The 89,560-nt window shown below is 56.3% G+C and carries 74 protein-coding genes and 1 riboswitch; of the genes, 19 read left to right on the top strand and 55 right to left on the bottom strand.

Translation table 11 applies throughout. The features are described from left to right. From AC5EFR_RS19015 to AC5EFR_RS19000, 4 genes are all read right to left on the bottom strand, one after another. The coding region (locus AC5EFR_RS19015; RefSeq protein ID WP_493577315.1) for an ABC transporter permease at positions 1 to 863 on the bottom strand (863 nt) is incomplete at its 3' end. Positions 864 to 873: 10 nt separating this feature from the next. Then, positions 874 to 1,932 carry an ABC transporter permease gene (locus tag AC5EFR_RS19010; RefSeq protein WP_493577314.1) on the bottom strand — a complete coding sequence of 353 codons (1,059 nt, stop codon included), beginning with the start codon at positions 1,930 to 1,932 and terminating at the stop codon, positions 874 to 876. Beyond that, positions 1,933 to 3,528, bottom strand: a complete 1,596-nt coding sequence (locus tag AC5EFR_RS19005) for an ABC transporter substrate-binding protein (RefSeq protein WP_493577313.1) — start codon at positions 3,526 to 3,528, stop codon at positions 1,933 to 1,935. A gap of 39 nt (positions 3,529 to 3,567) precedes the next feature. Beyond that, complete coding sequence (locus AC5EFR_RS19000; protein WP_493577312.1) at positions 3,568 to 4,665, bottom strand: dipeptidase; 1,098 nt, start codon at positions 4,663 to 4,665, stop codon at positions 3,568 to 3,570. A 79-nt stretch (positions 4,666 to 4,744) separates the two neighbouring features. Between AC5EFR_RS19000 and AC5EFR_RS18995 the strand changes: the two genes are divergently transcribed. Further along, on the top strand, positions 4,745 to 5,656 hold the full coding sequence (locus tag AC5EFR_RS18995; protein ID WP_493577311.1) for a LysR family transcriptional regulator: 912 nt from the start codon (positions 4,745 to 4,747) through the stop codon (positions 5,654 to 5,656). Here AC5EFR_RS18995 and AC5EFR_RS18990 read toward each other — a convergent pair. Next, on the bottom strand, positions 5,653 to 7,089 hold the full coding sequence (locus tag AC5EFR_RS18990; RefSeq protein WP_493577310.1) for a DUF6880 family protein: 1,437 nt from the start codon (positions 7,087 to 7,089) through the stop codon (positions 5,653 to 5,655). The genes AC5EFR_RS18995 and AC5EFR_RS18990 overlap by 4 nt on opposite strands. A gap of 157 nt (positions 7,090 to 7,246) precedes the next feature. On the opposite strand from AC5EFR_RS18990, the gene AC5EFR_RS18985 reads away from it, so the two are divergent. Together AC5EFR_RS18985 and pdxR are read left to right on the top strand one after the other, a co-directional pair. Continuing rightward, complete coding sequence (locus tag AC5EFR_RS18985; RefSeq protein WP_493577309.1) at positions 7,247 to 9,298, top strand: molybdopterin-dependent oxidoreductase; 2,052 nt, start codon at positions 7,247 to 7,249, stop codon at positions 9,296 to 9,298. Between the two features lie 58 nt (positions 9,299 to 9,356). Further along, positions 9,357 to 10,748 (top strand): MocR-like pyridoxine biosynthesis transcription factor PdxR, encoded by a 1,392-nt coding sequence (gene pdxR, locus AC5EFR_RS18980; protein ID WP_493577308.1) that lies wholly within the window; start codon positions 9,357 to 9,359, stop codon positions 10,746 to 10,748. A gap of 21 nt (positions 10,749 to 10,769) precedes the next feature. On the opposite strand, the gene AC5EFR_RS18975 is transcribed toward pdxR, so the two are convergent. The 15 genes from AC5EFR_RS18975 to AC5EFR_RS18905 form a co-directional block, all read right to left on the bottom strand. Continuing rightward, positions 10,770 to 13,634, bottom strand: a complete 2,865-nt coding sequence (locus AC5EFR_RS18975) for a PAS domain-containing protein (RefSeq protein ID WP_493577307.1) — start codon at positions 13,632 to 13,634, stop codon at positions 10,770 to 10,772. Between the two features lie 133 nt (positions 13,635 to 13,767). Next, a complete protein-coding gene (locus tag AC5EFR_RS18970) occupies positions 13,768 to 15,258 on the bottom strand; it encodes a mannitol dehydrogenase family protein (RefSeq protein ID WP_493577306.1) in 1,491 nt (496 codons plus the stop codon). After that, positions 15,258 to 16,025: an L-iditol 2-dehydrogenase gene (locus AC5EFR_RS18965; protein WP_493577305.1), complete on the bottom strand. Its 768-nt coding sequence runs from the start codon at positions 16,023 to 16,025 to the stop codon at positions 15,258 to 15,260. The genes AC5EFR_RS18970 and AC5EFR_RS18965 overlap by 1 nt, the downstream gene beginning before the upstream one ends. Further along, positions 16,022 to 17,026 (bottom strand): ABC transporter ATP-binding protein, encoded by a 1,005-nt coding sequence (locus AC5EFR_RS18960; protein WP_493577304.1) that lies wholly within the window; start codon positions 17,024 to 17,026, stop codon positions 16,022 to 16,024. Before AC5EFR_RS18960 ends, AC5EFR_RS18965 begins: the two co-directional genes overlap by 4 nt. A 10-nt stretch (positions 17,027 to 17,036) precedes the next feature. Beyond that, positions 17,037 to 17,867: a carbohydrate ABC transporter permease gene (locus AC5EFR_RS18955; protein ID WP_493577303.1), complete on the bottom strand. Its 831-nt coding sequence runs from the start codon at positions 17,865 to 17,867 to the stop codon at positions 17,037 to 17,039. A gap of 9 nt (positions 17,868 to 17,876) precedes the next feature. Next, positions 17,877 to 18,743 carry a carbohydrate ABC transporter permease gene (locus AC5EFR_RS18950; RefSeq protein WP_493577302.1) on the bottom strand — a complete coding sequence of 289 codons (867 nt, stop codon included), beginning with the start codon at positions 18,741 to 18,743 and terminating at the stop codon, positions 17,877 to 17,879. 115 nt (positions 18,744 to 18,858) lie between these two features. Next, on the bottom strand, positions 18,859 to 20,160 hold the full coding sequence (locus AC5EFR_RS18945) for an ABC transporter substrate-binding protein (protein WP_493577301.1): 1,302 nt from the start codon (positions 20,158 to 20,160) through the stop codon (positions 18,859 to 18,861). 114 nt (positions 20,161 to 20,274) lie between these two features. Beyond that, on the bottom strand, positions 20,275 to 21,306 hold the full coding sequence (locus AC5EFR_RS18940) for a LacI family DNA-binding transcriptional regulator (protein WP_493577300.1): 1,032 nt from the start codon (positions 21,304 to 21,306) through the stop codon (positions 20,275 to 20,277). A gap of 447 nt (positions 21,307 to 21,753) precedes the next feature. Next, complete coding sequence (locus tag AC5EFR_RS18935; RefSeq protein WP_493577299.1) at positions 21,754 to 23,109, bottom strand: family 4 glycosyl hydrolase; 1,356 nt, start codon at positions 23,107 to 23,109, stop codon at positions 21,754 to 21,756. Positions 23,110 to 23,152: 43 nt separating this feature from the next. After that, positions 23,153 to 24,160 (bottom strand): ABC transporter ATP-binding protein, encoded by a 1,008-nt coding sequence (locus tag AC5EFR_RS18930; RefSeq protein WP_493577298.1) that lies wholly within the window; start codon positions 24,158 to 24,160, stop codon positions 23,153 to 23,155. A gap of 6 nt (positions 24,161 to 24,166) precedes the next feature. Then, a complete protein-coding gene (locus AC5EFR_RS18925; protein ID WP_493577297.1) occupies positions 24,167 to 24,994 on the bottom strand; it encodes a carbohydrate ABC transporter permease in 828 nt (275 codons plus the stop codon). Continuing rightward, entirely contained in the window at positions 24,991 to 25,944 is a 954-nt protein-coding gene (locus AC5EFR_RS18920) for a carbohydrate ABC transporter permease (RefSeq protein ID WP_493577296.1), read from the bottom strand. Before AC5EFR_RS18920 ends, AC5EFR_RS18925 begins: the two co-directional genes overlap by 4 nt. A gap of 70 nt (positions 25,945 to 26,014) precedes the next feature. Next, positions 26,015 to 27,283, bottom strand: coding sequence for an ABC transporter substrate-binding protein (locus AC5EFR_RS18915; RefSeq protein WP_493577295.1), 1,269 nt, complete (start codon positions 27,281 to 27,283; stop codon positions 26,015 to 26,017). A gap of 230 nt (positions 27,284 to 27,513) precedes the next feature. Then, a complete protein-coding gene (locus AC5EFR_RS18910; RefSeq protein WP_493577294.1) occupies positions 27,514 to 28,308 on the bottom strand; it encodes a MipA/OmpV family protein in 795 nt (264 codons plus the stop codon). A gap of 111 nt (positions 28,309 to 28,419) precedes the next feature. Next, the gene (locus AC5EFR_RS18905) at positions 28,420 to 29,457 is read right to left on the bottom strand and encodes a substrate-binding domain-containing protein (RefSeq protein WP_493577293.1); all 1,038 of its coding nucleotides are present in this window, start codon (positions 29,455 to 29,457) and stop codon (positions 28,420 to 28,422) included. Between the two features lie 191 nt (positions 29,458 to 29,648). Between AC5EFR_RS18905 and AC5EFR_RS18900 the strand changes: the two genes are divergently transcribed. Together AC5EFR_RS18900 and AC5EFR_RS18895 are read left to right on the top strand one after the other, a co-directional pair. After that, complete coding sequence (locus AC5EFR_RS18900) at positions 29,649 to 31,517, top strand: cation:proton antiporter domain-containing protein (protein ID WP_493577292.1); 1,869 nt, start codon at positions 29,649 to 29,651, stop codon at positions 31,515 to 31,517. Beyond that, positions 31,514 to 32,917: an MATE family efflux transporter gene (locus AC5EFR_RS18895; RefSeq protein ID WP_493577291.1), complete on the top strand. Its 1,404-nt coding sequence runs from the start codon at positions 31,514 to 31,516 to the stop codon at positions 32,915 to 32,917. The genes AC5EFR_RS18900 and AC5EFR_RS18895 overlap by 4 nt, the downstream gene beginning before the upstream one ends. Before the next feature lie 21 nt (positions 32,918 to 32,938). On the opposite strand, the gene AC5EFR_RS18890 is transcribed toward AC5EFR_RS18895, so the two are convergent. From AC5EFR_RS18890 to AC5EFR_RS18850, 9 genes are all read right to left on the bottom strand, one after another. Continuing rightward, the gene (locus tag AC5EFR_RS18890; protein WP_493577290.1) at positions 32,939 to 33,388 is read right to left on the bottom strand and encodes an SRPBCC family protein; all 450 of its coding nucleotides are present in this window, start codon (positions 33,386 to 33,388) and stop codon (positions 32,939 to 32,941) included. A gap of 110 nt (positions 33,389 to 33,498) precedes the next feature. Continuing rightward, positions 33,499 to 34,305: an XdhC family protein gene (locus AC5EFR_RS18885; protein WP_493577289.1), complete on the bottom strand. Its 807-nt coding sequence runs from the start codon at positions 34,303 to 34,305 to the stop codon at positions 33,499 to 33,501. Continuing rightward, positions 34,302 to 35,483 (bottom strand): vWA domain-containing protein, encoded by a 1,182-nt coding sequence (locus AC5EFR_RS18880; protein WP_493577288.1) that lies wholly within the window; start codon positions 35,481 to 35,483, stop codon positions 34,302 to 34,304. Before AC5EFR_RS18880 ends, AC5EFR_RS18885 begins: the two co-directional genes overlap by 4 nt. Further along, the gene (locus tag AC5EFR_RS18875) at positions 35,480 to 36,355 is read right to left on the bottom strand and encodes an AAA family ATPase (protein WP_493577287.1); all 876 of its coding nucleotides are present in this window, start codon (positions 36,353 to 36,355) and stop codon (positions 35,480 to 35,482) included. Before AC5EFR_RS18875 ends, AC5EFR_RS18880 begins: the two co-directional genes overlap by 4 nt. 111 nt (positions 36,356 to 36,466) lie before the next feature. Next, positions 36,467 to 38,884, bottom strand: coding sequence for an aerobic carbon-monoxide dehydrogenase large subunit (locus tag AC5EFR_RS18870; RefSeq protein ID WP_299935022.1), 2,418 nt, complete (start codon positions 38,882 to 38,884; stop codon positions 36,467 to 36,469). Beyond that, entirely contained in the window at positions 38,881 to 39,408 is a 528-nt protein-coding gene (locus AC5EFR_RS18865; protein WP_493577286.1) for a (2Fe-2S)-binding protein, read from the bottom strand. The genes AC5EFR_RS18870 and AC5EFR_RS18865 overlap by 4 nt, the downstream gene beginning before the upstream one ends. A gap of 12 nt (positions 39,409 to 39,420) precedes the next feature. Next, on the bottom strand, positions 39,421 to 40,287 hold the full coding sequence (locus AC5EFR_RS18860) for an FAD binding domain-containing protein (RefSeq protein ID WP_493577285.1): 867 nt from the start codon (positions 40,285 to 40,287) through the stop codon (positions 39,421 to 39,423). Between the two features lie 141 nt (positions 40,288 to 40,428). Beyond that, a complete protein-coding gene (locus AC5EFR_RS18855; protein ID WP_493577284.1) occupies positions 40,429 to 41,544 on the bottom strand; it encodes an MHYT domain-containing protein in 1,116 nt (371 codons plus the stop codon). A 105-nt stretch (positions 41,545 to 41,649) separates the two neighbouring features. Further along, entirely contained in the window at positions 41,650 to 44,085 is a 2,436-nt protein-coding gene (locus AC5EFR_RS18850; protein ID WP_493577283.1) for an FAD-dependent oxidoreductase, read from the bottom strand. 175 nt (positions 44,086 to 44,260) lie between these two features. Between AC5EFR_RS18850 and AC5EFR_RS18845 the strand changes: the two genes are divergently transcribed. Continuing rightward, on the top strand, positions 44,261 to 45,787 hold the full coding sequence (locus tag AC5EFR_RS18845; RefSeq protein WP_493577282.1) for a trimethylamine methyltransferase family protein: 1,527 nt from the start codon (positions 44,261 to 44,263) through the stop codon (positions 45,785 to 45,787). A 3-nt stretch (positions 45,788 to 45,790) separates the two neighbouring features. On the opposite strand, the gene AC5EFR_RS18840 is transcribed toward AC5EFR_RS18845, so the two are convergent. The 3 genes from AC5EFR_RS18840 to AC5EFR_RS18830 all read right to left on the bottom strand — a co-directional run bounded on the left by AC5EFR_RS18840 (position 45,791) and on the right by AC5EFR_RS18830 (position 51,331). Beyond that, positions 45,791 to 46,756, bottom strand: coding sequence for a LysR family transcriptional regulator (locus AC5EFR_RS18840; RefSeq protein ID WP_493577281.1), 966 nt, complete (start codon positions 46,754 to 46,756; stop codon positions 45,791 to 45,793). Positions 46,757 to 46,848: 92 nt separating this feature from the next. Next, positions 46,849 to 49,953 (bottom strand): efflux RND transporter permease subunit, encoded by a 3,105-nt coding sequence (locus tag AC5EFR_RS18835; protein WP_493577280.1) that lies wholly within the window; start codon positions 49,951 to 49,953, stop codon positions 46,849 to 46,851. A gap of 1 nt (position 49,954) precedes the next feature. Continuing rightward, positions 49,955 to 51,331 carry an efflux RND transporter periplasmic adaptor subunit gene (locus AC5EFR_RS18830; RefSeq protein WP_493577279.1) on the bottom strand — a complete coding sequence of 459 codons (1,377 nt, stop codon included), beginning with the start codon at positions 51,329 to 51,331 and terminating at the stop codon, positions 49,955 to 49,957. 516 nt (positions 51,332 to 51,847) lie between these two features. On the opposite strand from AC5EFR_RS18830, the gene AC5EFR_RS18825 reads away from it, so the two are divergent. From AC5EFR_RS18825 to AC5EFR_RS18800, 6 genes are all read left to right on the top strand, one after another. Next, positions 51,848 to 52,696, top strand: a complete 849-nt coding sequence (locus AC5EFR_RS18825) for a fumarylacetoacetate hydrolase family protein (RefSeq protein ID WP_493577278.1) — start codon at positions 51,848 to 51,850, stop codon at positions 52,694 to 52,696. 12 nt (positions 52,697 to 52,708) lie between these two features. Further along, positions 52,709 to 53,443: an SDR family oxidoreductase gene (locus tag AC5EFR_RS18820; protein ID WP_493577277.1), complete on the top strand. Its 735-nt coding sequence runs from the start codon at positions 52,709 to 52,711 to the stop codon at positions 53,441 to 53,443. 132 nt (positions 53,444 to 53,575) lie between these two features. Then, positions 53,576 to 54,313, top strand: a complete 738-nt coding sequence (locus tag AC5EFR_RS18815; protein WP_493577276.1) for an SDR family NAD(P)-dependent oxidoreductase — start codon at positions 53,576 to 53,578, stop codon at positions 54,311 to 54,313. A 376-nt stretch (positions 54,314 to 54,689) separates the two neighbouring features. Then, entirely contained in the window at positions 54,690 to 55,700 is a 1,011-nt protein-coding gene (locus AC5EFR_RS18810; protein WP_493577275.1) for a type 2 periplasmic-binding domain-containing protein, read from the top strand. Positions 55,701 to 55,780: 80 nt separating this feature from the next. Next, the gene (locus AC5EFR_RS18805; RefSeq protein ID WP_493577274.1) at positions 55,781 to 56,413 is read left to right on the top strand and encodes a TRAP transporter small permease subunit; all 633 of its coding nucleotides are present in this window, start codon (positions 55,781 to 55,783) and stop codon (positions 56,411 to 56,413) included. A gap of 11 nt (positions 56,414 to 56,424) precedes the next feature. Then, the gene (locus AC5EFR_RS18800; RefSeq protein ID WP_299923389.1) at positions 56,425 to 57,825 is read left to right on the top strand and encodes a TRAP transporter large permease; all 1,401 of its coding nucleotides are present in this window, start codon (positions 56,425 to 56,427) and stop codon (positions 57,823 to 57,825) included. Positions 57,826 to 57,861: 36 nt separating this feature from the next. On the opposite strand, the gene AC5EFR_RS18795 is transcribed toward AC5EFR_RS18800, so the two are convergent. Further along, a complete protein-coding gene (locus tag AC5EFR_RS18795) occupies positions 57,862 to 58,311 on the bottom strand; it encodes an Lrp/AsnC family transcriptional regulator (protein ID WP_299923386.1) in 450 nt (149 codons plus the stop codon). A 125-nt stretch (positions 58,312 to 58,436) separates the two neighbouring features. Between AC5EFR_RS18795 and AC5EFR_RS18790 the strand changes: the two genes are divergently transcribed. From AC5EFR_RS18790 to AC5EFR_RS18780, 3 genes are read left to right on the top strand one after another with little or no spacing between them, the layout of a single operon-like run. Then, entirely contained in the window at positions 58,437 to 59,630 is a 1,194-nt protein-coding gene (locus tag AC5EFR_RS18790) for a diaminopropionate ammonia-lyase (protein WP_493577273.1), read from the top strand. Beyond that, complete coding sequence (locus tag AC5EFR_RS18785; protein ID WP_493577272.1) at positions 59,623 to 60,789, top strand: M24 family metallopeptidase; 1,167 nt, start codon at positions 59,623 to 59,625, stop codon at positions 60,787 to 60,789. Before AC5EFR_RS18790 ends, AC5EFR_RS18785 begins: the two co-directional genes overlap by 8 nt. A gap of 9 nt (positions 60,790 to 60,798) precedes the next feature. Beyond that, the gene (locus AC5EFR_RS18780; RefSeq protein WP_493577271.1) at positions 60,799 to 61,554 is read left to right on the top strand and encodes a maleate cis-trans isomerase family protein; all 756 of its coding nucleotides are present in this window, start codon (positions 60,799 to 60,801) and stop codon (positions 61,552 to 61,554) included. An 893-nt stretch (positions 61,555 to 62,447) separates the two neighbouring features. Here AC5EFR_RS18780 and AC5EFR_RS18775 read toward each other — a convergent pair. After that, positions 62,448 to 62,678, bottom strand: coding sequence for a hypothetical protein (locus AC5EFR_RS18775; protein ID WP_493577270.1), 231 nt, complete (start codon positions 62,676 to 62,678; stop codon positions 62,448 to 62,450). Between the two features lie 75 nt (positions 62,679 to 62,753). Here AC5EFR_RS18775 and AC5EFR_RS18770 point away from each other — a divergent pair, with 75 nt between their 5' ends. Further along, the gene (locus AC5EFR_RS18770; protein ID WP_493577269.1) at positions 62,754 to 63,245 is read left to right on the top strand and encodes a helix-turn-helix transcriptional regulator; all 492 of its coding nucleotides are present in this window, start codon (positions 62,754 to 62,756) and stop codon (positions 63,243 to 63,245) included. Between the two features lie 7 nt (positions 63,246 to 63,252). Here AC5EFR_RS18770 and AC5EFR_RS18765 read toward each other — a convergent pair whose 3' ends face one another. The 5 genes from AC5EFR_RS18765 to AC5EFR_RS18745 form a co-directional block, all read right to left on the bottom strand. Continuing rightward, positions 63,253 to 64,938 (bottom strand): dipeptide ABC transporter ATP-binding protein, encoded by a 1,686-nt coding sequence (locus AC5EFR_RS18765; RefSeq protein ID WP_493577268.1) that lies wholly within the window; start codon positions 64,936 to 64,938, stop codon positions 63,253 to 63,255. Further along, the gene (locus tag AC5EFR_RS18760) at positions 64,938 to 65,843 is read right to left on the bottom strand and encodes an ABC transporter permease (RefSeq protein WP_493577267.1); all 906 of its coding nucleotides are present in this window, start codon (positions 65,841 to 65,843) and stop codon (positions 64,938 to 64,940) included. The genes AC5EFR_RS18765 and AC5EFR_RS18760 overlap by 1 nt, the downstream gene beginning before the upstream one ends. Then, positions 65,840 to 66,814, bottom strand: coding sequence for an ABC transporter permease (locus AC5EFR_RS18755; RefSeq protein ID WP_493577266.1), 975 nt, complete (start codon positions 66,812 to 66,814; stop codon positions 65,840 to 65,842). The genes AC5EFR_RS18760 and AC5EFR_RS18755 overlap by 4 nt, the downstream gene beginning before the upstream one ends. Positions 66,815 to 66,971: 157 nt before the next feature. Then, complete coding sequence (locus AC5EFR_RS18750; RefSeq protein WP_493577265.1) at positions 66,972 to 68,552, bottom strand: ABC transporter substrate-binding protein; 1,581 nt, start codon at positions 68,550 to 68,552, stop codon at positions 66,972 to 66,974. 139 nt (positions 68,553 to 68,691) lie between these two features. Beyond that, a complete protein-coding gene (locus tag AC5EFR_RS18745) occupies positions 68,692 to 69,171 on the bottom strand; it encodes a MarR family winged helix-turn-helix transcriptional regulator (RefSeq protein ID WP_493577264.1) in 480 nt (159 codons plus the stop codon). A gap of 221 nt (positions 69,172 to 69,392) precedes the next feature. On the opposite strand from AC5EFR_RS18745, the gene AC5EFR_RS18740 reads away from it, so the two are divergent. Next, positions 69,393 to 72,596: a reductive dehalogenase gene (locus AC5EFR_RS18740; protein ID WP_493577263.1), complete on the top strand. Its 3,204-nt coding sequence runs from the start codon at positions 69,393 to 69,395 to the stop codon at positions 72,594 to 72,596. Positions 72,597 to 72,605: 9 nt separating this feature from the next. Here the strand turns inward: AC5EFR_RS18740 and AC5EFR_RS18735 are convergent, their stop codons facing one another. The 9 genes from AC5EFR_RS18735 to AC5EFR_RS18695 form a co-directional block, all read right to left on the bottom strand. After that, positions 72,606 to 73,892: an L-fuconate dehydratase gene (locus tag AC5EFR_RS18735; RefSeq protein ID WP_493577262.1), complete on the bottom strand. Its 1,287-nt coding sequence runs from the start codon at positions 73,890 to 73,892 to the stop codon at positions 72,606 to 72,608. Then, positions 73,892 to 74,734, bottom strand: a complete 843-nt coding sequence (locus AC5EFR_RS18730) for a fumarylacetoacetate hydrolase family protein (RefSeq protein ID WP_299923351.1) — start codon at positions 74,732 to 74,734, stop codon at positions 73,892 to 73,894. The genes AC5EFR_RS18735 and AC5EFR_RS18730 overlap by 1 nt, the downstream gene beginning before the upstream one ends. A 16-nt stretch (positions 74,735 to 74,750) precedes the next feature. Next, a complete protein-coding gene (locus AC5EFR_RS18725; protein WP_493577261.1) occupies positions 74,751 to 75,500 on the bottom strand; it encodes an SDR family oxidoreductase in 750 nt (249 codons plus the stop codon). A 3-nt stretch (positions 75,501 to 75,503) separates the two neighbouring features. Continuing rightward, the gene (locus AC5EFR_RS18720) at positions 75,504 to 75,833 is read right to left on the bottom strand and encodes an L-rhamnose mutarotase (RefSeq protein ID WP_493577260.1); all 330 of its coding nucleotides are present in this window, start codon (positions 75,831 to 75,833) and stop codon (positions 75,504 to 75,506) included. Next, positions 75,833 to 76,942, bottom strand: coding sequence for a mandelate racemase/muconate lactonizing enzyme family protein (locus AC5EFR_RS18715; protein WP_493577259.1), 1,110 nt, complete (start codon positions 76,940 to 76,942; stop codon positions 75,833 to 75,835). Before AC5EFR_RS18715 ends, AC5EFR_RS18720 begins: the two co-directional genes overlap by 1 nt. 4 nt (positions 76,943 to 76,946) lie before the next feature. After that, on the bottom strand, positions 76,947 to 78,038 hold the full coding sequence (locus tag AC5EFR_RS18710; protein ID WP_493577258.1) for an ABC transporter ATP-binding protein: 1,092 nt from the start codon (positions 78,036 to 78,038) through the stop codon (positions 76,947 to 76,949). A gap of 4 nt (positions 78,039 to 78,042) precedes the next feature. Next, positions 78,043 to 78,906 (bottom strand): carbohydrate ABC transporter permease, encoded by an 864-nt coding sequence (locus tag AC5EFR_RS18705; protein WP_493577257.1) that lies wholly within the window; start codon positions 78,904 to 78,906, stop codon positions 78,043 to 78,045. 3 nt (positions 78,907 to 78,909) lie between these two features. After that, positions 78,910 to 79,803, bottom strand: a complete 894-nt coding sequence (locus AC5EFR_RS18700) for a carbohydrate ABC transporter permease (RefSeq protein WP_493577256.1) — start codon at positions 79,801 to 79,803, stop codon at positions 78,910 to 78,912. 80 nt (positions 79,804 to 79,883) lie between these two features. Next, entirely contained in the window at positions 79,884 to 81,188 is a 1,305-nt protein-coding gene (locus tag AC5EFR_RS18695; protein ID WP_493577255.1) for an extracellular solute-binding protein, read from the bottom strand. 169 nt (positions 81,189 to 81,357) lie between these two features. On the opposite strand from AC5EFR_RS18695, the gene AC5EFR_RS18690 reads away from it, so the two are divergent. Both AC5EFR_RS18690 and AC5EFR_RS18685 read left to right on the top strand, forming a co-directional pair. After that, complete coding sequence (locus tag AC5EFR_RS18690; protein WP_493577317.1) at positions 81,358 to 82,158, top strand: IclR family transcriptional regulator; 801 nt, start codon at positions 81,358 to 81,360, stop codon at positions 82,156 to 82,158. Beyond that, the gene (locus tag AC5EFR_RS18685; RefSeq protein ID WP_493577254.1) at positions 82,155 to 83,171 is read left to right on the top strand and encodes an aldo/keto reductase; all 1,017 of its coding nucleotides are present in this window, start codon (positions 82,155 to 82,157) and stop codon (positions 83,169 to 83,171) included. The genes AC5EFR_RS18690 and AC5EFR_RS18685 overlap by 4 nt, the downstream gene beginning before the upstream one ends. Here the strand turns inward: AC5EFR_RS18685 and AC5EFR_RS18680 are convergent. From AC5EFR_RS18680 to AC5EFR_RS18650, 7 genes are all read right to left on the bottom strand, one after another. Further along, positions 83,168 to 84,061 (bottom strand): LysR family transcriptional regulator, encoded by an 894-nt coding sequence (locus tag AC5EFR_RS18680; RefSeq protein ID WP_493577253.1) that lies wholly within the window; start codon positions 84,059 to 84,061, stop codon positions 83,168 to 83,170. The two genes, AC5EFR_RS18685 and AC5EFR_RS18680, sit on opposite strands and share 4 nt — an antisense overlap. A 12-nt stretch (positions 84,062 to 84,073) precedes the next feature. Next, the gene (locus AC5EFR_RS18675; RefSeq protein WP_493577252.1) at positions 84,074 to 85,474 is read right to left on the bottom strand and encodes a Glu/Leu/Phe/Val family dehydrogenase; all 1,401 of its coding nucleotides are present in this window, start codon (positions 85,472 to 85,474) and stop codon (positions 84,074 to 84,076) included. Positions 85,475 to 85,685: 211 nt separating this feature from the next. After that, positions 85,686 to 86,717, bottom strand: coding sequence for a FecCD family ABC transporter permease (locus AC5EFR_RS18670; RefSeq protein ID WP_493577251.1), 1,032 nt, complete (start codon positions 86,715 to 86,717; stop codon positions 85,686 to 85,688). Further along, positions 86,718 to 87,650, bottom strand: coding sequence for an ABC transporter substrate-binding protein (locus tag AC5EFR_RS18665; protein WP_493577250.1), 933 nt, complete (start codon positions 87,648 to 87,650; stop codon positions 86,718 to 86,720). A gap of 15 nt (positions 87,651 to 87,665) precedes the next feature. Next, on the bottom strand, positions 87,666 to 88,457 hold the full coding sequence (locus AC5EFR_RS18660) for an ABC transporter ATP-binding protein (protein WP_493577249.1): 792 nt from the start codon (positions 88,455 to 88,457) through the stop codon (positions 87,666 to 87,668). Further along, complete coding sequence (locus AC5EFR_RS18655) at positions 88,454 to 88,861, bottom strand: DUF1636 family protein (protein WP_493577248.1); 408 nt, start codon at positions 88,859 to 88,861, stop codon at positions 88,454 to 88,456. The genes AC5EFR_RS18660 and AC5EFR_RS18655 overlap by 4 nt, the downstream gene beginning before the upstream one ends. A 123-nt stretch (positions 88,862 to 88,984) precedes the next feature. Beyond that, a riboswitch (cobalamin riboswitch) is annotated at positions 88,985 to 89,206 on the bottom strand. 177 nt (positions 89,207 to 89,383) lie between these two features. Beyond that, the coding region (locus AC5EFR_RS18650) for a helix-turn-helix domain-containing protein (RefSeq protein ID WP_493577316.1) at positions 89,384 to 89,560 on the bottom strand (177 nt) is incomplete at its 5' end.

Raw genomic sequence — 89,560 nt, 5'->3', positions numbered from 1 at the left:
AGGTTAAAGGCCAACGACACGGTGAAAATTGCCAATCCCGGCACGGTGGCCACCCACCAATGATCAAGGATAAAGCGGCGTCCTTCGGAGATCATTGCGCCCCATTCCGGGCTAGGCGGTTGAGCGCCAAGGCCGAGGAAGCCAAGGCCCGCAGCGGCAAGGATGATCCCAGCCATATCAAGCGTCACACGCACAATCAGCGAGGAAATACACAGCGGCCAGATGTGTTTGGTGATAATGCGGAACGGTCCTGCGCCCTGAAGTTTGATGGCGCTGATATAGTCCGAGGTTCGAATGGTTAGCGTTTCGGCGCGGGCCATGCGCGCATAGGGCGGCCAAGCGGTGAGTGAGATCGCCAGCACTGCGTTTTCAATCCCCGCCCCAAGCGCCGCAACAAAGGCAAGCGCCAGAACAAGGCGCGGAAACGCCAGAAAGATATCGGTGATGCGCATCAGGATAAGATCTGGCCAACCGCCGACATACCCCGACACGGTGCCGACCAAAAGGCCAACAACCGGCGCGATCAGCGCCACCAGAGCAACGATATAGAGCGTGATCCGTGCACCGTAGATCAGCCGCGAAAGAATATCGCGGCCAAGGCTATCGGTGCCAAAAATGTGACCTTCGGTGCCCAAGGGCGCAAGGCGATTGCCGAGGTCCTGAACAAAGGGATCATGAGGGGCGATGATTGGCGCGGCGGCGGCGATGAAGACCAACATCACCAGAATGCCAAGCCCGACCATCGCCATGGTATTGGAGCGTAAAGACAACCACCCCTGATAAAGCGCAGAGAGCCGGGCATGACGGCGCGATGTCGGCGTATCGGTGAGCAACCACGCGCGCAAAGACTGTGTTTCAGACATTGAAGTGGCCTTATTTCGCACGAGGATCAAAGACCTTGTAGAGAAGGTCAGAGAATATATTGAGGAGGATGAAAATTAGCCCGACAACCACGGTGCCACCCAAAACGGCGTTCATATCGGCGCTGAGTAGAGCGGTTGTAATGTAGCTTCCGATACCCGGCCAGCTAAAGATGATCTCGGTCAGAACTGACCCTTCGAGAAGGCCCGCATAAGATAAGGCAATGACAGTGATCAGCTGAACCCGAATGTTTTTAAACGCGTGTTTCCAAACGACATTCCATTCCGACATGCCTTTGACACGCGCGGTGGTGATGTATTCGGCGCTGAGCTGTTCGAGCATGAACGACCGGGTCATGCGGCTAATATAGGCGAGTGAGTAATAACCCAGCAGCGAGGCCGGCAGGATGATGTGGCTAAAGGCGTCTTTGAACACGTCCCAATTGCCATCAAGCGCCGCGTCGATGAGGATCATCCCGGTGACGGATGGCACAACATCCACGTAAAAGATGCCAACTCGACCGGGGCCACCGACCCAACCCAAGATACCGTAAAACACCAGCAACCCCATCAGTCCGAGCCAGAAAATCGGCATGGAATAGCCAACAAGGGCAAGGACGCGGGCGATTTGGTCGATCCACGATCCTTTGCGCACCGCAGCCAAAACGCCAAGTGGCACGCCCAGAACCACGCCGATGACAATGCCCAGCGTGGCAAGTTCCATCGTGGCGGGAAAGACGCGGGCGATGTCTTCGGACACCGGGCGGGCATTGAGCAGCGAGGTGCCGAAATCGAGATGCAGCACGTCCCAAAGATAATAGAGGAATTGCACCAAAAGCGGCTTGTCTAGCCCAAGCTGATGATACACGGCGTCATAGGTTTCTTGCGACGCCCGTTCGCCAACAATGGCAAGCACAGGGTCGATCGGCATGACGCGGCCGATGATAAACGTAATGAAAAGCAGCCCAAGCAGGGTGACCGCGATTGAGCCAAGCGTGAGAAAAGTGGTTTTCAACCACGCCGGAAGAGGCACCCGAAGGTGCCCCCCGTTTGTATCGTTGGTCAGCGCCATTTACTTGGTGACCTGCCAATAAGCGGCAGAGGTCACAGCCTGACCGGTTGAGAAGTTCATGACATTGTCACGCATCGCCGACTGTTCAATCTGTTGGAACATCACAACAAATGGGGATTTGTCGCGGAATTCCGATTGAATTTCGTGATACATTTTGATGCGCATGTCTTTGTCACCTTCGGTCACAGCGGCGGCAACTTTGTCGGTCAGATCCTCAGGATCCCACCCGGTGCGCCATGCCAGCAAACCGGTGGCATTGGCCGCGTCCGAGTTGTCCGGGTTGTAGGCAAATGTGCCGGCGTTGGTCTGTGGATCGGGATAGTCCGGACCCCATGCACCGAGGTACACGTCAAGTTCGCGGGCACGGTAGCGCGCTAGGATTTGCTTGGCGGTGCCAACGGTGATGTTGACCTTGATCCCGGCCTGCGCCGCAGCGTTTTGGAAGGACTGACCGATTTCCATGCGCTCTTGGGCTTCACGAACACCGATTTCGATTTCCAGATCCTTGACACCGGCAGCCGCAAGAAGTTCCTTGGCCTTTTCAATGTCATAGGTGAACGGCGTTTCGTCCGAGGCACCAAGGTAGGTGGCGGGCAGGAAGTTTTGATGAATGGTGTACTGACCCTTGAGGAAGCTGTCGCGCATGCCTTCGTAATCGATCAGATACTTAAAGGCCTGACGAACTTCGGGCTTGGACAGAACCGGATGTTTCTGGTTCAGCGCCAGATACATCAGACGGCCCTTGAGCTCATCCACGACTTTGACACCCTCGGCCCCCATGGCACCGGCGATGTCTTCTGGGTTCAAGTTCCGCGCAATGTCGATGTCACCACGTTCCAAAAGCAAACGCTGGGACGCAGATTCAAGAACGTGACGCACAATGACGCGTTCCATCGCTGGCGCGCCGCCATAGTAGTCTGGGTTTGATGTGAGCGTGACCGCTTCGTTTGGTTTCCAGCTCGACAACACATATGGGCCGGAACCCGCCGAGTTGGTTTTCAACCAAGTGTTGCCCATATCGCCATCGACCTCATTGGCCATGACGGTCTCTTTGTCGACAATGCCGCCGATGGTGGCGGTGAGGCAGTTCAACACAAAGGACGTGGCATATTTCTTGTCAGTTGTGATGATGAGCTTGTTGCCGTCGGCCTTGATGGTTTCAGCGGCGTTTTCGGGGGTAAAGCCGAACTGGGTCAGGATAAAGGCGGGGGTCTTGTTGAGGATCACCGCACGTTGCAGTGAAAAGGCCGCGTCTTCGGCGCGCACTGGGTTGCCCGACTGAAATTTGACACCTTCGCGCATGGTGAAGGTGATGGTTTTGCCATCTTCGGAAACGTCCCAGCTTTCGGCGAGATCGGGCTGATAACCCGCCGCCAGATCATTGGGGTCAAGGTTGACCAGACGACTATAGACGTTGCGGCTGATGTCGGAGCCGGCAAATTCAAAGCTTTCGGCCGGATCAACGGTGGTGACGTCATCAATGCGGTGGGCAATCACCAGCATATTTGCGGGGGTTTCGGCATAGGCCGCCATGGATGTGACGCTAAGCGCCAGGCCCATTGCGGCACCGCTGAGCAGTTTGTTAAAGGCGTTCATCTTTATTTCCTCTCCTATCGTTAATCTGGCAATCGGGAGTTAGGCCCCCCATGTTTTTTCCAGCACGCGCAGCCAGTTTTCATGGCACAGTTTGGCTATGAGCGCGTTGTCATAGCCGTGCTGTTCCATCGCGTGTCGAAGTTTGGGCAACCCGGCAACCGAGGTCAGCTCCTCGGGTACAATGGCCCCGTCGTAGTCTGAGCCAAAGCCAACGCGGTCTTCGCCCAGATGTTCAATTAAATGGTCCAGATGTCTGATCATCTGCGTCAGTGGCACATCGGAAATCATTCGCCCGTCGGCGCGCAGAAAGGCCACCGCGAAATTCAACCCCACCATACCATCACTTTCGCGAATCGCAGAGAGCTGTTTGTCGGTAAGGTTGCGCGAGTGCGGGCAAATGGCGTGGGCGTTGGAATGGGTGGCCACGAGTGGTTTGGTGGAATGACGCGCGACATCCCAAAACCCGGCTTCGTTCAGGTGGGACAGATCCAACATGATATTGAGATCGTCGCACTTCTTGACCAGTCGCAAACCGTGATCGGTTAGGCCGGGGCCGATATCTGGGGAACTTGGATAACGAAACGGAACCCCATGGCCGAAAATCGTCGACCGGCTCCAGACCGGCCCGAGCGAACGCAATCCGGCCTGATGCAGCACATCCAGCGTGTGAAAATCGGCATCAATCGCCTCGGCCCCTTCGATATGAAAAATGGCGGCAATTTTGTTGTCGGCCAGTGTGGATCGAATTTGGGCGGCGGTTTTGCAAATGGTCAGCGCGCCACGTCGTTCCAGATCGAACAAAATAGCGGCCTGGGCCATGACCACGGGAAAGGCGTCTTCCCAATCAATCGGGTCGGGAAGGGGCAAGTCATAAATCGGCTTGGCCATTTCCTCGAACTTGAAATCGAGATCAACCGGAGAGGGAACGTAGACGGCAAAGAATCCGCCACCAAAGCCGCCGAGTTGCGCGCGAGGCGAGTCGATTGCACCATCGCGACCGGTAACAAAGCGGTCGCCCACAGAAACGCCTCCAGCCCGAAAAAGCTGTAAAAGCACATCGTTATGGCCGTCGAAAATCAAAGGTCGTGTTGGAACTGACAAAATTGATACATCCCCAATATCGCAGGCCCCAAGCATATGAAAGAAAATGTCATAGGCGATACCTTTTAATATGATAATAGATCATAGAGGCATGATATTTCCGCAGGAGGGGTGAATGGCGACGCGATCTTGGCATAGTTTGCCCGAATATCAGGCACTTCGCGCATTGATGGAAAGCGGCACGACGTCCAAGGCGGCGGTCCGGTTGGGGCTGTCACAATCTGCCATCAGCCGCTCCATCGCCAGTCTTGAGGCGCGCACCGGCAAAATGCTCTTTGAACGCGATGGCGGGCGATTGGTGCCGACATCCGAAGCCGTGCAATTGAACCGGCGGCTTGATCCATTGTTCGAAGCCTTGGATCGGATCGACGGCCCCCCGACGCCGGAACAAGAAACCCTACGCTTGGTGGCACCGCCAACCTACGCCCATCGGTTTTTGGTCCGTCACATCGCGGCGTTTCTAAAGGCCAACCCGCATTATTTTGTTAGCCTCGAAGTTGCATCATCCGATGAAGTGATCAGGGGCATTCAGGAACTGCGTTTTGATTTGGGTCTAACCGGGGTTGAACTGTCACGTCAGGGTGTGAAGCTGGTGCCGTATCGGACGTCTCATGCGGTTTGCGCCATGCCCAAAACGCATGGTTTGGCAGAAAAAGAGACGATCACGCCCGAAGATCTTCACGATCAGCCGATGATTGCCTTGTCGCGCCGCCACGCCCGGCGCGCGCAGTTGGATCGGATGTTCACCAATGCCCGAAGCGCGCCCAATGTCGTGGCCGAGGCATCAACCTCATTTGCTGCCGTTGATTTGGCCAAAGAGGGCTTGGGCGTTACCGTGATCAATCCGTTCCCGGTGATGCAGTACCGCTCTGACGATCTGGTCTTTCGGCCCTTTGCGCCGGTTATTGAATACCGTAGCTATTTCGCAACCCCCGAAGCCCATCGCAGCCCCGCCATCGCGCGGGCTTTCATGCGGCACTTGCGGCTCCACACGTTGAAGAACCCTTTACCAGCGCCTAGTTGTTAGCTGTTGGCAAGCTTTTTCCAAAACAGAGTTTTCTGACGATGATGGGTCTGAAGCGCCGCCAAAAACGCGGTGTGATCTGGCTGATCCAGATAATCCTCGATCTCACCATCTAGCGCGGCACAATCGGCAAGGTGATCCGCTGCCTGCCCATATTGCAGGCGGTTGGCATCGTTGAGAATGTCCACAATTAGGCTTCGCCACACCAAAACGGCCGCCAAGGGAAAGCGCAGGCGCAAAGCTTCGGCCGCTTGGGTACGTGCGGACGGGGATAGGCCGAGCAAGTCATGCGGGCGATTCAACACGAGAGTCGCGAGGCCGGGGTGATCCGGCCAGTCGGTCAAAAAGGCAAGTGCGGCGCCCATTTCGGGGAACTCTTGCGCATATTGGCGGGCGCGATCTTCGGCCTCGACATCGTCAAAATCCGGAAGTTCGGCCAGATGCGCGCGCAGATGTTCAACATCAAGCCGAGTTTCAAAACACTGCCAGCGATGGGCCTGCACGGCGTCTTTGTCGCCGCGCGCCAAAAGGCAGGTGATATAGGCGGCGTCCCAGTCGGCCTGCCCGTCTTCGGGCCCGTCTGGGCGCGCGTTGTCCAGATACTCCAACGCCTCATCGATACGATTTTGCGCCATCAAAAGGGTGGCGATTTCAGCGGCTGTTCCGGGATGGAGCAGGGCCGTCGGGGCATATTGTGCGATAACCGCGTCGGTATCGCCCTCGGCTTCGGCGATGTCTTGGCGCAGATTGCGAATAAGGCGGGCCTTTTTCTCAGCATGGTAATTGCCGGACTCACTGCGCAAGGCTCGTAGAAACGCCAAGGCCTCGTGATCCATGTCGGGTTCTTGCAGCGGCTCAGCTTCATAGGCATCAATATGGGCCTTGAGATGGCCAAACCCAGTGGTCCCAAGCGCAGGACCAAGCGTTGCGATGATGCCGTCAAAGGTGCCAAACCCATCCTCGGAAACGGCGTTCCAGATCCGATCAGCCAGAGCCTCGGGGTCAAGCAAGGCCCGTTCCGCAATCGGCCCCAAAGCGGCGCGGGTGTTGTCGAACATCTCGGTGATTTCACCGGTTTTGTCATCGGTTCGAGTAAAGACCGCCGGGGCGAGTTCCAGAAATTGCCAAAGCAGATCGAAACCAAGCGCTGCGTCATCCGGAGCGATACGCGCTGTGATCATCTCGGCCTGCGTTTGTAGGTCTTTGACAAAGGCTTTGCGCTTGCGCCAGCCAATATTGCTTTGGGATCGGCGGAGGGTGACCAACCGTTTGCGCACATCACGCCCGAGTTCTTGGGGGCCAAGGTTGTGGCTCAACTCCAAGCGCAACCGACGTTTGATATCGGCGCTGCCGGTACTGACATCAATCAACAACTCGGCCAGCCGGTCGGCTCCGAGTGCCGCGAGATTTTGTGCATTTAGGGTCTTCTTTGACATGTCACGACTGTGACAGCGCCATTTTAGAGGTGCAAGCAGGATGCGGCTTGTTCAAGGGCTTTCACAAAATTGGACTGGTCAAATTTCACATTTTTGGCGCTTAATGGTTGCCTTCTTGACGGCTAAAAGGACAAACCAATACGAAAGATTTGCTGTTATGACCCTTGATTCCATGCCCCACTTGTACCCTAGCGTTTGCCCGTTGGATTGCCCCGACACTTGTAGCCTTATGGCCGAAGTGCGGGATGGACAGTTGGTCAAGGTCAAAGGATCAAAGGCCAATCCGTTCACTGATGGCGTTATTTGCAACAAAGTGGCCCGCTATTACCCGGATTTTGTCCATGGCAAAGCACGGCTTACCCATCCGCTGCGTCGGGTTGGGCCGCGCGGATCGGGCCAATATGAACGGATCACTTGGGATGACGCCTTGGATCTGGTGCATGACGGGTTCACCCGTGCCATCGCCGCCCATGGGCCGGAAACCATTTTGCCGTTTAACTACGCCGGGCCTCATGGGGAATTGGCAGGCGGGTCTATGGATCGGCGGTTTTTCTATCAGATGGGCGCAACAATGCTCAACCGCGGGCCGCTTTGCGGTGGTGTGCGCGGTGGGGCCTATTCGAGCCTGTTTGGCAACGCGCCGGGCATGCCTCCGATGCAGGTTTTGCAGTCCGATCTGGTGCTGGTTTGGGGCAACAATGTTACAGTGTCCAACTTGCACTTGGCCCCTTTGTTAAAGCAGATGCGCGCCAAAGGTGGCCGGTTGGTGATCATTGACCCCAAGCGGATCAAGATCGCTGAACAATGCGACATGCATGTCATGTTGCGCCCCGGTACTGACGTTGTCTTGGCCATGGGGCTGGCGGCGGCATTGGAACGGCGCGGGGCGTTGGATTCAGAGTTCATCGCGGCGTGGGTCGAGGGGTTTGACGCCTATATGGCCCAAGCGCGTCAGTACACGCCCGAGGTAGTGAGCGACACCTGTGGTATTGAGTTGGCGCAATTTGATGCTTTGATCGACATGATCATCGCCGCAAAAAACATGGCCTGTTCGCTTGGCAATGGGATCGAACGGGGGAAATCCGGTGGCTCAGGGCTACGCGCCGCAATGGCCCTGCCTGGGTTGACGGGGCATCATGGGCGACTTGGGGCCGGAGTGCTGGCGAAATCTGGCCTTGCCACGCCGAAAACCACGGCACGTTTGCAAGGCGACCACCTGCAAAAACCCGGTACACGGGTGCTCAATATCGTCGATCTTGGCGCGGCGTTGCAAGATGATCAACTTGATCCTCCGATCACCGCTGCGATGATTTACAACCACAATCCGGTGGCAACCCATCCAGATCAAGCTAATCTTATCAAGGGCTTGATGCGTGATGATCTGTTTCTGGTCGGCTGTGATGTGGTGATGACCGACAGCATGGCGTTGTGTGACGTGATCCTGCCAGCCGCGAGCCATTTCGAGTTTGATGACATCTATGGTGCCTATGGCCAGAACTATTTGCAACGGGCCGAACCGGTAATCCCCTGTGTTGGTGAAAGCCTTCCCAACACCGAAATTTTCCGTCGGCTTGCGGCGCGGTTTGGCTATACCGATCCCGAGTTTCAGGCAAGTGACCGGCAATTGATCGATGAGGCGATTGACGGTGATCACCCCCTATTGAAAGGCCGTAAACCCAGTGAGATCGCCCTAGATGCCGCGATTGAATTGACCGCACAGGATGGTGTGCCGATGATCATGTGTGACACGGTCAAACCTGCGACACCCTCTGGCAAGATCGAGCTGTTTAGCGCGGCCTATGAGGCCCAAAACGGTTTTGGCGTGCCGCGCTATGTGCCCATCGGCCAAGACCTGCCGTTTGTTTTGATCACGCCAAGTTCGGACAAGCGGACCAACGCAACGTTTGGCAGCGACACCGCGTCTTTGGGACCTGAGATTGTTGAAATCAACCCGGCCGATGCATTGGAACGTGGGTTGAGAGATGGACAAGAGGTGTCCGTTTGGAACACGCGTGGTGACGTGCGTTTGCTACTGAAAATCAGTGACGCAACACGGCCCGGCGTGCTCTATTCACCCAAAGGCACATGGCGGGCCAGCTCCTCCACCGGGTTTACCGTCAATGCGTTGATCCCTTCGGATGTCAGAACGGATATCGAAGACGGGGCCTGTTACAACGAGACCTTTGTTGATGTTCGACCGGTGGGGTGATTGTCGTTCAATTGGCGCTGCTGTAGCGTTCTGGAATGAATAGTTTCTGCAGTCCAATATGACCCAAACGCCTTGGCTTGGCTTTTCGATTGACCGCACATCTCCGATGCCGATCTTTGAACAGATTTGTACGGCGATGCGCGCGGCAATTGTCGCCGGGGAATTGCGACAGGGTCAGCGCTTGCCCGCGACACGGGTGTTCGCGACGGAACTTGGGTTGTCTCGGTCAACCGTGGTCACCGCCTATGAACAGCTTGTCGCCGAAGGCTATCTGCAAAGTGTCCAAGGGTCGGGCTATACCATTTGTGCGATGGGGGAAGTTGAACTCGAAAACTCTCGCACGAAACCAAAGGACGAACCGGCGGATGTCTCGGGGCTGGCCATACCCTTTGAATCCGGTCAGCCCGATATGCGCCTGTTTCCCCATCGTCAATGGGCCAAGGCGGTGGCGCGGGTCTGTCGCACCAACCCAGAAGCAATGTTGATTGGTGGCGGGCCGTTTGGCAATTTTGACCTGCGTCGCGCCATCGCCGCGCATGTTGCAGAATGGCGCGGACTTCAGGCCTCGGGGCATCAGGTGATTGTGACGGCTGGATCGTCAGATGCGCTTGATATCTGCCTGCGTGGGTTGGCACAAAACGGCGACACCATCGGCATTGAAACGCCGGGCTACCAACCGATCCACCATTTCGCCAAGGCGCAGGGGTTAAAGCCGCATTGGCTTGCTATTGACGCAGGCGGTGCGCGGTTGCCCCAAAGCACGCCGGATCCGCGGGTTGTGGTGCTAACGCCGTCACAACAATACCCGCTTGGTGGGGCAATGACGCCAAGCCGACGTCAGGAGTTTATTCGCTGGGCGGACGTCAATAACAGTTGGATCATCGAAGATGATTACGACAGCGAATTTCGTTATTCCGGGCGTCCCATTCCCGCCATGGCCGGCTTTGATCAACTCAATCGCACGGTCTATATTGGCAGTTTTTCCAAGATTTTCTCAAACGCCCTGCGGCTGGGCTATATCGTAGCGCCGCAGGGGTTGATGGACCAATTTCGCGCCGCCATCCGACAAACAGGTTTGCGGGCAAGCTATATGCCGCAACAGGCCTTGGCAGAGTTCATGGAGTCCGGCGAATTTTACCGACATTTGCGTCGGGTGCGTCGGGTTTATGGGGAACGACGTCGCTATTTGCTCGACAGATTGGTGGAGGATTTCGGTCAATTTGGTACGTTTGAAGACCATCAGGCAGGGATGCAGGTGGTCTTTCATCTGAAGTCTGATCTGCGTGACACAAAAATTGTGGAACACGCGCACTCACTGGGGCTGGATATTGAAGCGCTTTCAGGCTGTGCCTTTGTTCCGAGAGGGGAAAACGGCTTGATCCTTGGCTTTTGCGGTTACCAGATTGAAGATATGAGCGCGGCGCTGGACCGGCTGAAGCTCTGTTTCTGACCGGGTTAAAACCGTGTCGATCTAGGCCGGTGTTCTCAAAACCTCGGCAATGGTCGCCAACAATTCCGCTCGGCGGATCGGTTTCATCAGTCGGATGTCTTCTTGACGTAGACCATTGCCATGTACTGTGGCCTCGGCGGCATACCCAGTTAGAAAAATCGCCGGAAGGTCCGGTCGAATAGCGCGCAGTTCACGGACCAATCCGGGGCCAAGCAAGCGACCGGGCATGACAACATCCGTGACCAGAAGATCAAAGTCGTGATCCTTTTCGAAAACCTCCAAGGCGGCGTCGCCCGAGGTCGCGGCAACAACGTCATAGCCTGCTTTGCGCAAAACAGAGACAAGAATTGCCAAAACGCCGCTTTCATCTTCGGCCACCAAAATGCGACCGCCTTGTGGAGGCGCACCTAGGCGGGCATCCGCAACCAGAGGGTCGGGGGCGATATCAGCGGGGGCCATCGCATTGAAGAATAGCTTGAAAGTCGTGCCGACCCGTTCTTCGCTATAGACACGCACCGTGCCGCCGGATTGGCGAATGAAACCATCAATCATCGACAAACCAAGCCCAGAGCCGTCACCGGGCGGCTTGGTGGTGAAAAAGGGCTCAAACACTTGTTTCAACGTGTCTTTGGCAATTCCATGCCCGGTGTCACTTACCGCCATCATAACGTATTCGCCCGGATCGATATCCTCAAACTTGCTTTGAATCGTTTCTGTATCAATGACCAAATTGGCGGTTTCGATTGTCAGCTTGCCGCCGTCGTGCATCGCGTCGCGGGCGTTGATAATCAGGTTGAGCAAAGCGCTTTCGGTTGAGCTTGGATCGGCGCGAATGGTCCAAAGATCGTCGGCCAGATGCGTGTTTACCTCGATATGAGAGGGCAGGGTGCGCATGATCCAGTTTTGAGTGTTTAAGATCAGGTCATTTAGATGAAGCTCGGCCGGTTCCAGTTTGGCCTTGCGCGCAAAAGCCAACATGTTGCGTGTGAGATCCGCCCCACGGGTTGTGGCGTTGATGCTGGCATCCAGCATCTTGAGCAAATCTGGGTCCGTTATCTCATCGCGGGCCAGCTCAAGGTTGCCAAGTATGACCGCCAGAAGGTTGTTAAAATCATGCGCAACACCACCGGTTAGCTGCCCAATGGCTTCGCCACGTTGAGATTTAACAAGCGCGTCTTCGGCCAAGTGTTTTTCAGTTGCGTCAATCATGATCCCTTCGAGTTCGATGTCGCCATTGTCCGCCTTTACCGGACGCCCGCGTTCCCAGACCCAGCGTTGATCACCATCCAACGTGGTAACCCCATATTCGATCTCGTAAGGAATGTTTTGGGCCACTGCGTCGTCAATCACCTGCCGCAGGTATTGTTTGTCTGAAACATCTACTTGAAACAGGCTTTCGCTTCCAAACCTGTCCCAGTCATCAATTTGCCGAAATGGTTCAACAAACTGACGATAGTACCCCTTGCTGCGATAAACCGCTGACCAATTCTCATCGAGGCGAATCCGAAACAAGGCACCGGGAAGGTTATCGACGAGATTTGAGAGTTTGGCACGACTGTCTTTCAGGTCTTCACTCAGCTCGACTTGATCGGTGATGTCCAAAAGCACCCCAAGGGTCGAATTGACCCGCCCGGCATCGTCGTATCCAGGTTCCGTCCATTGTTTGAGATGGCGGATCGACCCATCGTCCCGGACAATACGCACCGTAATCGTCCAGCCCGTGCCGGTTTCACAAGCGGCTTCGACGAGGTCGCGATACCGGTCCCGGTCCTCTGGATGGTACCACAGCTGATCATGAGCAAAGGAATCTGTGCGTTCCAAATAGTCGTCAACCGAAACGCCAAAGATTTTAGCCATTTCCGGCGAGCAATAGGAACAACGATTTTCGTCGCGGTCCCAGATCCAATGCCCCAGATTCGCCAATTTAGAGGCATTCCGATAGCGTTGGGCAATTGCGTTGAGTTCCGCCTCTTGCTCGACCCGGTCGGTGATATCACGGGTCACACCAATATAGCCGGTAAACTTGCCGGTTGCGTCGAATTGCGGTTCCCCATTCGCCTCGCGATAGCTTTTGCTGCCGTCTGGGTTGTGATCAATAAGGGCAAGGTCCTTGATGATCTCATGGTTTTTCATGGCGGCAATGACCGTTTCCCAATCACCATTCAAGGGTTGCCGGGATGAAACTTCCCAAGGACGTAACCCTATCAAATGGGCCCCTTCGGGCGCGACGGTTGTTGGTCCACTGATCACCGATGTCACAACAAAATCTTCGTCGGTTTCCCAAAGACGGTCCACCGCCATTTGACTGAACAGGCTGAGGCGTTTTTTGTAGTCTGCGACGGTGCTGTCGGTGTCGACAAACTGCGCCTGAGCCATTGAGAGGGAAATCAATCCGGCCACGGCTTCTGCAAAGCGCATTTCTTTGGGGGCTCGTTGTCCGGCAAGGTCATCCTTGGCGCTCGTTGGATATTCGAGCAATAAGGCCCCATAGATGTCGCCGTTTTGCGTCAATGGGCACATAGTAAGGGCTTCGGTTTTCTCATTACCAAGTTGAGCCCCGAGGGATATCAACGCATCTGTGCGGTCACTCTCCATTCGAGAAGTCGTGATGACGGATGCCTTGAGAGCGGCTAGAACAGATGCATCAACCATCAGGGTTTTGGCTTCGCTCTTTGGGACGTTGGGGGCGACCGCCACCTGCTTTAGGTGCCGCAAGTCCGTGCTCAAGGTCCAAATCGAAGTCCGGTGTGCGAGGGACGCGTCGTTGATTGCCTGAGAAAAACACGCCATCTGTTCCGGCAAATGCAAGCCCGCAAAGGGGCGTTGCACCAATAGATCATACAGCGCGGTATCAAGAGAAGAAGAGGAGTCGTTGGCCTGCGTCATGAGTTACAGCATTGACCAACTTGGTTGTTTAACCAAGAAGAATTGAAGTTACGCATGTGTATCAACTGCAATAATTACTCACGTAAAGATATTTGAATGCGACTTTTTGTTGGGTGGTAACCAAAGAGCCTGTCTAGCCGCAGTATTTGCGAATTGCTGCGACGCTGCCTTGAGACCAAATCAGGTTGAGCCAGTGGGAAAACCGGTCCACAAAGATCGAATTGGTGGCCAGATCGCCATAGATATGATGCTGTTGCAACCATGCCTCGGGATCTGATTGTGCGGCGCGCGCGGTGCGTTCAAGGCTGTCCCACTGGGGGTCATTTGCCTCAATCTGCGTTCCGTCTTCGCGGGTTCCGGCACACATGCGGGCCCACAACGCTTCGACCAAAGACAAGCCATCAATCGGGCCATTGGCGTCAAGGGCATCGCGCAAAATCGGCAGGACAAACCCCGGATGTCGGGAAGAACCGTCAAAGGCCACTCGTCGGCTGGTATCATGGATCTCGGGGTTGGCAAAACGTGACTCGATCAGAGAAACATAGGCGGTTGGGTCCATCTCGGGGACTGGCTTGACATAGGGGGCAATCTCTTGGGTTTGCACCTTGCCGAACAAGGCAGAGATGTCGGGGTGCGCCATGCAGCCAGCAATGGTGCCAACCGAAAGCAACTCACCCGCATTGGCCAAAACTTGGTGCCCAGCATTCAGGATGCGGATTTTCATCGACTCGTAGTCGTGGACATCGGGAGTTAGCGTCGCGCCAACCTTGCCCCAATCTGGACGGCCGGCGCAAAAATCATCCTCGATGACCCATTGGCGGAAGTTCTCATGTGACACCGGTGCGGCGTCATCAATGCCGATTGTTTGGACAAGCTGCAATTCTTGCGGACCAGTGGCGGGCACAATGCAATCCACCATCGAATCCGGAAAGGCCCCAAAGGTGTTGATCCAAAGAGCCAAGTCAGGATCAATAAGACGCGCAACCGAAAGCACGGCCCTGCGGGTTATCTTGCCATTGCCCTGAAGATTGTCACAGCTTTGGACGGTAAAGGGGCCGATCCCGGCTGCGCGACGGGCGGCCAAGGCCGCAACGATAGCGCCAAACACACTTTTAGGGTGGTCTGGGTGCGAAATGTCATGCTGAATATCGGGATGGCTTTCGTCAAAACCCTTGCTTGGATCCGAGTAGTACCCGCCCTCAGTGATTGTTAGCGATACGATGCGAATACGCGGATCGCTCATGGCAGCAATCAATGCGCGGTTGCCGTCTTCGATCGGCAAATAGTCAATCATCGCCCCAGTGACCTCGGCGGACATGCCGGATGGGTCTAGTTCGATCAGGGTCGATAGGCAATCCTGCGCCAAAAGCCGGTCGCGCATGGCTTGGTCATAGGGGCGCACGCCAGCGCCGATAATGGCCCAATCATGGGCCAAGCCTTGTTGCATCAACCGATGGAGATACCACGCCTGATGGGCGCGATGAAAGTTGCCCAGCCCGATATGGATGATACCGGGGGTTAGTGACGCGCGGTCATAGTTTGGTACGGCGATGCTGCCTGGCAACATGTGCAAGGTCTCGTTCGAGAGTTTCATGGCTGTCACCTCCTGCAAAAAATCGTCCATCAGCTCATCCATTGCCCGCCATCGACATTGTAGGTTTGCGCAACGATGTAGTCGGCGTCATCGCTGGCAAGGAACACCGCCATTCCGGTTAGGTCAGCGGCGTGGCCCATGCGGCCATAGGGGACGGATTGGGCCACTTCGCGTTTCTTTTGGCCGGGGGCTTTGCCTTCGTATTTGGCAAAAAAAGCATCGACTCCGTCCCAGTGTTCGCCATCCACAACACCCGGCGCGATGGCGTTGACCTTGATGCCGTGGGTGATCAGATTGAGGCCTGCCGATTGGGTCAGGCTGATGATTGCGGCCTTGGTGGCGCAATAGACCGCGACCAGAGGTTCGCCGCGCCGACCCGCTTGGCTAGCCATGTTGATGATATGCCCGCCCTTGCCCCGCGCGATCATATGCTTGGCCACCGCCTGAAGCGTGAAAAGCGTGCCCGCGACATTGATGTCAAAGGCGCGGGAGTAATCGGCGCGGGTGATTTCCGCAATCGGGGCGGCGGTGAAAATGGCGGCGTTGTTGATCAGAATGTCGATATGACCAAGCGTTTCAACGGCTTGGGCGACAGCGGTGTCGATGCTGGTTTGGTCGGACACGTCCATATGAATAGCGACGGCACCAATTTCATCAGCGGTCTTTTTAGCGGCCGCCATGTCGATATCGGCAATGGCCACGCGCGCGCCCTCGGCGATGTAGCGCTCTGCAAACGCCCGGCCGATGCCGCGTGCGGCACCGGTGATCAACGCGGTTTTTCCAGCCAACCGGGTCATGCGAGGCGCAACCCGTCAGCACCAAAGCGGTGCAGATGCGCCGGATCAGGGGTGAGGAAAACCTTGGACCCATAGGACAGCGACAACTCCCCACCGGCGCGCACGGTCAACGGATCGGGGAAGGCATCGCATTTGACATGAAAGAACGTGTCAGAGCCAAGATGTTCAGAGACGCCGACTGTTCCGGCCCAAGTGCCTTCGGTCTCAGAAATGCTGATATGCTCGGGGCGGGTGCCAATTGTGTGGGCATCATGTTTGGCGGCCTCGGGCCCCTGGAGCAGGTTCATTTTCGGCGAGCCGATAAACCCGGCGACAAAGGTGTTGCGCGGCGCGCGGTAAAGCTCAAGCGGGCTGCCGACCTGTTCGATAACACCGGCTTGTAACACAACGATTTTGTCGGCCATGGTCATGGCTTCGACCTGATCATGGGTCACGTAGATCATCGTGGTGGCAAGGCGCTTGTGCAGCTCGGAGATTTCCAGACGCATGCCGACACGCAGGGCGGCATCGAGGTTTGACAAAGGTTCGTCAAACAAGAAAGCCGAGGGTTCGCGAACAATGGCACGGCCAATGGCAACACGCTGACGCTGACCGCCCGAAAGCTGACCGGGGCGGCGATCAAGGTAGTCGGTGAGGTTGAGGGCGGCGGCGGCACCGTCGATCCGGCGCTTTTGCTCATCCTCGGGGACACCGGCCATTTTCATCGGAAAAGCGATGTTCTTGCGCACCGACATATGCGGATAAAGCGCGTAGGATTGGAACACCATCGCCAATCCACGTTTGGCGGGGGGCACATGGGTCGCATCCTGATCGTCAATGCGAATATGGCCATCGGTGGTGTCTTCGAGCCCGGCAATCAGGCGGAGCAGGGTGGATTTTCCGCACCCCGAAGGCCCAACAAACACGGTGAATTCGCCGTCTTCGATGGTGAGGTCCAGAGGGGGGATGACTTCTGTGTCACCAAAGCATTTGCGGACTTGGTCCAGTACGATACGTCCCATTGGTCTTTCCTTATTTCACTGCGCCGAAGGTCAAGCCGGATACCAGTTGCTTTTGGCTGAACCAGCCCAAAACAAGGATCGGGCCAATGGCCATGGTGGATGCCGCGCTCAGCTTGGCAAAAAACAGGCCTTCCGGGCTTGAATAGCTGGCGATAAAGGCGGTGAGGGGGGCGGCCTTGGCCGCGGTCAGATTGAGGGTCCAGAAGGCTTCGTTCCAAGCAAGGATGAAGTTCAGGAGCAGGGTTGAAGCGATGCCGGGAATGGCCATCGGGGTGAGCACATGAATGATCTCTTCCTTGAGCGTGGCCCCGTCCATTCGCGCCGCTTCGAGGATTTCGCCGGGAATTTCCTTGAAGTAGGTGTAGAGCATCCAGACGATGATCGGCAGGTTCATAAGCATCAGCACCATGATCAGACCGGCGCGGCTATCCAAAATCCCCAGTTTGATGAAGATCAGGTAGATCGGGTAAAGAACGCCAACCGCGGGCAACATCTTGGTCGAGAGCATCCACATCAGAATGTCTTTGGTCCGCTTGGAAGGCACAAAGGCCATGGACCAGGCGGCAGGCACCGCGATGATGATGCCAAGAACAGTCGAGCCCCCGGCGATGATGATCGAATTCCACAAGAAACGCATGTAGTTAGAGCGTTCCATCACCGCGGCATAGTTTTCCAGCGTCCAGTCGAAGGCAAGGAATACAGGCGGGTCGGCGATTGCGGTGGCTTCGGTTTTGAAACTGGTCAGGATGGTCCAGAGGATCGGAAAGAAGATCAACAGACCAACCGACCAAGCGGCGACAGAATTGATAAGTTTGCGTTGTGGTGTAACTGAGCGGGCCATGGTTTTTCCTTACGCGTCCAGGTTCTTGCCAACGATGCGCATCAAGAAGATGGCGACGATATTGGCGAGGATGATGGCGTAAACACCGCCTGCGGAACCGAGGCCGACGTTTTGGCTTTCGAGAACGCGTTGATAGATCAGGTAAGTCAGGGTTTTGGTGCCAAAGCTGCCTTGGGTGGTGACAAAGATTTCCGCAAAGATGCCAAGCAGGAAGATGGTTTGGATCAACACAACAACAGTGATGGCGCGGCCAAGGTGGGGCAGGGTGATGTACCCAAAGCGTTTGAGCGGCGGTGCCCCATCCATTTCGGCGGCTTCAAGCTGTTCGCGATCCAGTGATTGAATGGCGGTGAGCAAAATCAGCGTCGCAAAGGGCAGCCATTGCCAGGACACGATCATTGTAATGGATTGCAGCGAGGCTTGGCTAAGCCATGATATGGGTTCTGCGCCAAAGAATTTCCAAAGATGGGCAAAGAGCCCGTTCACCGGGTCCATGAACATATTCTTCCAGACCAGCGCCGATACGGTGGGCATGACGAAAAACGGTGCGATGACGAGAATACGCACGATACCCTGGCCCCACATGGGCTGGCTTAGCAAGACGGCCAGGAGCACGCCAAAGACAACTGTGATCGCCAGAACGCCGCCAACCAAAAGGAGCGTGACCTGGATGCTAGGCCAAAACGAACTGGAAGAAACGAAGCGGGCGTAGTTGTCAAAACCGACCCAACCAAGATCGCCGCCGCGCAGCGGTAGATATTTTTTGAACGAAAACCAAAGTGTCATCGTCAGTGGAATAAGCATCCATCCCAAAAGCAGGATAACAGCGGGGGCCATCATTAGCCGGGCTGCGGATCTTGATTGCTGGGTAGCCATGTCAAACCTCTCCTATGCTGGCGGCGCGGAGGCCGTCAGGGGGATGGTGGCGGGAATTGGGAAAGAGTGCCAGAGGGGGAAGCGAGGTGTTCGCCCCTCTGACGGGGAGGAAGGATTAGTAGCCTGCGGCTTCCATCTCTTCCGAGGTCAAGGCTTGTGCCTTGGCCAGAGCTTCAGCGGCGGTCTGTTGACCGGCCAGTGCGGCAGAGAATTCCTGTCCAACCTGGCTTGCGATACCGGCAAATTCCGGGATGGCGGCGAATTGCACACCAACATATGGAACCGGATCAACGGTTGGGTTGTTTGGATCTGCTGACAGGATGCTGTCGAGGGTCATTTTGGCGAAGGGGATGTCCTTGTAGTTCTCGTTCTCATAGAGCGAGACACGAGCGCCCGGAGGAACGTTTGCCCAACCTTCTTTTTCAGCAACGAGTTCGATGTAGTCCTTGGATGTGGCCCACTGAATGAACTCTTTCGCGGGGCCTTCTTTCTGAGTGCCAGCCGGGATTGCAAGCGCCCATGCCCAGAGCCAGTTGCCGCGCTTGCCAAGACCGGTGTCGGGGGCAAGGGCAAAGCTCACCTTGTCGGCCACGGTGGAGTCGTTGGGATTTGTCACGAAGGATGCCGCAACGGTGGCGTCGATCCACATGCCGCATTTGCCCTGTTGGAACAGCGACAGGTTTTCGTTGAACCCGTTGTTCGATGCACCGGGAGGGCCCGCGTCATTCATCAACTCGATGTAGAAGTTGAGAGTGTTCGACCAAGCGTCACTGTCAAACTGTGGTTTCCAGTTTTCGTCAAACCAACGTGCGCCAAAGGCGTTGGAGGTTGCGGTCAGGAAGGCCATGTTCTCGCCCCAACCGGCCTTGCCGCGCAGGCAGATGCCATAGATTTCGGCGTCTTTGTCGGTCATTTTGCGCGCAGCATCAGCGACAAAATCCCACGTCGGCGCGTCAGGCATGTCCAGCCCGGCTTTTTCCATCAGGTCGCTGCGATACATGATCATCGAGCTTTCGCCATAGAATGGCGCGGCATACATGGTGCCTTCGTGCGATAGGCCGCCGCGCATGGCTGGCAGAATATCGTCGATGTCATAGTCCGCAGGCAGGTCGTCAAGCCCAACAAGCCAGCCGTTTTTCGCCCAGATCGGGGTTTCGTACATGCCGATTGTCATGATGTCGAACTGACCGCCCTTGGCGGAAATATCGGTGGTAACCCGCTGGCGAAGAACGTTTTCCTCCAGTGTGACCCACTCAACCTCATGGCCTGTTTTGGCGGTGAAATCGGCGGTCATTCCTTGCATGCGGATCATGTCACCGTTGTTCACGGTAGCAATTGTAATGGTCTCGGCGAATGCGCCGCTTGTCGCGATAAGCGATAGCGCTGTTGCCGCCCCAAATGCGTATTTCAAAGACATCCGAAATCCTCCCTTTTGGATGTTACTCCCCAACGCTACGAGAAAATATATCGCGACGTCAATTAAAAATTGACGCGCGTAAAGAAAAGAAAAAATTGCATTTTAAAACAATAGTTAAGCCGACCCTCTCATAACCAGTCGTCCGTCAAACAACGTGCTTTCGCGGTCTTTTCCCTTGGAGTTTGATTCGATGCAGGCGAAAAGTGTCTCTGCTGATTTCTGGGCAATGGCGGCGTAATCTTGGGCCACAGTGGTCAGCGTCGGGCAGGTGTAGCGCGAAAACGGGTGGTCATCGTGACCCGCAACGCGAAGGGCACAACCGGCGCCGATGCCAACCCGCATCCCCAATCCGTAGGCCGCCGACAGAAACCCGATGGCAAGACGGTCATTACTGCATAAAACCGTATCAGACGGCAAAGCGCGGTCGGAAATCACCCGCGTTCCCTCACGGAACCCGATTTCTTCAAAGTCCCAACCTTCACCCTCCACTTGGATCAACATGGGTTGATGGCCGAGGGCTTCCATCACATCGCAATACGTCTTGCGACGGCGGTAGGCGTTTGGGTTTGACGGCGTCTTCATCTCAAAAAACGCCGGGGCCTGGCCGGTGCGGCACAAGTATTTGCACATCATTTCGGTGGCCTGGGCATTGTTGTGGCCAATAAATCCGGCTCCGATGTCGTCAAGCTGATTGTCGAAGAGAACTGTTGGCACGTCATCGCAAAACTGCGCAATCGCCTCACGGTTAGATGCCCGCCCAAGAGGAGCCATCAAAACGCCTGCGGGTTTGATGGCGCGCAGATTGTCCAGATTGCCCACCTCTTGCCGAGGATCGCCATGCGAGCCAAGCAAAACCGGTCGAAACCCGGCGTCGATCACATGGGCTTCGATATTGCGGGCAATTTCGGCGAAAAACGGGTCAGCGAGATAGGGCACAATGATCCCAATATTTTTGGTCAACCGCCGGTTTTGGTTCATCGCGTACATGTTGGGGCGGTAGTCATGCAGCTGTAGCGCCGCTTCAATTTTTAGACGTGTCGATTTGCGGACACTGTCCGGGTCATTGAAGTATTTGGAGAGCGTTGGCCGTGAAATACCACTCACCGAAGCAAAATCTTCCATATTTTTGATTTTTGCTTCGCTCATTCGTCGCTTCCTCCGCCATTTGGGTGACACGTTGCCTCATGTTAGTTGACGCGCGCCAAATTTTCCAGAGTGCGGAGCCGTCTCAGCTACAAATGGACGTCGGTTTGGGCCTCGATGGATTCAACTAGTTTCAACGCAGCCTCGGACGGGACCAAAGAGCCCAATTTTTGCGCCAAACTCTGACCACGGGAAAGGTGGCCAGAGACACTATTTTGACCCACAGTGAGATAGAGGGATAAGGTTCGCTGCCGTCAGGAAGTCCAAATGACATTCGACCATCGAACCTGGTGAGCACAGGCCGCATGATTGAAGGTGCAAAGATCAGCGCAATTGAGGGCAAGCGTGGATTGATGGGGTGCGGCCAACTGGCCGATATCCACATGTAGAAATGTCCCGTTTTGAATCGGCACCGGGGCAGTCGCCCCAGTGCTTTCCCTTCGTTCTGTATTATTTGAGATAGTCCAACCAAGGGGATTGTTCGGCAATCATATGATCGACCATCGCGTCAATGCCCTTGGATTTGGTGACAACCGGATCGACCAGCAAGGCTTGAACAACAAGATCACGGCTCTTCTGCAAGATCGCTTCTGTCGTCATGTCGTGCACGCCGATTTGATTGCTCAAGAGACCGCGAACACCGGCGGGAATATCGACCGCAATCCCGTGCAGACCGGACTCGTCAATGATCGCCGGGACCTCGACACAAATCCAATCGGGCAGGTTCGCGACAAAGCCCTTGTTGGGAATATTCACAGCGGCTTCTTCATAGGACGGTGCGCCGGTCAGCGCTTCCATGATTGGGACCACGCGTTCTTTCAACATGTCCTCGATCTTGGGCTCGGTTTTGCCAAGGAAGTTGCGGTAATAAGTGTAGAAATCCAAAATTCCCTGATGATCCGAACAATCATGCGCCCATTGGATGTATTCGCCAAAATGGCTGTCATAAGTGATTGGCAGGGTGCCGAATTTCTCAAGCACAAAGGCAAAGAGCCAACGATCCGACCACGGGCGAATGGTCTCGATCTCGCTTAGATCGACGTTCATCCACCCTTCGGTTTCGATGGATGTTCCGGTTTTACGCGAGGCTTGCAGAATTTCGGAATAGCCGGGTTTGGTGCCAAAATAGGCCGCGGCCTTTGCACGTACATCGTCATAGGCGCTTGAACCGTCTTGCACATAGGTGACATCCGTCATGACGGAGAAATGGTTCAAGCCACCGGCGCGATAGCTAATTTCGGAGCGATCCACGCCCAGCAAAGGAGCCAAGTGACGCTCTAGCGATGCGATTTCATGACACATGCCCACAAATTGCAGATCGGGGAATTTGCGATGTACCGTGGTGCAAATACGGCTCATTGGGTTGGAATAGTTGAAGACGGTTGCGTCTGGGCAAACGTCCATAACCTTTTGGCAAATATCGAGGATTGGGGGGATGATCCGTAGGCTGTGAAACAACCCGCCAGGCCCCCCGTTTTCGCCGTAAACCTGTTGGATTCCGTATTGCTGGGGCACCTTCCAATCGAGATCCCAAAGGGCAAATCTATCACCAACTTCGATGGAAATCACAACAAAACGCGCACCTTGCAGGGCGACATCGAGGTCGGTTGTGGCGCTGAGTTTGTGGGGCAAGCGCTTGGCGGCAACAAACTCCTGAGCGGCTTGCAAAGTGCGTTTTGCCGCCGTCAGGTTGATGTCATGCAGCACGATTTCCGCGCCGCTTAAATGCTTGCTCTGAAAGATATCGCCGAGCATTCCGGAGCCGAACTGAAGGCTTCCGGCGCCGACAAGAACAATCTTGGTCATGGTGTCTGTCCTGTTTTGTGCGTGATGCACGTCTTAGTGAAGGTTATCGAATGGCCCGATCGAGGCCGTCAAAGCGGTGTGCATGGCCGGATCGAGGGCGCAGGCTCAGGTGGGTGCCAAGCCCGATGTTTTGCTTACCGGGCTGGCGCACAATCAGCGGTTCTTGGGCCCCGATTTCAACAAAGAGAAAGTGATCGGACCCGAGGTTTTCAGCATGGACAATTTTGCCGGACCAAAGCGCCTCGGCCTCCGCGCAGGTCTCGATATGTTCGGCGCGAATTCCGTAGGTGGCACAGTCATGTGCCGCCGCCAGATCACCCGTCAGCAAGTTCATTTTAGGAGAGCCAATGAAACCGGCCACAAAAACACTGTTGGGGGCATCATAAAGTTCTTCCGGTGTGCCGACTTGTTCAACCAGCCCATCGCGAAGCACGCAAATCCGATCGGCCAAAGTCATGGCTTCGACCTGATCATGAGTGACGTAAATCATCGTCACACCGTCCATTTCGTGATGTAACCGGGCGATTTCCAAACGGGTCTGAACGCGCAGCGCCGCGTCGAGGTTGGACAGCGGCTCATCAAACAAGAACACGCGTGGGTCCCGCACAATGGCGCGGCCAATCGCGACCCGCTGACGTTGTCCACCGGATAGGGCCTTGGGTTTGCGATTCAACAGATGGTCAATTTGTAACATCTTGGCCGCGGCCGTCACCCGTGCGTTCATGTCCTCCTTGGAAGACTTGGCCAGCTTCATCCCAAATGCCATGTTGTCGAATACGCTCATGTGTGGGTAAAGCGCGTAGGACTGGAAGACCATGGCAACACCGCGTTTGGAGGGGATGTGGTCATTGACACGCGTTCCGTCAAACTCAAGATCGCCGCTGCTGATTTCTTCTAGTCCCGAAATCAGCCGTAACAGGGTCGATTTTCCACATCCCGACGGGCCAACGAAGACCATGAACTCACCCTTGCGGATGTCCAGGTCGACGCCTTTGATGACATCCACAGCGCCAAAGCTTTTGCGCAGATTTTTCAGCTTTATCTCAGCCATTGCAGGTTATCCTTTGACGCCGCCAGCGGTCAGGCCAGCCACGATTTTGCGTTGAAAGATCAGGACGAGAATGATGAGGGGCACCGTTACAATGACCGATGCCGCCATCAAAAGCCCCCATGGGGTTTCGAACTCGCTACTGCCGGTCAGCAAGGCAATCGCCACCGGTACGGTGCGCTGGCTGTCCGACGCGGTAAAGGTCAGAGCAAAGAGGAACTCGTTCCACGCACCGATAAACGCGAGAAGCCCGGTGGTGACCAAGGCCGGCCACATCAGCGGCAAAAAGACTTGGGTCACGATATTCCACGGCGTCGCGCCGTCGATGATGGCTGCCTCTTCGATTTCGATAGGCAAATCGCGCATAAAGGTGGTCAGAACCCAGACCGTGAAGGGCAGGGTGAAGATTGTGTAGGACATGATCATTGCCCAAGGCGTGTTGTAGATACCAAGGGCGCGCACCAGCTCGAACAACCCGGCCAAAACCGCGATTTGTGGAAACATCGAGACGGCGAGGATCGACATAAGCAGCAACCCACGCCCGCGAAACCGGACCCGCGCCAGAGCGTAAGAGGCGGTGACCGCGAGGACCATGGCAAAACAGACGGTCGATCCTGCAATCAGGAGGGAATTCCAAATGCTTCGGGCAAAATTGCTGTTCGACAACACTTCGACATAGTTGCTGAGGTCAAAGGAGGTCGGAAAATAGTCGATCTCAAACAGCGCCGTGCCGGTTTTGAAGCTGGTGATGATCGCATAGTAAAACGGAAAGACCGCAATGACGACAATGACGATGACAAGTGTATAGAAGCTTGTGGTTTTGACGAAGGCGCTCATGATTTTTCCCCCGAAAGGTCAACGCGACCAAGCCAGATATAGGCGGAGACAACCAACGCAATCAGCGCAAACAGCAGTGTCGATTGTGCCGAGCCATAGGCGAACTTGTCAAAGTCAATGAGGTTTTCACGCGCAATGACCGACATGGTTTTGGTCGCTTTAGAATTGGGGGTGAGCACATAAATCAGGTCAAACACCCGAAGCGCGTCCAGCATTCGAAAAATAACCGCGACCATCAGGGCCGGCCGAATGAGTGGGAGCGTGACACGGAAAAACACACGGATCGGGTGGATGCCATCGACGCGGGCGGCCTCATAAATGTCTTTGGGCACCATCTGAAGCCCAGCAAGGCAGAGCAACGCCATAAAGGGGGTGGTTTTCCAGACATCCACGATCAGAACAGCGGCTAGGGCGGTGTCGGCATTGGCGGTCCACGCGACCTTGGTGTCAATCAAACCGAGCTTGAGCAGCATGTCATTGATGATGCCGAATTGGTCATTAAGCATCCAGCCCCACATACGCGCCGAAACGATTGTCGGGATCGCCCAAGGGATCAAAATAGCGGCGCGCACCCAGCCGCGACCGACGAAATTGCGGTGCAAGACAAGGGCAACACCGAGGCCAAGGATGGTTTCCAATCCAACCGAAACAAGAGCAAAGCGAATAGTGTTCCAGAAGGCGTTCCACCATGCCGGATCGGCCAGAGTTCCACGCCAAATCACCCGGCCGGATGAGAGTTTGCGATAGCTGAGGTAGTTGTCAAAGCCGATCCACTCGCCACCATATAGGCTTGTGAGGGTTGTATCGGTGAACGAAAAATAGATCGTGCGCAACAGCGGCCAGGCGGCCACAAAGAACAGCGCGGCCAGCATCGGAGCAAGGAACCAAAGCGCCGCACGGCGACGTTGCTCGCTCAGGCTTGGACCTGTCGGGGAGTGTGAGAGGCTCATGGCGTGTCCAGAAGTCAGAGATCAGGGGCGGGTTGGCCGGGATGCCCAGACCAACCCTAGGGAGGAGGTTTTACCAGCCGGACCCTTTGAGGTCGGACAGTTCGAGCTCAAGGAGTTCAAGGTTTTCAGCTGCAGTACCATCACCCGAAAGAGTGTTATGCACAGCGGACCAAAACTTGGACGATACCTCGTTGTAGTCGCCTTGTGTCGGGGCCGATGGGCGCGGAACTGCCTGAAGGAACACGTCTTTCCACTGTGGGATAATTGGGGCGGATGCGGCGATATCTGCGTCTTCGTAGAGCGACATGATGGTTGGCAAACGGCTGCCCAGCAAGGCGCGGGTTTTCTGCCCCTCGGGGCTTGCCAGATACATCGCCAGAGAAATCGCGGCGTCCTGGTGTTCCGAATACTTGGAGACGGCAATGTTCCAACCGCCCAGGGTTGCGGCGCTGGTGTTATGACCACCACCAGTGGGCAAGGTGGTCACCCCAAATTTACCTTTGACGGGGCTGTCATCCGTGTTGCCCAAACTGTAGGCATAGGGCCAATTTCGCATGAAAATGGCATTGCCTGTCTGCCAAATGCCGCGTGCTTCTTCTTCTTTGTAGGCCAGAACTCCTTCGGGTGAGATTTTCCCAATCCAGCTTGCCGCGAGTTCAACCGCTGATATGGCCTTTTCGTTGTTGATTGAAATATCGCCGTTGGGCTCAACAATTTGACCACCGCCAAAGCTCTTGACCCATTCCAACGCATTACAGGTCAGGCCTTCGTAGGCGTTGCCTTGCCAGACAAATCCCCAAAGGTCGTCATTGCCTTCGGCACGTTCGGCGTCTTGAATCTTTTGTGCGGTTTCGGTGAGCTCTTCCCATGTCGAAGGCACGCTTGCGCCGTGTTTTTCCAGCAGATCCCTGCGATAGTACAAGGCCGGCGCGTCGGTATAAAGTGGCAAGGCAACCAATTTGTCACCCACTGTTTGACTTTCTACGATTGATGGGAAGTGGCCCTTCATCAACTCGCCAGCAACATCAGACAAATCGACAAACTGCTCGGCTAGTTGCGGCGCCCAAACCACATCGGTTTGATATAAATCGATGTCTTTGTTTCCGGCGGCGAGCCACAGGCGGTATTGCCCAAACTGGTCGGTGGTCGAACTCGGCATCGGGACCAAGGTCACAGTGTGGCCGGTGGCCTCTTCCCATGGCGCAACGATCTTTTCGAAATTCTCGATTTTGGAGCCGGATATGCCCGATGCAAGCGTCACGTTCTCGGCTAGAACAGTCGATGCCGTTGCAACGATAGCAGCAGCGCCTAGCAACGTGTGGGAAATAGAATTGGTCATGTGTTCCTCCTGTTGATGCCGGGCCTCCCGCCCAACCGAAACGTTTCGGATTTGCGTGACACGCTTACCGAAACGTTTCGGATTTATGGATAAATGCATCTTGATCTGTCAAGCGACTTTGTGGACTGGGCGTTTGATCAGTGGCCGTTCCCGGACTTAAGCCTCTGAAAACGCGTTGGAACGGGCTTTGATATTTCTCAAAGACGTTCTCGCATTTCGGTTTGACAGACTTAGAAACCCCACGAAAACAGCCGCGTTACCGCAAAAGTCACGGTAAACTGATCTGCACTGCCCTGTTTGGTGATAGGAGAATCGGCGGCATCATTCAGCAATTGATCCCAGCGCGCACCGCCGATCAACGCCCATTTGTCGTTTATCGCATAGTGCCCGGTCAGGTCCAAACCGGCGCTTAGCGCCCCACCTGAGGCATTGAAGGCCGTGAATTTGCCGCGGCTGGCTGCGGATTCAGATGGGGTGACGCCGAAATAGGTCGACGCGTATTTGTCATTGCCAAACAAAATGCGCGGGCCAAAAGTGACCATTAGTTTGTCATTCGGTCGCGCCACATAGTCAGCTGCTAATTCGCCAACCCAGCCATTGTGGCCGGTCAGCCCATAGCGTGCATCGGCATGGGCTCGGAAATGGCGGTTTCGGTAACCAAAGCCCAAGCCAATCTCTACCGATGTATCAATGTCGTCCAACCCCTCAAGTTCCGAGTGATCCTCCGAACTGCGTTTTTTCACAACGCGGACTGACCCACGCGGACCAAAACCGAGCTTTTCATCGTCCGGATCACGAGAGCCAAACGTATAATCGCCAGGCAATCGCAGGAAGCGAAATCCAAAAGCGATATCAGGGGTGACCTCGTAGTCATCAGATCCGAAATATGTCGGTGACGTCTTTAGACCACCGCCAAAGGCAAACAAGAATTCTGCCGCAGGAGAGGTGGAGGTCTCGACATCCTGTGAGAAACCCCAGTTAGGAAGAGCAATGACTGCGGCGGTGGACAGAAAACGAATGAACATTTGGCGACCTGACGTTCTAGAAGTGTCCACGCGACCCAAAACCGAGGCTTGTGAGGTGTGGTCATCTTGGCGATTGATTTGATCGGTGACATAGCCCCAGTCGGGGGAAGGTCAACGAGTTTGCTGTCTCGCTCTGGCCGACGACGCCCGCTCGATGAACTCAACATCACAAATGCGTTGCATTGATATGTTTTCGTCGCCGCCAATCGCGGCGCAAAGAATGTCAGCCAGCTCTGACCAGCTATCGCTAAACGGGGATCTGGTGACGGTCAAAGACGGATAAAAAGCCGACCCACGGATGTTGTACAACACGTCATCATGCGCGACCACCGACACATCGTCAGGAATGCGGAGCTCCATGGCTTGCAGGGCGGAATAGGCCCCCTTGGCCAAAAGAACATTGCCACAGATCAGCGCGGTTGGCCGATTGGGGCGGTCGTCAAACAGACGGGCAGTGGCCACCATACCATTGCCTTCGGTCATTCGGGCCGAAATCACCAATTCAGGATCGTAAGGCAGGCCCGCGGCGCGCAAACCAGCTTGATACCCCTCGATGCGATATTCGGAAAAGGCATGCCCACGCCGCCCGTTCAACATGGCGATCCGGCTATGCCCCAAATCGGTCAAGTGTTGAACATGGCGCAAAACCACGGCGGCGTTGTCGATGTCAAAATAGGGGTGGGCGGCGTCTTTGGCGGTGCGACCATGAACGACAAACGGCGTGTTCATTGTTTCCAAAAGCTTGACCCGAGGATCATCCAATTCTGTGTCGAGCAAGACAAACCCATCAAACGACCCACTCGCTGCTGCTTGACGATAGACAGGGAGAGGGTCCGCGCCGGGCGGCATCATGTGCAGCACAAATTGCATTCCGCGCTGAAAGAATTCATCGGACAGGCCAGAAATGGTTTCAAGGCTTGACAGGTCCGACGGGCCGGACAATCCACCGGGCCGAATAAGAGACACCAATCCGCTACGCCCAGTAACCAAAGATCGAGCCGATTGATTGACCACATATCCAAGGTCACGCGCTGCGGCATGGACGCGCTCTTTGGTGGCCTCGCTGACATCGGAATGATTGTTCATGGCCCGGCTGACCTGCGTCACCGACAGTCCGAGATGTTTGCTGATATCCTTGAGTGTCGCCATGGTGCCAAGCAATGGCACACAGGGGGGAAAAAGAAAACCACAACGTTTCGGTGGGTTTCGGAGTAGCCCTTGCAAATCCGCACTTTACCTGTGGGCCGCCAACGCTGGCTATTTGCGTATTTCTCTTGCATGTTTGTTCAAAATTGCCGCGCAACCTGTGCCGCTCCCCATTGGTAAAGGACCCGTTTGCCATGACCGATATTCTGCTTGCCGCTTTTGTGTTTCTCGTTGCTGGTGTGGTCGCTGTTCCCATCGCGTCGCGACTTGGGCTTGGCTCTGTGCTTGGCTTCTTGATCGCAGGCATTGCCATCAGCCCGATCCTGGCTTGGCTGCATGTTGACGTGGTTTCGATCCAACATTTTGCCGAGTTTGGCGTTGTGATGATGTTGTTTCTCGTTGGTCTTGAGCTGGAACCAAAAATGCTATGGGACATGCGCGCCAAACTTTTGGGGCTTGGTGGCGGGCAGGTCGGGCTAACCACTGTTGTGGTGATGATGGTCGCGCTGGCCTTTGGTCAACCCTGGACTGTGGCTTTGGCGATTGGCTTGGTCATGGCCTTGTCGTCCACGGCAATCGTTCTTCAAACACTTGGCGAAAAGGGGCTTATGCGGAGCGATGGCGGGCAGGCCAGTTTCTCGGTTCTTTTGTTCCAAGACATCGCTGTGATCCCGATGCTTGCCCTAATCCCCTTGCTGGCCATGCCGGAATTGGTCGAAGCCTTGTCCCATGCGTCACACGGCGACGATGGGCATGGCAGTTCGATGAGCCTTGTCGAGGGTCTTCCGGGGTGGGCTGCGGGCTTGGTCACGCTGGCGGCGATTGCCGGGGTGATCGTCATCGGCTCGCACCTGACCGGCCCGATCTTTCGGTTTATTTCTGGTGCCGAAATGCGCGAGCTGTTCATATCTGCAGCCCTCATGATTGTGATTGGCATTGCGCTTTTGATGTCACTTGTCGGGTTGTCTCCGGCGCTTGGCACCTTTTTGGCCGGGGTTGTTCTGGCCAATAGCGAATATCGCCACGAACTCGAAAGCGACATCGAACCTATCAAAGGGCTGCTCTTGGGTCTGTTCTTTATGACCGTTGGCGCGGGTATCAATTTTACCCTGCTGTTTGACAACTTCGCGCTTATTCTTGGCCTGACGCTTGGCTTGATGGTGGTGAAATCGGCGGTGCTCTTTGTGCTGGCGGTGATCTTCAAATTGCAAGGCGTGGATCGGTGGTTGTTCACGCTCGGCCTTGCCCAGGCCGGTGAATTCGGCTTTGTTTTATTGGCCTTTACTGTGTCCAACGCGGTGATCCCCGGCGATTTGGCCCAGATTTTGCTCCTGATCGTCGCTTTGTCGATGCTCTTTACGCCGGGGCTCTTCATCCTCTTCGACAAGGTTGTCGCGCCGCGTTTTGCCCAAGCTGAACAGCGCGAAGCAGATGAGATTGAAAACCGATCTGATATCATCATCGCCGGACATGGCCGGGTGGGCGGCTTGATCGCTCGGATTTTGCGCGGCTGTGGTATGAACCCGACGGTGATAGATTTCTCCTCAGCTCAGCTTGAAATCCTCAAAGCCTTTGACATGAAAGCCTATTACGGTGACGCAACGCGGCCCGATTTGCTTCATGCCGCAGGAATTTCCGAGGCCAAACTGTTTGTGATTGCCATTGATGACAAGGAACGGATCACCCAATTGGCGAAGTACCTTCAAGCCCATCATCCCGATGTCCACATCGTGGCACGGGCGCTGGACCGCAATCATGTCTATGATCTTTGGGCTACCGGGTGTCGTGACATTATCCGCGAAACCTATGACAGTTCGATGCGTATGGGGCGCAGTTCGATCGAGGCGCTAGGGTTCTCGCGGGAGCAAGCCGATGACATGATCGAGGCGTTTAACGTGCTTGACCGCCGCTTGATGTTGGACGCGGCCCAGCATTACGACCCGGATATCCCGCCGATGGAAAACGAGGCTTACCTGAACTCAATCCGCGAGAAACGCGATGAATGGCAGGCCGAATTGGGTGAACAAATGCAAACTATCATGTCAGGTCCAAACAGGTCATGAGCGATGAACAAGCCAAATTCCTAAACGGAAGTTTAACAACCCATATTGTCACCATGTCGCTGACGGCGGCAGTTGGATTTGTCGCGTTGTTCATCGTTGATCTTGTCGACATGCTGTTCATCTCGATGCTGGGAATAGAAGAGCTGGCGGCAGCGGTCGGATTTGCCGGAACCATCCTGTTTGTCACGACGTCCCTGTCAATTGGGTTGGGTATCGCTGGCGGGGCTTTGGTTGCCAAAGCGCTCGGCGAAGGCAAAGCGGATCGCGCCCGCGAGTTGTTGACACATGTTTTGTTGGTCGGCTTCGTCTTTTCCGTGGTTGTGGCGATTTTGATCTACCAAAACCTGGCCGGATTGACCGCACTGGTTGGGGCATCAGGCCCAACACAGGACTTGGCCGTCTCCTACTTGCAAATTTTGGTCCCAACCATGCCGATCTTCTTGATTGGAATTGTCGGTTCGGCGGCTCTGCGTAGCCACGGCGCGGCGAAACTGTCGATGATGGCCACCCTCAGCGCCGGGGTCGTTAACGCCGTACTTGACCCGATCTTCATTTTCACGCTCGACATGGGGCTTGCAGGGGCGGCCTGGGCCTCGGTCACAGCGCGCGTCACGGTGGCGGGCGTGTCCTTGTGGTATCTCTTCCGCCGCTACGGTGGCCTAGCGACGCTGTCTCCCAAAGCGGTATTGAATGATCTAAAACCGATTGCGGCCATAGCGTTGCCGGCGATGTTGGCCAATGTCGCCACCCCGATAGGCGGAGCCTATGTCACCCGCGCCGCCGCTGAGTTTGGCGAAGCCGCCGTGGCAGGCATGGCGGTGATCGGCCGGGTTACGCCGGTGGCTTTTGCATTGATCTTTGCCATGTCCGGGGCCATCGGCCCGATCATCGGCCAGAATTTCGGAGCGCAGCGGCATGATCGTGTCCGCAAGGCGTTCAACAGCGCTATGGTTTTGATCGTGATCTATGTTTTCCCAGTGGTCGGTGTGCTTTACCTGTCCCGCGATCTGATTGCTGACATGTTCAACGCCACCGGGATCGCCCGCGACTTGATCTATCTGTTTTGCGGGCCATTGTCGTTGCTTTGGATTTTCAATGGGATCATCTTTGTCGCCAATGCATCATTCAACAATCTTGGCCACCCGTTCTATTCCACATGGGTCAATTGGGGCCGCAACACCTTGGGTGTCATCCCCTTTGTCTATTTTGGCGCGCAATATTGGGGGGCTGCCGGGGTTTTGATTGGCCAAATGGCAGGCGGGGCCTTTGTCGCTCTGGTCGCCTTGGTCATGGCCGAACATGTGATGCGCAAAGCTGAGCGGGATAAATGTTGCCCAACCGACAAGCCCGAATTTGCCCGGCATCGCCGCCCCTTTACCATTTTGCATCATCGCAGATGACGGACCGGGGCGGCGTCAGGTTTAGGCGTCGATCTGTTCAACCACCTCGGCAAAGGTTTTGAAGAACTTCCCAGCGAGCTTTTTGGCGGTACTTTGGATCAAACGCGACCCAAGTTGGGCCAGTTTGCCGCCGATTTCAGCCTTGGCCGCATAGGTCAAAATAGTCTGACTACCTTCTTCGCGAAGGGTCACATCGGCCCCACCCTTGGCATGACCGGCGGCGCCACCATTGCCCTGACCGGTTAGGGAAAACGCGCTTGGTGCTCCGGTGGTATCCAAGGTGACATCGCCACTGAACTTGGCCTTAACAGGGCCAACCTTAAGAACAACTTTGGCCTCAAGTTCAGTGTCGGAATGTTTGATAAGTTCTTCGCAGCCCGGAATACACTGGCGCAGGATTTCAGGGTCGTTCAGCGCAGCATAGACATCAGACATAGGAGCGTTGATGGTGATTTCGTCATTCAGTTCCAAGGGGACGTCCTTTTAACAGCAGGGAAATTTGACCGACGCCAAAAGGTCAGCCTGTTCTTTGGTGAGCGGTTTGTAGGCAAGGCGTTTGCGCAGTCGGTTCAGCAGGCGTTTCATGTCGGGGACCTTTCGGTTGGGCCGCGCTGATTGCGCCGGCGTTCTTGGGTAAGCTGAGCCATGATCGACAAGGCGATTTCATCCGGGGTCACGGCCCCAATCGATAGGCCAGCCGGGGCGTGGACACGGTCCAAGTCGGTCTGAGTCAGCCCTTCGGCCAATAGTTTTTCCGACAAGGCCGCGAATTTGCGACGACTGCCAACAAAGGCAATGAATTGACTATGCGAGGCGAGCGCCGATTTGAGGCTTGCCAGATCGTTTTTGCCTTGTGTCGCGACCACGGTCATGCGCCCAACACTGCTCGACATTTGTGGGAGAGGGGCTTCGGGCGCGACACTCAAAACGGCCCATTGGAACTGAGCTGATAGGCGCGCCAAGGCCTGCGCCACAGGCGAGTCACCGAAGATCACCAGTTCCGGGAGAGGCAGCACCAGCTCAACAAATATGTCCATTGATCCCTTGGACGGACAGCCATTTCGGGCAAAGCGGATGCCCTCAATGTCGTCACCGGCGCTGATGCCCTTTTCATCCAACAAGTCTTGCGGCAAGAGCGACACCATCTGTGGCTGCCCTTCGTCCAACGCCCGTTTGGTCGCCTTGGCGACGGCCCCACGGACACAGCCGCCACCGATCCAGCCTTGCAAGATCGTACCATCCATATCCAAGAGCGCCTTGGCCCCCGGTTTCGCCGCGGTCGCCCCCAGAGTTCGCAAGACCGTCGCAATGGCAAAGGGTTCCCCCTTGTCCCGCAGCTGTTTGGCCAGCTCGGCAATTTCGGGGTTGGTTAAATCAGCAGGCATCATAGGCGGATCAGCTCCTTTTCAAGGGCGGCCAGATCGTCGAGGCGATTGGCAGGGCGGAACAGGTCAAGATGGGGCAGGGCGGCGGCCATTCCGCGCGCAACCGGCTCATATCCGTCCCATCCCTTGAGAGGATTGAGCCAGATAATTTTGCAGCCGCGCTTTTTAAGCCGCGCCAGCGCATCGCCGATTGTATCGGGCGTGTCGGTATCATAGCCATCGGACAGGATCATCACGACGGTGCGACCGTCGACAAAGCGGCGGGCATAGGTTCGGCTAAACTGATCCAGCGACGCGCCAATTCTCGACCCGCCCCCAAAGCCATCCGCCAATACAGACAAACGGCCAAGAGCACGTAGAGCATCTTTGTCCCGCAAGGCTTCGGCTATGCGAACCAGACGGGTGTGAAACAGATAGGCGTCAGATGTCTGATCCGCCCGCATCAATCCGGCAATAAAGGCCAGAAACACCTTGGCATAGGTGGTCATCGACCCGGAGACATCGCAAAGAGTGACGATTTTCAGCGGCCGATCAGGGCGTTGTTTAAGCGGCAAAGACAGCGGTTCGCCACCCGTCGCAAGGCTCTGTCGCATGACCTTGCGAAAGTGGATTTGATCACCCTTGCGGGCTTGCTTACGACGGCGCGACCTTTGATGGCGCAAGGCGGTTCCAAGTCGCTCGGCGATCTTTTGCGCCTCGGCAATATCTTCGGGTTGCACCAAATCGCGCAGATCTTTTTTCATTTTGGCTTGATGCAAACTGGCCTGCAAACGCCCTTGGCCATCGGCGTCGGCCTCTCCTTCGCCGCCATCTGGAACGGTCGCCGTACCGCTGCCACCGGCTTCATCCTGACCGGAGGCATTGCGCGAACTATGGATATGGTCCGAGGCCGGGGACTGAGATGGGATTGTCTTTTGCGCGACGCGTCCACCGTTTAGCCAAAACGCATCAAACAGGTCGTCAAACCGCGCGGTGTCATCGGCGCTGCCACAGCAAATCGCGCGCAAGGCTTGGCGGGTTTGACTTGGGTCGCTGGCCTGCACATGGCAAAGCGCCGCCAGCCCCATTTCGGTTTCCCCAACCCCAAGACGCAGACCGTTATCGCGCAGATGCGCCATAAACCCGGCCATACGCGCCGCTGGTCCGGGATCACGCGCGGCGAATTTGGTGACCCGGCTCATGCGGCTTTCCCGGCAAGGCGCTGTGCCACTTCTGTCGTGATATTGGCGCGGTCGCTTTGGGTTTTCAGCAAAGTCGTCAGGCAGGCTTGCAAGGCAACCGGGTCTTGGGCCAGGTCCGCAATGCCAAGGCCCGAGAGCGCCGCAGCAAAATCCAACATCTCGGCAATACCCGGTGTTTTTTCGAGATCTTCTTTGCGCAGCGATTGCACAAAGCCAATGATTTGCCCGGCCAATTTTGTCTCTATGTCTGCGCAACGGGCCTTGAGAATGGCCAGTTCTGTGGTGCGGTCCGGATAATCCACATGGGCATACAAGCACCGTCGACGCAGCGCGTCAGACAGGTCGCGTGTGCCGTTGGCCGTCAGAACGACAATGGGGCGGCTTGTGGCGGTGATGGTGCCAAGCTCGGGCACCGTGATTTGAAACTCGGACAGGATTTCCAAAAGATAAGCCTCAAACTCCTCATCTGCCCTGTCGATTTCATCAATCAACAAAACAGGAGACTTGGCTTGCCGAATGGCCTTGAGCAAAGGCCGCTCTAGCAAAAACTCTTCGGAAAAAATCCTCGCCTCAACGCTTCGGCCGGTTTCGCCGTCCTCGGCCGCCGCCCGGATCGACAGCAATTGACGCTGATAATTCCACTCATAAATGGCCTGTGACGCATCCAATCCTTCGTAACATTGCAGGCGGATCAACTCGGTTTCCTGAACATGGGCCAGAACCCGTGCCAGATCGGTTTTTCCGACCCCAGCCGCGCCTTCGATCAACAAGGGACGCCCCAGAGCCAAAGCCAAATGAACGGCCATGGCCAAATCGTTATCGGCCACATAGCCCTGCGCCGCCAACGCCTTTTGCAACTCAAGATGTGCCACCACGACCCTCAGCTTCTTCTTTCTAAAAATATCCCGGGGGGCTCTGCAAAGCAGACGGGGGCAGCGCCCCCGCCTTTCGTCGGATCAGCCTAAAACCGATCCGACAAACATTCACTCATGCAGGCCCAGTTTGTTTGCGGTCTGCCAAATGCGCCAATGATCATGGGGCATATTGGTGTGACGCAATCCAAAGGCGCGGAAGGCATCCTGTACCGCATTCGAGAAACACGGCACGCCACCCACATGCGGGCTTTCGCCCACGCCTTTGGCACCAATCGGGTGATGCGGGCTTGGGGTGACGGTGTAATCGGTCTCGTAATTTGGTACTTCCCATGCGGTGGGCAAGAAGAAGTCCATCAACGTCCCGGTTTTCACATTGCCGATGTCGTCATAGGCAATTTCCTGACCCAAAGCGACGGCAAGGGCTTCGGTCAAACCACCATGGATTTGCCCTTCGATGATCATCGGGTTGATCCGCGTGCCACAGTCGTCCAGCGCATAAAAGCGGCGGATTTCGGGAACACCGGTGTCAACGTCAATGTCCATCACACAGACGTAGGCCCCAAAGGGATAGGTCATGTTGGGCGGATCATAATAGCTCACCGCCTCAAGCCCCGGTTCAATCCCCGGAATGGCCTGATTGTAGGCGGCGTAGGCGATTTCCTTCATCGTCTTGAACTTTTCAGGCGCGCCTTTGACAACAAACCGATCAATGTCGAACTCAACATCATCGTCATGCACCTCAAGCAGATAGGCGGCAATCATCTGCGCCTTGGCGCGAATTTTGCGCCCGGCCATCGCCGTTGCCGCCCCCGCAACCGGGGTTGAGCGCGACCCGTAGGTGCCAAGCCCATAAGGCGCGGTATCGGTGTCACCTTCCTCGATCGTGATGCTATCGGCGGAAATCCCGATCTCGCTCGCTAGGATTTGCGCAAAGGTCGTCGCATGGCCCTGACCTTGGGAAATCGTCCCCAAACGCGCAATCGCAGACCCGGTGGGGTGGATGCGGATTTCACAGCTGTCGAACATGCCCATGCCAAGGATGTCACAGTTCTTGACCGGCCCGGCGCCGACAATCTCGGTAAAGAAAGTCAGACCAATGCCCATCAGCTTGCGGGTTTCGCCGCGCTTGAACGCCTCGACCCGTTCGGCCTGTTCCTTGCGCAGACCGTCATAATCAACGGTCTTCAACGCCTTATCCCAGGCGGTGTGATAATCGCCCGAGTCATATTCCCAACCCAAAGCGGCGGTATATGGGAACTGCTCCTTTTTGATAAAGTTGATGCGGCGCAGCTCGGCTGCATCCATATCCAACTCAATCGCCAGAACCTCGATCATTCGTTCGATGAAATACACGGCTTCGGTCACGCGGAAGGAACAGCGATAGGAAACGCCGCCCGGTGCTTTGTTGGTGTAAACCCCATCCACGGCCAGATAAGCGACCGGAATGTCATATGACCCGGTGCAGATGTTCATGAAACCCGCCGGGAATTTGGTCGGGTCGGCGCAGGCATCAAAGCCACCGTGATCCGCCGTGACATGGCAATGCAAGCCGGTGATCTTACCTTCTTTGGTGGCGGAAATTTTGCCGGTCATGTGATAGTCACGGGCAAAGGCGGTGGACATCAGATTTTCCATCCGATCCTCAACCCATTTCACCGGAACCCCGGTCACAATCGACGCAACGATCGAGCAAACATAGCCGGGATAGACCCCAACCTTGTTGCCAAAACCGCCGCCGATGTCGGGCGACACAACGCGGATGTTATGCTCTTCGATACCAGACAAAAGCGACGCGACAGTACGCACCACATGCGGCGCTTGGAACGTGCCCCATAGGGTCAACTTGCCATTGACCTTGTCCATCGACGCCACACTGCCACAGGTTTCAAGCGGGCAGGGGTGAGTGCGATGATAATACATGGTCTCTTCGGCCACGACTTCTGCATTGTCGAGCACCTGATTGGTCCCGGCTTCGTCGCCTTGTTCCCATGTGAAAATGTGGTTGTGATGTTTGCGCGGACCGTGCGCGCCTTCGGTTTGACCATCAAGATCAGGGCGCAAAACCACATCGGATTTCAACGATTCAAACGGATCGGTGATCACCGGCAGCTCTTCGTATTCCACCTCAACAAGTTCAACCGCATCGGCGGCGATATAGCGGTCCGAAGCGACGACAAAGGCAACTTCTTGGCCTTGGAAAAGCACCTTGCCATCGGCGAGAACCATTTGTTTGTCACCGGCAAGGGTGGGCATCCAATGCAGGTTGAGCGGCGCGAGATCCTCGGCGGTCAGAACCGCCACAACACCGGGCAGGGCAAGAGCGGCCTCTTTGTTGACAGACACAACTTTGGCGTGGGCATAGGGCGAGCGCACGAAATCGCCGTGCAGCATACCGGGCAGCTTGATGTCATCGACATAGTTGCCTTTACCTTGGGTGAAACGCGCATCTTCAACGCGTTTGCGGGAACATCCCATGCCTTTGAGGTTGGCAGAGCGTTCTTCGCGATCTGGGGTCATATCGTTCATTCCGCTGCCTCCACTTTGGTTTGGCCTACCGCTTCGCTACTTGAGGCCTGCGCGTTAATCTCGCTTGCCGCAGCAAGGATGGATTTGACGATGTTCTGATACCCGGTACAGCGGCAGATATTGCCCGCCATGCCGAACCGAACGTCTTCTTCGCTCGGGTTTGGGTTTTCTTCCAATAGCTTGGTGGCACGGGTGATCATGCCGGGTGTGCAGAACCCGCACTGAAGACCGTGGTGTTCCTTAAAGCTTTCTTGCAACACATGCAGCGCGTCCGGTGCGCCGATGCCTTCGATGGTTGTGATTTCGGCACCATTGGCTTGGGCCACAAACATGGTGCAGGATTTCACCGATTTGCCGTTCAACGTCACGGTGCAGGCCCCACAATGGGAGGTGTCGCAGCCCACATGCGGGCCGGTGATGTCGAGCTTTTCGCGCAGGGCGTAGATCAGCAATTCGCGCGGTTCGGCGAGGAATTCTTGTGGCGCGCCATTGACGGTTAGTTTGATGTGCATTTTGTCAGACATGGTGTTCCCCCCTTATGCCCGTGACGTTGTTCGAGACCAGGCGCGCGTGATGGCGCGGGTTAGAATGACCCCGGCAACATGGCGCTTGAACGCGATCGGGCCGCGGTTGTCTTCGGATGGATCAATGTCGCCCAGCATGGCGGCGACGGCGGCTTTGACCGCATCGGCATCACAGCTGGTGCCGATTAATGCCTTGGCGGCGGCGTCCGACCACACAGGAACATCGCTTAGGTTTGTCATCGCAATCGAAGCCGAGGCAACAGTGCCACCCGAATTGGCAATCTGAACCGCCGCGGCGGCGGTCGCATAATCACCAATCTTGCGTTTTTGCTTTTCATAGGCGTGGCCACCACTCGGCGTGTCAAAGCTGACCGAAACCAAAACCTCATCGTCTTCGCGGGCGGTCATATAGGCTGCCTCGTAATAGTCACGCGCGGCGACAGAACGGGCGCCATCCGGGCCGATCAAATTGATGGTCGCATCAAGGCACTGCATCAGGCCGGGCATGTCGTTGCCGGGGTCGCCATTTGCGACATTGCCACCAACGGTCCCCATATAGCGCACTTGCGGATCGGCGATTTGCAGGGCTGTTTCCCGAAGGATAGGTGCGGCGGCGGTAAGGCCGTCATGGGCAATCAAATCATGCTGGGTGACCATCGCGCCAAGGGTGATGCGATTGCCCTCAATTGAGATGTCCGAAAGCCCATCAATCGCCTGAAGGTCGATCAAATGCGGCACGTCGGCCATGCGTAGTTTCATCATTGGAATGAGGCTGTGCCCGCCTGCCATCACCCGCGCGTCGTCACCGTGTTCTTGTAGAATGGCGATAACGTCGTCCATGGTTTCGGGCCGATAATAATCGAACGCCGCTGGTATCATTGCTTGTCCTCCCCGACATGCAGTTCATCTGGCTACGAGGAGGACGGTGCGTTTGAGAGGTCGCCAGACGCACTTGAATTTCAGTGAAAAGAGCGGATTTCTGCACGAAATGCGACCATAGCCGCACGAGTTGCGCGCAGGCTAAACACCCAATGCGGTCCGCACCGCCTTGAGCTGAGACCGGCTCACCGGGACCTTGGTCAGATGTTCGGTTTCGAAATGACACACGCCGTTGTCCTTGAACCGTTCAAATCCGGAGACATGCGCCGGGTTGATCAGAAAGCTGCGATGGGTGCGTAGGAACGGCCCTTGCGCCAATCGTTTGGCGGCTTCGGAAATCGGCCAGACGCAAAACAGTTTCTCATCGGCGGTGTAGAGGTACGTGTAGTGTCCTTCGGCCCGAATGGCGGCAACGGTGTTGGTATCAATGAACAAAGTCCGACCTTCTTGTTCATACGGGATTTGCAGGACGGGGTGGCGCGCGTCAGGTGCCTGTTCTGGCTCAGGCGAAGGCACAGGTGCGGGTGGTTCAACCGGCGCATCGGACGGGGCAAGAAACGTAACACCGGTAAGCAAAAACGCCCCGCACAACACAAAGCTCGACAGAACCACGCCAATCGCCATGACCTCGTTGCTGATCAAAGGGCCGACATCACTTAGCACGTCAATGGCGACAAAATCGGTACCACCCATGGCGACGAAATGCACCGCAAAGACCGCAAACCCGAAAAATAGCGTGCCAAAGATGATATTGCGTTGGGAGCGTTTTCCATAGGCGATGGCAAAGGCGGCAATATTCAACGCACAAGACGATACAACCGCAAGGGCAATGCCCGCCGGTGTGTAGAGCGGTTGGCACAGCTCCATCGCGGACATGCCGAGATAGTGCATGGCCAAAACGCCCAAGCCCACAATCATCCCAGCCAGAACAAGGGTGCCACGGGTGCGGTCCCAAAAGTGCAGGATCAAAAGCGCACAGCCCACCACCAGAATCGCGACAAGTGCAGAGGTCAGCGTAACCGCCGCGTCATAGTAAAACTGGATCGGCAATTGCAGGCCGAGCATGGCCACAAAGTGCATAGACCAAATCCCACCCCCAAGCGCGATTGAGGCCAACACAATAAGGATTTTGCGTTGCGCGACTGGGCGATCAGAGAGACCTTTGGTCAGTGACAATCCGGTAAACCCGGCCATCAGCGCGACCAGAAGCGAGGCGAAAACCAGTATCGGGCTATGAGAGACATCGAGGACCTGCATAGGCGACCTCTACCTTAACTCATGACTTTGCCGCAAGTTTTCTACTGCTGGTTTATTTGGGCACAAAGGATTCTCACATGTCATGCGGGAAACGCCGGTGACGGTTTAGCTGCGTACTCGGCTCATATCCGGGTCATATTGGGCCTTAGGAACAACTTGCGCCGCCACGATTTGCCCCAACATATCAATATGAAGGTCGGTTCCGATCTCGGCCAGATCAGGATCAACAAAGGCATAGGCCAGGTTGGTCTGTGTCCTGTGCCCAAAGGCACCTGAGGTCACCGTGCCAACAATCGTGTCGCCGCGCATGACCGAGGCCCCGCCATGGGCCGGCGTGTCGTCGCTATCAACACGTAGAGTGACAAGGCGTTTGCGCGGGCCGTCTGATTGCCGCGCGACAAGGGCCTCTTTGCCAATGAAATCTGGCTTGTCCATGATCACAAACCGGCTCAGATCGGTTTCGAACGGGTCAAATTCGGTTAGGATATCGGCCTTCCAATGTAGATACCCCTTTTCCATCCGCATCGAGTCAACCGCAAGCCCGCCAAAGAGCTTCAGCCCATGGGCTTTGCCCGCCGCGCGCAGGGAAAGATGTGCGGAATAGAGCGACGCATTGGGGATGTGGATTTCATAGGCCAATTCACCCGAAAAACTCACCGCCATTACCGTCGCGGGCGCAATTCCGATAAAACATTCCCGCACAGACAGCCAAGGGAAACCTTTGGCAGACCAATCCTCACGGCTGACCTGTTGCATGACATCGCGGGCCTTTGGACCGGCTAGAACCAAAATAGTTTGATCATTGGTGAGCGAACGGATTTGCACATCTTCCTCGGGGTTGAGATGCGCTTGCAACCAATCCATATCATGGAGCTCGGCCGCCGCAGCAGACCCATACCAAATCCGATCCGGTCCCCGATCAGAGGCGGGAATATTGGCCAAAGTCGCCTCGGTTTTGACCATGCCGTGGTGATTGAGCAGATAGGTCAGACCAACGCGCCCGGGCTTGCGCGGCAAACGACCACAAATCATTCGATCAAGAAAGGCAGGGGCATCAGCTCCGGTTAGCTCAAACCGATTGAACCCGTTGACCTCGCATAGGCCCACGGCGTTTTGCACCGCATCGACTTCGGCCCCAACATAGGCATGGCTTTCGTCAAAGCGAAAGCTGTGGGTGACGTGGAAATCATCCGAAGGTTTGAAAAACTCGGCCCGTTCCCAGCCATTGACCACCGTGAATTCGGCCCCTTCGGCGGCCAAAACCGGGGTAAGCGGCGTGGTTTTCGCCATGCGACCGGCGGGGCGGTGTTCATTTGGGAAATGAAAGCGGAACTCGTTTTGGTAGTCTTCAATCGCTTTCAACGCCGTCAGTTCCACATTGGTGTGACCCGCAAATCGGCGTGGATCAATGCACCAAGTGTCATAGCAAGCCTCGCCATGGACAATCTGCTGCGCCAGCATCCAGCCATGCCCGCCGCCTTCACCCAAGCCAGCGCGCAGCCCGATGATGCAAAAAGCATTGCGTTTGCCGGGGATGGGGCCAACAAGCGGGGCACCATCAATCGTATAGGTGATTGGCCCGTTGACGATGGTGGTGATGCCAACCTCGGTTAGGGCGGGCATACGTTCAAATGCGCCCTCCAACACGTCGGTGATCCGATCAAGATCGTCGGGGCACAGGGCGTTGACGAAATGCGGGTCGATCCCGTCCATGCCCCATGTTTTGCAATCCTGTTCGTAGAACCCAACCAACAAGCCATTCTTTTCCTGACGGCTGTAATAGTCGCTAATTGGACAGCGCAAAAGCGGCATCCGATGGCCCGCATCCCGAATGGCCGGGATGTCTTCGGTGACGAAATACTGATGCTCCATCGACATGACTGGGTGATGCACGCCCATCATCGCGCCGACCTCGTTGACCCGGTACCCACAGGCGTTCACGACAATCTCACAGCTGATGTCGCCCTGATCGGTATGCACGGTCCAACTGTCGTCTTTGTGCTGTGTGAGGCCAGTCACGGGGGTGTTGCGATAGACCTCGGCCCCGGCTTTGCGCGCGCGGCGAGCCAAGGCCTGACACAGGCTCGCCGGGTCAATGTCGCCGTCATTGCCATCCCACAACCCGCCAAGCAGGTTGTCGGTTGAAATCAGCGGATGGCGACGGGCACATTCGGCGGCGTCGATGACTTCGAACTCAACCCCCATGCCCCGCGCCATCGACGCAAAGTGCCGATAGCCTTCCATCTGTGCCTCGGTGTTGGCAAGCCGGATGCCGCCGTCACCATGATTATAGCTCACCGGATAATCCGGGTCGTCACGAAGCTCTTTGTAAAGATTGATGGAATGGGTTTTCAGGCCAACCATTGTCTGGTTCATGCCGAAATTGGTCACCTGAGCCGCAGAATGCCATGTGGTGCCTGAGGTCAGCTCATTGCGTTCCAAGAGAACGACGTCGCTCCAGCCTTCTTGGGTCAGGTGGTACAGGGTCGAACACCCGGCAATGCCACCGCCGATAACAACAACCTTGGTCTGCGATTTCATGATCACCCCTTTCGCGTTTGAAAACACCAGAGCGAAACAAGAGTGGCCCCGTCAACAACAACCCACTTTTCCTAAAAATTTGGAAAGGCAGGACGGAAAATTCGGAAATGGTACGGTAGGATTGCGGGAACCGCGCAAGCAGGTTCTCCTAAACTTATGTAACATGCGAGGGTTCATGACCGCACCGCCCCCCAAGACCCGGCGCGCCGGGAGACAAGCACGGCTGCAAGCCCGCGCTGCACCGCCAAAGGTTAATCCAGCCGCGCCGGGACAGATCGGCGGGGCCTATGCGCCATTAAATCCCACAGAAATGCAGGCGATCTTTGACACAGCGTTGCGGTTGTTGGCAGAGCTGGGCATGGGCGAAGTTCCAGAGCGTTTGGCGCAAGACTTGCTAAAAGCAGGGGCGCAGGATCGGGGAAATGGTCGGATCGGATTGCCCGAGACAATGGTGCAAGAGGCCATCAGCACATCGGCCAAGGAATTCACCCTATATGGGCGTGATCCGGCGCGTGACATCCGTGTTGGCGGCGACCGTGTATATTTCGGTACCGGCGGAGCCGCCGTGACCACCCTCGATTTGGACACGGGGCGTTATCGTCCCTCAACCTTGCAGGATCTACATAATTTCACCCGGCTTCAGGATACCTTGGACAATGTCGCGTGGTTTACGCGCTGTTGCATTGCAACAGATGTGCCGGACATGTTCGATCTTGACGTCAACACCGCCTACGCTTTGCTGCGCAACACCACAAAACCCGTCGCCACCGCCTTTACCGTAGCCGGGCATGTCGATCCGATTGTCCGGATGTTTGATATCGCCGCGGGCGGGGAAGGGGGGTTTGCCAAGCGACCGTTTTGCAAGGCCCACATCAGCCCGGTGATCTCACCCCTGCGGTTTGGCGAGGACGCGGTTGAGGTGGTCTATAAATGCATCGAACACAATATCCCGATGTCTTGCATCACAGCGGCGCAGGCCGGTGCAACGGCGCCCGCCACACTGGCCGGGTTCTTGGCTCAATCCTTGGCCGAGACGCTGGCCAGTCTGGTGATGGTCAATGTGATCGCGCCGGGCTTTCCGATGGTGTTTTCCAATTGGCCGTTGGTGATTGACCTGCGCAGCGGGGCCTTTGCCGGGGGCGGCGGTGAAACCACCGTTCTGAATGCGGCCTCGGCGCAATTGTCGAACTGGCTCGGCCTGCCGTCTGGGGTGGCCTGTTCTATGACCGATGCCAAGGCGATAGATGCGCAATACGGCGTTGAAAAAGGCATGACCAGCCTTGCCGCCGCCCTCGCCGGGGGCAATCTGATCTATGAAAGCTCGGGCATGACGGCCTCGCTTTTGGGAGCCAGTTTTGAGGCCTTTATTCTTGATGATGACATGCACGCCATGACCTACCGCGCCTTGCGCGGGGTCGAGGTAAGCGAAGATACGCTGGGGTATGAAACCATCTGCGCCTCGGTTCTGGGCGAAGGGCATTTTCTCGGAGCTGATGCGACCTATCAGGCGATGGAACGGGATTATCACTATCCTAAACTTGCCGATCGTGACCAACCGAAAACATGGGAGGACGGCGGGGCGCAGGATGCGTGGACCCGCGCCAAAACCCGCGCCCGCACCATCCTAGAAAACCATCACCCCAATTATTTAACCCCACAACAGGACAAAGACATCCGGGCGGCGTTCAATATTCTTGATTAAACATCAGTCGGTTATCAACCGATAGCTTTCCCGGAGCCAAGGGTAGGCTGTATGTGTTGGACCGATGCTATGCGTCGAAAGCTGGCTGCGCAGGGCTATGAGAATGGTTAGGGCAAGATCGCTCATATCCGGGTCGCCGACAAACATCGAAATCCGACGAGCAAAGCCTTTGCGCGGGAAAGGCAAAAGCTTGATCTGGCTCTGGAACCGTTGACTGCGGGCATAGGTGCTTGGCGTGGTGATCGCCCAGCCGCCGTTTTGCGCCACAAGCGCCATGATTGACGACGTGCTATCCAACTCATGGGTATTGTCGAGCTTGATCCGCAACCGCGACAGTTGCGCTTCGATCATGCTTCCCATGATCTGGCTCGACATATAACGCAGAAAGGGCAGGCCGCTTTGCCCTTGCACAAACTCTTCGGCGCTATGCGTGCTACGTGCAGGCACGGCCAAGACAAAAGGATCCCGCAAAAGTGGCGTTTCGATTAGATTGGCCATAGGTGTTTGCGGCTGGGTCGCGATGCCGATGTCGACATCCCGATTGCGCAACAGATCAAGAATTTCGTGACTCATCCGCGTGTAATGGGTGAACCGGCAATTGGGTAGGGCGCTTGCTAGTAAGCGGGTGATTTCCGGGCCAATATCACTTTCGAAATCTTCGATCATCGCAAACCGCAGGCTATGCAAATGATGCGGGGATGTTCCGGACACGTCACTTCGCGCCTGATCAAGCAATGACAGAACCTCATCGACATAGCGCAAGTAAACTGCACCCTGCGCCGTCAACTGCATGGGACGGCAGGAATGATCAAACAAAGCGGTTCCTAGATGCTTTTCCAAACATTGAAGGTGGTGTGACACCGTACTGTCCGATTGCCGCGTTTGCGTCGCCGCCATTTGAACCGAACCGGATTGCGCCAGCGTGCGAAAGGTTGTGAACCATTTGAGCGAAGGGATTGTGTCGGCCATAGGGGTATTTAGACGCTGAAACCCGATCAAAAAACAGTCAAATCGACACCACCCCCCGCGCATTCACGGTCGATGACCGCGCGGGTTTGGATTTACAGGGTTTCGCGGTCGGTTGCATCAAACTGCCCAACCCATTTGCGCAGGCTGAAGATGTCGAAATAGATCGACATGAGCGACGGGAACACCAGCAACACCAATAGCATAGACGCCAAAAGCCCAAATGCGACCGAAATCACCATCGGAACCATGGTTTGAACCTGTGGGCTTGTATCAAGGATCAACGGCACCAACCCGGCAAAGGTGGTTGAGGTTGACAACAAGATCGGGCGGAACCGCGCACGCACCGCATCCAATGACGCAGCAACATAGTCATCGCCTTTCAAATGGGTTTGGAAGAAGGTCAGGAACAAAATAGCGTTGTTCACCACAATCCCAGCCAGAGACGCAAAACCGATCAAGCTTGGCATCGACATATCAACCCCAAGTGCCCAATGACCCAAGATCGTACCAATCAAAGCAAAGGGAATCGAGAGCATCACAACAATAGGAAGGGTGTAGGATCGGAATTGAAATGCCAGAACCATATAGACCCCTACAAGCCCCAACAGCAAAAGTGAGCCAAGCGAAGATTGGGATTCATTCTGTTCTTGCGTCGCGCCACTAATCCCGACGGTGACACCGGGATAGTCTAGTGCCAATTGGGGCGCGATATCGTTGGTTACAACCGCCGAAATCTGGGCCGACGTGACAACTGCGTTGTCGATTTGCCCGCGAATGCGCGCCAAGGCCTGACCATTTTTGCGCGTGATTGTTGGATAGCCGCCTGCAAGCACCATATTGGTGACCGAGGCCAAAGCGACTTGTTTCCCATCGCCAACGGTGACGGGGAACAGCTCGATTTCCGTCAGGTTTTCAATAGCATCATCAAGTTTCACCCGAACCGCCATGTTGGATTGAGCCGAGCGGAAACTGTCGGTTTTAGCCCCTTCAAAGGCACTTCGAATTTGACCGGCCAGTCGTTGGGGCGTGAGGCCAATCGAATAGCCATATTCATTGAGGGTCAATTGAACCTCTTGGCGCCCGCCATAAAAGTCTTGCGACGCCTCAACCACATCGGGCCGTGACAACAATGCCGCCAGCATTGCGTTTGACGCAGATTCCAGTTCGTCCAAATCATAACCGGTAAGCTCAACATCCAAATCATAGCCGCCCGGACCCATTTCGGATTGAGTAAAGGACGATTGTATCAAATCAGGGATCGGGCCCGCCGCTTCGCGCCACGCCTTCAAAACCTCATCAGCCGCGACATTGCGTTTGGAGCTTTCCAAAAGGTCCACGGTGATCGTCGCGGTGTTTGAGCCATTGTCGTAAACATCACTATTCACCGCATATTGCACCAAGGCGCGTTCAACCAACGGGGCCTGATCTACGGTGTTTTTGCTGTATTCCGTATCGACAACAGCGAGTCCGGCCAACAATTGATCAACGGTTTCAATGGTGCGATCGCGCGAAATGCCCGACGTAAGAGAAAAGCGCGCGGTGATGGTATCCCCTTCGGTCGCCGGGAAGCCGATCAATTTGACGGTGCCTGACGCCATCAACCCGATGGACAAAATCAATACCGCCACAACCGAGCCAACGGTCAAATAGCGCACGGCCACCAACCGGGTGGCAATCGGCAAGACGATGCTCTCTTTGAACCGCTCCATCCATCGCACCGCAAAACGGTTGTCGTGATCCTCGACCGACCCTCCGGAGTGACTCAGGTGATGGGGGAGGATCAAAAACCCTTCGATTAGGGACAGCGCCAAGGTGATCAAAAGCACAAATGGGATGTATTTGAGAACCTGACCCATTTGCCCGGTCAAGAACATCAATGGCCCAAACACACTTGCCGTTGTCAAAAAGGATGACACAACACCCGGCATGACCTCGGCCGTGCCGCGGGCTGCGGCCTCGATCGGGCCAACCCGGTGGCGCCATTTATCGATGTTTTCGGCGATGACAATGCTGTCATCCATGATCAAACCCACCGCCATCAACAAGGCAACAAGAGTGATCATGTTGATGGTGATGCCAAGCACACTCATCATAAACAGGGTCCCCAAAAACGACACAGGAAGCGCCGCGGAAATCCACAAAGCTTCGCGCAGAGAAAAGAACAACCACATGGTCGCAAAGACCAAAACCAAGCCAATTCCGATGTTTGTAAGGATCAGCCGAAGCCGTTCCTCAACCACTTCGGTCATGTTGTTGGTGACTTCGAGGTTGAACGGGGCGGGATAGGCGGCGCGTTCGGCCTCTAGAACTTTGCTGACTTGTTCGAACACTCGGATGCTATCCGCATCCTTGGCCTTGGAGACCGAGATGATTGCCGCCTGATTTCCATTGATAAAGGCTTCGATATTTGCGTCTGTGTCTTGCATTGTGATGTCGGCAAGATCACCCAGACGGACAAACCCGCCAGAGTCATCTTCCAGAACGATCAAGTCCTGCAATTCGGCGACGGATCGGCGGGTATCGGCATAGCGCAACACCACGCTTTTGTCGGCAAGGTCGGCGGTCCCCAAAGGTTGCGCAAGGCTGCGGGCCTGAATGGCATCAATGATGTCGCTGGAAGAAAGGCCAAATCTATATAGGGCGGCCTGATCGAACACGACCTGCAATTCCCGGTCGGTGATCCCCGATACGCTGGTCTGCGCGACGCCGTCGAGGGCCAACAAACGATCGGCAAGCTGATCACTGTATTCGCCGAGCCCCTGTTTACCGGTGATCCCGGACACCGCCACCATTGCAACCAAATCGGTGCGGGCTTGAATTTCGACAATTGGCGTTTCGGCATCAACCGGGAGGTCATTGACCCCAGACACTGCGGCAAATACGTCATTGAAGAACTGAATGATATCTTCGCCTTCCGCCAGTTCAGCGGTGACTGCGGCACGGCCATCCATCGACAGGCAGGATTGTTCCTCAAGATTGGCAATACCGGTTAGGGCGTCTTCTAACGGGGTACATATGTCCTCATCAACGTCGCGTGCAGAGGCACCTGAGTAAACAACCGTGACCCCAACTTTTGAAGCCGTGAATTCGGGAAATGTTTCCCGCTCAATCGTGTTGATAACAACGGCCCCAAGAATGCAAATGATCACCATCAAAAGGTTGGCGGCGACCGGGTGCCGGACAAAGTAATTGATCATATTACTTGTCCTGCTTGTGCGGCGAGGTGTCGACCAAGGTCAGCTTGAGACCCGGAACCGGTGGGCGCGGGCTTCCCAAAATCAACGTCTCTGACCCGTTCAACCCCTTTCGAACCAAGATGTCCCCGCCAATCACTTGCCCGGTTTCAATGTCGCGGATTTCGAGACGGCTTGCATCATTGGCGAGATAAACAAATGGATGACCATCATCGGCCAAATGTACGGCATGGCGTGGGATGGCGATCACCTTACCTTGCGGCTCGGCGGTCAAAACCACGCTAACAAACGTTCCCGAATGCAACGGCGGACGGGCAAGGCCCGGCGTGAGTTTCAGCGGCTCTGTGACCTCAACAACAATTCCCATCGCGCCGGTTTCGGCGTCCATGGTGCCGCGCAAACGGACGATCTCGGCCGGCCAGTCAGCGGTGATTTCGGCGCTATTCAACGTGACTCGTGCGGTGATCCCCATTGTCTTCATCAGCGATGTAAATTGACTAGTTTCAACCACCTGCCCCGGCAAAAAGACCGCTTGCGGTCCACCAAACATCAGGCTGGCAAAGGCGCGTGGTTGGAACTCGGCGACCACTTCGGCGGTTTCGGTGCTTTCCAAGGTGATCAGGTTATCGCCCGTGCGAACGAACTGACCGATTTCGGCGTTGATGTCGGCCACCCGCCCGCGAAATGGCGCAACGATTTTGGTCTTTTCAAGCGAGCGTTCTACCTCTTTCAACTCCGCTTGCCGAACCGCCAATGTGGCCTCTAGCGACGCGCGCTGTGCCGGATACAGGGCCAGCGTGTTGTTGAGGCTCGCGAGCGATGTTTCTTGCGCTAGAAGGGCCTTTTGAGCGGTATCCACCGCTGCTTGCGTTCCTGTTCCGCGCTCCAACAAGGCCTGAACACGCTCATATTCGGCCTGCGCCACCGCCAAGATCCGCGTTTCAAACGCGCGCAAAGAAATTGAGTTTTCCTCTTGTCGCGCCAACTCCGCCAATTGGGCCGTAACATTTTCAATATTGGCCTGCGATTTTTGACGCGACAGCTCATAGTCGGTGCGATCAATGGCAATCAGGTTTTGACCTTGCTCGACAATGCTTCCAATATCCAACCCGTCTGGCTCTTCGACGACGCGCCCTTGGATTTCAGATATCGCCGACCAGCTTTGTCCTGCCTCAACCCGGCCAAAACCAATGGCGGTGCTCGACATTTGACGCGGTTCTACCGTTTGAACCCGCACCACAACTGCCGTCTCTGGCAACGCCTCGATCTCAGGGGCGGGACGGTTTGTCATCCAAATGAACCCCGCGATTCCGGCGGCAACAGGGGGAATAAAAAGCAAGGCGCGAAGGGTCATGATGTGCTCACGTTCTGATGTAGACATGGCTGATGTGAAAAAGGGGCAAAAGCCGGGTTACCACGGCTTCAACGTATCTCAACAAGAGTTCCGTCGAAATAATTAGCGAGTTTCGCGACAGAACCTTGGGTCAACAGACCCCAAGCTAGGTTCGAACAAAATCCGCAACGCAAGCTGTTCCCGACTTGCCCGAGAAAAACCAGTCAACCTCTTCCTGCAACGGGATGATTTCGACGTGTTACCGATCAAGGTCGAGCAGGTCACTAAAGTTGGCGATAGTGTCGCCCCATGCCACACCACGCAGGCCCGCAATTAGGACGCGTTGCTAGGCCCCGATCAGGGTCGCACCCAAGACGTCTTGATCCGCCATCTTGCAACGGGTTGGGAGGATCAACCCCTCAAGGTTAGCTCTTTCAACCGATCCGAACCTATGGTCAAATGCCTCGAATGTCAGCGCACTAGGGATGTTTCGCGGCGCGTTGCCGTTGGTGCTGGCGCACCGAAAATGAACATCCAGTGAGGCGTCAAACAAAAGGAAATGTTATGAGATTAGCGCGATATGGGGACCGATGGGGGTCCAAAATCCCTTGCATTTTGGACGCAGATGGAACGCCCCGCGACGCGTCGTCGATTGTTGCAGATTTCGGACCACGGACCTTGTCGGCCGAGCTTTTAGAAACACTAAAGGCAACCGATCCAACTTCGCTGCCGGTCGCGGATGTGGCGGACAAACGTTTGGCCCCGCCGGTCGCGCAACCCTTTAACATCTGGTGTGTTGGGTTGAACTATTCTGACCACGCCGCCGAGGCGGGCATGGACATTCCCGCTGAACCGATCTTGTTCAACAAATCCACCGCAACCTATTGCGGGGCCAATGATGACATTCTCTATAGCCCTAAAATGACCAAGCTGGATTGGGAAGTTGAGCTTGGTATTGTGATCGGAAAACCCGCTCTGAACATCACCAAAGACGACGCGATGGACCATGTCGCCGGGTTTACCCTTGTCAATGATCTCAGCGAACGCGCGTGGCAGCTTGAGCGCTCTGGCCAGTGGGTCAAAGGCAAAAGCTTTCCCAATTTTTGCCCGACGGGTCCGGCTTTGGTGACCCCGGACGAGATCGCCGATGTGCAAGCCTTGGGCATGTGGCTTGATGTAAATGGCGAGCGCAAGCAAACCGGAAACACCGGCACGATGATCTTCGATGTAGCAACCATTGTGAGCTACATGTCTGAATTCACCCGGCTTGAGCCTGGCGATCTGATCTGCACCGGGACACCTCCGGGTGTTGGGGCGGGGATGGACCCTCAGCAATGGCTCAAGATCGGCGACAAGGTGACCCTTGGCATTGATGGACTAGGTGAGCAAACCCAGACAGTTGTCGCACTTTAAAGGACGCATGAAATGGCAGATCTGACTGGTAAAATCGCGGTTGTGACCGCCGCAGGGCAAGGGATTGGCCGCGCCATTGCAGAGCGTCTTGTTGCGGATGGGGCAACGGTGTTTGCCAGCGATCTGTCCCCGGACCTTCTAAAGGGGTTGGCTTGCGACACTGCAGATATCGACGCAACGGACGCCGAGGCGGTTGCCGCCTATTTCGCCAGAATTCCACGCATTGATATTCTGGCGCATTGCGTCGGCTATGTGCACCAAGGCACGATCGAGGAATGCGGCCCGGAGGATTGGCGCCGGTCGCTGTCGATCAGTCTCGATAGCGCCTATTACGTCTTGGCCTCGGGCATTCCACAGATGAAAACCCATGGCGGCAGTGTGATCACAATTGCGTCGGTCGCCAGTTCGATCAAAGGTTTCCCACGTCGTGCCGCCTATAGCGCCGCCAAGGGCGGGGTGATTGGGCTTACCAAAGCGGTGGCGGCGGACTATTTGCAAAATGGCATCCGCGCCAATGCGGTATGTCCGGGCACCGTCGATAGCCCAAGCTTGCAAGCCCGCATGGACGAACTTGCCGAAACGCTAGGAAGCCGCGACAAAGCAGAAGCGTTCTTTTTGGACCGCCAACCCAGTGGGCGGCTTGGCACACCCGAGGAGATTGCCGGCCTTTGCGCCTATTTGGCCAGCGATGAAAGCAAGCTGATCACCGGCCAAGCCTTGGCAATTGATGGCGGCATTATGATTTGAGACGGGTCAAGCCGAAGATCCATCGCATAGGATTGTGGAGTTTATTGTCAGATTTCACGCTGACAAAACGCACCTGTCAATAACCTGCGACTTTGACCCGGATCGCAAACACATTTCGGAACGTGATGACACATGACAGATTTTGCAACCTTTCCTAGCCTTGCGGGCAAACGGGTTTTTGTCACCGGCGGGGCCACCGGAATCGGAGCCGCCGTGGTGCGCGCCTTTGTGCAACAGGGGGCTCTCGTTGGTTTTGTGGACATAGCCGAGCGCGAAGGCACCGATGTTGCCCAAACAACCGGCGCAGAGTTTCACCAAGTTGATGTAACGGATACCGCCGCGCTCAAATCAGCGATTGCCGACTTTGGCACCGTTGATGTTTTGGTCAACAATGTCGCCAACGACACCCGCCACGATTGGCGGATGGTCACCCAAGACAGCTGGGATGCGACCTTGGCCGTCAATCTACGACCGGCGTTTTTTGCCATTCAAGCGGTGGCGGATGGCATGATGGCCCGTGGACAGGGGAGCATCATCAATTTCGGGTCGATTTCGTGGAAGGTCAAATTTGGCTCCTTGCCGGGCTACACCACCGCCAAATCCGCCATTCATGGGATAACAAAATCTTTTGTCACTGAGCTGGGCGCACATGGTGTCCGGATCAACACAGTGCTGCCCGGATGGGTGATGACCGAACGCCAGAAACAAGAACACTGGAGCGAGGAAGGGGCCAAAATGCTGGCCACCAACCAACCGCTTCGGGGTGAAATCCAACCCCAAGACGCGGCGGCACTGGTGTTGTTTTTGGCGGCCGATGACAGCCGGATGTGTACCGGACAGGAGTTCACGATTGATGGCGGATGGACATGATCCGCCCCCCAAAAACACGATAATATCTGACGAAGACCACCCTCGAACCGAGCGCGATGGCAAGATCGGAACAGACAGACGGGATCGCCTGTCTGGCAAACCTAAACGGATCGCGTGGGTCACCACATCGTTGACCGGTATTGGCGTTAAAACTGTCTGCTCCGCGGTGACCAAGGGGGTGATGTTTTCAACCGGAGCCACGCTTGACCAACCTGGTGGGCGCGCCCAAGGGCCGTTGATATCTGGTCAGTGGCGCGCGTTGCGGATTTCCGCAGGACAGAGACTATTTCGCTGGCAATTTCCTTCATAGGCAAGGCCGTGCACTTACGCGATGTTCTGGCCCATCATCAACGTATGTATCTGGGAGGAGCCACACATGCGCACCCTAATGACTCGGACGGCCGTCGCCGCCCTGACCCTTGCCTTTGCCACCGAAGCCATGGCCACAGAATGGAACGTGTCCCTGTGGGGCAAACGCCGCGCGTTCACCGAACACGTCGAAAAGCTGGCCGAGCTGGTCAACGAAAAGACCAATGGTGAGTTCACGCTGAACATCTCTTATGGCGGTCTGTCCAAGAACAAAGAGAACCTTGATGGCATCTCTATTGGTGCGTTCGAAATGGCTCAGTTCTGTGCCGGTTATCACCGCGACAAGAACCCATCGATCACCGTTCTCGAATTGCCTTTCCTCGGCGTGACATCGCTGCGCCAAGAGGTCGATCTGTCGATGGCCGTGTATCAACACCCCGCCGTCATCGAAGATCTGGGCCGCTGGGAAGCCACCCTTTTGATGCCATCACCCCTGCCGCAGTATAACCTTGTTGGTGTCGGCGACGCGCCTGCAACCTTGGCGGATTTCACCGGTCTAAGCGTACGTGCCACCGGCGGTATCGGTGCCGCCATGGAAACCATCGGCGCCGTCCCAACATCCATGTCGGCGTCTGAAGTGCGTCAAGCCATGGATAGCGGCATCGTCAAGGCGGTGAGCTTTGCGCCGCACGCCCACATGTCCTTTGGCACCATCGAAAACGGCACTTGGTGGACAACCAACCTTAATCCCGGCACCGTGAATTGCCCGGTTGTGGTCAACAATGACGCGCTGGCCGATCTGTCGGACGAACATCGCGACGCCCTGCTTGGGTCCGTTGACGAAGCCTTGGATCACTACATTTCGTCCTATGAAACCAAGACCATGGACGCTTGGGGCCCAGCTTTGGAAGAGCGCGGCATCACCTCCGTGACCTTCACCGATGAAGAACTGGCCGCCTTCAAAGACGCGGCTGCGGCCCCTGCCGCCGCGGCTTGGATCGAAGACAACACCGCACGCGGTCTGCCTGCGCAAGAACTCTATGATCTGGTCACCGGCATGATCGCCGAGGCCAAATAAGCCTGCCCCCCTGCGTCCCTAGCCCACCTAGGGGCGCAGCTTTCTAACTCCCCGAAATCTCAAATGCAGGAGAACCAGCCATGGCCGGGTCTTCCCTAGTGCTGTCCGATGACAGCCAGTTAAGCAAGCTTGATCAGTCTCTGTATCGTGTTGAAAGCGTGCTCGCCCTTGTCAGTGGTCTTGCGGTTTTCTCACTTATGGTGATGGCGGTGTTTTCCGTTGGTGGGCGCAATCTCATCAATCACCCTCTCCCCGGTTATGTCGATTGGATCGAACAGGCCATGCCGTTGATCGCCTTTATGGGCATCTCTTTTGCCCAGCGTGACGGCGGTCATATCCGCATGGATATGCTGGTTGGCGCGCTCAAGGGGCGCAGCCTCTATATTGTCGAATTTGTCACAACGGCGGTGATCCTCTTGGTGATGGTTCTGCTCGTCTGGGGCACTTGGGCGCATTTCGACCGGAGCTTTGACTTCTCGGCCCCCATGTGGAGCCGCGACAGTTCGATGGATATTTCCCTGCCGCTTTGGCCTGCCAAACTGCTCGCTCCGGTGGCGTTTGGCGTGCTGTGCCTGCGCCTGATGTTGCAGCTCTGGGCCTATGGCCTCGCCATCCTCTTCAACGAATCCAAACCCATCGCCGTGCCGCTTGTGGCCGACGCCGCCACCCAAGCCGCGATGGAAGCCGAGCATGTCTCGGGCCACGATAGTTAAGGACAGCTGACATGGAACCTATTGATATTGGCCTGATCGTATCGGGCGGCATGCTGGTGCTGGTTGTTCTGGGGATGCGCGTGGCCTTTGCCGCCGCCGCCGCCGGGTTGATTGGCCTCGTTTGGATCTTCTGGGCCAAGTTTGGCTATGACCCCGACCGTTTTGGCAAGGCCGTAACCGTCGCGGTGAAGACCGCCGGCCAAGTGCCGCATTCCAAAATTTCGTCGCAAGCGCTGAGCTTGATCCCGACCTTCATCCTGATCGGCTATCTTGCCTATTACGCCGGTCTCACCAAAGCCCTGTTTGAGGCCGCAAAACGCTGGTTGGCATGGGTGCCGGGCGGCCTTGCCGTCTCAACCGTCTTTGCAACGGCGGGGTTTGCCGCCGTCTCCGGCGCCTCGGTTGCCACTTCGGCGGTCTTTGCCCGCATCGCCATCCCCGAAATGCTCAAAATCGGCTATGACAAACGCTTTGCCGCCGGTGTTGTTGCGGCGGGCGGTACTTTGGCCTCGCTTATTCCACCTTCTGCGATCCTCGTGATCTATGCGATCATCGTCGAACAGGACGTCGGCAAACTCCTCCTCGCGGGCTTCATCCCCGGTGCCTTTTCCGCCGTAATCTATGGCGGGTTGATCGTCGGCATGGCATTGGTCATCAAAGACTTTGGCCCCCCCGTCAAAGGCTTCACTTGGAAACAGCGTTTTGAGGCACTCCCCCCGGCGCTGCCCATCGTCATCGTCGTCTTCACCATCATCCTGTTCGTCTACAACCCGTTTGGCGGCGACGCATGGGGGACGCCGACCGAAGGTGGCGCAATCGGGGCCTTTGTTGTCTTCCTCATGGCTCTGTACCAAGGCATGCGTTGGTCAGAATTCAAAGACGCCCTTCTCGAAACCGCCAAGCTAAGCGTGATGATTTTCACCATCATCTGGGGCGTGTTGATCTATGTGCGCTTCCTCGGTTTTGCCCAACTTCCGGCGGCGTTTTCCGACTGGATCACCGGCCTTGAATACTCGCCCATGCTGATCTTGATCTGCATCCTGCTCGCCTACGCCGTGCTTGGCATGTTCATGGATGCCATCGGGATGCTTCTCTTGACCCTCCCGGTTGTCTACCCGGCGGTCATGGCCCTAAACGGTGGCGAAGCCGTCGCCGCAGCCGATAGCGCATTCGGCATGTCGGGCCCGATGTGCGCGATATGGTTCGGGATCTTGGTGGTGAAAATGGCCGAGTTTTGCCTGATCACGCCACCCATCGGCCTCAACTGTTTTGTGGTTGCTGGGGTGCGCGATGATCTAAGTGTCCAGGACGTGTTCAAAGGCGTAACGCCATTCTTCCTCGCGGATGCCGCGACCATCGGCTTGCTGATCGCCTTCCCATCCATTGTGCTTTGGTTGCCGTCCTTGGCATAACCCAAACGGGGCCGCTGCAATCCCTGCGGCCCCGGTTTACAAAACGTCCAACGACACTTTGACCCGGTCCATAACGACCGAGGTATTGAACCGGCTAATATTGGATTCATCAAAGAAATAGCGCTCTGTAAACGCTTCATATTCCTTGATATCCGCCACCGTCAGGATCAACAGAAAATCCGCCTCGCCGGTGGTGTAATAGCATTGCTGAACACAATCCGCGCTTTGCATCTTGCGTTTGAACGCCTCAAGGTGCGCGCGGCTTTCGCGTTCCAAAATGACCTCGGCGATGATGGTCATCTCACGCCCCAGTTTCGCAGGATTGAGAACCGCGATTTCCCGGTCGATAACCCCGCTGTCCCTAAGTTTCTTCAACCGTTTTTGAACGGCTGGTGCCGATAGGCCAAGTTGCAGGCTGATCGCATCCGCCGTCAGGCGGGCGTCTTCCTGTACCATTTTCAAAATCTCGAGGTCTTTGTCATCCATGTGACGAAAATCATCGCAAACGCGGCGCTAGGCAATCTTTTTCCTCCCAAATCCGGCGAAAATCGGCGTCTCATGGCCAGATTTTTGCGCTACGACTTAGGGTAACTCAGCACTAGGATACCTTTATGTTCGCCACATTCGCCGCCGCAGCTATTGAACACACGCCCGGATCGCCGTCCCCGGCAAAGGCCGCTTATCAAGTCTTGAGCCCCGAGGATTTTACCGCTGCGCAACAAGAGATCATGGCTTGGGATGGCTATGCCGCAACTCCGTTGGTTGCTTTAACCGGATTGGCCGACACGCTGGGTGTTGCGCGGATCGACTACAAAGATGAGGGGCCGCGATTTGGCTTGGGCAGTTTCAAGGCGCTTGGCGGGTCCTACGCCGCGATGCGCGTGCTCCAGCGCGAAATCGGAAAAGCAACCGGGCAAGCGGTTTCCTTGGAGGACATCCGCAAGGGCCATTTCAAGGAAGACTGCGCCAAGATCACTTTGGTGTCCGCCACCGATGGCAACCATGGCCGCTCATTGGCTTGGGGCTGTCAGCGGGTTGGGGCTCCGTGCCGAATTTATATCCACGCCGAAGTCAGCGAAGGCCGCGCCACAGCGATGCGTGATCTTGGGGCGGATGTTGTGCGCATTGAGGGCGACTACGATGCCTCGGTCCATCTGGCAAAACAAGAGGCCGAGGACAACGGTTGGTTTGTGGTGTCTGACACGTCATGGCCCGGATATACCGAGCCACCGCGCGATGTGATGGCGGGGTATGGCGTGATGACCCGCGAAACCTGCGACGAGTTAACCGCGCCGCCAACCCATGTGTTTTTGCAAGGCGGCGTCGGGGGATTGGCCGCTTCGGTTGCCGCCGCTCTGCGCCAGTATTACGGTGACCAATCCCCGCGCGTGGTGATCGTTGAACCTGACCGCGCCGCCTGTTTGTTTGCAAGCGCCAAGGCGGGCGAGGCCACCACCGTCGCGATTCACGACGAAACCATCATGGCGGGCCTCTCCTGTGGCGAACCCTCTTCTATGGCTTGGGACATTCTCGCAGAAGAGGCGTCAGATTTCATTGTCATCCCCGATAGCATCGTTGCCCCAACCGTCCGGCTTCTCGCCCGCCCCGCCTTTGGCGATCCGGTTATCAACGCTGGCGAAAGCGCGGTTGCCGGGCTGGCCGCCGTGATCGCAGCGCGCCAAGACGAAATCCTATCGGAAACGCTAGGCTTGGATGCCAAATCGCGGGTGCTTTTAATTGGCTCCGAAGGCGTCACAGACCCTGAAATCTTCCACGCAATCCTGCAAGGGGCCGACCATGTCTAAGGCCCCGCCGCGTGGATTTTCCGACTTCGAGTTTGAACGCCGGTTGCATGCCGCGCAGACTCTGATGGGCGCGCACGGGTTGGATGCCATGCTTTTGATGAGCGAGGCCGAACTACGCTATTTCACCGGGTTTCACACGCTCTTTTGGCAAAGCCCAACGCGGCCTTGGTTTCTCGTTGTTCCTGCGACGGGCAAACCCATCGCGGTCATCCCCGAGATTGGCGCGGCGTTGATGCGCAGCACATGGATCGACGACATCCGCACCTGGAGCGCACCAGCCCCCACCGACGATGGCATTACCCTGCTCACCGACCTTCTTCACCCTTTGGCACAAAAGGGCAAAACGCTTGGCGTGCTAAAGGGGCATGAAACCGGATTGCGGATGCCGCTTGGCGATTATGAACGTTTGATCAAGGCGTTGCCGGGTCTAACAGTAACTGATGCCACCGGGCTGATCCGCCGGTTGCGGATGGCGAAATCCGAGGCTGAGATTGAAAAGCTCGCCCATATTTGCGCCATCGGCTCTCGCAGTTTCGCCGCCATGCCCGATATGGCGCGGCCCGGCGTCCCTTTTGACGATCTGTTCCGGGCATTTCGGCAAGAGGTGCTTGCTCAGGGTGCCGACGATGTACCGTACCTCGTCGGTGGTGCCGCGCAGGGCGGGTATGTCGATGTGATTTCCCCGCCAACCGCCAAACCCTTGGCCAAGGGTGATATTGTCATGCTGGACACCGGTGCCACATGGGACGGGTATTTTTGCGATTTTGACCGCAATTTTGCCATTGGACAGGCCGATGATCAGTCGCGCCGAGCCTATGACGTGCTCTGGCGCGCCACCGAAGCCGGGCTGGAAATGGCCCGCCCCGGTGTGACCTGTTCCGAGTTGTTTCATACGATGAGCAAGGTGATCCGCGAGATGGACAAGCAAGGCGGAGACGTGGGCCGTTTGGGTCATGGCTTGGGCATGCAGCTTACCGAATGGCCCTCTCATGCGGCGTTTGACGACACAGCGATTGAGGAAAACATGGTTCTGACGCTGGAACCCTCGCTTGGGTATGGCGATGGGCGCATTATGGTGCATGAAGAAAACATTGTGATCCGCGCCACCGGCGCCGAATTGCTGACAAAGCGGGCCGCGCCAGAATTGCCGGTGATCTAAGGGGCCAAGATGAAGTTAGATTTCGACACCGATGATGGGATCGGAACGCGCGCCACATTTGGGGCCATCGTTCTTGAAACGGACGAAACGCTTGAGCCTGAGTTCGCGCGGATGATGGCGCTGGATGGAGTCGCTCTTTACCATAGCCGCATCCCCATGGTGTCTGACATCCGCCCTGAGACACTGGGCAAAATGGAGGCCGACCTACCGGCCGCGGCGCGTTTGCTTCCGCCGTCCTTGGGGTTTGATGTGATCGGCTATGGCTGTACGTCCGCATCAACTGTGATTGGGTCCGACCGTGTGGCCAAGTCCATTCAATCCGTCTTTCCCCGCGCCAAAGTCACCGACCCGCTCAAAGCCATCATTGCGGCGTGCCAAAGCCTCAAGGCCCGGCAAGTCGGATTTATCACACCCTATATTCCACAAGTATCGCAGCGGATGCGCCAAAAGCTCGAAGATGCGGGATTAGAGATCAGGTGCCTTGCTTCATTTGAAGAAGGCGATGATCCGACCGTGGCCCGCATTTCCCCCGCCTCGATTGTGCGCGCGGCTGAACGTGTCGCCGAGCACAGCCCCTGTGATGTGATCGTAATTTCCTGCACCAACCTGCGCTGTCTCGACATCATTCCAACGCTTGAAGACCGGCTTAACCGTCCGGTTATTTCCAGCAATCAGGCCTTGGCATGGCATATGCAACGTCTTGCCGGAATTGACGCGCCACACCCGCAATTCGGTCGGCTGTTTGGGTGTGACTTACTGCAATAGCACCCTTTTTGACCCCTATAACTAAGGTTTATGCGCGTCTTTCTTGGGTTTGAAGGGGGGCGCTACAAACTTTTGGCTGATGGCCAACCCCAATCTTTTCCGCTTGTTAAAAGGCGACAGGATCGACCTAGTCTGGTGACAGCCACCGCGGTCCTTGCCGACATACCTCCGTGGCCTGCCACGCGAACAACCGTGTGATCCCGGTCGACATGGTTATGTGCAGAAGGTGTTTTCCTGCTGCATTTTCGCTCATCTCGGGCGGGCCGAGACCAATCAATCGCGTGCCAATTCAAGCCGAGGCACCCACAGCAAGTTTGGAAACAAGATGATGCCGCCTTTTTCTCCTGCCCGCAATCATGCCGAAGAAATTGCAAATGTACGGGCCGGTTTTGCACCAAATTCACTGAAGGCGAAACCACAGGCCCTCACCCTGCGAACCGCCCAAATCAGAATGACGGATCGCCCGGGTGCCCGCACGATGGGCCTCTCTGCCTCCAATCGCTGCGGTCAGCGATCTGACCAATCCCCGGCGCGCTTTTTCGGATCGGTTTGACCAACCTTCGCAAACCATTCCCTTCCGCCCAATAGGTGGCGGTTTTTGATGAATGGCGTTTCTGACAAAACACGCTATGATTGCACCGATTAAAGTGGACATAACACCATGTGGACAGGACCCCAAGCCGCAAGACCGGACCGCATTCGGCAGTTTTTTCTGGCTTTAACGGTAGTTTTTTCCTGTTTTTCTCCGGTTTCCTCAGGGGCGCAAACCGTCAACAACGAGATCATTCAAGAGCTGGCCGATCAAGGGTTTTCAGTTGTGTCGACCCGCTACACATGGTTGCGCCGCATTGTTGTTACCGCCAGCGATGGGACATTTGAACGCGAATTGTTGATCACGCGCGGCACGGGTGTAGTTTTGCATGACAAATGGCGTCGTGTCGATACGCCCGCCCAGAGGCCTCGTGTTCGCCAGAAAAACGATGATCGTGACAAAAGGCACCCGCCGCCACGACGGACGGGGCCAAGGCCGGGCGATGGTCCGTCACATCCGCCAGAGGACCGTCCCAAATCTCGACCAGAATCTCGTCCTGAATCTCGGTCTGGGTCTCCGCCAGGACCACCACCGGCGGATAAGCCGAGCCCAGGCAACAGATGAAATATATCCAACCGACAGGTAACCGGGTTTGGGAGGTTGCCGATTGAAACGATCTAGTCTGCTACTCTGGCTTGTTGTGGGAATCCAGGTGCTTTGCGCCGGGGCCTTTGTCGTGAGCTTGGCGCTTTCGGTCTTGGGAATGCAACGCACCGAAACCAGTTGGCAAATGCGCGAGGCTTTGGAAATCGCCGCCAGCATCGGATTGATATTCGGAGCTGTTTTAGGAGTTTTTTCGGTTCTTCAGGCCCGACGCAGCCAGCATCAGGCAGAACAGGCGCTCCGCTCTGCGGCGGGCGCATTTGCTGTGACGGTTGACGAAAAACTGGTGGGGTGGGGCCTGACCAATGCCGAAAAAGACGTGGCATGGTTGGTGATCAAAGGGTTTTCAACCAAGGAAACCGCCGATCTGCGCGGCACCAGCGAAGGCACCGTCAAATCGCAATGCAATGCGATTTATCGCAAGGCCGGGGTCAAAGGCCGGGCACAGCTTTTGTCAGGTTTGGTCGAAGATTTGCTTTTATCGTCAGACGATTGAGGGGTGGTCAGGCGCTGTTCCACTCCTTGGGCATAACCGGGGTAAGCTCTAGCAACTTCTGGGTATAACTGGCCTGTGGCGTTTCAAACAAAACCTCCGATGGGCCAAACTCTTCGATACGGCCATGGCGCAAAACCACCATATCATCGGCCATCTGTCGCACGACGGCCAGATTGTGACTGATGAAGAGGATTGTTAGGCCAAACTTTTCCTGTAAGTCTTTCAGCAGGTTGAGGATTTCGGCCTGAATGGACACATCCAAGGCCGATGTCGGCTCGTCACAGATCAAAAACCTTGGTCGCGCCAACAAAGCCCGCGCCACGGCGATCCGCTGCCGTTGACCACCGGAAAACTGATGCGGGTATTTGTCGATTGCATCTGGGGTCATGCCAACCAGATCAAGCATATCCGCCGCCAAAGCGCGGCGTTCGTCTTTGTCGTGCACAAGGTCATAAAGCCACAGCGGCTCGGATAGGATGTCACCGATGCGGTGGCGGGAATTGAGGCTTGAATAGGGGTCTTGAAAGACCATTTGGATCAACTGTCGCGACGGGTGTCGCCGCCCGCGCGCCTTGCCGGTTGGCAAGGGGTCACCGCCCAATTTCATCTCGCCACCGCTTGGCGGCACCAGCCCTGTGATGGCTTTGGCCAGTGTCGATTTACCCGATCCGCTTTCCCCGACAAGGCCAAGAATACTGCCCGGTTTCACCTCGAAACTCACGGAATGCAGGGCCGTAAACGGCTCGGGGCGCCGGAACAAAGAGGTGCGCACACCGGGGAATTGCACCTGAAGCGTGTCGATGGTCAGGCCGATTTCGCTCTGTTTCTGACCTTGCAACAACCATTGCTCGGCCCGCGACACGGCCCCATCGCTGTCATGGGTTTCTTCGGGAACGCGAAAGCGGCGCAGCTTGCGATCAAGCGGCGGAACCGCATCCATCAACCCGATTGTATAACTCTCTTGCGGGGCCCCTAAAACCTGTGCCGTTTTGCCAGTTTCCACCACACGGCCCCACCGCATAACCGTGACGCTATCGGCAATTTGTGCAATAACGCCAATATCATGGGTGATGAGAATAAAGCCGATTTTGCGGGTATCCGCCAAAGTACGGATAAGGTCCAGAACCTGACTTTGCACCGCAACGTCCAAGGCGGTGGTGGGTTCATCCGCAATGATCAATTCCGGATTGGTACAAAGCGCAAGGGCAATCACCACCCGTTGGCGCATCCCGCCGGAAAACTGGTGCGGATAGGATTTGATCCGTTGCGCCGCGCCGTTGATCCCGATTTCTTCCAATAGGTCGATGGCGCGGGTGCGGGCGGCGGTTGTGCCGATATTCTCATGGGCTTGGATGGTTTCAATCAGCTGATCTTCCACCGTCATCAGCGGGTTCAAGCTTGTCTGCGGGTCCTGAAAGATCATCGAGATGCGTTTGCCCCGCAGCGCGTGGGCCTCGCCGGGATCAAGAGCGCGCAGATCGGTGTCCCCCAATCTGAGGTCACCCTCAGCGATATATCCCGGCGTTTGCAATAGCCCAATAATCGCGGCGCCAACGGTGCTTTTGCCAGCGCCACTTTCTCCAACCAAACCGTGAATTTCCCCCGGTTGGATACGAAGCGACACATCTTTGATCGCGGTGATGTCGCCAAAGCGTGACGGGAATTTGACCGTGAGGTTTTCAACAGTAAGCATCAGCGCAACCTCGGGTTAAAGACATCGCGTAGGAAATCCCCAAGGATGTTGATCGACACCACAAGCGCCACAAGAAACAGGGTCGGAATCCACAAAATCCACCATTCCCCCGACAACATGAACTGCATCCCGATCCTGATAAGCGTCCCGAGCGAGGGGCTATCAGCAGGCAAACCAATGCCAAGGAAGGACAGCGTCGCCTCCAGCAAAATGGCTGAGGCCAGATCAACGGTCATTATGACCAAAAGCGGCCCGAGGATATTGGGCAGAATATGCACAAACATAACGCGGATGGGGCGCTGCCCCATGATAATCGCCGCCTGCACATATTCCTTTTGCATCTGCACAAAGGTCGAGGCGCGCGCAGTACGGGCAAAGTTGACCCAAAGTGACAAGGCAATCGCCAAGGTTAGGACCGCGATCCGCAGGTCTTGCTGCATATCGGCGGGCAACACGCCGCGCGCAATCCCGTCAATCAACAGCGCGGTCAAAATCGCCGGCAGGGCAAGTTGTATATCGGCAATGCGCATGACCACGGCGTCAAACCGCCCGCCGTAATACCCCGCCGCAAGCCCAAGACCCACGCCAAGCACCGTCGCAATCACCATGGCCGACAACCCGATGATCAATGATAGTCGCGCGCCATAAAGAATTGATGAGACCATATCGCGGCCCTGATCGTCGGTTCCCAGCAAGAATTTCGGGTTTGCCCCGTCTTGCCAGACCGGCGGCAACAACCCGTCAAATAGGCTAAATGAGCCAAGATCATAGGGGTTCACCGAGGCAATCCACGGGGCAAAGGCCGCGCCTATAAATGTGAGCAAAGCCACCAAAGCCGCGAGCATCGCGGCGGGTGAATGGATAAAGAGCCAGACCCCTTCGGAACGTTTCAGAAACTCTTTCATGACACGTCCTTGATCCGCAATCGCGGGTCGATTGCCACATAGAGCAGGTCAACAATCAGGTTCACCAGCACAAAGAAAAACGCGATCACCACAAGGTAGACCCCCATAACCGGGATATCGACAAAGCGGATCGATTCAAGGAACAAAAGCCCCATTCCGGGCCATTGAAAGACGCTTTCGGTGACGATGGAAAAGGCAATGACGCCGCCAAATTGCAGGCCAATGATGGTGATCACCGGCACCAACGTATTGGCCAGCGCATGGCGAAAATAGAGCCGCCCCATCGGCACACCGCGCGCCGTGGCAAAGCGGATATAATCGGATCGCATCACCTCCATCATCTCGGCCCGGACCAATCGCATGGTCAACGTGAGCTGATAGACACCAAGCGTCAGCGCCGGAAGGATCAACGCCCGCCAGCCATCCACCGTAAAGAAAGAGCTTTCCCAACCGCCAAGTTGTACCGTGCCACCGCGCCCAAAGGTCGGCAGCCAACCCAGCTGAACACCAAACAGGAAAATCAACATGATCCCAATGACAAAGGTCGGGATCGACACCCCTATCAAGGTGGTCATTAGGATGGTTTGGGTTACGAACCCACGCGGACGCAACGCCGTATAGACCCCCGTGGGAATCCCAACGAGCAATGAGATCAACAAGGCGACAATCCCAAGCTCCAAAGTCGCCGGAATCCGGGTCACGATCATCTCGGCCACCGGCTGACGAGTCCGATAAGAAAAGCCGAAATCACCCTGTAGCAAATTGCCCGTAAAACGCGCGAATTGCAGGACAAACGGGTCGTTTAGCCCCAAGTCCTCACGAAGGCGTTCTTGATCCTCGACCGATGTTTCGACGCCGGTCATTTGACTGACCGGATCGCCGACAAATCGGAACAGGGAAAACGCCAGAAAGGCGACGGCCAGCATCACAAAGACCGATTGGGCCAGCCGTTTGAAAATGAAATAGACCATAACCGCGTTGAACGTCCCGTCCCTTTAGCCCCTCCGGCACCAATCCGTCCCCTTCGCGGTTTCGTCTTTCCACAAATATCCCAGGGTGAATTGGTCGTCTTGCGACCAAGAGGGGCAGCACCCCTCTCGACCTGTGTTTCACAACCGACGGCGCGGCTTAGTTCACAGTAACCCAGCGCAACATAAAGAAGTTGTCGGCGCGCTGTGTCAGGTCAACATTGTCCTTGGCGGCCCAGATAAGCGGCTGGGTGTAAAGCGGGATATAGGCCACTTCGGATTGGGTGGTTTTGACAACCTCATCAATCATCATCTGCCGTTTGGCCGGGTCGATTTCCTGCTGAATCATCGGCAGCAACTCATCGACGCGGGCGTTAGAATATCCGCCAAAGTTCCACGAGCCGAGCTTTTTGTCGTTGTCTTGGGTATGCATCAAGAAACGGATCGGATGTTCCATATCAAAGGTGCCCGGCGACCAGCCCAGCAGATACATATCAAAGTCATCTTCGCGCAGCTGGGGCCAATAATCACGCACTGGTCCGGTGCTCAGTTCGGCCTTGAGACCGACGGCAGCAAACATCGACGCGGCGGCGCGGCACACCGCTTCGTCATTGATGTAGCGATCGTTGGGGCATTTCAGGCCAAAGGAAAACCCGTCCGGGTAACCGGCTTCGGCCAACAATTCCTTGGCCCGATCCGGGTTGTAGTCCGGGCGCGAGGAATTTGCCTCGGAGTAGCCGGAAATATCCGCCGGAACCAATTGCGATGCCGGCTCAATCTTGCCCCGGAACAGAACCCGATCAATCGACGCCACATCAATGGCATGCGCGGCGGCCAAGCGCACGCGCGGATCGGCAAAGGGGTTGGCGTCGCTCACATCCGACGAATAAAGCAGCTTTTCATGCTCGTGGCCAAAGCCAAACATGATGACGCGGGTTTCTCCGCCTTCAAGAACTTTGAATCCGTCGCGGCTCTCGACTTGGGCAACGTCCTGCAAGGGGATCGGCTGAATAAAGTCGATTTCGCCGGACAAAAGCGCCGCCAATCCGGTGGCGGAATTGCCGATGGGCGTAAACACCGCTTCGGTTAGGTTGTGCCCGGCTTCATCCCACCATCCGGCATGGGGGGCGAGAACGGTTTTCACGCCGGGGTCGCGGCTTACCAATGTGAACGCGCCGGTGCCGTTTACGTTCATCGTCGCAAAGTTTTCAGCGTCGCGGGCGGGCAGGGCGGCGTCGTTGGCTTCGGCCCAGCCCTTGTCCAAAATCATGAAGTTGGCGATGCTATCCGGGAACAGCGGATTGGGCGCTTTGGTCACAAAATCAATGGTGTAGTCGTCGACAACGCGCACGTCGGCCACGGGCGCAAACCAGCTGCGCACATCGGCGGCCTCGTTCGAGGCGCGTTGATAGGAAAACATCACGTCCTCGGCGGTAAAGTCCGATCCGTCCTGAAACTTGACGCCCTGACGCAGGTTGAAACGCCAGCCGTCTTCGCCCTCAAGCGGTTCCCATGACGCCGCCAATGACGGTTCGATCGACATGTCCTGGCCGCGGCGCACCAAGCCTTCGTAGATATTGTTCAAGAAGGAAAGAACCGGCGCAGAATTCACCGCGTGCGGGTCCATCGTTTGAGGGTCCGTGGTCGACGCCCACCGCAAGGTTTCAGCCGAAGCAGAGACCGAAAGGCAGATCGCGGCGCTGGCCAAGAGGGTGGAATTTCTGAAGGTGTTACAAGTCATGACGTCTCCCCATTTTGCTCTGATCGGCACAAACAGCGTGGCGTTTCCGGTGATCACGTCAAGGTTAACTTGTATGGAAAATGCGTGTTTTTGGACCAATTGGTCAGCAAACCAATCAAAACAAAGTGATTTGCCACAGCTATTTGTGTTTCGGGACGGCTGCGCTCCAATCCGCCACGGTACCGGTGCCGATCCGCTTTAGAAGGTCAATCAGTTGCTCAACATTGTTTTCTGACAGATCTCGCAGGTAGGGCCGCATGGCCGTTTGGATCAAATCGGGCGCAGTGTTACAGGCCTCGTAGCCAAGCGCCGTTGGCTTTACCGCCTGACCGCGCCCGTCCGCGCGGTTTGGTGTGCGGATAACAAAGCCATCTTTTTCTAGCCGTGAAATGAGACGCGACGCCGTGGTGCGTTCCAATCCAACAAATTTGGCGATCTGGCTTGGCGCTTCTATTCCTTCAAAGCGAATGCAGGCCAAAACCGTCCAAGACAGGCGGCTTAAACCAATATCAATCAACGCCCCATCAACAGAGGTTTGCAAGATCAAGGCCGCCCGACTGAGGCAATAGCCAAGGTTATCCTGCGCGCTATAGCTTGAAATTTCCTTACTCGGTTCCACAGTAGACCCAAAAATAAACGTGCTTGATGAACGTAAAATCATACATTTCATTCCGCAAAAGGCAAGAATTTGCTTGAAAATAGCGGATGTGTTGTGGAGTGTTACGTAAAAAGCGTGCAGTTAGCACATAAATCCGCCCCCTGCGGTCCGAATGGAGAATACATGAACCAGCCCGCTTCAGTCATGGTTTTCGCACAACACCACTTCCGTGCAGGTGTGGTATGACCCGGTTCTTCTCCTCAAAATCACGGCCCGTTCATATGGGGCCTTACCCGGTTGAGCTTTTGGCGCGCCGCGCGACGGTTGATCTAAGCACGGTCCCAGAGATGGAGGCGCTTAGGTTTGAAAATCCTAACGCGCCCCTTTCGATCATCAACGCCATGCGTGACCATCAGGCCATGTTGGATGCCATCCGTTCCGGGATCGTCAATGGCGAGGTTGCCGAGGCTCCAAACGACCCTATTGAACGCGCCAATCATCTGAAATCTTTTGGGTATTTTTCCGACGCAGCGTTGGTCGGTTGTTGCAAATTACCCGCCCAAGCGATGTTGGCGGCCCCGATTTCCAATCCGGATATCGATAAGCTCGCGCATGACCTGCGCACCAAACAAACCAAAACCCTAGCCGCCGGGATTGACCTGATCATGGCCGATCTCAAGGAGTCGATGGAAGCCGACCTTCCGAGTATCGCGGCCCATACGCATGCTTTGGTGTTCCTCTACGAAAACCCGCGTGAGATTGACCCAAGCGAGCCGGGAACCGATTGGATCACCGGGGCCTATGCCCATCGCGCCGCCTTGCTGGCCTCGGAAACGGCGGTGGTCTTGGCCAATTACCTGCGGCTATTGGGGCATGATGCCCGCGCGCATACATCCAGTTGCAGCGACGTTGATTTGAACAAATTGGCCGTGGCCTCCGGGCTTGCTACGGTCGAAAACGGCGTTTTGACCCATCCCTATATCGGCACGCGCTTTGGCCTATCTGTTGTGACAACCCGTTTTGAAATCGCCCCTGATTTGCCGCTGGCCGCGATGGCAGAGCAGCCCAAATCCGCCTTTGGTGCCGCGTGGCAATTTGGACTAAACTCGGTCAAAAATGTACGAAATGCCCTGCCTTTCGCGAAACGACGCTTTGTGGATGGGGCGCACCCGTTTGAGCGCCTAAAACGGGTCGACACGCCGACAACCTATATCGACGAAGCCAACGTCGCCCGGGTTCCCAAACGCACCGATATGTTTGCCCGTGCGCAATTTGGCGACATGGGCAAGAAGCTTCAGGACAGCGCCAAGGGTGGTCACTACGTCCGCAAGGCTGCGCCATCCATGGCACAACGCCGCGCGCTTGGAGCGTTTGTGCTTTTGCAAGACGGTGAACAAGAGCCGGTGCAAGCCAGATTGGACCCGCAAGACGCCGCCGATCTGATCAAAGCGACAAGCTATTTCCTAGGTGTTGATGCGGTTGGTATTTCGCGGTGCCCCGCGTGGAGTTGGTATAGCCATGACGCCCGCGGTGACGTCATCAATCCGCCCCACGATCAAGCGATCAGCATGGTGATCGATCAGGGTTATGAAACCATGGATGGGTCATCGGGGGACGATTGGATCGCCGTTGCCCAATCGATGCGGGCCTATTTGCGCTTTTCGCTGTTGGGCGGTGTGATCGCCAAACAAATCCGCAACCTCGGCTATTCCGCCAAGGCTCATACGGTGATGGACGGCGAAGTCTTGCAGCCCCCGCTGTTGCTTTTGGCAGGATTGGGTGAGGTGAGCCGTATCGGCGAGGTGATCCTAAACCCCTATCTTGGGCCGCGTTTGAAATCAGGGGCGGTGACCACCGATCTGCCATTGGCGCACGACAAACCCATCGATTTTGGCCTGCAAACTTTCTGCGAAAGCTGCACCAAATGCGCCCGCGAATGCCCGTCTGGGGCCATCACGGCCGGGCCTAAGCTCATGTTTAATGGCTATGAAATCTGGAAATCTGATAGCCAGAAATGCACCACATATCGTGTTACCACTCCGGGTGGGGCCATGTGCGGACGGTGTATGAAAACCTGCCCCTGGAACCTCGAAGGGATATTCAAAGAAGCCCCGTTTCGTTGGACCGCGATGAAAGCGCCGCAATTGGCCCCGGCCTTGGCGCGACTGGATGATGCGGTTGGCAATGGCGGGCTCAACCCAGTGAAAAAATGGTGGTGGGATTTGGAAATCACCGAAGGGGGCGGGTATCGACCCACCAAAACACCTGTCAACGCCCGCGACCTCCAGACCGATTTGGATGTGACGTTTGAGGATCAAACACTTGCGGTTTATCCCGCACCTCTGGCCCCGCACCCCTATCCATACCCCTTCCCAATGGACCGCGAGGCCGGCATTCAGGCATACAAAGCAATGATCCCCGCATCCGAGTACAAAGCGCGGCGCGCGCAGGGCGATGACAAGGTTGTGCACCACTATACCGCCGACGGGGATAGCCCGGTCATTCAGGTTGAAATCACCAAGGCCGAGGAGATTGCCCAAGGTGTGATGCGCTACGAGTTTCGCAAACCCGACAAAGGCGATTTGCCCGAGTGGCAGGCCGGAGCGCATTTGGATTTGGTCGTCGCGCCCGAATTCTTGCGCCAATATTCGATGTGCGGCGCCCCGGCGGATCGATCGAAATACGAAATCGCGGTCCTGCGCGAAGACGCGGGCCGGGGTGGCTCAAAATTGATGCACAGGATTTTCAGCGAGGGACGCACAGTGTTTGTCTCGCATCCGATCAACCATTTTGCGCTTGATCCTTATGCCACAAAAACGATCCTGATGGGCGGTGGGATCGGCATCACCCCGATGATCGCAATGGCCCACGAATTGCACGCATCTGGGCGGGATTTTGTGCTGCATTATTCGGGCCGTAGCCGCGCCAATATGGGGTTTTTGCCGGAACTGGCGGCGATGCCGTGGGCCGACAAGGTTCATTTACATATTACCGATGAAAACAGCCGCGCAGACTTTGACCGATTGTTAGCGGGCTACGAGCCGGGTTGGCATATCTACACCTGTGGGGCCGATCGCTATATGGCGTCGGTTCTTGACGCCGCCTGCCGTTCTGGTTTCCCAGAGGATGCTCAGCACCTTGAGTATTTCTCAGTCCCGGAACAACCCGACTATGAAAACTATGATTTCACTCTGAAATTGGTCAAATCCGGCAAGACCCTTCAGGTTCCAGCGGATAAAACCGCCGTGGATGTGCTAAACGCCAACGGGTTTTCGGTGGATGTGAAATGCTCGGACGGTATCTGCGGGGTGTGCAAATGCGGTGTGATATCCGGCGATGTGGAGCACCGCGATTTCGTCTTGTCAAAGGCGCAGCGCGAGACCAACATCATCCTATGTCAGTCCCGCGCTGCCGATAAAGACGGCGTCATCGAGATAGATATGTGAGTGTGCTGATCACGACGCCGCCCTGAGTTCAAACTCGAAATCCCGAAGGGTTTCGGGCTTGATTTCAATCGAAAATCCCGGTGCATTGGGTGCTTGATACGCGCCGTTTTTGACTACGCAGGGGTGTTTGAAATGCTCGTGCAGGTGGTCGACAAACTCGATCCGCTTGCTGTCTTTTTCGCCGGTGATCGCAATGTAATCAATCATCGACAGGTGTTGAACATATTCGCACAACCCGACGCCCCCGGCATGGGGCCAAACCGGTAGATTGAATTTCGCCGCCATAAGTTGCACGGCCAACACCTCGTTCAGACCACCCAATCGGCAGCTATCGATTTGTACTATGTCGATGGCATCATTGGCGATGAACTGCTTGAAAAGAATGCGATTTTGGCACATCTCTCCGGTTGCAACTTTGATGGGCGCAACGGCTTTTCGGATTTTGGCATGGCCGATCACATCATCGGGGCTTGTCGGTTCTTCGATGAACAGCGGTTTAGCAAAGGCCAGCTCTTGGACCCAATCAATGGCTTGATCGACCTCCCAAACCTGATTGGCATCAATCATCAAGTTCATCTCTGGGCCAAGCTCTTCGCGCGCGATGGTCAGGCGGCGTTTGTCGTCTTCAAGGTTCTGACCGACCTTGAATTTGGTATGGGTAAAACCGGCCTCTCCGGCCTCGCGACATAGGGTGCGCAATTTGTCATCGCTATAGCCAAGCCACCCCGCCGAAGTGGTGTAACACGGATACCCCTCAGCGCGCAGTTTGGCGATACGATCCGCCTTGCCCGGTTCGGCTTTCCTAAGAATTTCAAGGGCTTCATCGGGGGTTAGCACATCCGTGATATAGCGAAAGTCGACCAATCTCACGATCTCTTCGGGCGACATGTCACCGACCAATTGCCACACGGGTTTGCCTGCCTCTTTGGCCAACAAATCCCAAACGGCGTTCACGACGGCCCCGGTGGCAAGGTGGATGGCACCCTTGTCGGGGCCAATCCAGCGGAGCTGGCTGTCACCGGTGATATGGCGCCAAAACCGACCCATGTCCGCACGCACCCAATCGAGATCAAGGCCAACAAGCAAGTGCCTGATCGCCTCAATCGCCGCCACGCAAATCTCATTCCCACGCCCGATGGTAAACGTCAGACCGTGGCCTTTATGCGCGCCGTCCGTATGCAAGATCACATAGGCGGCGGAATAGTCGGGATCGGGGTTCATGGCGTCCGACCCGGCAAGGGAGGCTGAGGTCGGGAAGCGCAAGTCGTGAGTGGTGAGATCAGTGATCTTTCCCATCAGCCTGAAACCACGTTTTGATGTTGAGTTCCAAGCCCTTGGATACCAAGCTTCATCTTGTCACCGGGTTTCAAATACACCTCGGGCTTTTGTCCCAATCCAACGCCAGGGGGGGTGCCGGTTGAGATCACATCACCGGGTTGCAGCGACATAAATTGCGACAGATGCGAGATAACCGTGGCCACGTCAAAATGCATCGTCGCGGTTGAACCATCCTGAAAACGATGGCCATTTACCTCAAGATACATCGGTAGGTTTTGCGGGTCGGGCACCTCATCACGGGTCACCAACCACGGGCCAATCGGGCCGAATGTATCGCAGGATTTGCCTTTGACCCACTGCCCGGAACGATGCAGCTGAAAGTCGCGCTCCGACAGATCATTAACCACACAGTAACCGGCAATATGTCCCAAAGCCTCTTCCTTTGGTACATATTTGGTGTGCTTGCCAATCACCACGCCAAGCTCAACCTCCCAATCGGTTTTGACCGAGGTGCGCGGAATTTCGACGTCATCATTGGGGCCACAAATCGCCGAGGTCGCCTTAAAGAAAATCACCGGCTCCTCGGGGAGGGCAAGGCCGCTTTCGGCCGCGTGATCGGCATAGTTCAGACCGATGCAGATGAATTTGCCGACATTGCCAACGCAGGCCCCAAGACGCGGATTGCCGTCGACAGCCGGGAGGGTCGACGCATCAAGCCCACGCAGTTTGTCGAGGGATGCATCGCCAAGGGTGTCGCCCGCAACATCGTCAATCACACCACTGAGATCGCGGAGTGTTCCGCTGTCGTCCATCAGGCCGGGTTTTTCAGCGCCAAGCGCGCCATATCGCAAAAGTTTCATGTCAGTTTCCTATGTCTTAGATCGTCCAGCCGCCGTCGATGGCGTGGGCCTGGCCGGTGGTAAAGCTGCTGTCGTCGCTGGCGAGATAGAGCGCCAGCGCGGCGATTTCTTCGGGACGGCCGATGCGGCCCATGGGTTGGCGGGCAATGAAATCTTTGAGGGCGGTTTCATAGTCGCCGGTGGCGCGCAACCGGTCGTGCATCGACGGGCTATCGACAGTGCCGGGGCAAATGGCGTTGCAGCGAATGCCTTGGCCGATGAAATCCGCCGCCACGGCTTTGGTCAGGCCGATCACCGCCGCCTTAGAGGCACCATACGCAAAGCGGTTGGGCACGCCGAGCATCGAAGAGGCCACCGAAGACACGTTGATGATCGAGCCGCCGCCATTTTCGATCATCGCCGGAAGGGTGAGCTTGATCAGGCGGTACATGGCGGTGACGTTGAGCTCAAAGCTGAAATCCCAATCGCGATCTGAACAGTCCAGAATTGTGCCATGGGCAACGAAGCCGGCGCAGTTAAACAACACGTCCAAGGGCGGCATATCGGCAACGGCTTTTGCCACGGACTCGGCATTTGTGACGTCGAGATTGAGCGCGGTGATACCGGGGATGTCGGCCAATTCGTCAAGCGCCGTTTGGTTGATGTCGCTGGCGATCACCTGCGCGCCCTCTGCCGCGAATAATTCCGCCGTTGTGCGGCCAATGCCCTGACCTGCGGCGGTGATAAGGATGTGTTTTCCGGCCAAGCGGCCTTTTTGTTCGGTCATGGTTCAATCCACATGAAAAACTTCGGTCATCATCGACCATTGTTCGCCTGTCGCGCGGGTGGCTAGCGGTTCTTGACAGGGGTCTGTCAGGGTCCACCATTCGACGGTTTTTGGGTCCTCGGCCATGCGCGCCAAATCCGCCGCGATGTCGGTGCCGTGGTATTCCCAATAGCCAAACAACAGGTTTTCCGGTTGGCGCAGGAAGATACTATAGTTGCGGATGTTGCTGGCTTTGATCTGCGCCAGAACCTCGGGCCAAACGGCGGCGTGCAGGCGTTTGTAGTCGTCGATTTTGTCTGGCTTCAGGCCGATCACCATGCCCATACGTTGCATTATCCGGCCTCCGTGATGGTGAGGGCTTGGGATTGCGCGTCAATCGCTTGCCAATCCCAGTTGATGCCAAGGCCGGGCGTATCAGAAGGAATACCATGGCCGCGTTCGATCCGCATGGTTTCGGCGGTGATTGTGTCGAGCTGGGGAATGTATTCGAGCCATTTCGCATTGGGAATGGCGCAGACAAGCGGCAGGTGCAGCTCCATCAAGAAATGCGGGCAGACCATGACGTTGAATGCCTCGGCCAAGTGGGCGGTTTTGAGCCAAGGGGTAATACCGCCGATACGGGCAACATCGACCTGCACAATGCTGGCCGCGCCCATTTGCAGATAGTCCTTGAACTGACTAAGCGAATACATGCTTTCGCCCACGGCAATGGGCACGCTGGTGCGTTTGGCCAATTCGACATGTCCGGCGACGTCATCGGCGGGCAGGGGCTCTTCGAACCAACCGATGTTGTAGTCTTCGAGAATGGAGGCGCGCCGGATCGCTTCGGAGAGGGTGAAACCCTGATTGGCGTCGGTCATGATCTCGTAGCTATCACCGACGGCATTGCGCACCGCCGAGAGCCGCGCGGCATCTTGGGAGAGATGGGGTGAGCCGATCTTGATCTTGGAGCCGCGAAAGCCCTTTTCCTGCATCGCGAGGGCGTCATCGACCAAGGCCGCCGGTTCGATATGGAGCCAGCCGCCTTCGGTTGAATAGAGCGGGATACGATCACGATTGCCGCCCGCGGCCTTCCACAGCGGCAAGTTGACCTTTTTGCAATGCAGATCCCAAAGCGCCGTGTCGATGGCTGCAAGGGCAAGCGAGGTGATCGCACCAACAGCGGTGGCATGGGTCGAAAACATCAGATCGCGCCAGATGCCATCAATACGCGAGGGATCACGGCCGATCAATTGCGGGGCAAGCGTGTGTTCAAGAAGCGCCATAACCGACGGGCCGCCGGTGCCGATGGTATAGGAATAGCCGGTGCCAGAGGCCCCATCGCTGTCATAGATCGTGACGATGGGGGTTTCTTGGCTGACAAAGCTTTGGATGGCATCGGTGCGTTTGACCTTGGGGGCCAAATCGACCATGCGCAATTCGATTTGTGTGATTGTTGCCATTGGGTTAGCTCCGGATCGCTTTGCCGGTCTTCGCGTCAAAGACATGGCATTTGTCCAGAACCATCTGGAATTTCATCGTCTCACCGGGGGTGACAGGGCGTGGGTTAAACATCTTGGCCTGCACCTCGGCACCGCCGAATTCGGTGAACAAAACGGTTTCGGTGCCAAGCGGTTCGGTTAAGGTTACCGTCAGGTCGAGGGTGATGATTTCGCCCTCTTCGTCGACCGCATGGCCGATGGGCATGAGGTTGTCGGCGCGAAAGCCAAAATGGATGGCTTGCCCGTCCTGCAAAAGCCCGCGCGCGGTCAAAGGGATGGGAAGGATGGTGCCATCGGCAAGGGTCAGATTGGCCCCATTGACCGTTCCATCGACAAGGTTCATCGGCGGTGATCCGATAAAGCTTGCTACAAAGGTATCGACGGGGGTGTTGAAGAGCTCGAGCGGGGTACCGACCTGAACGATGTGACCGTCGCGCATCAGGACAATCCGGTCGGCAAGGGTCATGGCCTCGACCTGATCATGGGTCACGTAAATGATCGTGTTGCCAATACGTTGGTGAAGTTTCTTGATCTCGGCGCGCATCTGGGTGCGCAGCTTGGCATCAAGGTTCGACAGAGGTTCGTCAAAGAGGAACACATCGGGGTGGCGCACAATGGCGCGGCCCATGGCGACGCGTTGACGTTGCCCCCCCGAAAGCTCGGCGGGCTTGCGATCCATCAGCTCATCAAGACCAAGAATGGCGGCGGCGTCATCCACGGCGATTTTGATCTGATCGGGGTCCTGTTTGGCGATATGCAGCGAAAAGCCGAGGTTTTCGCGCACGGTCATATGCGGATAAAGCGCGTAGTTTTGAAACACCATCGAGATGTTACGTTCGCGCGGCGGCAGGTCATTGACCACCCGACCACCGATGGAAACCTCACCGCCTGAGATGTCCTCAAGCCCGGCAATCATCCGCAGGGTCGTGGATTTGCCACAGCCCGACGGGCCGACCAGCACCACAAATTCACCGTCCGCGATGTCGAGATCAATGCCGTGGACCGCCTGATGCGCCCCGTATTTCTTGACGACATTGGAAAGGGTTACTTCTGTCATTGTCTTATCCTTTGACGCCGCCGAAGGTCAGGCCGGCAATCAGGTGTTTTTGGACGAGGAAGGTCAGGATCAGCGCCGGGATGATCATCAGCACCGCAAGCGCGCACATGCCGCCCCAGTTGATGGTGAATTCGGCGGTGAAATCGAGCAGACCAACCGGCATGGTTTTGGACCCAACCGAGCGGGTCAATTGCGAGGCGAGCGCAAATTCGTTCCACGAGGTGAGGAAAGCAAAGATCGCAGCCGAGGCGACGCCGGATTTGGCGACCGGGAATTCGACTTTCCAAAAGGCCTGCCAGCGGGTGCAGCCGTCGATTTCGGCGGCTTCGTGTAATTCCTTGGGGATTTGGCGGAAAAATCCGTCGGTGAGCCAGATCGTGAAGGGGACATTCATCGCGACGTAAACGAGGATCAACCCGAGATGTGTGTCGATGATGCCGACCTTGGCAAAGACGATGAACAGAGGCAGCGATAGGGCCACGCCGGGGACGGCGCGAAACAGCATAAGGCCAACGAAATAGCCGGATTTGCCTTTGAAGCGGTAGCGGGCAAAGGCGTAGCCGCCCGACATGCCGATCAGGATGGCGATCAAGGTTGAGACAACCGAAACGATCAGAGAGTTGCGGAAATAGCTAAAGACCGGCACGCCACCTTGGCCCGCGCCGCCGAACATGGCGCGATAATGTTCAAGGGTAAAACTTGGCGTCCAAACCGGCGGTTTGGCCATGATTTCAACGGTGGGGCGGAACGAATTCAGCACGATCCACAGGCCGGGGATGCAGATGATCGCCATGGTCACGAACAGCGCCGAAAAGTGCAGCACCTTGAGCGCGCGGCGGCGATTGCGGTGGGTTTGATTGCGATCCATGGTTTACGATCCCATCCCGATTTCGGCGCGCGCGGCGCTGAGTTTGCGAAAGAAATACACGGTGAAAAAGATCGACAGGATGATGGAGACATAGCCCATGGCATTGGCCAGCCCCATGCGCGCGTCGACGTATCCGGTGCGGCTCATCAGCGTCCAAAGCAGCTCGGTCCGACGAGCGGGGCCACCACCGGTCATGATTTGCACGATGTCATAGGCGCGGGCGACGTCGAGGCTTCGGATCGTCATGGCGATGTAGATGAAGGGCATCAGGAAGGGCAGGGTGATGTGGCGAAAGCTTTGCCATGGGGTGCAGCCATCGACCTTGGCGGCCTCAAGCGGATCGCGTGGCATGGCGAAAAGTCCGGCGAGGATAAGGATCGCAAAGACCGATGTGCTCATCCAGATTTCGGCGAAAGCGATTGAAAACATAGCGAGTTTGCCATCAACCAACCATGGCAAAGCGACGTTAAAACCCATGGATTGCAAGGCGTTGTTCACCAGCCCGATGTTATCGTTAAAGATGAACTTGAACTGAAACCCGACCAGAATGGGCGAAAACATCATTGGGAACATGAGAATGGTGCGCAGGGTGCGTTGGCCCCATGTGACCTTGTTCACCATCAAGGCGATGCCAAGCCCGAGCAACATTTCGAGGTTGAGCGCGATGGTCAGGAACAAAACCGTGCGCCCAAAGGCCGCCCAGAATTTCGCATCCGTCAGGATTTTTTCGTAGTTATAGGTCCCGATCCATTTCCACAGCGTCGACGGCCGGGTCAGCTTGTAGGGCGTAAAGCTTGAATAGAGCGAGAAGATGAGCGGGATCAGAACCACAGCGGCGATGACGATGATCGCAGGCAATAGCAAGAGAAACCACTCGGGCACGCGGCGGCGGGGCATATGTCACCTATCGGGGTCGTTGCAGTTTTGGCCGGAGAGGATGGCGATACAGCGTCCCCTCCGGCCTGTGGTGTCCGGGTTTAGTAGTAACCGGATTCCCGCATCAGCTCGTCCACCGCTTCGGCGGCGTCATCAAGCGCTTCTTTGACGGTTTTATCGCCAACAATCGCCGCCTGAAGTTCGGGGAAGACGATGTTTGTGCTTTCGCCCCATTCCGGGATTGGCGGAACGGCAAAGGCAAATTCCGCACCCTTGGCAAAGGCGGCAAGGGATTCCGCGCGGAAGGCATCATCACCGGCCTCGGCGGCGGCGACATTAGCCGTCCAAACGGCGCTACGGGTGGGGAGGGATCCGCCAGCAGATTCCGCCAGCTGGCTTTCTTCGCTGGTCAGGAACGTGACAAGCGAGACAGCGGCGTCTTGGTTGGCACAATCATTGGTGACCGAGAACCCGTGATGGCCCGACCAACCGGTGCGGGTAACAGAGCCTTTGGGTTGTACGGCAACGCCAACGTTGTTTGCGGCCTTGGACGATTCAGGATCGTTAAAGAAACCAGCCCAGCCCGGCCAATCAAGGTTAAGCGCCACGGTGCCCGAGGCAAAGCCTTGACCGAGATCATCCCAGACGTAGCTGGTGGTGCCCGCCGGAACGGCTTTGGCGGCGTAGAGGTCAACAAACCACTGCAAGGCGCGTTGGCCCGCGTCGGAATTGAAGATCGGCTTTTTGTTGTCGTCGAGATAGTTACCGCCCTCGGCCACAACCATTTCATAGAAACGGCCAACGATGGCTTCGTCTTTGCCAGCGTATTGGGTGCCGTAGAAATTCGGAGGATCGGCAAAGAAGATCGCCTGATCTTTGACCTGATCCCAGGTGTCCGGCACGGCGAGATCATAGCCGTATTCGTCTTTGAATGCCTTGGCCTTGGCCTCATCCGTGTAGTTGGATTTCAGGTAATATAAGACAGAGACGTCAAATTGCGCGCGCGGTAGCATCAGCAATTCGCCGTTGACGGTCGAGGCGTTGATGTTGCCCGGAACAAATTCGGCGACGGTGTCGGCGGCCACTTTGCCGGTCAGGTCGACATAGAGCCCTTCGTATTGCGGTGCAAAAGATGAGTGGTTGGAGCCCACACACCAATTTGTGGTGCCTGCGGCCATGTCAGATTTGATTTCTTTGTCGATTTCAAAGTGGCTCTTCTTTGAAATGATATTGACCTTGGCACCGGTCGCCGCCTCCCAGTCGGCGATGCGGCCATAAAGGCCCTCGTATTGCTGGCCCCCGATCAATTTGGCCTCGATCGTTACGCCGTCAAAGCTTCCATAGTCGGCGGCAAGGGCCGATTCGGCGACGGTTGTGATTGCCGTTGCCGCTAGTAAGCCTCTCATAAAATTAGAATTTATCATCACTTCCTCCCAATTCCGTGGTTGATTTCCACGTCTTCTCGCTGTCGCGATATTCGAATATAAATCAATTATTCAAAAATAAATCAAGCTTGACAGCGCGCTTTGTTTTGGAGAGCTTGGGCGGCACCCATTGACAGTCAGAGTGAGACCTATGGAAGACACCGGTGAAAAATATCGCGCCCCAGCTTTGGAAAAAGGGCTAGATATCATCGAGTTACTGGCAGATCACGGCGAAGGTCTAACCCAAGGTGAGGTCGCCAAGGCGCTCAGCCGGTCTCAGAGTGAGATCTACCGGATGCTGTCGACGCTGGTGCGGCGGGGCTATGTGATGCGGTCCCCCAATGGCGATCGCTATACTCTGAGCCTCAAAATGTTCTCGATCAGCCAGCGACATTCGCCGATTGGGCGCGTGCTAGAACTGGCGTTGCCGATGATGCGGGCGATGACGCGCAAGGCGTGGCAGTCATGTCATTTGGGCATGGAAAGCAACGGTGACATTGTTATCGTCGCCTCAGCAGAATCGCCGGGGAACTGGGGATTGGCGTTGAAATCCGGTACGGTTGTCGGCTTGTGGAACACTGGAACGGGACGGGTTTTGGCGGCCTTTCGTTCTAGGGACGACGTCGATGGGTTGATCGCCCTGCACCGGCGCGCCATTGGCGAACCAGAGCTGGATCGCGCCGAATTTGACGGCCATCTTGAGCGCATTCGCCGGGTTGGGTATGAAAAAATGCCCTCGGCCACAACGGTGGGTGTCACCAATATTTCTTTTCCAGTGTTCGGCCCATCGGGGGAAGTTGTGGCGGCGTTGAGCTGTCCTTATCTGGAACGCGTCGACGACCATGTTGTGCCCAGCGAAGACGAGATCGTTGCAATGTATGGCGCGCTGGCGACAGAGTTGACCGCGCTCTATGGCGGAACCGCTTCGCCTCTGTCAGGAGACGCCGGATGACCCTTGCCACACGCCGCATTGGCACCACAGATGTGCAGGTTCCGACCCTTGGGTTTGGCGGCGCACCTTTGGGCGGGCTGCTTGGGGCGGCGAATGACAGCGAGGCCAGCAAAACCCTTGCGACGGCGCTCGACCAAGGGCTGACCTATGTCGACACCGCGCCGTTCTATGGGTTTGGCAGATCGGAACGCCTTGTCGGCGACGGGTTGCGCGGGCGCGGCTATACGCTTTCAACCAAGGTAGGGCGGATGTTGCACCCCGGCATGCCCGACGACCCCGGCGCAATGGGCTGGCCCGATCCGCTGCCGTTTCATCCGGTTTACGACTATAGCTATGACGGTGTGATGCGGTCGTTTGAGGCCTCGCTTCAGCGGTTGGGCTTGGATCGGATCGACATCTTATATGTGCATGACATTGGCGAGGTCACCCATGGTGCCGCAAATGCCCAACATGTTCACGACCTAAAAGCCGGCGGCTATCGCGCCTTGGATGAGCTCCGCCAAGCGGGTCGGATCAAGGCGATTGGCCTTGGTGTGAACGAGGAGCAAGCCTGTCTTGAGGCGTTGGACTATGGCGATTGGGATGTGTTCTTGTTGGCCGGTCGTTACACCTTGCTTGAACAAGGGCCATTGGACGGATTGATGGCCGCCTGTCTCAAGCGCGACATGTCTATCGTCTTGGGCGGGCCATTTAACTCGGGGATTCTTGTTGGGGGGCAAACGTGGAATTACGGCGACGCCCCGGACGCCATTGTGCAAAAGGTGCGTGCCTTGTCAGAGTGTTGCCGGGCCTATGACGTGCCACTTCCGGCGGCGGCGCTTCAGTTTCCGCTTGGCCATGCGGCGGTTGCATCGGTTATTCCCGGCCTGCGAACCCGCAAGGAGCTTGCCGAGACGTTAGATTGGGTGTCTTTGGACATCCCCCAAGACCTATGGAAAGCGTTGAAAGACAAAGGGTTGTTGGCGCAAAACGCGCCCGTTCCAACATCAAACCCCTACACATCCATGGCTTAACGGTTCTCCAAAGCCTGCCAGATCGCTTCGATGTTTGGGCTTAGCTTTTGTTTGGGCCGAAAGGCGCAGATTTGGACCGACACTTGCCAATCCGGCCCGCCAATCGGGGCCAAGTTGAGGTCGACTTTTGGATCAACCGCCGTTTGTGGCAACCAGCCAACGCCGTATCCGGCGGCGATCACCTCTTTTAGCACATCCGACATGTCGCATTGAACACGAACTTTGTAGGGAAGTGGATCGGGGGCGCGATCAAGAACATGTTCGAACAAGCGGGCAAAATAGGCCCGTTGCGAATAGGCCACCAAGGGCACCGGGCGACGTGGCGAACCGGGAAACTCCAAGGTTTTGCGCAGGCTCGGATCGGTGCTGGCATAGGGGCGAAACAGGTCTTCGCGAATGACCAGCCGTTGATGGTTTTCCAGCGCCTCATGCGGTGGAAGGGCAGGGCAGTCGTGGGCAAATAGAATGTCCGCATCCCCGGCAAGATAGCGGGCCACCACGTCGGATGTCGCACCAACCAACACCGAAAACGAGCTGCGGTTCTTTTTGCCAAAGATGTCGAGGAACCCTTTGAACTCGGAGCGTGCCAACACACCGGGCATGGCGATCCGCACCTGGGACATGACATCAAATTGGTTAGAGCGGATAGAGGAGCGCGCCTCGAACAAACGTTCCACGGCAATTTTTGCGCTTTCTTGGAACTGCTCCCCCGCCTCGGTGAGCCGAACAGGCGAGGCCCCTTTGACAACCAAAGGCGTGCCGAGCCACTGCTCAAGCGACTGAATGCGCCGGGAAAAGGCGGCTTGTGACACGTTGCGAAATTCGGCGGCACGGGTGAAATTCCGCAGCTCAACAAGAGCAAGGAAATCTTCGAGCCACCGAACATCCATATTTTGTTTTCCTTACAGGCCGATGGCCCGATAGTAATCCGCGATGCGCGCTATGGTGACGGCATAAGCGGCGGTGCGCAAGGTGGCGTCTGGCATCTTGGCCTTGCGGTCCATGATGTCATCAAAGGCGCGGGTCATGATCTCTTCTAATCCTGACCGCACAACGTCGATCTCGCTGGTTTCGCGGGCAATTTGGCTCCGCTGATTGTCGGCAAGGGGGCGCCCGGCGACCTCTTCGAGGGCGGCAACAACCGCCTGACCGGCATTGGCGGTTTGGCGTTTGTCCATCAGGCCAAAGGGCAGGTGGGTGATGTTCTTGACCCATTCGAAATAGGACACAACCACACCACCGGCATTGACGTATAGATCAGGCAGAACTGTGATGCCACGGCGGGTGAGACAGTCTTCTGCATCGGCGGTGATTGGGCCATTGGCGGCCTCTACGATCAGTTGGTAATTGACCTGTTCACAGTTTTGCGCCGTTATGGCGTTTTCCTTGGCCGCCGGGATCAAAATATCCGCCGACATATAGGTGAGACCATCGTTGCTTGTTGTGGTTTCAGCACCCGGCAGATGGGTGATTGAACCGGTTTGGTTGCGATGGGTAACCACCGCTTCGACATCAAGACCCAAGGGGTCAAAGATCGCGCCGTCGTGTTCAACAATGCCAACAATGTTCGCCCCATCCTGTTGAAGGAATTTGGCGGCGTGGTAGCCCACATTGCCAAAGCCCTGAATGACAACTGTAAGACCTTCGAGCGTCTTTTGCCCCGCGATCGGAGCGGTGTCGGGGTGGTTGAGATAGGCATTGAGCGCATATTGGACGCCTCGGCCCGTAGCTTCGACGCGGCCCTCAATTCCACCACGCACAACCGGTTTGCCGGTCACACAAGCCGCTTGATTGATCGCATCAGACGTGCCGATTTTGCGGTATTCATCCGCCATCCACGCCATTTCACGCTCGCCTGTGCCCATGTCAGGGGCGGGAACATTGCGACCCGGATGGATGAGGTCACGCCGTGCAAGTTCTTGGGTGAACCGCCGGGTGATATGTTCGAGCTCATCCTCGCTCCAATCAGCGGGATTGATTTGCAAAGCCCCTTTGGAACCGCCAAAGGGAATGTTCACCAAAGCGCATTTCAAGCTCATCAAAGTGGCGAGGGCTTCGACCTCATCCTGCGAGGCATCAGGCGCATAGCGAATGCCGCCTTTGACCGGTTCGATATGTTCGCTATGAACCGAGCGCCACCCAATAAAGCTATGAATGCGTCCGCGCAATTTGACCCCAAAGCGCACCGCATAAGTGGAATTGCATTGCGCAATGCGTTCGGCCAAGCCTTCGGGTAAATCAACATGAGACGTCGCAGTGTCGATGAAACGTTCGACACTTTCCAAGAAATTCTGATTGGGCATTGTGGGGCGATCCAGCTGTAAGTTTTGGCCCCAAAAGCCGCAAGTGCGCCGATCTGTCCAATGCAGTTATTGCATCAGTGATGCGCAGTTTGCGGTAACAGCGACGGGTGGCACATTTTTTTTCCAGACATTTGGGTCCGATAATGCGAGTTATGTTAAGTTTTTCCGGTGCCAAAAGAGACCGGACAAACGATGACAGATCTGAAATCGTTTAACGTCTTCGCAGCATAACAATAAAGAACAACCCACCCACCAGACCGGTTACAATGCCAATTGGCATGTCTTCGGGGGCCATCACCGTGCGCGCCGCAATATCAGCCCAAAGAAGAAATATCCCACCGATCAGGGCCGAAAACGGCAGGACTCGGCGGTAATCGCCACCAACGAGCAAGCGCACAATATGCGGCACCATCAGGCCCACGAAGCCGATCAGCCCCGAAAACGCGACCATAACCCCAGTGATAAGCGCCCCAACGACGAAGACCGCCAGCCGAAACCGGTTGACCGAAATGCCCAGGGTTCTTGCCGTTTCGTCGCCCACAGTCATGGCGTTCAACTTGGGCGCTTGCGCCCAGAGCCAGGCACCACACATCAACACAATCACCGCAGGGTAGATCAGATGTGACCACTGGGCCAACCCCAGACCGCCAAGCATCCAGAAGACCACCGTATGGGTCGCCCGTGGATCACCTAGAAAAATCAAGATGTTGGCACCCGCCATAATGACGAAAGACACGGCCACGCCAGCCAAGACCAACCGGTCGGCGCTTGTTGCGACAGTCAATCGGGACACGCTTAGAACCAAAGCTGTTGCCATAAGCGCGCCGAGAAACGCCATCAGGGGCACCGTCAACAGACCGGCAAACAATCCGGTGTGCAGCAACGCCAGAATTGCCCCAAAGGCCCCGCCAGATGATATGCCCAACAGATGCGGATCGGCCAAGGGGTTGCGCGTCACGGCCTGTAACGATGCCCCGACCATCGCCAGACCAGAGCCAACCATAATCGCCAAAAGCGCCCGCGGGAACCGAATTTCCCATACGATCGCGGCGCGGCCTTTGGACCAATTTGGGGGGATGTCCGCCAAACCCGTCTGGGTCAAAAACACGCCCCAAACCGTGTCGATGGGCACGTTAACCGCGCCCACCGAGATCGCAATAGACAACGACAGGCCCAAACCCACAAGACATCCGACGAGGACCAATCCCGTTGGTCGGGTTTTGAGCGTCTGCCCCTTTGTCATTTACTGACCCCAGAATCCGGTGGCCAATTTTTGGACAGCTTTGATGTTGCGTGGGCCCGGCGTCGCTTCGACATATTCGAGCACAACAAAACGATCATTCTTGACCGCATCCATGTCAGCAAAAGCCGGGTTGTTCATCATGAACGCCCGTTTTTCTTCGGCGGTGACATTGCCATAGTTGACGATCACAACGACCTCGGGGTTGCGCTCGACAACTTCTTCCCATGTCACAGTGGCCCAGCTTTTCTCGAAATCATCCATGATGTTACGACCACCGGCGGCTTCGATCAGCGCCGTTGGCATGGCATAGCGACCGGCGGTAAACGGGGTATCCTCGCCGCTATCATAGACAAACACGCGCAGCGGATCGCCCGTGGTCAAGGATGCAGAAAACGCGGTGAGTTCGGCCTTGTAACCGGCAACCAACTCTTGGGCCTTGGCCTCGACGTCAAAGATTTTCCCGAGGTTCAGGATGTCGGTGTACATGTCATCCATGCTGACCTTGGGTTTGTCACCGATATGAATACAGCTTTCGGTCAGCTCATACACGTTGATCCCAAAAGGGGCGAGCGTCTCGGGGGTCACTTCGCCGCCGACCTTCATGCCATAGTTCCAACCGGCAAAGAAGAAGTCCGCATCAGCGCCGACAAGGACTTCTTTGGATGGATATTTCGCCGAGAGTTCCGGCAAGGCTTCAACACCGGCGCGCATCCCTTCGTCGAGGGTTTTCCAACCGGAAATACCCGTATAACCGACCATTTTATCGGCAAGGCCAAGTACGAGCATCATCTCGGTGAGATTGACATCATTCGAGACGGCGGCCTTTGGGACGGTGTCAAATTTGACCTCACGATCACAGCTTGTGACGGTGGCTTGTGCAAGGGCGGAGGTGGCGATCAAGGACAGGCCAAAAGCCAAAGAAACGGGGTTCATAGTTTTCCCTTTGGATCAGTTAAAGTGCGTTGGAAGGTGAAATGTCAGGTGCTGCTTGTGGCTCAGACTGAGCTGTTCGTGTTGCGCACGGACCAGAAAGGTGTCCGATATCAAATCGTCCTGCAGGACGTCGGTCGGCGGGCCAAACCCGCGTGGGTATCCATCCTGAAGAAGCAGAACCCGGTCACAGAGATCCACCGCAAGATTGAGATCATGGAGCGAGGTGACGATGGTCAGGTCAAGGTCACAGATCAGGTGCAGGACTTCTAATTGATGCCGGATATCGAGATGGTTTGTCGGTTCATCGAGAACCAGAATCTGCGGCTCTTGTGCCAAAGCCCGAGCCACCATGACCCGCTGGCGCTCTCCTCCGGAGAGTGTCGATAGGCTGCGATCGGCAAAGCCACGCAGGTCCATCCGCTCTAACGCGTCTTCGATGATCTGTGTGTCGTGTTTGCCCGGTGTCGCAAAGCCACGACGATGCGGCACCCGGCCCAGAGAGACAATTTCGCGCGCCGTCAGGGCAAAATCCGTTGGCTGCTCCTGCAACACAGCGGCGACCTTGCGGGCGGCCTCTTTCATCCCAAGCGCGCGCAGGGACACCCCATCAATGCGAACCTCGCCGGTTTGGGGTTGATTGTAGCCATAGATCATCCGCAACAGCGTCGTTTTGCCCGCGCCATTAGGCCCAACGACCCCAAGCACTTGGCCCGCTTCGAGGTCGAATGTGGTTTTGTGCAGCAAGAGAGGCGCGCGCCGACGCGGCGCCCAGCTTATGTTGTCGACGGATAGGGACGCGGCGCTCATGATACGCGATCCGTTGTTTCTTCTAGCGCAATGATCGTCGCGGGAATGCGCGCCAACGTTGATTTGCGCAGCTTGCCCGGCCGATCAACCGATGAACACCAGCCATCATGCAGCACCGCGTATTGGCGTGCAAAAGCCACCAGCGCCTCAACATCCTCATCGGGATCAATATCGCCAAAAAGGTACGACGCCTTGCGCGTCGCGTGATAGGCGACCGTGCAAGGATGATCACAGCCCGCCATGCAAGCCGTCCCGGCAATCTCGAAATCTTCTGAAACGCTGTCGCCCGCCGCGGCAATTGCTTGGCGCAGTCGATCAATAAGCTCGTACCCCGGCTGACAGGTTTTGCCCTTGTGCCGACAAGACGTGCAAACGGTTATTCTATGTGTGGTCGTCCGGTTCATGTCGCCCTCCGCGAAATCGCGGAGCACTTGAATGGAACCAAGCCACGCCTTTAGCCCAAGCCAAAAGTGACATGTGGTCTCCTTCCAGGGCACCCCGCCCGGTGTGAGTTGCAGAATCGAATGCGGAATACATCCGAGATGGCAGGTCTCCTGACTCGCGGCTCGATGCATCCCCCACCTTCCCGGGCGCTGTTTGACCAGCCGCCTAGTGGTGTTTGGGGTCTGCTTGCCGCTTACAGTTGCGGGGGCAGTCACGGAGTTGGCGCCTGATGGCTACACCGCACCGTGTTCCCTTTTCATCCCAGACGACTTTTGCGTCCGAGAACCATCACAGGCGTAGATGACGGCTCTGCTTCATCCTGTCAATCTGAATCTCGCGATGGCAAGGTGCCTTAGCGGGCGGGTAAAAACCCCGGATTGATTTCGGAGTTTCAGGCCGTTTTTTCGGGCATGTGGTTTGTTGACAGCAAGGCGAAAGCAGCCGTTTCGCGCCCCAATCGGCCGGTTTTCCGAGATCGTCAGTTAGATCAAGGCGTCTTTGTCCAACCCCAGTTTGACGATCTTTTCGTTCAATGTGCGCCGCCCAATGCCAAGCGCTTCGGCGGCGGCGTCCATGCGGCCCTCATGGGCTTTGATCGCCTTGGCGATCAGTTCACGTTCAAAGGCGGCGACGGCTTCGCGCAGGGTGTCGGGAACATC

This window comes from Pelagimonas sp., from assembly GCF_058892305.1.
This window is presented reverse-complemented; position numbering and strand designations above follow the sequence as displayed.

Bases quoted from the DNA above. Each gene is read 5' to 3' on its own strand.
- AC5EFR_RS18915 (WP_493577295.1), bottom strand. From the start codon at position 27,283: ATGACCAATTCTATTTCCCACACGTTGCTAGGCGCTGCTGCTATCGTT.
- AC5EFR_RS18705 (WP_493577257.1), bottom strand. From the start codon at position 78,906: ATGGATCGCAATCAAACCCACCGCAATCGCCGCCGCGCGCTCAAGGTG.
- AC5EFR_RS18990 (WP_493577310.1), bottom strand. From the start codon at position 7,089: ATGTCAAAGAAGACCCTAAATGCACAAAATCTCGCGGCACTCGGAGCC.
- AC5EFR_RS18830 (WP_493577279.1), bottom strand. From the start codon at position 51,331: ATGTCTACATCAGAACGTGAGCACATCATGACCCTTCGCGCCTTGCTT.
- AC5EFR_RS18695 (WP_493577255.1), bottom strand. From the start codon at position 81,188: ATGAGAGGCTTACTAGCGGCAACGGCAATCACAACCGTCGCCGAATCG.
- AC5EFR_RS18820 (WP_493577277.1), top strand. From the start codon at position 52,709: ATGGCAGATCTGACTGGTAAAATCGCGGTTGTGACCGCCGCAGGGCAA.
- AC5EFR_RS18940 (WP_493577300.1), bottom strand. From the start codon at position 21,306: ATGAGCGAAGCAAAAATCAAAAATATGGAAGATTTTGCTTCGGTGAGT.
- AC5EFR_RS18780 (WP_493577271.1), top strand. From the start codon at position 60,799: ATGAAGTTAGATTTCGACACCGATGATGGGATCGGAACGCGCGCCACA.
- AC5EFR_RS18965 (WP_493577305.1), bottom strand. From the start codon at position 16,025: ATGACCCGGTTGGCTGGAAAAACCGCGTTGATCACCGGTGCCGCACGC.
- AC5EFR_RS18655 (WP_493577248.1), bottom strand. From the start codon at position 88,861: ATGAACCGGACGACCACACATAGAATAACCGTTTGCACGTCTTGTCGG.
- AC5EFR_RS18970 (WP_493577306.1), bottom strand. From the start codon at position 15,258: ATGGACGATTTTTTGCAGGAGGTGACAGCCATGAAACTCTCGAACGAG.
- AC5EFR_RS18835 (WP_493577280.1), bottom strand. From the start codon at position 49,953: ATGATCAATTACTTTGTCCGGCACCCGGTCGCCGCCAACCTTTTGATG.
- AC5EFR_RS18785 (WP_493577272.1), top strand. From the start codon at position 59,623: ATGTCTAAGGCCCCGCCGCGTGGATTTTCCGACTTCGAGTTTGAACGC.
- AC5EFR_RS19005 (WP_493577313.1), bottom strand. From the start codon at position 3,528: ATGAACGCCTTTAACAAACTGCTCAGCGGTGCCGCAATGGGCCTGGCG.
- AC5EFR_RS19000 (WP_493577312.1), bottom strand. From the start codon at position 4,665: ATGCTTGGGGCCTGCGATATTGGGGATGTATCAATTTTGTCAGTTCCA.
- AC5EFR_RS18960 (WP_493577304.1), bottom strand. From the start codon at position 17,026: ATGGGACGTATCGTACTGGACCAAGTCCGCAAATGCTTTGGTGACACA.
- AC5EFR_RS18815 (WP_493577276.1), top strand. From the start codon at position 53,576: ATGACAGATTTTGCAACCTTTCCTAGCCTTGCGGGCAAACGGGTTTTT.
- AC5EFR_RS18720 (WP_493577260.1), bottom strand. From the start codon at position 75,833: ATGCAACGTATGGGCATGGTGATCGGCCTGAAGCCAGACAAAATCGAC.
- AC5EFR_RS18880 (WP_493577288.1), bottom strand. From the start codon at position 35,483: ATGAGCCGGGTCACCAAATTCGCCGCGCGTGATCCCGGACCAGCGGCG.
- AC5EFR_RS18810 (WP_493577275.1), top strand. From the start codon at position 54,690: ATGCGCACCCTAATGACTCGGACGGCCGTCGCCGCCCTGACCCTTGCC.
- AC5EFR_RS18855 (WP_493577284.1), bottom strand. From the start codon at position 41,544: ATGCAGGTCCTCGATGTCTCTCATAGCCCGATACTGGTTTTCGCCTCG.
- AC5EFR_RS18865 (WP_493577286.1), bottom strand. From the start codon at position 39,408: ATGTCTGACAAAATGCACATCAAACTAACCGTCAATGGCGCGCCACAA.
- AC5EFR_RS18710 (WP_493577258.1), bottom strand. From the start codon at position 78,038: ATGACAGAAGTAACCCTTTCCAATGTCGTCAAGAAATACGGGGCGCAT.
- AC5EFR_RS18985 (WP_493577309.1), top strand. From the start codon at position 7,247: ATGACCCTTGATTCCATGCCCCACTTGTACCCTAGCGTTTGCCCGTTG.
- AC5EFR_RS19010 (WP_493577314.1), bottom strand. From the start codon at position 1,932: ATGGCGCTGACCAACGATACAAACGGGGGGCACCTTCGGGTGCCTCTT.
- AC5EFR_RS18690 (WP_493577317.1), top strand. From the start codon at position 81,358: ATGGAAGACACCGGTGAAAAATATCGCGCCCCAGCTTTGGAAAAAGGG.
- AC5EFR_RS18665 (WP_493577250.1), bottom strand. From the start codon at position 87,650: ATGAACCCCGTTTCTTTGGCTTTTGGCCTGTCCTTGATCGCCACCTCC.
- AC5EFR_RS18795 (WP_299923386.1), bottom strand. From the start codon at position 58,311: ATGGATGACAAAGACCTCGAGATTTTGAAAATGGTACAGGAAGACGCC.
- AC5EFR_RS18885 (WP_493577289.1), bottom strand. From the start codon at position 34,305: ATGATGCCTGCTGATTTAACCAACCCCGAAATTGCCGAGCTGGCCAAA.
- AC5EFR_RS18755 (WP_493577266.1), bottom strand. From the start codon at position 66,814: ATGGTCTATTTCATTTTCAAACGGCTGGCCCAATCGGTCTTTGTGATG.
- AC5EFR_RS18870 (WP_299935022.1), bottom strand. From the start codon at position 38,884: ATGAACGATATGACCCCAGATCGCGAAGAACGCTCTGCCAACCTCAAA.
- AC5EFR_RS18715 (WP_493577259.1), bottom strand. From the start codon at position 76,942: ATGGCAACAATCACACAAATCGAATTGCGCATGGTCGATTTGGCCCCC.
- AC5EFR_RS18910 (WP_493577294.1), bottom strand. From the start codon at position 28,308: ATGTTCATTCGTTTTCTGTCCACCGCCGCAGTCATTGCTCTTCCTAAC.
- AC5EFR_RS18850 (WP_493577283.1), bottom strand. From the start codon at position 44,085: ATGAAATCGCAGACCAAGGTTGTTGTTATCGGCGGTGGCATTGCCGGG.
- AC5EFR_RS18955 (WP_493577303.1), bottom strand. From the start codon at position 17,867: ATGGCCCGCTCAGTTACACCACAACGCAAACTTATCAATTCTGTCGCC.
- AC5EFR_RS18925 (WP_493577297.1), bottom strand. From the start codon at position 24,994: ATGAGCGCCTTCGTCAAAACCACAAGCTTCTATACACTTGTCATCGTC.
- AC5EFR_RS18685 (WP_493577254.1), top strand. From the start codon at position 82,155: ATGACCCTTGCCACACGCCGCATTGGCACCACAGATGTGCAGGTTCCG.
- AC5EFR_RS18930 (WP_493577298.1), bottom strand. From the start codon at position 24,160: ATGGCTGAGATAAAGCTGAAAAATCTGCGCAAAAGCTTTGGCGCTGTG.
- AC5EFR_RS18670 (WP_493577251.1), bottom strand. From the start codon at position 86,717: ATGACAAAGGGGCAGACGCTCAAAACCCGACCAACGGGATTGGTCCTC.
- AC5EFR_RS18680 (WP_493577253.1), bottom strand. From the start codon at position 84,061: ATGGATGTTCGGTGGCTCGAAGATTTCCTTGCTCTTGTTGAGCTGCGG.
- AC5EFR_RS18995 (WP_493577311.1), top strand. From the start codon at position 4,745: ATGGCGACGCGATCTTGGCATAGTTTGCCCGAATATCAGGCACTTCGC.
- pdxR (WP_493577308.1), top strand. From the start codon at position 9,357: ATGACCCAAACGCCTTGGCTTGGCTTTTCGATTGACCGCACATCTCCG.
- AC5EFR_RS18840 (WP_493577281.1), bottom strand. From the start codon at position 46,756: ATGGCCGACACAATCCCTTCGCTCAAATGGTTCACAACCTTTCGCACG.
- AC5EFR_RS18675 (WP_493577252.1), bottom strand. From the start codon at position 85,474: ATGCCCAATCAGAATTTCTTGGAAAGTGTCGAACGTTTCATCGACACT.
- AC5EFR_RS18950 (WP_493577302.1), bottom strand. From the start codon at position 18,743: ATGGCTACCCAGCAATCAAGATCCGCAGCCCGGCTAATGATGGCCCCC.
- AC5EFR_RS18975 (WP_493577307.1), bottom strand. From the start codon at position 13,634: ATGACGCAGGCCAACGACTCCTCTTCTTCTCTTGATACCGCGCTGTAT.
- AC5EFR_RS18750 (WP_493577265.1), bottom strand. From the start codon at position 68,552: ATGACTTGTAACACCTTCAGAAATTCCACCCTCTTGGCCAGCGCCGCG.
- AC5EFR_RS18935 (WP_493577299.1), bottom strand. From the start codon at position 23,109: ATGACCAAGATTGTTCTTGTCGGCGCCGGAAGCCTTCAGTTCGGCTCC.
- AC5EFR_RS18760 (WP_493577267.1), bottom strand. From the start codon at position 65,843: ATGAAAGAGTTTCTGAAACGTTCCGAAGGGGTCTGGCTCTTTATCCAT.
- AC5EFR_RS18895 (WP_493577291.1), top strand. From the start codon at position 31,514: ATGAGCGATGAACAAGCCAAATTCCTAAACGGAAGTTTAACAACCCAT.
- AC5EFR_RS18920 (WP_493577296.1), bottom strand. From the start codon at position 25,944: ATGAGCCTCTCACACTCCCCGACAGGTCCAAGCCTGAGCGAGCAACGT.
- AC5EFR_RS18900 (WP_493577292.1), top strand. From the start codon at position 29,649: ATGACCGATATTCTGCTTGCCGCTTTTGTGTTTCTCGTTGCTGGTGTG.
- AC5EFR_RS18905 (WP_493577293.1), bottom strand. From the start codon at position 29,457: ATGGCGACACTCAAGGATATCAGCAAACATCTCGGACTGTCGGTGACG.
- AC5EFR_RS18660 (WP_493577249.1), bottom strand. From the start codon at position 88,457: ATGAGCGCCGCGTCCCTATCCGTCGACAACATAAGCTGGGCGCCGCGT.
- AC5EFR_RS18800 (WP_299923389.1), top strand. From the start codon at position 56,425: ATGGAACCTATTGATATTGGCCTGATCGTATCGGGCGGCATGCTGGTG.
- AC5EFR_RS18860 (WP_493577285.1), bottom strand. From the start codon at position 40,287: ATGATACCAGCGGCGTTCGATTATTATCGGCCCGAAACCATGGACGAC.
- AC5EFR_RS18845 (WP_493577282.1), top strand. From the start codon at position 44,261: ATGACCGCACCGCCCCCCAAGACCCGGCGCGCCGGGAGACAAGCACGG.
- AC5EFR_RS18805 (WP_493577274.1), top strand. From the start codon at position 55,781: ATGGCCGGGTCTTCCCTAGTGCTGTCCGATGACAGCCAGTTAAGCAAG.
- AC5EFR_RS18790 (WP_493577273.1), top strand. From the start codon at position 58,437: ATGTTCGCCACATTCGCCGCCGCAGCTATTGAACACACGCCCGGATCG.
- AC5EFR_RS18825 (WP_493577278.1), top strand. From the start codon at position 51,848: ATGAGATTAGCGCGATATGGGGACCGATGGGGGTCCAAAATCCCTTGC.
- AC5EFR_RS18725 (WP_493577261.1), bottom strand. From the start codon at position 75,500: ATGACCGAACAAAAAGGCCGCTTGGCCGGAAAACACATCCTTATCACC.
- AC5EFR_RS18740 (WP_493577263.1), top strand. From the start codon at position 69,393: ATGACCCGGTTCTTCTCCTCAAAATCACGGCCCGTTCATATGGGGCCT.
- AC5EFR_RS18730 (WP_299923351.1), bottom strand. From the start codon at position 74,734: ATGAAACTTTTGCGATATGGCGCGCTTGGCGCTGAAAAACCCGGCCTG.
- AC5EFR_RS18700 (WP_493577256.1), bottom strand. From the start codon at position 79,803: ATGCCCCGCCGCCGCGTGCCCGAGTGGTTTCTCTTGCTATTGCCTGCG.
- AC5EFR_RS18735 (WP_493577262.1), bottom strand. From the start codon at position 73,892: ATGGGAAAGATCACTGATCTCACCACTCACGACTTGCGCTTCCCGACC.
- AC5EFR_RS18765 (WP_493577268.1), bottom strand. From the start codon at position 64,938: ATGCTTACTGTTGAAAACCTCACGGTCAAATTCCCGTCACGCTTTGGC.
- AC5EFR_RS18945 (WP_493577301.1), bottom strand. From the start codon at position 20,160: ATGTCTTTGAAATACGCATTTGGGGCGGCAACAGCGCTATCGCTTATC.